Annotated in this window: 91 protein-coding genes, 2 tRNA genes, 1 pseudogene and 1 riboswitch; of the genes and pseudogenes, 28 read left to right on the forward strand and 66 right to left on the reverse strand. The window is 67.4% G+C overall.

Going from position 1 to position 92,024, the window contains the following annotated elements; translation table 11 throughout:
- Nucleotides 1–60 precede the first annotated feature (60 nt).
- The 3 genes from DK368_RS09315 to DK368_RS09325 all read left to right on the forward strand — a co-directional run bounded on the left by DK368_RS09315 (nucleotide 61) and on the right by DK368_RS09325 (nucleotide 2,844).
- Entirely contained in the window at nucleotides 61–657 is a 597-nt protein-coding gene (locus DK368_RS09315; RefSeq protein ID WP_240002415.1) for a tyrosine phosphatase family protein, read from the forward strand.
- A gap of 57 nt (nucleotides 658–714) precedes the next feature.
- Nucleotides 715–1,779 (forward strand): ADP-heptose--LPS heptosyltransferase, encoded by a 1,065-nt coding sequence (locus DK368_RS09320; protein ID WP_114393665.1) that lies wholly within the window; start codon nucleotides 715–717, stop codon nucleotides 1,777–1,779.
- Between the two features lie 66 nt (nucleotides 1,780–1,845).
- Nucleotides 1,846–2,844, forward strand: a complete 999-nt coding sequence (locus DK368_RS09325; protein WP_420818895.1) for a zinc-dependent alcohol dehydrogenase family protein — start codon at nucleotides 1,846–1,848, stop codon at nucleotides 2,842–2,844.
- A 180-nt stretch (nucleotides 2,845–3,024) separates the two neighbouring features.
- Here the strand turns inward: DK368_RS09325 and DK368_RS09330 are convergent, their stop codons facing one another.
- The 3 genes from DK368_RS09330 to DK368_RS09340 form a co-directional block, all read right to left on the reverse strand.
- Nucleotides 3,025–3,375, reverse strand: coding sequence for a tetratricopeptide repeat protein (locus DK368_RS09330; protein WP_114393666.1), 351 nt, complete (start codon nucleotides 3,373–3,375; stop codon nucleotides 3,025–3,027).
- Nucleotides 3,376–3,687: 312 nt separating this feature from the next.
- On the reverse strand, nucleotides 3,688–4,851 hold the full coding sequence (locus tag DK368_RS09335; RefSeq protein ID WP_114393667.1) for a GNAT family N-acetyltransferase: 1,164 nt from the start codon (nucleotides 4,849–4,851) through the stop codon (nucleotides 3,688–3,690).
- Between the two features lie 105 nt (nucleotides 4,852–4,956).
- Nucleotides 4,957–5,424 carry a RidA family protein gene (locus DK368_RS09340; RefSeq protein WP_114393756.1) on the reverse strand — a complete coding sequence of 156 codons (468 nt, stop codon included), beginning with the start codon at nucleotides 5,422–5,424 and terminating at the stop codon, nucleotides 4,957–4,959.
- A 196-nt stretch (nucleotides 5,425–5,620) separates the two neighbouring features.
- Between DK368_RS09340 and DK368_RS09345 the strand changes: the two genes are divergently transcribed.
- Nucleotides 5,621–6,319 carry a Crp/Fnr family transcriptional regulator gene (locus tag DK368_RS09345; protein ID WP_114393668.1) on the forward strand — a complete coding sequence of 233 codons (699 nt, stop codon included), beginning with the start codon at nucleotides 5,621–5,623 and terminating at the stop codon, nucleotides 6,317–6,319.
- Between the two features lie 252 nt (nucleotides 6,320–6,571).
- Here the strand turns inward: DK368_RS09345 and fliN are convergent, their stop codons facing one another.
- A complete protein-coding gene (gene fliN / locus DK368_RS09350; RefSeq protein WP_162305949.1) occupies nucleotides 6,572–6,892 on the reverse strand; it encodes a flagellar motor switch protein FliN in 321 nt (106 codons plus the stop codon).
- Between the two features lie 255 nt (nucleotides 6,893–7,147).
- On the opposite strand from fliN, the gene DK368_RS21350 reads away from it, so the two are divergent.
- Nucleotides 7,148–7,792, forward strand: coding sequence for an XRE family transcriptional regulator (locus tag DK368_RS21350; protein ID WP_155524532.1), 645 nt, complete (start codon nucleotides 7,148–7,150; stop codon nucleotides 7,790–7,792).
- Here the strand turns inward: DK368_RS21350 and recD2 are convergent.
- The 12 genes from recD2 to ccoN all read right to left on the reverse strand — a co-directional run bounded on the left by recD2 (nucleotide 7,678) and on the right by ccoN (nucleotide 19,534).
- A complete protein-coding gene (gene recD2, locus DK368_RS09355) occupies nucleotides 7,678–10,050 on the reverse strand; it encodes an SF1B family DNA helicase RecD2 (RefSeq protein WP_114393670.1) in 2,373 nt (790 codons plus the stop codon). The two genes, DK368_RS21350 and recD2, sit on opposite strands and share 115 nt — an antisense overlap.
- Nucleotides 10,051–10,054: 4 nt before the next feature.
- On the reverse strand, nucleotides 10,055–10,405 hold the full coding sequence (locus DK368_RS09360) for a hypothetical protein (protein ID WP_114393671.1): 351 nt from the start codon (nucleotides 10,403–10,405) through the stop codon (nucleotides 10,055–10,057).
- Nucleotides 10,406–10,544: 139 nt separating this feature from the next.
- Nucleotides 10,545–11,054 carry a mismatch-specific DNA-glycosylase gene (locus tag DK368_RS09365; protein ID WP_114393672.1) on the reverse strand — a complete coding sequence of 170 codons (510 nt, stop codon included), beginning with the start codon at nucleotides 11,052–11,054 and terminating at the stop codon, nucleotides 10,545–10,547.
- Between the two features lie 99 nt (nucleotides 11,055–11,153).
- Complete coding sequence (locus DK368_RS09370; RefSeq protein ID WP_114393673.1) at nucleotides 11,154–11,339, reverse strand: hypothetical protein; 186 nt, start codon at nucleotides 11,337–11,339, stop codon at nucleotides 11,154–11,156.
- Between the two features lie 40 nt (nucleotides 11,340–11,379).
- Nucleotides 11,380–11,553, reverse strand: a complete 174-nt coding sequence (ccoS, locus tag DK368_RS09375) for a cbb3-type cytochrome oxidase assembly protein CcoS (protein ID WP_114393674.1) — start codon at nucleotides 11,551–11,553, stop codon at nucleotides 11,380–11,382.
- Entirely contained in the window at nucleotides 11,550–13,952 is a 2,403-nt protein-coding gene (locus tag DK368_RS09380; protein WP_114393675.1) for a heavy metal translocating P-type ATPase, read from the reverse strand. The genes ccoS and DK368_RS09380 overlap by 4 nt, the downstream gene beginning before the upstream one ends.
- Complete coding sequence (locus tag DK368_RS09385) at nucleotides 13,949–14,428, reverse strand: FixH family protein (RefSeq protein ID WP_240002416.1); 480 nt, start codon at nucleotides 14,426–14,428, stop codon at nucleotides 13,949–13,951. Before DK368_RS09385 ends, DK368_RS09380 begins: the two co-directional genes overlap by 4 nt.
- A gap of 37 nt (nucleotides 14,429–14,465) precedes the next feature.
- Nucleotides 14,466–16,013, reverse strand: a complete 1,548-nt coding sequence (ccoG, locus tag DK368_RS09390) for a cytochrome c oxidase accessory protein CcoG (RefSeq protein ID WP_114393677.1) — start codon at nucleotides 16,011–16,013, stop codon at nucleotides 14,466–14,468.
- A gap of 241 nt (nucleotides 16,014–16,254) precedes the next feature.
- Complete coding sequence (ccoP, locus tag DK368_RS09395; protein ID WP_114393678.1) at nucleotides 16,255–17,124, reverse strand: cytochrome-c oxidase, cbb3-type subunit III; 870 nt, start codon at nucleotides 17,122–17,124, stop codon at nucleotides 16,255–16,257.
- Between the two features lie 6 nt (nucleotides 17,125–17,130).
- Nucleotides 17,131–17,301: a cbb3-type cytochrome oxidase subunit 3 gene (locus DK368_RS09400; RefSeq protein ID WP_114393679.1), complete on the reverse strand. Its 171-nt coding sequence runs from the start codon at nucleotides 17,299–17,301 to the stop codon at nucleotides 17,131–17,133.
- Between the two features lie 12 nt (nucleotides 17,302–17,313).
- The gene (gene ccoO / locus DK368_RS09405) at nucleotides 17,314–18,039 is read right to left on the reverse strand and encodes a cytochrome-c oxidase, cbb3-type subunit II (protein WP_114393680.1); all 726 of its coding nucleotides are present in this window, start codon (nucleotides 18,037–18,039) and stop codon (nucleotides 17,314–17,316) included.
- A 13-nt stretch (nucleotides 18,040–18,052) separates the two neighbouring features.
- Nucleotides 18,053–19,534, reverse strand: a complete 1,482-nt coding sequence (gene ccoN, locus DK368_RS09410; RefSeq protein WP_114393681.1) for a cytochrome-c oxidase, cbb3-type subunit I — start codon at nucleotides 19,532–19,534, stop codon at nucleotides 18,053–18,055.
- Nucleotides 19,535–20,002: 468 nt separating this feature from the next.
- Between ccoN and DK368_RS09415 the strand changes: the two genes are divergently transcribed.
- On the forward strand, nucleotides 20,003–20,572 hold the full coding sequence (locus DK368_RS09415; protein WP_275668495.1) for a DUF2189 domain-containing protein: 570 nt from the start codon (nucleotides 20,003–20,005) through the stop codon (nucleotides 20,570–20,572).
- 379 nt (nucleotides 20,573–20,951) lie between these two features.
- Here the strand turns inward: DK368_RS09415 and DK368_RS09420 are convergent, their stop codons facing one another.
- The 8 genes from DK368_RS09420 to DK368_RS09455 all read right to left on the reverse strand — a co-directional run bounded on the left by DK368_RS09420 (nucleotide 20,952) and on the right by DK368_RS09455 (nucleotide 29,465).
- Nucleotides 20,952–21,452 carry a GAF domain-containing protein gene (locus DK368_RS09420; protein ID WP_114393683.1) on the reverse strand — a complete coding sequence of 167 codons (501 nt, stop codon included), beginning with the start codon at nucleotides 21,450–21,452 and terminating at the stop codon, nucleotides 20,952–20,954.
- 125 nt (nucleotides 21,453–21,577) lie between these two features.
- Nucleotides 21,578–21,653, reverse strand: a tRNA-Glu gene (locus DK368_RS09425).
- A 106-nt stretch (nucleotides 21,654–21,759) separates the two neighbouring features.
- Entirely contained in the window at nucleotides 21,760–23,235 is a 1,476-nt protein-coding gene (locus DK368_RS09430) for a hypothetical protein (RefSeq protein WP_155524533.1), read from the reverse strand.
- A 224-nt stretch (nucleotides 23,236–23,459) separates the two neighbouring features.
- A complete protein-coding gene (recJ, locus tag DK368_RS09435) occupies nucleotides 23,460–25,253 on the reverse strand; it encodes a single-stranded-DNA-specific exonuclease RecJ (RefSeq protein WP_114393685.1) in 1,794 nt (597 codons plus the stop codon).
- A gap of 143 nt (nucleotides 25,254–25,396) precedes the next feature.
- Nucleotides 25,397–26,371, reverse strand: a complete 975-nt coding sequence (gene glpX, locus DK368_RS09440; protein WP_114393757.1) for a class II fructose-bisphosphatase — start codon at nucleotides 26,369–26,371, stop codon at nucleotides 25,397–25,399.
- 108 nt (nucleotides 26,372–26,479) lie between these two features.
- Complete coding sequence (locus DK368_RS09445) at nucleotides 26,480–27,778, reverse strand: homoserine dehydrogenase (RefSeq protein ID WP_114393686.1); 1,299 nt, start codon at nucleotides 27,776–27,778, stop codon at nucleotides 26,480–26,482.
- 11 nt (nucleotides 27,779–27,789) lie between these two features.
- Nucleotides 27,790–29,010: an LL-diaminopimelate aminotransferase gene (locus DK368_RS09450; RefSeq protein ID WP_114393687.1), complete on the reverse strand. Its 1,221-nt coding sequence runs from the start codon at nucleotides 29,008–29,010 to the stop codon at nucleotides 27,790–27,792.
- Nucleotides 29,011–29,123: 113 nt separating this feature from the next.
- On the reverse strand, nucleotides 29,124–29,465 hold the full coding sequence (locus tag DK368_RS09455) for a hypothetical protein (RefSeq protein ID WP_114393688.1): 342 nt from the start codon (nucleotides 29,463–29,465) through the stop codon (nucleotides 29,124–29,126).
- Nucleotides 29,466–29,727: 262 nt separating this feature from the next.
- Here DK368_RS09455 and DK368_RS09460 point away from each other — a divergent pair, with 262 nt between their 5' ends.
- Nucleotides 29,728–31,533: a PHA/PHB synthase family protein gene (locus tag DK368_RS09460; RefSeq protein ID WP_114393689.1), complete on the forward strand. Its 1,806-nt coding sequence runs from the start codon at nucleotides 29,728–29,730 to the stop codon at nucleotides 31,531–31,533.
- Between the two features lie 72 nt (nucleotides 31,534–31,605).
- On the opposite strand, the gene DK368_RS09465 is transcribed toward DK368_RS09460, so the two are convergent.
- Genes DK368_RS09465 through DK368_RS09475 form a run of 3 tightly spaced genes read right to left on the reverse strand, consistent with a single transcriptional unit; the run spans nucleotide 31,606 to nucleotide 33,759 of the window.
- Nucleotides 31,606–32,151: a gamma carbonic anhydrase family protein gene (locus DK368_RS09465; protein WP_420818896.1), complete on the reverse strand. Its 546-nt coding sequence runs from the start codon at nucleotides 32,149–32,151 to the stop codon at nucleotides 31,606–31,608.
- Between the two features lie 29 nt (nucleotides 32,152–32,180).
- A complete protein-coding gene (gene argC / locus DK368_RS09470; RefSeq protein WP_114393690.1) occupies nucleotides 32,181–33,248 on the reverse strand; it encodes an N-acetyl-gamma-glutamyl-phosphate reductase in 1,068 nt (355 codons plus the stop codon).
- A gap of 46 nt (nucleotides 33,249–33,294) precedes the next feature.
- Nucleotides 33,295–33,759 carry a GNAT family N-acetyltransferase gene (locus tag DK368_RS09475; protein ID WP_114393691.1) on the reverse strand — a complete coding sequence of 155 codons (465 nt, stop codon included), beginning with the start codon at nucleotides 33,757–33,759 and terminating at the stop codon, nucleotides 33,295–33,297.
- A gap of 143 nt (nucleotides 33,760–33,902) precedes the next feature.
- On the opposite strand from DK368_RS09475, the gene DK368_RS09480 reads away from it, so the two are divergent.
- The gene (locus tag DK368_RS09480; protein ID WP_240002418.1) at nucleotides 33,903–35,129 is read left to right on the forward strand and encodes an MFS transporter; all 1,227 of its coding nucleotides are present in this window, start codon (nucleotides 33,903–33,905) and stop codon (nucleotides 35,127–35,129) included.
- A 122-nt stretch (nucleotides 35,130–35,251) separates the two neighbouring features.
- Here the strand turns inward: DK368_RS09480 and rpsI are convergent, their stop codons facing one another.
- Both rpsI and rplM read right to left on the reverse strand, forming a co-directional pair.
- Nucleotides 35,252–35,740, reverse strand: coding sequence for a 30S ribosomal protein S9 (gene rpsI, locus DK368_RS09485; RefSeq protein WP_114393692.1), 489 nt, complete (start codon nucleotides 35,738–35,740; stop codon nucleotides 35,252–35,254).
- 4 nt (nucleotides 35,741–35,744) lie between these two features.
- Complete coding sequence (rplM, locus tag DK368_RS09490; protein WP_114393693.1) at nucleotides 35,745–36,206, reverse strand: 50S ribosomal protein L13; 462 nt, start codon at nucleotides 36,204–36,206, stop codon at nucleotides 35,745–35,747.
- A 356-nt stretch (nucleotides 36,207–36,562) separates the two neighbouring features.
- Between rplM and DK368_RS09495 the strand changes: the two genes are divergently transcribed.
- Complete coding sequence (locus tag DK368_RS09495) at nucleotides 36,563–36,823, forward strand: hypothetical protein (protein WP_114393760.1); 261 nt, start codon at nucleotides 36,563–36,565, stop codon at nucleotides 36,821–36,823.
- Between the two features lie 82 nt (nucleotides 36,824–36,905).
- Here DK368_RS09495 and DK368_RS09500 read toward each other — a convergent pair whose 3' ends face one another.
- Nucleotides 36,906–37,349, reverse strand: a complete 444-nt coding sequence (locus DK368_RS09500) for a PaaI family thioesterase (protein ID WP_114393694.1) — start codon at nucleotides 37,347–37,349, stop codon at nucleotides 36,906–36,908.
- A gap of 202 nt (nucleotides 37,350–37,551) precedes the next feature.
- Here DK368_RS09500 and DK368_RS09505 point away from each other — a divergent pair, with 202 nt between their 5' ends.
- A complete protein-coding gene (locus tag DK368_RS09505) occupies nucleotides 37,552–38,391 on the forward strand; it encodes an enoyl-CoA hydratase (protein ID WP_114393695.1) in 840 nt (279 codons plus the stop codon).
- A 78-nt stretch (nucleotides 38,392–38,469) separates the two neighbouring features.
- Nucleotides 38,470–39,759, forward strand: coding sequence for an O-acetylhomoserine aminocarboxypropyltransferase (locus DK368_RS09510; RefSeq protein ID WP_114393696.1), 1,290 nt, complete (start codon nucleotides 38,470–38,472; stop codon nucleotides 39,757–39,759).
- A gap of 49 nt (nucleotides 39,760–39,808) precedes the next feature.
- On the opposite strand, the gene DK368_RS09515 is transcribed toward DK368_RS09510, so the two are convergent.
- From DK368_RS09515 to cutA, 3 genes are all read right to left on the reverse strand, one after another.
- Nucleotides 39,809–40,378 (reverse strand): manganese efflux pump MntP, encoded by a 570-nt coding sequence (locus DK368_RS09515; protein ID WP_114393697.1) that lies wholly within the window; start codon nucleotides 40,376–40,378, stop codon nucleotides 39,809–39,811.
- Nucleotides 40,379–40,448: 70 nt separating this feature from the next.
- Nucleotides 40,449–40,590, reverse strand: a riboswitch (yybP-ykoY riboswitch).
- 61 nt (nucleotides 40,591–40,651) lie between these two features.
- Nucleotides 40,652–41,137 (reverse strand): response regulator, encoded by a 486-nt coding sequence (locus DK368_RS09520; RefSeq protein ID WP_114393698.1) that lies wholly within the window; start codon nucleotides 41,135–41,137, stop codon nucleotides 40,652–40,654.
- Between the two features lie 117 nt (nucleotides 41,138–41,254).
- Nucleotides 41,255–41,584, reverse strand: coding sequence for a divalent-cation tolerance protein CutA (cutA, locus tag DK368_RS09525; protein ID WP_114393699.1), 330 nt, complete (start codon nucleotides 41,582–41,584; stop codon nucleotides 41,255–41,257).
- 133 nt (nucleotides 41,585–41,717) lie between these two features.
- On the opposite strand from cutA, the gene DK368_RS09530 reads away from it, so the two are divergent.
- Nucleotides 41,718–41,972, forward strand: coding sequence for a hypothetical protein (locus DK368_RS09530; RefSeq protein WP_114393700.1), 255 nt, complete (start codon nucleotides 41,718–41,720; stop codon nucleotides 41,970–41,972).
- A 113-nt stretch (nucleotides 41,973–42,085) separates the two neighbouring features.
- Nucleotides 42,086–42,162 (forward strand) — tRNA-Pro (locus DK368_RS09535).
- A 242-nt stretch (nucleotides 42,163–42,404) separates the two neighbouring features.
- Here DK368_RS09535 and DK368_RS09540 read toward each other — a convergent pair.
- Nucleotides 42,405–43,415: a hypothetical protein gene (locus DK368_RS09540; protein ID WP_240002419.1), complete on the reverse strand. Its 1,011-nt coding sequence runs from the start codon at nucleotides 43,413–43,415 to the stop codon at nucleotides 42,405–42,407.
- Nucleotides 43,416–43,498: 83 nt separating this feature from the next.
- A complete protein-coding gene (locus tag DK368_RS22360) occupies nucleotides 43,499–43,819 on the reverse strand; it encodes a DUF6166 domain-containing protein (RefSeq protein WP_155524534.1) in 321 nt (106 codons plus the stop codon).
- A 244-nt stretch (nucleotides 43,820–44,063) separates the two neighbouring features.
- Between DK368_RS22360 and DK368_RS09550 the strand changes: the two genes are divergently transcribed.
- Nucleotides 44,064–44,654, forward strand: coding sequence for a lysozyme family protein (locus DK368_RS09550; protein WP_114393702.1), 591 nt, complete (start codon nucleotides 44,064–44,066; stop codon nucleotides 44,652–44,654).
- A 4-nt stretch (nucleotides 44,655–44,658) separates the two neighbouring features.
- Here DK368_RS09550 and DK368_RS09555 read toward each other — a convergent pair whose 3' ends face one another.
- The 7 genes from DK368_RS09555 to DK368_RS09585 form a co-directional block, all read right to left on the reverse strand.
- Nucleotides 44,659–45,204: a MerR family transcriptional regulator gene (locus tag DK368_RS09555; protein WP_114393703.1), complete on the reverse strand. Its 546-nt coding sequence runs from the start codon at nucleotides 45,202–45,204 to the stop codon at nucleotides 44,659–44,661.
- 8 nt (nucleotides 45,205–45,212) lie between these two features.
- Nucleotides 45,213–45,518, reverse strand: a complete 306-nt coding sequence (locus DK368_RS09560; RefSeq protein WP_114393704.1) for an integration host factor subunit alpha — start codon at nucleotides 45,516–45,518, stop codon at nucleotides 45,213–45,215.
- Nucleotides 45,519–45,646: 128 nt separating this feature from the next.
- On the reverse strand, nucleotides 45,647–46,621 hold the full coding sequence (locus DK368_RS09565; protein ID WP_114393705.1) for a beta-ketoacyl-ACP synthase III: 975 nt from the start codon (nucleotides 46,619–46,621) through the stop codon (nucleotides 45,647–45,649).
- Nucleotides 46,621–47,685: a phosphate acyltransferase PlsX gene (gene plsX / locus DK368_RS09570; protein WP_114393706.1), complete on the reverse strand. Its 1,065-nt coding sequence runs from the start codon at nucleotides 47,683–47,685 to the stop codon at nucleotides 46,621–46,623. The genes DK368_RS09565 and plsX overlap by 1 nt, the downstream gene beginning before the upstream one ends.
- Nucleotides 47,686–47,717: 32 nt before the next feature.
- A complete protein-coding gene (gene rpmF / locus DK368_RS09575; RefSeq protein ID WP_114393707.1) occupies nucleotides 47,718–47,912 on the reverse strand; it encodes a 50S ribosomal protein L32 in 195 nt (64 codons plus the stop codon).
- Between the two features lie 141 nt (nucleotides 47,913–48,053).
- On the reverse strand, nucleotides 48,054–48,650 hold the full coding sequence (locus DK368_RS09580) for a YceD family protein (protein ID WP_114393708.1): 597 nt from the start codon (nucleotides 48,648–48,650) through the stop codon (nucleotides 48,054–48,056).
- Nucleotides 48,650–49,219 carry a ubiquinol-cytochrome C chaperone family protein gene (locus tag DK368_RS09585; RefSeq protein WP_162305951.1) on the reverse strand — a complete coding sequence of 190 codons (570 nt, stop codon included), beginning with the start codon at nucleotides 49,217–49,219 and terminating at the stop codon, nucleotides 48,650–48,652. Before DK368_RS09585 ends, DK368_RS09580 begins: the two co-directional genes overlap by 1 nt.
- 222 nt (nucleotides 49,220–49,441) lie before the next feature.
- Here DK368_RS09585 and DK368_RS09590 point away from each other — a divergent pair, with 222 nt between their 5' ends.
- A complete protein-coding gene (locus DK368_RS09590; protein ID WP_114393762.1) occupies nucleotides 49,442–49,912 on the forward strand; it encodes an outer membrane protein assembly factor BamE in 471 nt (156 codons plus the stop codon).
- A gap of 90 nt (nucleotides 49,913–50,002) precedes the next feature.
- On the opposite strand, the gene DK368_RS09595 is transcribed toward DK368_RS09590, so the two are convergent.
- From DK368_RS09595 to rpiB, 11 genes are all read right to left on the reverse strand, one after another.
- Nucleotides 50,003–52,126, reverse strand: coding sequence for a sodium-translocating pyrophosphatase (locus DK368_RS09595; protein WP_114393710.1), 2,124 nt, complete (start codon nucleotides 52,124–52,126; stop codon nucleotides 50,003–50,005).
- A gap of 259 nt (nucleotides 52,127–52,385) precedes the next feature.
- The gene (locus DK368_RS09600) at nucleotides 52,386–52,844 is read right to left on the reverse strand and encodes a flagellar basal body-associated FliL family protein (protein WP_114393711.1); all 459 of its coding nucleotides are present in this window, start codon (nucleotides 52,842–52,844) and stop codon (nucleotides 52,386–52,388) included.
- A gap of 88 nt (nucleotides 52,845–52,932) precedes the next feature.
- Nucleotides 52,933–53,955 (reverse strand): thiamine-phosphate kinase, encoded by a 1,023-nt coding sequence (gene thiL, locus DK368_RS09605; RefSeq protein ID WP_114393712.1) that lies wholly within the window; start codon nucleotides 53,953–53,955, stop codon nucleotides 52,933–52,935.
- Entirely contained in the window at nucleotides 53,952–54,482 is a 531-nt protein-coding gene (nusB, locus tag DK368_RS09610; RefSeq protein ID WP_114393713.1) for a transcription antitermination factor NusB, read from the reverse strand. The genes thiL and nusB overlap by 4 nt, the downstream gene beginning before the upstream one ends.
- Nucleotides 54,483–54,511: 29 nt before the next feature.
- Complete coding sequence (locus tag DK368_RS09615) at nucleotides 54,512–54,961, reverse strand: 6,7-dimethyl-8-ribityllumazine synthase (protein ID WP_114393714.1); 450 nt, start codon at nucleotides 54,959–54,961, stop codon at nucleotides 54,512–54,514.
- Nucleotides 54,962–54,990: 29 nt separating this feature from the next.
- On the reverse strand, nucleotides 54,991–56,148 hold the full coding sequence (gene ribB, locus DK368_RS09620) for a 3,4-dihydroxy-2-butanone-4-phosphate synthase (RefSeq protein WP_114393715.1): 1,158 nt from the start codon (nucleotides 56,146–56,148) through the stop codon (nucleotides 54,991–54,993).
- Nucleotides 56,149–56,150: 2 nt separating this feature from the next.
- On the reverse strand, nucleotides 56,151–56,741 hold the full coding sequence (locus DK368_RS09625; protein WP_114393716.1) for a riboflavin synthase: 591 nt from the start codon (nucleotides 56,739–56,741) through the stop codon (nucleotides 56,151–56,153).
- 113 nt (nucleotides 56,742–56,854) lie between these two features.
- The gene (ribD, locus tag DK368_RS09630; RefSeq protein ID WP_240002420.1) at nucleotides 56,855–58,006 is read right to left on the reverse strand and encodes a bifunctional diaminohydroxyphosphoribosylaminopyrimidine deaminase/5-amino-6-(5-phosphoribosylamino)uracil reductase RibD; all 1,152 of its coding nucleotides are present in this window, start codon (nucleotides 58,004–58,006) and stop codon (nucleotides 56,855–56,857) included.
- Between the two features lie 17 nt (nucleotides 58,007–58,023).
- Nucleotides 58,024–58,491, reverse strand: coding sequence for a transcriptional regulator NrdR (nrdR, locus tag DK368_RS09635; protein WP_114393718.1), 468 nt, complete (start codon nucleotides 58,489–58,491; stop codon nucleotides 58,024–58,026).
- 95 nt (nucleotides 58,492–58,586) lie between these two features.
- Nucleotides 58,587–59,876 (reverse strand): serine hydroxymethyltransferase, encoded by a 1,290-nt coding sequence (gene glyA, locus DK368_RS09640; RefSeq protein WP_114393719.1) that lies wholly within the window; start codon nucleotides 59,874–59,876, stop codon nucleotides 58,587–58,589.
- 29 nt (nucleotides 59,877–59,905) lie between these two features.
- Entirely contained in the window at nucleotides 59,906–60,349 is a 444-nt protein-coding gene (gene rpiB / locus DK368_RS09645) for a ribose 5-phosphate isomerase B (RefSeq protein ID WP_114393720.1), read from the reverse strand.
- A 527-nt stretch (nucleotides 60,350–60,876) separates the two neighbouring features.
- On the opposite strand from rpiB, the gene DK368_RS09650 reads away from it, so the two are divergent.
- Nucleotides 60,877–61,317 carry a Ros/MucR family transcriptional regulator gene (locus DK368_RS09650; protein WP_114393721.1) on the forward strand — a complete coding sequence of 147 codons (441 nt, stop codon included), beginning with the start codon at nucleotides 60,877–60,879 and terminating at the stop codon, nucleotides 61,315–61,317.
- Between the two features lie 74 nt (nucleotides 61,318–61,391).
- Here the strand turns inward: DK368_RS09650 and DK368_RS09655 are convergent, their stop codons facing one another.
- From DK368_RS09655 to DK368_RS09665, 3 genes are all read right to left on the reverse strand, one after another.
- The gene (locus DK368_RS09655) at nucleotides 61,392–61,604 is read right to left on the reverse strand and encodes a DUF6898 family protein (RefSeq protein ID WP_114393722.1); all 213 of its coding nucleotides are present in this window, start codon (nucleotides 61,602–61,604) and stop codon (nucleotides 61,392–61,394) included.
- A 7-nt stretch (nucleotides 61,605–61,611) separates the two neighbouring features.
- Entirely contained in the window at nucleotides 61,612–62,088 is a 477-nt protein-coding gene (locus tag DK368_RS09660; RefSeq protein WP_114393723.1) for a MarR family winged helix-turn-helix transcriptional regulator, read from the reverse strand.
- A gap of 300 nt (nucleotides 62,089–62,388) precedes the next feature.
- A complete protein-coding gene (locus DK368_RS09665; protein ID WP_240002421.1) occupies nucleotides 62,389–63,471 on the reverse strand; it encodes an enoyl-CoA hydratase/isomerase family protein in 1,083 nt (360 codons plus the stop codon).
- 292 nt (nucleotides 63,472–63,763) lie between these two features.
- Between DK368_RS09665 and DK368_RS09670 the strand changes: the two genes are divergently transcribed.
- The 3 genes from DK368_RS09670 to hemB all read left to right on the forward strand — a co-directional run bounded on the left by DK368_RS09670 (nucleotide 63,764) and on the right by hemB (nucleotide 66,727).
- Nucleotides 63,764–64,699 (forward strand): diacylglycerol/lipid kinase family protein, encoded by a 936-nt coding sequence (locus DK368_RS09670; protein WP_114393725.1) that lies wholly within the window; start codon nucleotides 63,764–63,766, stop codon nucleotides 64,697–64,699.
- An 11-nt stretch (nucleotides 64,700–64,710) separates the two neighbouring features.
- Entirely contained in the window at nucleotides 64,711–65,610 is a 900-nt protein-coding gene (locus DK368_RS09675) for a metallophosphoesterase family protein (protein WP_114393726.1), read from the forward strand.
- Nucleotides 65,611–65,689: 79 nt separating this feature from the next.
- Nucleotides 65,690–66,727 (forward strand): porphobilinogen synthase, encoded by a 1,038-nt coding sequence (gene hemB / locus DK368_RS09680; protein ID WP_114393727.1) that lies wholly within the window; start codon nucleotides 65,690–65,692, stop codon nucleotides 66,725–66,727.
- Between the two features lie 9 nt (nucleotides 66,728–66,736).
- Here hemB and DK368_RS09685 read toward each other — a convergent pair whose 3' ends face one another.
- From DK368_RS09685 to DK368_RS09705, 5 genes are all read right to left on the reverse strand, one after another.
- Nucleotides 66,737–67,324, reverse strand: a complete 588-nt coding sequence (locus DK368_RS09685; protein WP_114393728.1) for a hypothetical protein — start codon at nucleotides 67,322–67,324, stop codon at nucleotides 66,737–66,739.
- Between the two features lie 66 nt (nucleotides 67,325–67,390).
- Nucleotides 67,391–68,392 carry a YheT family hydrolase gene (locus tag DK368_RS09690; RefSeq protein WP_114393729.1) on the reverse strand — a complete coding sequence of 334 codons (1,002 nt, stop codon included), beginning with the start codon at nucleotides 68,390–68,392 and terminating at the stop codon, nucleotides 67,391–67,393.
- Nucleotides 68,385–69,239 carry an alpha/beta fold hydrolase gene (locus tag DK368_RS09695; RefSeq protein ID WP_114393730.1) on the reverse strand — a complete coding sequence of 285 codons (855 nt, stop codon included), beginning with the start codon at nucleotides 69,237–69,239 and terminating at the stop codon, nucleotides 68,385–68,387. The genes DK368_RS09690 and DK368_RS09695 overlap by 8 nt, the downstream gene beginning before the upstream one ends.
- A 68-nt stretch (nucleotides 69,240–69,307) precedes the next feature.
- Nucleotides 69,308–70,492 (reverse strand): type III PLP-dependent enzyme, encoded by a 1,185-nt coding sequence (locus DK368_RS09700; protein WP_114393731.1) that lies wholly within the window; start codon nucleotides 70,490–70,492, stop codon nucleotides 69,308–69,310.
- 327 nt (nucleotides 70,493–70,819) lie between these two features.
- Nucleotides 70,820–71,299, reverse strand: a complete 480-nt coding sequence (locus tag DK368_RS09705) for a flavin reductase family protein (RefSeq protein WP_114393732.1) — start codon at nucleotides 71,297–71,299, stop codon at nucleotides 70,820–70,822.
- 159 nt (nucleotides 71,300–71,458) lie between these two features.
- Between DK368_RS09705 and DK368_RS09710 the strand changes: the two genes are divergently transcribed.
- The 4 genes from DK368_RS09710 (at nucleotide 71,459) to DK368_RS09725 (ending at nucleotide 76,055) form a co-directional block, all read left to right on the forward strand.
- A complete protein-coding gene (locus DK368_RS09710; protein WP_114393733.1) occupies nucleotides 71,459–72,619 on the forward strand; it encodes a flagellar motor protein MotB in 1,161 nt (386 codons plus the stop codon).
- Between the two features lie 241 nt (nucleotides 72,620–72,860).
- Nucleotides 72,861–74,297: a circularly permuted type 2 ATP-grasp protein gene (locus DK368_RS09715; RefSeq protein WP_114393763.1), complete on the forward strand. Its 1,437-nt coding sequence runs from the start codon at nucleotides 72,861–72,863 to the stop codon at nucleotides 74,295–74,297.
- Nucleotides 74,298–74,310: 13 nt separating this feature from the next.
- Nucleotides 74,311–75,270, forward strand: a complete 960-nt coding sequence (locus tag DK368_RS09720) for an alpha-E domain-containing protein (protein WP_114393734.1) — start codon at nucleotides 74,311–74,313, stop codon at nucleotides 75,268–75,270.
- A gap of 32 nt (nucleotides 75,271–75,302) precedes the next feature.
- Entirely contained in the window at nucleotides 75,303–76,055 is a 753-nt protein-coding gene (locus tag DK368_RS09725; protein WP_114393735.1) for an arginyltransferase, read from the forward strand.
- A gap of 63 nt (nucleotides 76,056–76,118) precedes the next feature.
- Here the strand turns inward: DK368_RS09725 and DK368_RS09730 are convergent, their stop codons facing one another.
- Together DK368_RS09730 and DK368_RS09735 are read right to left on the reverse strand one after the other, a co-directional pair.
- The gene (locus DK368_RS09730) at nucleotides 76,119–77,714 is read right to left on the reverse strand and encodes a hypothetical protein (RefSeq protein WP_155524535.1); all 1,596 of its coding nucleotides are present in this window, start codon (nucleotides 77,712–77,714) and stop codon (nucleotides 76,119–76,121) included.
- A gap of 258 nt (nucleotides 77,715–77,972) precedes the next feature.
- A complete protein-coding gene (locus tag DK368_RS09735; protein WP_114393737.1) occupies nucleotides 77,973–79,127 on the reverse strand; it encodes an iron-containing alcohol dehydrogenase in 1,155 nt (384 codons plus the stop codon).
- Nucleotides 79,128–79,278: 151 nt separating this feature from the next.
- On the opposite strand from DK368_RS09735, the gene DK368_RS09740 reads away from it, so the two are divergent.
- Nucleotides 79,279–80,790: a class I SAM-dependent methyltransferase gene (locus DK368_RS09740; protein WP_114393738.1), complete on the forward strand. Its 1,512-nt coding sequence runs from the start codon at nucleotides 79,279–79,281 to the stop codon at nucleotides 80,788–80,790.
- Between the two features lie 109 nt (nucleotides 80,791–80,899).
- On the forward strand, nucleotides 80,900–85,033 hold the full coding sequence (locus DK368_RS09745) for a hybrid sensor histidine kinase/response regulator (protein WP_162305952.1): 4,134 nt from the start codon (nucleotides 80,900–80,902) through the stop codon (nucleotides 85,031–85,033).
- 15 nt (nucleotides 85,034–85,048) lie between these two features.
- On the opposite strand, the gene DK368_RS09750 is transcribed toward DK368_RS09745, so the two are convergent.
- Together DK368_RS09750 and DK368_RS09755 are read right to left on the reverse strand one after the other, a co-directional pair.
- Complete coding sequence (locus DK368_RS09750; RefSeq protein WP_114393764.1) at nucleotides 85,049–86,176, reverse strand: THUMP domain-containing class I SAM-dependent RNA methyltransferase; 1,128 nt, start codon at nucleotides 86,174–86,176, stop codon at nucleotides 85,049–85,051.
- 122 nt (nucleotides 86,177–86,298) lie between these two features.
- A complete protein-coding gene (locus tag DK368_RS09755) occupies nucleotides 86,299–88,374 on the reverse strand; it encodes a 3-hydroxyacyl-CoA dehydrogenase NAD-binding domain-containing protein (protein ID WP_114393740.1) in 2,076 nt (691 codons plus the stop codon).
- A 281-nt stretch (nucleotides 88,375–88,655) separates the two neighbouring features.
- Between DK368_RS09755 and DK368_RS09760 the strand changes: the two genes are divergently transcribed.
- Both DK368_RS09760 and DK368_RS09765 read left to right on the forward strand, forming a co-directional pair.
- Nucleotides 88,656–89,417: a class II aldolase/adducin family protein gene (locus tag DK368_RS09760; RefSeq protein WP_114393765.1), complete on the forward strand. Its 762-nt coding sequence runs from the start codon at nucleotides 88,656–88,658 to the stop codon at nucleotides 89,415–89,417.
- A 44-nt stretch (nucleotides 89,418–89,461) separates the two neighbouring features.
- Nucleotides 89,462–90,283 (forward strand): acyl-CoA thioesterase, encoded by an 822-nt coding sequence (locus tag DK368_RS09765; RefSeq protein ID WP_162305953.1) that lies wholly within the window; start codon nucleotides 89,462–89,464, stop codon nucleotides 90,281–90,283.
- Between the two features lie 205 nt (nucleotides 90,284–90,488).
- Here the strand turns inward: DK368_RS09765 and DK368_RS09770 are convergent, their stop codons facing one another.
- Nucleotides 90,489–91,553, reverse strand: a complete 1,065-nt coding sequence (locus DK368_RS09770) for a PDDEXK family nuclease (protein ID WP_114393766.1) — start codon at nucleotides 91,551–91,553, stop codon at nucleotides 90,489–90,491.
- 236 nt (nucleotides 91,554–91,789) lie between these two features.
- Between DK368_RS09770 and DK368_RS22000 the strand changes: the two are divergent.
- A pseudogene (locus DK368_RS22000) lies at nucleotides 91,790–91,957 on the forward strand (integrase core domain-containing protein); the annotation flags it as partial.
- Between the last annotated feature and the right edge of the window lie 67 nt (nucleotides 91,958–92,024).

Below are 92,024 nucleotides of genomic sequence, written 5' to 3' on the forward strand. Positions count from 1 at the left end.
ATGTTATGTCTCTGCCGTGGGCGCCCCCTCGCCTATCCGCAGCCCTAGGGACGTACAACCGTGACCCGATCCACCCTGGTTCCCTTCCGCATCACCGTCTGCGGAATCGAGGAGTTGCATGGCCATTGCGAGGCCGGTGTCAGCCATGTGCTGTCAATCCTGGACCCGGGCCGCGACCTGCCCCCCGCCTTCGGCAGCTATGGCGAGCATGTGCGGCTGGACCTGCGCTTCGACGACATCATCGAGGAGATGCCGGAAAAGGCCGCTCCCCAGCTTCAGCATGTGGAATCCGTATTGGCCTTTGGCCGCGAGCTGGCCGCGGAGGCCGATGCGGGGGCGCATCTGCTGGTTCATTGCCATATGGGCGTCTCCCGCTCCACCGCCTGCATGGCGCTGATCCTGGCCCAGACCTGCCCGGAGCGGCCGGCCGCGGAGATCCTGGCCGAAGTGGTCCGCATCCGCCCCATCGCCTGGCCCAACCTGCGCATCCTGGAGATCGGGGACCGGCTGCTGGGCCGCGGCGGCGATCTGGTGGAGGCCCTGCGGCCGGTCTACCGCGCCTCGGTCGACCGGCCCATGCGCCCCGGCGAGCCGGATTGGCCCACCGCCCTGGAGCGTTGGGGCCGCGGGCGCGAGATCCGGCATATGCGCGGCTGAGGAACCGCCCTGCCCCGTCGCCGTTCCCGCACGGACGGCACAGGCGGGAGCACAGGCATGGGCGTGACGCACGCGGGGGAGCGGACCGAGCCTGCCTGGGCGGATGCGCTGACACAGGCGCTGGCCGCCTTCGACCGGCGCCGGATCGCCACCGCCGCCCGCCTGTTCCGGCAGGCAGAGACACGGGGATTGCCCCCGCTGACCGCGGTGGAGCCGCGCTGGATCACCGCCATGCTGCTGGGCCGCTATGAGCGGGCCTGGTGCCTGTCCGACGCCGTGCTGGCCAGCCGGGCCGGGGACGACTTCAACCGGCCCTGGACGCCCTATCACACCCGCTGTGTCTGGGACGGCGCGCCGCTGGCCGGCCGGCGCGTGCTGGTGCGCTGCTATCACGGGCTGGGCGACAGCATCCAGTTCCTGCGCTATGCCAAGCCGCTGGCTGCGTTGGGCTGCACCGTGCTGTTGGAAATCCAGCCGGCGCTGATGGACCTGGCCCGGACCTGTCCCGGCGTCGCCACCGTCGTGGCACTGGGTGACGCCGATGCGGCCCTGTCCTGGGATGTGCAGGTGGAGAGCATGGAACTGCCCCATGCGCTGCGGACCACGCACCGGACGGTGCCGGACTGCGTTCCCTATCTGGCCGTGGATCTGCCCCGGCACCGGGCCGCCGGCAGGCCGCGGGTCGGGCTGATCTGGCAGGCCGGCGGTTGGGATGAACGCCGGTCGCTGGCCCTGGCTGATCTCGCCCCGCTGCTGGCGTTGCGGAGGCATGTGGATCTGCTGGCGCTGCAACCGGAGCAGGACCCGGCATGGCTGGCGGCCATGGGCCTTGAGGATGCCAGCACGCCCGCGCTGGACGGATTGGCCCATGTCCTTGCCGGGCTGGACCTGCTGGTGACGGTCGACACCATGGCCGCCCATCTGGGCGGGGCCATGGCCGTGCCGACCCTGGTGCTGCTGCACCACGCCGCCGACTGGCGCTGGGGCGCCCGCGGCCACCGCACGCCCTGGTATCCCGGTATGATCCTGTTGCGGCAGCCGCGGCCCGGTGCCTGGACACCGGTGGTGGCAGCGGCATTCGACTGCGTGGCCGCCCGGGCCGGAATCGGCAGGCCGGCCTGACCTGTGTCAAGGCTCCCCCGGCCATCCGGGATGACACTGGGCTGTCGGCGGGGATGGAGGGCCATCATGTCTGCCACGATGCAGGCCATGGTGCTGGATCAGCCGGGCCAAGCGCTGCATCTGCGCACGCTTCCGGTGCCGGACCCCGGTCCGGGGGAGCTGAGAGTCCGGGTGGCGGCCTGTGGGGTCTGCCGCACGGACCTGCATGTGGTCGATGGCGACCTGCCCGATCCGGCGCTGCCGGTAATTCCCGGTCACGAGATTGTCGGCCGGGTGGACGCGCTGGGGCCGGGGGTGGGGGGATTCGCCCCCGGCCAGCGTGTCGGCATCCCCTGGCTGGCCTGGACCTGCGGACACTGCCGCATGTGTCAGGCGGGTCAGGAGAATCTGTGCGAACACGCCCGCTTCCATGGCTATACCCGGCCCGGCGGCTATGCCGAGGCCGTGGTGGCCGACGCCCGGTATTGCTTCCCCATTCCGGACGGCTACAGCGATGTCGAGGCCGCCCCCCTGCTCTGCGCCGGGTTGATCGGCTATCGCGCCCTGCGGTTCGCCGGTGAGGCCCAGCGGCTGGGTCTCTACGGGTTCGGCGCCGCCGCCCATATCCTCGCCCAGGTGGCCCGGCATCAGGGACGCACGGTCTATGGTTTCGTTCGGCCGGGCGATGTGGCAGCGGCCCGCTTCGCCCTTGACCTGGGCGCCGCCTGGGTCGGCGGGTCCGACGAGATGCCACCGGAGCCGCTGGATGCGGCCATCCTGTTCGCCCCCGTCGGCGCGCTGGTGCCGGCTGCCCTGCGCGCCGTGCGTCCCGGCGGCCGCGTGGTCTGTGCCGGCATCCATATGAGCGACATTCCCGCCTTCCCCTATGACATCCTGTGGCGGGAGAAGAGCGTGGTCAGCGTCGCCAACCTGACACGCCAGGACGGGATCGCCTTCATGGAGATCGCCGCGCGCCTGCGGATTGAGACCAAGGTCAGCCGCTATCCCCTGAGCGAAGCCAATGCGGCCCTGTCCGCGTTGCGCCGGGGACAGGTGAACGGAGCCGCCGTCCTGGTGCCTTTCTGACCCGCGCCAACCGGGGAACAAGGCTGTCGCGCAAAAATAAACGCCCGCCTGCCGGACGGGGCCGACAGGCGGGCGCAGATCAGAGATGAAATGGGAGCCGGCCCGGGGGCCGGCTCCACAATTCCAGACACCCGATCCGAAACAGCCGGCCGAAGAGACCGGGGCTTCGGCCGGTTGTGCTTAGAGGCCCGCCAAGCTGCGCTTGGCCAGATCGGCCAGCGTGGTGCCCGCGCCCTTGTTGCCGTCGGTGGTGGCGCCGACGACATCCTGCGGGTTCAGGCGAACGACCTTCTCGTAATTCGCCTTGGCCTCGGCAACACGGCCGGTGTTCTGATAGATCACACCGAGGTTGAACAAGGCCCAGGGATCGTTCGGGTTCTTCTTCAGCATCTCGCCATACAGCGGTTCGGCCGTGGCATAGTCCTTGGCGCTCAGCGCAGCATAGGCGCGCTCGGGCGTCTTATCGGCAAACATGGAGCAAGCCGAGGTCAGCCCGCAGACAGCGGCAACCATCAACAGTTTGAGACGCATGGATTCCCCCGCTCTGGTAGAAAATCAAAGCAAACTGATTGTTCTGATACACTACCCAAATGGGACTTTCAACAAGGACAGATGCTTAACGGGGCACCCCCTCTTTTATCACAGATACCACGATGAGAACGCCGCCCCATGTGGAGACGACGGCACGGTCAGTGAAAATACGATCAGACCAAGAACAACATTAACCTGTTTACAATGCATTGACGCGACCGACAGCGACCGGTCAGGTGCCGTGATCCATCGCCGTCACCGACCATGCCGGAAACAACCGGCACAGGGCGGCGTCAGGTGTCGGCATTACGATCAGGTGTCCGCATTACGATATGGACTCTCCGCAGCCAGCGCCGCCATGTCCTGGGCCAGGGCGGCCCGTTCCCGATCCAGCACATCGGCAACAGCGCGGCGCAGACCGGGATGCACGATGTAGTGCAGGCTGTGGGTTTCCACCGGCAGGTAGCCGCGTTGGACTTTGTGATGTCCCTGGGCGCCGGCCTCGACCCGCTTCAGGCCACGGGCGATGGCGAACTCGATGGCCCGGTAATAGCAGGCCTCGAAATGCAGGAAGGGATAGTCGCCGGCGCTCCCCCAGTTGCGGCCATAGAGGGTGTCGGACCCGATCAGATTCAGCGCCCCACCCACCCAGCGCCCACCGTCCCGGGCCATGACCAGCAGAACCTTGTCCGCCATCTCCTCCCCCAAACCCGTGAAAAAGCGGGAGGTCAGATAAGGCGCGCCCCATTTACGGTCGCTGGTGGCGGTGTAAAGGCGGTAGAAGGCCTGCCAATGCTCGGACGTCAGTGCCTTTCCGGTCAGGCTCAGCACCTCCACACCGCTGGCGGCAACGGCCTGCCGTTCCTTGCGCACTGCCTTGCGCTTGCGCGAACTCAGCGCCTCCAGGAAATCGTCGAAACCAGTATAGCCGCGATTCTCCCAATGGAACTGCACACCGGTCCGGTGCAGCCAGCCGGCCCGGGTGAAGGGAGCAGTCTGGTCGGGGCCGGGAAAGGTCACATGAGCCGACGACAGGTCATTGTCGCGGGTGATCCGCATCAGGGCCGCCACCATGGCGTCGGCCAGTCCGGCCGGCGCCTGCGGATGCAGCAACAGGCGCGGCCCCGGCACCGGGGTGAAGGGCACTGCCACCTGAAGCTTGGGATAATAGCGCCCGCCGGCCCGTTCGAAGGCATCGGCCCAGCCATGGTCGAAGACATATTCGCCATAGCTGTGGACCTTCACATAGAGCGGCATGGCGCCAATCAGGCGCCCGCCCGCATCCTCCGCCAGCAGATGCTGCGGCTGCCATCCAGTGCCGACGCCGACCGACCCGCTCTGCTCCAACAGGCGCAGGAAGCCATGGCTGACAAAAGGATTGTCCGGACCGGCGCAGGCGTCCCAGGCGTCGGCCGGGACATCGGCGATGGCAGAGATAAGGCGCAATTGCACGGCAGGGGCGGCGGGGTCGGTCATTCCGGAGTCCGCAGGGGAAAGAGCCTCTCCGCATGTAGGCCGCTGCCGGGCGGTGGCAAGGCGGGCGGAACGCTCGATCAAGACCCGCCGCCACGCCGCAGACGGTCAGACCACCTCGAAGATGGCCTCGACCTCGACCGCCACCCCCAATGGCAGGCTGCCGGCACTGACCGCCGAGCGGGCATGCCGGCCGGCATCGCCGAACACGGCCTGCATCAGTTCAGAGGCGCCATTGACGACCTTGGGCTGATCGGTGAATTCCGGCGTGCTGTTGACGAAGCCGACCAGTTTGACCACACGGACCACACGGTCCAGGTCACCGTCCAGCGCCGCCTTGGCCTGGGCCAGGATGTTCAGGGCGCACAGCCGCGCCGCCTCCTGCCCCTGCTCCACCGTCAACCCGGCGCCAAGCTTGCCCAGATGGCGCAGCTCACCATTCCACAGGGTGATCTGGCCCGAGGTGAACAGCAGGTTGCCCGTGCGCACCACCGGCACATAGGCCGCCACCGGTGCCGCCGCCTGTGGCAATTCGAGTCCCAGATCGCGCAGACGTGCTTCGATCCGACCAGCCATCACACCCTCCATCTTGTTTTCCGTGGTTCTGCCTGTGGCGGCAGGGACCATAGCCGCACGGACGGAGGGATGCAAAACCCGCGGTCATTCCGCGCGGAGCAGGGCGGCGACCGGGCCGCCCTCACCCAAGCGTTTGCTCCCGGTCGGCGCAGCCTGTATCGTGGCGCCAAATCCTCCCCGTTCCATGGTCCTTCCCTTGTCCGAGACGCCCCAAGCCAGCCTCGACCGCATCACCCTTCTCCAGGCGCTGGCGCCGGAGGAACGGGCGAACATCGCGCGCCAGTGCAAATGGCGCCATTTCCATCCGGGCGAGCAGATCATCGACCGCTCGTCCGACAGCCGGGATGTCTGCCTGATCGTCGAGGGCCGGGTGCAGGTGGTGAACTATTCCCTGTCGGGCCGCGAGATCACCTTCGACGATGTGGACGCCGGCGGCTATCTGGGAGAGTTGTCGGCCATCGACGGCGCCCCCCGTTCGGCCTCCGTCATCGCCACCACCGAGACGCTGGTGGCCTTCATGTCGCCCCGCCTGTTCCAGGAAACGGTGACCAGCCACCCCGACATCACCTGGGCGGTGATGAAGCGGCTGGCCAGCATCGTGCGCTCCGCCACCGGCCGGATCATGGATCTCTCCACCCTGGGCGCCAACAACCGGGTCCATGCCGAGTTGCTGCGGCTGGCCAAGGCCGGCCTGAAGCCGGACAACCGGGCGGAAATCATCCCCGTTCCGATTCACAGCGATATCGCCAGCCGTGTCAGCACCACCCGCGAAACCGTGGCGCGGGTCATGTCCGATCTGGCCCGCGACGGGTTGGTGGAGCGGCAGGGCAATAGCCTGTTGATCCTTGACTATCAACGGCTTGAAGAAATGGTCGAGGATGTGCGTGGCGACTGAGCGTCCGCCCAGCCCCTGCCCGTCGCCGCGTCCGTCGGAGCACCGAATCCGGAGAGGTCCTATCCAACTGTGTGCTGGGGGCAACACATATTTTTATCTTTGAAAGGGCGCATCGCGGGTCTATATAAGGATGACTTGACCGTGGCAGATACGACACGGTCAAGCCTTTAACCTCCTTATGAGGCTCCCTTCATCTCTGCCGGCTGCTCTGCAGCCGGTCTTTTTTTGTCCAGCGGATGGAAAACACCGGCCTCACGAGCCGCCGCTGCGGGCGAATTCGCGGAAGGTCACGGCGATCTTGTCCTCGACGATGGTCACCTCGCCGCGCCCGACCTGACGGCCGGAAACGATGATGTCGGACAGATCGTCGATCTTGCGGTCCAGTTCGACGATGGCGCCACGGCCCAGCTTCAGCAGGTCGCGCACGCGGATATTGGAGGTGCCGAGCACGACACTGACCTCGACCTCGGTGTCGTAGACGGCGGAGATCTCCATCTGCTCCGGCTTGAGCTTGGCCGGCTGCGCCGCGCCCATCTCCCCGAACATCGCGTCGATATCGTCCTGGTCCGCCATTGCCATCCCTTTCCGGCCGGGGGCCGCATGACGGCCCCATGCCCGCCTTATAGCATGGGACACCATGCTGCTGGCGGGCATTTATGGGGCGGCCGGCACGGACCGATGCGCGGACAACCGTTCCCGCAGAACCGGTGTCAGCTGCGAACAGGCAGTTCCCCCCAGGTTCCACAGCCGGAATTCGCGATGGGAACTTGCGATTCCGCATCGGGCCCGCCAGTGTCCGCCACCGGAACCGATGGGAATGGGGACGGCGTGGACAGGGTCCGCAGTGCCTTGCTGGCATGGATGACAGGGGTGCTGGACGAGCGCGACTGGACCGCGGCCGCCTGGGCGCGGGCAGCCGACGTCACCCCCACCAATCTGACCCGCTTCCTCAAGGATCCCGGCACGGCCAGCCTGCCGAGCGCCGAGACCATCGGCAGGCTGGCCATCGCCGCCGGGCGTGAACCGCGCTTCCTTGATCCCGTGCCGGCTTCCATCGCCCCGGCCCGGCCCGGTCTCCCGCTGCTGCTGCCGGAGCAGGCGCGCCAGTTGCTGCAACAGACGGACCTGGAGGTGCCCGCCTTCCTCGACCAGGCGCGCCGGTCCGGCACGCCCTGTCTGCAGCCCGACCCGGCCGCCACGGCGCGCACCTTCGCCATGCGCATCACCTCGCTGCACATGAATGCCGGCGGCTGGATGCCGGGCGATTGCGTGGTGCTGGAGCCGGTCGACCGGAACAGTTTGCGCCGCGGGGACGCCATCGTGGTCCTGGCGGGCGATCAAGTCTGCGGTTTTCGCTGTCATCCGCCCCTGTTGGTGCCGGCCAGCACGGATTCCGCCTGCAGCCCGCTGCCGTTGGACGAGGCTGTCATCGTCGGCCTCGCGATCCGGCTGCTGCGCGACCTCCGCATCTGACCCTGTGCCTCACGCAGACGCAGGGCCAGGGTGCTGCGCCGCGGTCGGATGCTCCCGTTGGGATGGGGGGCGTTGGTGATGGCGAGATCCAGGGCCTGACGGTCCCCGACCAGAACAACCAGGCGCCGCCCACGGGTGATCCCGGTATAGAGCAGCGCCCGCTGCAGCATCGGCCGATGCTGCAGGGTCAATGGAATGATGACAGCCGGGAATTCCAATCCCTGGGCCTTGTGAATGCTGCTGGCATAGGCCAGCACCAGCCGGTCGAGTTCAGCGTCGGCATAGCGCAGCGTGCCATCATCGAACGCCACCTCGATCGCCCGCTGCGGCACATCGACGGCCACCACCGTGCCGATATCGCCGTTATAGACGGCCCGCTCATGGTCGTTTTCGACCTGCATGACCTTGTCGCCGACGCCGAACTGCCAGGGGCCACGGGCGACCCGTGGTCCGGTCGGCGGGTTCAGAGCCTGCTGCAATGCCAGATTCAAGGCACGGGTACCGAGACTGCCCTTGTTCATGGGACAGAGCACCTGGATGTCGCGCCGTGGATCAAGACCGAAGCGGCCGGGGATGCGCTCTTTCACCATCTCCAGGATGCGGGCCAGGGTCACATCGGCGGAGCGGGTTTCCAGCATATAGAAATCGCTGTCGGCACCGGGCGGCACCGTGTCCGGCCTCTGCCCGTTCCTGATGCGATGGGCGGCAGCGACGATGCGGCTGGCCGCCGCCTGCCGGAACACCTCACGCAGCCGCACCACCGGCACGGCCGCCGACGTGATGAGATCGGCCAGCACCTGCCCCGGCCCGACCGACGGCAACTGGTCGGCATCCCCCACCAGCAGCAGGCCGGCCCGCGCGGGCAAGGCATCCAGCACGGCCGCCAGCAGCCGGACATCCAGCATCGATGCCTCATCCAGCACCAGAAGATCGACATCGAGCGGCCGCTCCGGACCGCGACGGAACGCGCCCTCCGGCCCCACCTCCAGCAGCCGATGCACGGTGGAGGCATCGTGACCCGTGGCCTGCTGCAGGCGCTTGGCCGACCGGCCGGTCGGTGCCGCCAGGGCAATGCGCAGTCCCTGCGCCGCCAGTACCCGCACCACCGCCGTCACCAGCACGGTTTTGCCCACGCCCGGCCCGCCGGTGAGGATGGAGAGCTTGCTGGCGAGAATGGTGGTGAGGGCGGCTGCCTGAGCCGGCGCCAGGACCAGACCCGTCTCCGCCGCCAGCCGGTCCAGGATGGCCGCAATAGCGGGAGAACAGGCAACCGGCCCCTCCGCCGGCCCGTTGTCCCGTGCGGCGGGATCGGCGTGCAACAGGGAATACCAGGGCGGCGTGCCACAGGCCTGTTCCACCAGCCGCCGCGCCATCGTCCGCTCCAGACCGTGCAGTCCGGCGGGAAAGACGCAGGCCTCCCCCGCCACCGTCTCACGCACGATCTGGCCGGCCGCGCTCGCCGCGGTCAGGACCCGGGCCAGCTTCGGTGTCTCCACCGCCAGGAGCATGGCCGCCCGGTCCAACAGATCGGTCTCGGCCAGACCGCACTGGCCCTCGTCCGCCGCCAGATCCAGCACATGGCGCAGCCCCGCTTCCAGCCGCACCGGGGCATCGGCCGGCAGTCCCAGGGCGCGGGCCAGCGCATCGGCCTGTCCAAAGTGGAACCCCTCCACCTCGGCCGCGGCGCGGTAGGGGTCCCGGCGCAGCAGGTCCAGCGCACCGGCCCCGTAGGTCTGGTGCAGACGCAGGACCCGATCGGTGGCGACGCCGTGGCGGGACAGGAACAGCGTCAGGTCGCGCAGAGTGCGTTGACGTTCCCAGGCCTTCAGGATGCTGTCGGCGCGGGCCGGCCCGATGCCGGCAATCTGGTGCAGACGCCAGGGCTCCTGCTCGATCACGGCCAGCGTCCGGTCACCAAAGGCGTCCACCAGACGGGCGGCATGGATGGGTCCCACCCCCTCCACCAAGCCGGAGCCGAGATAGCGTTCGATGCCGTCGGCGGTGCTGGGTGGGCTGGCGGCGATGGCGGCGGCCCTGAACTGCAATCCGTAGCGCCCGTCCTGGACCCAGGCACCGACGGCCCGCACCCGCTCCCCCGGTTCAATCACGGGGCCATGGACGACCAGGGCCACCGGCTTGCGGTGCCCGCCCGCCTTGACCTTCAACACGGAAAAGCCCGTCTCGGGATTGCGGAACGTGACCCGTTCCACCTGGCCGGTCAGTTCGTAACGGTCGTCGAATCCGGAATCGAACGGCATGCGGTCACTCCGCGGCGATGGGCACCGACAGGACAGGGGCGGGAGCGGTGGAGAGGCACCCGGTCTTGGCCGCCGCCGCATCGGCTGGTCGAGCGACTGCCATCGCGGCGGCGGCAGGCCCCCGGGGCTGGGCGGCGGCAGCCACGGCAGCGGCCCGATCCGCCTGGCGCCGGGCAATCTCCACCGCTGTCAGCACCTCGATATGACGGGCCTTGGCAGCGGCCAGCAGGGCTTCGCCGGCTGCCACCTCGGCCGCATCGGCCACCTGCAGCCATTGCACCAGAGAGCCCCGCGCCAGGGCCTGGGCGATACGGTCGGCCAGGGGACCGCCGGAACTGGTCTTTCCACGCGCCAAAGTCCGCTCTCCATCCGCGGCCGGCCCAGTCGGCACCGGCCAAATGTTCCCTTTATGTTCCAGTATAGCCAGAACACAACAAGAACATCCAGCGCGAATTCCGGGCAGTCTCCGCCGTCTCCCCGGCGGCGGCGGGGACTCAGCCCGGCCGTCCGCCGCGGCGCGCAGCCACAAAGGCGGCAGCCTCGGCCCAGGGTTCCAGTCGGAAGAAGCGCTTGGCCAGCCCGGAGGGGGATGGCAGCACGAACAGCACGCATCCCTCCAGGGTGGCCGGCTGCCGGCCCCAGGCCAGACGGTCCGTGCCGAAGTAGGCCCGGGCCGCGTTCTTGCTGTCGAAGGCGATGGCAGCGGGACGACAGGCCCGCATCTTGGTGATGAAGCCGGCCACGTCGTAGGCCGCGGGCGTGAGATCGTGGTCGCAGCCGAATTCGGTCTTGTTGAGGTCGGTGAGGCCCAGGCCGAACGCAGGAACGGATGCGTAGTCCTCCGGCCGCAACTGGCGCGGCGTCAGCCCGACCTCATGCAGCGTGCGCCAGAAGCGGTTACCGGGATTGGCATAATAGGCGGCGCGGGCCGCCGATATGCGCGACGGCGCCGTGCCACAGAGGACCAGATCCAGGCCGGGACGCAGGATATCGGGCAGGATCATGGGCTGTATCAGGGCTCTGCCGGCTGGCGGATATGAAAACGGCATCCGCCCCGCAAGGGGGGATGCCGTTCGCTCAGGGCCGGCCGATGAACCGGCGCCTTACTCGGCAGCGACGCCGTGATGGCCGTTGGCGCGGGCGATCAGCCAGAAGTTCAGCAGCACGCCGAACAGGAAGAACAGGGCGCCGCCCAGGAAGGCCGCGGGCTCATGGCTGGGCCCGGCAGCCATGAACAGGCCGAGGACCGAAACGATGGCGCCGGCAATGCCAAGCAGGGGAGCACGCATGGGAAACCTCCGGATATGTCAGCAAAAGGGATGGAATGGGTCAGACCCGCGGCGCGGCCGACGGGGGCAAGGGGCGTTCATCGTCGTACAGGATGCGCGTCGCCGCGCCGTCCAGGTCTTCAAACTGGCCGGTGCGCACGGACCAGAGGAAGGCACAGAGTCCAGCACCGCCCAGCAGCAGGGCGATGGGGATCAGGAACAGCAGGGCGGTCATGGCTCCTCTCCGGTCCGGCGCGACAGGCGCAGGGCATTCAGCAGAACGATCAGCGACGAGCTGGACATGGCCACCGCCGCGATCAACGGTGTCGCATGTCCGGTCATGGCGATGGGCACGGCGCAGAGGTTATATAGCAGGGAGAAGCCGAGATTCTCCAGCACCCGACGCTCGGCCTTGCGCGCCACCTCCAGCAGTTCCGCCACCGGCGCCAGCCGGTCGCCCTGGAACACGGCGTCGGCGGCGGTCTGGGCGATGTCCACGGCAGACGCCGGCGAGACGCTGACGTCGGCCGCCGACAGCGCCGCCGCGTCGTTCAGGCCATCGCCCACCATCAGCACATTGGCACCATCGGCCCGCAGCCGGGCCAGGCGGGCGCACTTTCCGGTGGGATCGACCCCGGCATGCCAGGTGTCGATGCCCAGCTCCGTGGCCAGGGCCGCCACCGTGCCCGGCCTGTCGCCCGACAGCAATTCCAGCCGGTAGCCGCGGGCCTTCAGCCGGGCCACAACGGCAGCCGCATCGGTACGCGGCCGGTCGGCGAACAGGAAGCGCACAGGCGCACGGCCGGGCCGGGCCAGCCACAGCTCCGGCCCCTCCCCCACGACCTGCGGACCATCCTCCAGCCCGACGAAACCGCGGCGGCCGAGACGGGCCGGACCGGCCGGCGTATCCAGTTCCAGCCCGCTGCCCGGCACTTCGCGCACGCCCTCCGCCACGGCCCCCGGCCCGGCGGCGCGGGACAGGGCGCGGGATAGCGGGTGCCGGCTGGAGCGGGCCATGCGGGCAGCGAACTCCAGATCCTCGGCCCGCCGCTCCGGATCGGACAGCAGGTCCGGACGGCCCAGGGTCAGCGTGCCGGTCTTGTCGAAGACAATGGTATCGACCTTGGCCAACCGCTCCAGCGCCGTGGCCGATTTCAGCAGCGTGCCCAGGCGCATCAGCCGGTTGCTGGCCACCACCTGCACGGCCGGCACGGCCAGCGCCAGGGCACAGGGGCAGGTGATGATCAGCACGGCGACGGCGATGAACAGCGCCTCCTGCCAGGCCAGACCGATGACAAAGACCCAGGTGAGAAAGGTGCCCAGGGCCAGGCTGTGGACGATGGGCGTATAGTTGCGGGCCACGCGGTCGGCCAGGGCGATGAAACGGGCCCGCCCCTGCTCGGCGGCCTCCATCAGCCGGACGATCTCGGCCAGCAGCGTGCCCTCGCCGCTGGCGGTGACGGTCAGGCGCAGGGGCGCCGCCAGATTGACCATGCCGGCGAAAACCCGGGCACCGGGGTCCACCCGCTGCGGGTCGGTCTCACCGGTGACGATGGAGGTATCGACCTCCGACACACCCTCGGCCACCGTGCCGTCGATGCCGATGCGCTCGCCCATGGCGACCAGGACCGTCATGCCCACCGGCACCGCCGACGGTGCCAGCAGCGTGACGCTGCCGTCGGCCTGCAGCACCGTCACCGGCGTGCGCCCCAGGGCCAGCAGATGTTCCGCGGCGGAGCGGGCGCGGCCACGGGCACGGCTGTCCAGGAACCGCCCGATCAGCAGGAAGAACAGCAGCATGACGGCGCCGTCGAAATAGGCATGCTCACCATGCTGGATGGTCTCCCACAGGCTCATGCTGCTGGCCAGCGTCACGCCCAGCGAGATCGGCACATCCATGTTGCTGCGCCCGGCCCGCAGCGCGGACCAGGCCGAGCGGAAGAAGGGACGCCCGCAATAAAGCACCGTCGGCAGGGCGATCAGTGCCGACAGCCAATGCATCATGGTGCGGGTGGCGTCACCCATGCTGCCGGCATGGCCGGACCAGACGGAGACGCTGAGCAGCATGATGTTCATGGCGGCGAACCCGGCCACCGCCATACAGCGCATCAGCTCCTTCTCCTGGAGCTTCTGCGGGTCGTCGCCGGCCACGGCCTCGAACGGCGCCAGCCGGTAGCCCAGGCGCGTCACCACGGCGGCCAGCCGGTCCGCCAGGCCGCCATCGCCGTTCCAGCGCAGCGTCAGCCGCCGGCTGGTGAGATTGACCCGGGCCGACACCACCTCCGGCTGGCGGGCCAGCGCGGTTTCGATCAGCCAGACGCAGGCGCCGCAGGTCAACCCGTCCACGCGCAGGCGCAGGCAGCGCGTGCCATCCGCCTCCGTCTCGATGCGGTGCTGGAGATCCAGCGGGGCCGCGTCATCCGTCGGCGCCGGCCCGGCAAGGGCATCACGGCGGAGGTAATAGGCGTCGAGACCCAACTCGTGGATGAGGGCATAGGCACCGGCGCAGCCCGGGCAGCAGAAACGCTCTCCCGCCGCGGCCACGGGCTGCCCGCAATGGATGCAGGTTCCGGGACGGGCGGCAGGCGGCGGAACCGGGGCTGGTTCTGTCGTCTGCTGCGCGGCACTGCTCATTTCACGAACAGCCTTTCAACCACCTGATAGGTGTCCTGGTCATGGACGATGGCGGCCCGCAGGTCCCATTGCCCGAGCTTGGGGAACGTCACCGGCGCCACGTAGCGACCTTCACCGGCATAGGTAAAGGTCAGGTTGACATCGTCGATGACCTCCACCGGCCGCTGCAGTTCCGCCTCGATCACCTGCCCTTGCAGCGGGCGTCCATCCTTGTCGCGCACGGTGATCAGGACCCGGCCCGCCCTGTCGGCGCCGGTGATCTCGGCCGACGCCTTCACGGTCCAGCCCAGCGCATCCTGCCGGTGCTGCGCCTGCAGCACCTCGTTGTAGGCGACGCCGCGCTCGTAGGGCTTCGACACGGCAAGGCCGCTCCAGGATTTGATGGCATAGGTGACCATCACGGCATTGACCGCGACGACCACGCCCATGGCGCCGACGAAGACCCAGGGAATCCAGTTGCTCTTACGCTCGGACATGGCCGTCATCGTTCGATACCTCACCCGGTTGGCAATCCTACTTACCCGCCACATGCGGGCCGATAAAGACGGCGTCATAGGTGCTGCGGGCATTGCTGACCGGTTCACGCAGCACGAATTCGACCGCCGTGGAGTCCGCCTTCAGGGCGGAACGGGGGGCGATGATGAAGACCCGGTAGGGTTCCACCGTGTCCGGCGCGGCATGCACCACCACCGGGGCGCCATCGGCGCCTTCGCCCACATCCTGCACCACCAGCTTGGCACCGGGGATGCCGGCGACCGACAGCTCGTAGCTCAACGCCTCACGGCGCTTGTTGAGGATCTTCAGGGTATAGCCGTTGCGGATGTCGCCATCGGACAGGGTGACGAACAGCGGCGCCCGGTCGCGCAGCACATTGACCGACAGGGTCGAGCGCATGGCCAGGGCCGTGGTCATCACCGCGCCGATCAGCACCACAAGCGACGCATAGATCAGCGTCCGCGGCCGCACGAAACGGAACTTGGTGGGCCGCCCGCAGGCGCGGGCCTCCTGGTTGGACTCGGTATCGAAGGTGATGAGGTTCCGCGGCCGCCCCACCTTGTCCATGATCTCGTTGCAGCTGTCGATGCAGAGGCCGCAGCCGATGCATTCCAGCTGGATGCCGTCACGGATATCGATGCCGGTCGGGCAGACGGCGATGCACTGGCCGCAGTCGATGCAGTCGCCCATGCCCTGGGGCGGCACGGCGCCCTTGGACTTGCCGCGGGGTTCGCCGCGCCAGGCCTCGTAGGTCACGACCATGCTCTGCTTGTCCAGCATGGCCGACTGGAACCGCGGCCATGGGCACATATAGGTGCAGACCTGCTCCCGCGCCCAGCCGGCCAGCACATAGGTGGTGGCCGTGAACAGGCCGACGAAGAAATACTGCTCCATCGAGGCGCCGCCGGTGAAGAAATTCACCAGCAGGGTCGGTGCATCATCGAAATAGAGCGCCCAGGCACCGCCGGTGGCCAGGGCGATGAGGAACCAGACCGTGTGCTTCAGCGCCTTCTTGACGGCCTTGCCGGCCGACATCGGCGCCTGATCGAGGCGCATGCGGGCACCACGGTCGCCTTCGATCCACCGCTCCACCAGCATGAACAGATCGGTCCACACCGTCTGCGGACAGGCATAACCGCACCACAGACGCCCGAACAGCGAGGTGACCAGGAACAGGCCGAATGCGCCCAGCATCAACAGGCCGGTGATGTAATAGACCTCCTGCGGCCAGATCTCGATATTGAAGAAATAACCGCGGCCGCCGGCCATATCGACCAGTACCGCCTGGTTGGGGGCTCCGGGACCACGGTCCCAGCGGATCCAGGGCACGAGATAATAGACGGCCAGACAGAAGACCAGGACAGCCCATTTGGCCCGACGGAATGGGCCGCTGACGGCCTTGGGGTAGACCTTGACGCGGTCGGCATAGAGCGGCGCATCGGGACCCGTGTTCTGGAGCTGGGCCTTGGTGGACGCCGGACGGCCGCTGGCCTTGCGCGCCGTGAATTCCGCCTGCGCCTTGTCGGCCGCGGCTGCTTTTTCCAGCAATGAGCTATCGCCGTCCATGTTCGGACCCCGGTTTTATCAGTGGTTCGCGCCGAATGGTTCGGGCACCGACATTCCCGGATGACCCTAGGCTTCGGTGCCGGCATCCGCTTTGCGATAGATCAAGGTTCCCGGCCATGCCGAACCCGATCCAGGAAAAGCCGACGCCCGCCCGGGTCTCCCCGGACGGGCGTCTTTATAACTGCTCTAATGAGGCACGTCCGCCAAGGGACGCACCCTGGGGCAGTCGGTCGCAGGCGACTTATTGTCCGCCGCCCAGGGCGTGGACATAGGCCGCCAGAACCTTGACCGTGGCCGGGTCCAGGCGTTCGGACCAGGCCGGCATGTTGCCGCGGCGGGCATAGGTGATGGTCTCGACGACCGTCGCCTTGTCACCGCCATAGAGCCAGATGCGGTCGTTCAGACGGGGAGCGCCCACATCCTGGATGCCCTCGCCCTTTTCGCCGTGGCAGGCCGCGCAATTGTCCGCATAGACCTGGGCGCCCCGCTCCGCCGCAGCCGCGTCGGTCGACGTGCCGCTGAGCGACAGCACATACTCGGCCACGTCGTTGATCTGCGCCGGCTCCAGCAGCTGGTCGGCACCGAACCGCGGCATGTCGGAGACACGGCTGTTCTCGTTGGCGTTGCGGATACCATAGGTGATGGTCTGCAGGATCTGGTCCGGCTTGCCACCCCACAGCCAATCGTCGTCGGCCAGGGTCGGGAAGCCCTTGGCCCCCGCACCACCGGCACCATGGCAGGCGGCACAGTTGTCGGCGAAGGCCACGCGACCGGCGGCCATGACATAGTTCATCAGCTCGGGGTCCTTGCGGATCTCGCCGATGTCCGTAGCCACGACCTTCTGCATCATCGGGGCCTGACGGGCCTTTTCCTTGGCCAGCGCGGCACTGACATCCTGACGCTGGGTCCAGCCCAGCACACCATTGGTGTGCCCGGTCAGGCTCGGCCAGGACGGATAGGCGATCGTATACCCCAGGGCGAACACCACCGTCGCGTAGAAGGTGTACAGCCACCATTTCGGCAGAGGGGTGTTCAGTTCCTTCAAGCCGTCCCACTCATGGCCCGTGGTCATCTGGCCGGTGGCGGCGTCCTTTTCGATCTTGGTCGGCATGACACCTTACCTCGCACGCTCTGCGCCCGACGGCGGGCCGTCGCGCAGGGGAATATTGCCCTGATCCTCCAGCCGGCGCCGCCGGGTGGGCCAGAAGGCCCACACGACGATGCCGCTGAAGAGGACGACGAACCAGACGATCCATATCTGCTGCAGCAGCGGATAAAGCTCGCTCATCGCGCCCTCCCCTTACTGCTTGAGGTCTTCAGGGGTGATCTTGGTGAAGTCGACCAGCGTACCCAGCATCTGGAGATAGGCCACCAGGGCGTCCATCTCCGTCACTTCGGGCTTGCCGTCGAAGTCAGCGACCACGGCCTTGGGATAGCGGGCCTGAAGCTCGGCCGGATCGGCATCCGGAACGGCCCCGGCCTGGAGCTTCAGATCCTGGGCGGCAGCGGCGATCTGATCGTCCGTGTAGGGGACACCGACGACCCGCAGGGTCTTCATGTGATCCGCCACATCGTCGAAGCGCAGCGGCCGCTCCAGGAAGGCGTACTTCGGCATGACCGATTCCGGCACCACCGACTGCGGGTCCTTCAGATGGGCGACCTGCCAGTCGTTGCTGTACTTGCCGCCGACACGGGCCAGATCCGGACCGGTGCGCTTGGAGCCCCACTGGAACGGATGGTCATACATGCTCTCGGCCGCCAGGCTGTAATGGCCGTAACGCTCCACCTCGTCGCGGAAGGTGCGGATCTGCTGGCTGTGGCAGAGATAGCAGCCTTCACGGATGTAGATGTTGCGGCCCGCCAGCTCCAGCGGGGAGTAGGGACGGACACCCTCGACGCGCTCGATGGTGCTTTCCACGGTGAACAGCGGAACGATCTGGACCAGACCGCCGATGGACACCGTGATCAGCGTGAGCACGGCCATGAGGATGAGGTTCTTTTCAATCGTCGCGTGACTGAACTTCATGGCGCGTCCCTCCTCACTCGGCCGCCACGGCCGAGGCCAGGGGCTGCGGCGCAGCCGCCTCACCGCTCCGGATGGTGCGGTACATGTTGTAGGCCATGAACAGGGCGCCCAGCAGGAACAGACCGCCGCCAGCCGCACGGATCACGTAGTAGGGATGCATCGCGGCAACCGTCTCGACGAACGAATACTGCAGGAAGCCGTACTCGTCGTAGGCACGCCACATCAGGCCCTGCATGATGCCGGACACCCACATGGCCGTGATGTAGAAGACGATGCCGATGGTGGCGGTCCAATAGTGCCATTCCACCAGCTTGCGCGAGAACAGGCCCTTCTTCTTCCACAGAACCGGCGTGATGTAATACATCATGCCGAAGCAGATGAAGGCCACCCAGCCCAGCGCACCGGAATGCACATGGCCGATGGTCCAGTCGGTGTAGTGGGACAGGCCGTTGACCGCCTTCACCGACATCACCGGACCTTCGAAGGTGCTCATGCCGTAGAAGCCCACGGCGGTGACCGAGAAGCGCAGGCCCGGATCGGTGCGCAGCTTATCCCAGGCACCGGACAGGGTCATGATGCCGTTGATCATGCCGCCCCAGGACGGCATCCACAGCATGACCGAGAAGACCATGCCCAGCGTCTGCGTCCAGTCGGGCAGCGCGGTATAATGCAGATGGTGCGGACCGGCCCAGATGTAGAGGAAGATCAGGGCCCAGAAATGCACGATCGACAGACGGTAGCTGTAGACCGGACGGTCGGCGGCCTTGGGGATGAAATAGTACATCATGCCCAGGAAGCCGGCGGTCAGGAAGAAACCCACCGCGTTATGGCCGTACCACCACTGGATCATCGCGTCCTGCACACCGGCCCAGGCGATGTAGCTCTTGGTCCCGGTGAAGCTGACCGGCACCGTGGTGTTGTTCACCAGGTGCAGCATTGCGATGGTGATGATGAAGGCCAGGTAGAACCAGTTGGCCACATAAATATGCGGCTCACGGCGCTTCAGGATCGTTCCGGCGAACACGACCAGGTACACGACCCAGACGATGGTCAGCCACAGGTCCACATACCACTCCGGCTCGGCATACTCCTTGCCCTGGGTGATACCCATCAGGTAGCCGGTCGCCGCCAGCACGATGAAGAGCTGGTAGCCGAAGAAAATGAACCATCCCAGCTCCGGCCCGCCGAACAGCGGGGCGCGGCAGGTGCGCTGCACCACGTACAGGGACGACCCGATCAGCGCGCTGCCACCGAAGGCGAAGATCGCCGCGGAGGTGTGCAGCGGGCGGAGCCGGCCGAACTGGATGTACTCGATGCCGAAGTTCAACTGCGGAAAAGCCAACTGGAGCGCGATGAACACGCCCGCGGCGAAGGCCGCGATGCCCCAGAACATGGCTGCGATCATGAAGGCGCGTACCACATCCTCGTAGTACGCCTCCTGAACGACGGGTCCGGCCGTCGCCCGGGCCCCCTCGCCGGTGAGCGCAACACTCATAAGAACCCCCGGTCTAACGAGATTTATTCTCTATGCCGGATGGAATCCCTGGTCGCCCAGGTCAACCGCACCGGCTTTTGCGAGTGGATGCACCCTGGGGGGACCACACCAGTTCCGCATTGATTTGCATCAAGCTCCTGTGGGACCCTGCGCAGGAATGTCGCACCCCTTGGGAGGGATGCGGCCCAACCGCAGGGGTGCGCTTTTAACAAAAAGATGCGGGGGTCGCAGCGTTTTTAAGGGAGAACGCCCATGACTGATCTTCACGCGACTCCTGTATTTGCGCCATTTTCACCGGCGGTGCGACGCATTGCCCCAGACAGCCCCTGGATCTGGTTACAAAAAGGTTTTGCAGATTTCAGCGCGAGCTGGCGGGTCAGCCTGGCCTACGGCCTGCTGATTATCTGTTTCAGTTGGATCGTTGTTTCGCTACTTGCAGGCGCAGGACAGATCTATCTTCTTCTTCCGATGTGCGCCGGCTTTATGCTGGTCGCCCCCCTGGGCGCGGTCGGGCTCTACGAGACCAGCCGGCGCCTGTCCATCGGCCAGCCGGCGAGCCTTGCGGCCGCCCTGACGGCCGTCCGCAAGAACGCCCTGCAGATCGCCAGCATGGGTGTGGTCCTGCTGCTGCTGCTGCTGTTCTGGATACGCCTTGCCACGCTGCTGTTCGCCCTGTTCTTCGCCGGGGTGACCCCGGACCTCAGCAATCTCGTCCCGATGCTGCTGCACTCCCCGGTCAGTCTGCCGTTCCTGATCACCGGGACGGCCCTGGGCGGCGTGCTGGCGCTGATTGCCTATGCCATCAGCGTCATCTCGATCCCGATGCTGCTGGATCGCGACACCAACGTCTTCGCCGCCATCGCCACCAGCATCAAGGCGGTCCGCACCAACCCGAAGCCGATGCTGCTGTGGGCCTTCATCATCGTGTTCTTCACCGGGCTGGGCATGGCGACCCTGTTCCTGGGGCTGGCCATCATCTTCCCGCTGATCGGACATGCCAGCTGGCACGCCTACCGGGATCTGGTGGAGAGGGTATGACCCTCTCGTCTCCTGCCGGCCCGACAGGTACCAGGCCATGAGTCCGGCGGTCCCGGCGTCGACCACTATCGGCACCGGGACCGCCCCCAGACCTACGAAACGAACACCAGCCGTGGAGCCGGACAGCCCCGGTCCGGCCGCCGCCAATGTGACGGCCTTGGAAGAGGCGGCAAGGACATGAAGGACGTGTTCGTGCATCGAACCTTCCGGCGCGGAAAACGGATCAGGATGTACACCGCGGGTCCGGGCACACCTTTGATCGAGATCATTCTCCCACCGAAATTTATACGCACCGCCCTGGCCATAGCCGGCGGCCAAGGCACCCGGCGGCAATCGCCGCCGTTGCAGGCAGGATGAGCAAACCCGTTGGAACCCGGTATCAGCCGACGGGAGACCAGTCGCAGCCCGCCACCAGCAGGGCCGCCAATCGCTCGACACCGGCCTGATCGGCCGCATCGAATCGATCGGGAAGCGGGCTGTCGAGGTCGATCACGCCGAGAACCCGATCCCCCAGGAGAAGCGGGACCACCAGTTCCGACCGGGAAGCGGCATCACAGGCGATGTGTCCGGGAAACGCATGGACATCGGGGACCAGGACGCTTTCGCGCCGTGCCGCCGCCGTGCCGCAGACCCCGCGCCCCAGGGCGATGCGGACACAGGCCGGCTTGCCCTGGAACGGCCCCAGGACCAGCTCGCCGCCCCGCAGAAGATAGACACCGGCCCAATTGAGGTCCGGCAGGCTGTGGAACAGCAGCGCCGACAGGTTGGCGGTATTGGCGACCATGTCCCGTTCCCCTGACAGGAGACCGGACAGCATTCCGGCCAGATCCTCGTAAAGGGCCGGCTTGTCGGCGGTGGTGGCCACATGGATGTCAAACATGGATCTGCTCCCTGATGCTCAAGCCTGTGCGTCAACTGCCTGGGGCAGCCGGTTATTGCGCTGGCGAAACAAGTTCGGGAGGAACGGCGCGCCGTCCGCGCGCACCCGCCACAGGCGGGAAGAGGTGGCGTCCCCAACGGGATTCGAACCCGTGTTACCAACGTGAAAGGCTGGTGTCCTAGGCCTCTAGACGATGGGGACGTCGCGGCGGGCGTCTAGGTAGCGGGACTTGGCCGCCGACGCAAGACAAATCGACACGGCGTTTTTCGCGGCCACCCGCCCCTCTGCGCGCATGGCTGGGTCCGACTCAGCGATAACGCTCCAGCGTGCGCTCGACCCGCTGCTCCAGATCGCGAATGATGGTCAGCGTCGGCAGGGTCCGCAGCACCTGAAGCACCGCTTCCAGCTGGGCCAAGGCAATGCCATGCTTCAGCCGCGCGCGCAGATAGTCGATGCGGAAATTGACAGCGATGCGCAGCCCCTCCTCCAGATCCGCCTCCTTCGGGCGCAGGATGCGGGCCAGCCCCTCCTGTTCGGCCAGACGGCGCACGCTGCCGAACAGGGCCGTGGCCGCAAGCGCGGTCGCCACCTCATCCTCGGTCGGGCGATGGGTCATGTCCGGTTCGAACCAGGACTTGCCGCTGTCGCCCACCATCGGGCGCACCGGCAGGATCCTCAAGCAGTCGCGCAGACCGGCCGCCGCGAATCCGTCCAGGGCCTGGCTGACACAGCTCCGCGCCGCCAGCAGCAGATTGCCCAACTCGGCATCGTCGCCGCTCTCCTCCGACAAGCCCCGAATCATCCGGCCGGCATCGTCCAGCAGCCGGGCACTGGTCAGCAGCCAGATGCGACGCGACTGGGTGCCGGCCGAGGCCGCCACCCGGCCCAGATCCCCCAGAGTCTGGGCCAGGTCGGAGAACAGACGGGCCGGGATCAGCCGTTCACGCTGCTGTCCGGCTTGCGACAGGTCCAGGGACAGGGCGCGGACCAGCCGCAACGCCTGCCAGGGCTGGCCCAGCAGGCCAAGCAGCCCATAGAAAAAGTAATCGGTCAGTGTACCGTCCGGATCGTGCAGATTGAGATAGGCCATGCGCGCCGCCGCCACCACCGGCGGCGAGAACTCGGCAATGCGCCCCCCATCCACTCCGGCGGCACGCCGCACCAGATCCAGGGCCGGGGTCAGCTGCGGATGCGCGGCCTGAAGCACGGCGATTTCCTGTAGATCCTGCAGCGCCGCCCGTCCCCCCAGCCGACCGATGAGGGCCTGCCGCTGCAACGGCGACTGCTCCGCCTGCTCCAGCAATTCCACGGTGGCTGCGGCGGCGACCCGGATGCCCTGATCCACAGCCCGTTGCGCATCCTCTCCGCGCTGTTGCCGCATGGCCTTGCGGTAAGCCCGCTCCATGCTTTGCAGGACGGCCTGCTGGGGCGATTCCTGCATCAGACGCCACCAGGGCGCCAGAGCGGTCCGCGACACCACGGCCCGGCGCCGTTCACCGCCGCCGGTCAGGTCATCACGCAGATAGGGTTCCAGGCAGCAGCATACGGCGCGCTGGAAGGTCGGTATCCGGCCAGGCCGTAGCCGGCGCAGACGGGGCCGCAGCGTGGTGAGGATCTGCTCATCGGTGGGATGGCCGGGTTCACAGGCCCGGGCCAGTTCCACGGCCTGCGCGACCCGCAGCAGGTCCGCCTCCGTCAATGTCTCGAAATGCGCTTCCAACCGGGCCTGGGCCCGGGCCGTCGCATCGGACGGCGCCGCTTCCGCCTGCACGGATGCTGCCAACGCTGGACCGCGCTTCGTCACTGTGCCCCCCGCGCCTGCCATGACCCGCATGGCCGCATCCCGGCTCGGCACCGCGGCACCAGCCGGCCGGGATCGGCACAGATGGCGAAACGGGCAGACGAACGGGCCGCGGCCGGCAACAATCAGACCGGGCGGACTATAACGCCGGGCACCACCGGGCGTCTGTAGTGAAATGTGCTAATCGGCAGGATCGGTGCACGAAATCAGGCCTGTCCGGCCATGGCCGCGTCATCGATCAGCAACTGGACGCCATCATTGCCGTTCCAGCGGTCGGGCCGCAGGGTGCCGGCCACATGCAGCGGCCGTCCGCCGGACTGCAGCAATCCCCGCCCCAGATCGGTATCGAGGGCACGGAAGGCAATGGCCTTGAGCCGGGCGCCATCGGCACCGGTGAGAATGCAGCGCACATGGGCACCCCCCACCACATCCGCCCGGACGATCCGCGCATCCGTCACGGCGAAGCGCGGTTCGGCATTCCCGGTGCCGAATGGAGCCAGCCGTTCCAGATGCTGCATCAGGTCCGGCACGGCACCGCGCACGGCCAGGGCCGCATCCAGATGCAGGGTGGGCACCAGCGGCCCCGACTCCGCCAGCTGTGCCGCGATTCGCGTCCGCAGAAAGGCGCGCAGCGCCTCGATCTGCGCACGTTCGACCGTGAAGCCGGCCGCCATGGCGTGACCGCCGCCCGCCAGCAGCAGACCGGCCTGACGGGCGGCGATGATGGCCGAGCCCAGATCGACCCCACGCACCGACCGGCCCGATGCCTTCCCCACGCCGCCGTCCAGGGCCACGACGCAGGCCGGCCGGGCAAAGCGCTCCTTCAACCGGGCGGCGACGATGCCGATGACACCGGGATGCCAGCCCTCGCCCGTCGCCAGGATCAGCTCCGGGCTGTCATCAAGGGTGGCCTCCACCTGGGCCAGGGCCTCCTCCAGAACGACCCCCTCGATGGTCCGCCGCTCGGTATTGAATTCATGCAGTTGACGGGCCAGGGCCGCCGCCTCGGCGGCATCCTCGGTGGCGAGCAGCCGCGCCCCCAGATCCGATTTGGCCACACGGCCACCGGCATTGACCCGTGGACCGATGATGAAACCGGCATGATAGGCGTCCATACGTTCATTGACGCCGGCCACGTCGGCCAGGGCGGCGATGCCGGGATTGGCCCGCCTGCCCATGATCTTCAATCCCTGGGCCACGAAGGCGCGGTTGAGCCCCGTGAGCGGAACCACGTCGCAGACCGTCCCCAACGCCACCAGATCCAGCCAGCCCATGAGATCGGGCTCGGGACGCCCCTGCGCGGCGTACCAGCCGCTGCGGCGCAATTCCCGGTTGACGGCCACCACCAGCAGGAAACTGACACCCACGGCGGCCAGAGTACTCAGCGGCCCACCCGCCGGCTCGTCCAGGCGGTTGGGATTGACCACCGCCACCGCCACCGGCAGCCGCGGCTCGGCCTTGTGGTGATCGACCACCACCACTTCCAGCCCGGCCTCGGCCGCGCCGGCCAGTGGATCGAAGGAGGTCACCCCGCAATCCACGGTCACCACCAGATCGATACCCTCCTGCCGCAGCCGCAGCAGGGCCGGCAGGTTGGGCCCATACCCCTCGGTGATGCGGTCGGGGATGTAGACGCGCAGATCGGCCCCGACGGCGCGGAAGAAGCGGGTCAGCAGGGCGCTGCTGGTGGCACCGTCCACATCGTAATCGCCGAAAACCGCAACCCTCTGGCCACCGCGGATGGCGGCGGCGACCCGGGCGGCAGCCCGCTCCATGTCCTTCAGGATCGAAGGATCGGGCAGTAGCGCCCGCAGGGTGGGCGACAGGAAACACTCCGCCGCGTCCAGGCTGACTCCACGCCCCGCCAGAAGCCGCCCGACCAGTTCCGGCAGACCGTAACTCTGCGACAGGGCCAGGGCCAGACGCTCATCCGCCGGCCGGGCCCGCCAGCGCTTGCCGGACAGGGATTGGTCAACGCCGAGAAAGGCGGAATCGGACATGGCAGGCAGATCTTTGGACGCTACGGACGGGAGGGGTTCCACTTGAACCCGCCGGCGCCGAAATGCAAGCGGCCCGACACCGTTTCCGGGTCGGGCCGCCGCACAGATCACGGCCACGGCCGGGATGGACCCTGCCGTACCGATCAGGCCTTCGATTCGGGGATGATGCTGGCCTTGGTGCGGAAATTGTGCTGCGCCTCCACATAGCGCACGGTGCCGCTCTTGGAGCGCATGACCACGGAATGGGTCACAGCCCCGCCGGGGAAGCGGCGCACGCCGCGCAGCATGGTGCCGTTGGTGACGCCGGTTGCGGCGAACATCACGTCGCCCTTGGCCAGATCCAGCAGCGCGTACTTCTTGGACAGATCGGTGATGCCCCAGCGGCGGGCGCGCTCGCGCTCCTCGTCGTTGCGGAACAGCAGCCGGCCCTGGAACTGACCGCCGATGCAGCGCAGGGCCGCCGCCGCCAGCACACCCTCCGGCGCCCCGCCGGAGCCCATATAGATGTCGATGCCGGCATCGCGCTGGCTGGTGGCGATGACACCGGAGACATCACCGTCACCGATCAGCATGATGCGGGCGCCGGCCTCGCGCACCTTGGCGATCAGCTCGGCATGGCGCGGGCGGTCCAGCACGCAGACCACCAGTTCAGAGACGTCGGCGCCCTTGGCCTTGGCCAGGTTCTTCAGGTTGTTGCTGACGGTATCGTCGAGATCGACCACGCCGTCCGGCAGACCGCCGCCGACGGCGATCTTGTCCATATAGACGTCCGGCGCATTGAGGAAGCCGCCATCCTCGGCCATGGCGATGACGGCCAGCGAGTTCGGGCCGCCCTTGGCGCAGATGGTGGTGCCCTCCAGGGGATCGAGCGCGATGTCGATCTTCGGGCCGTGGCCCGCACCGACCTTCTCACCGATATAGAGCATCGGCGCCTCGTCGCGCTCGCCCTCGCCGATCACGACCGTGCCCTCGATGGACAGGCTGTTCAGGGCCTTGCGCATGGCGTCCACGGCGGCCTGATCCGCGGCCTTCTCGTCGCCGCGCCCCATCAGCAGAGAGGCGCTCAGCGCCGCCGCCTCGGTCACACGCACCACCTCGAGCGCGAGGTTGCGGTCCATGACCAAGCTGATGTCGCCCCGAACCTCGTCCGGAACGCCGTGATTGTTCGACATACTCAGTTTCCCCCTTCGCTTTGCGGACGCGGCTGTTGGCCTGTGCCAGCGTCCTCAGAAGTCCTCTATACGGATCATGCGCGGCGGCTCAAGCACCGCGTCCAGGCTGCCGATCACGGACAGGGCCCGCTGCATGGCCGCCTCCTCGGTATCGTGCGTGGTCAGCACCACCGGGACCGCCTCGCCCGGCGCGCGCCCGCGCTGCAGAAACGCCTCCATGGACACGTTCTGATCGCGCAGGGCCGCCGCAATGTCGGCAATGACGCCCGGCCGGTCCAGCACCATCAGCCGCACATAATAGCGGCCGCGGCGGCGGTCGATGGGGGCGGCCTGCAACGGCACCAGCTGCGCCGCCGGAATTCCGAAGGTCGGCGTGGCACGGCCGCGGGCGATGTCCACCAGATCCGCCACCACAGCCGAAGCGGTGGGGCCGGCCCCGGCACCCCGGCCGACCAGCACCACTTTGTCCACGAAATCTCCATCGGCGACCACGGCGTTGAAGACGCCATCGGTGGCGCCGATGGGACTCCCGATCGGGACCATGCAGGGGTGAACGCGCTGCTCGATGCCCCGATCGGTGGCGCGGGCGATGCCCAGCAGCCGGATGCGGTAGCCCAACTCGTCGGCATACTGGATGTCCAGCGCCGTGATGTGGCGGATGCCCTCCACATGGACGGCGTTGAAATCGACCTTGCAGCCGAAGGCGACCCCGGTCAGCACAGCCAGCTTGTGGGCGGCATCAATGCCGTCAATGTCGAAGCTGGGATCGGCCTCGGCATAGCCCAGGCGCTGCGCGTCGGCCAGCACCTCGGCGAATTCCCGGCCGGTCGTGCGCATCTCGGTCAGGATATAGTTGCAGGTGCCATTAAGGATGCCGTGGACCGCGCGCAGGGCATTGGCCGCCAGCCCTTCGCGCAGCCCCTTGATGGCCGGGATGCCACCGGCCACCGCCGCCTCATAGGCCAGGGTCAGGCCCCGTTCCTCGGCCGCCAGAGCCAAATCGGCGCCATGATGGGCCAGCAGGGCCTTGTTGGCCGTGACCACGTGCCGGCCACGGGCCAGCGCCGCCTCGACGGTACGCTTGGCAATGCCGTCGGACCCGCCGATCAGTTCGACCACCACGTCGAGATCGGGATCGGCGGCGAGCTGGGCCGCATCCTCGTACCAGCGCACCCCGGTGAGATCGACGCCGCGGTCGCGATTGCGGTCACGGGCGCTGACAGCGGTGACGATCAAGGGACGCCCGCACCGCTGCGCCAGTTGCCGGGCCTGCTGGTTCAGCAGCTTCAGCACACCGGCACCGACGGTGCCGAGCCCGGCCACACCGATCTTCAAGGGGGTCGCAGCGCTCATCCAGGGTCCTTTCACGGGGTGGCCGCCCCCATGGGGGCGTTCTGCTTGCGGGCACGGTCCAGGAACGTCTTGATGCTGCGGCAGGCCTGGCGGATACGCTGGGTGTTCTCGACCAGGCCGAAGCGCACATGGCTGTCGCCATATTCCCCGAAGCCGATTCCGGGGCTGACGGCCACCTTGGCCTCCTGCATCAGCAGTTTGGCGAAGTCCAGGCTGCCCATCTCGGCGAAAGGCTCGGGAATGCGGGCCCAGACGAACATGCTGGCATTGGGCGCCGGCACCTTCCAACCGGCCTGGGCCAGTCCCTCCACCAGCACATCGCGGCGCTGACGGTACATCTCACGGATCTCCAGCACACAGTCCTGCGGGCCGTTCAGCGCAGCCGTGGCCGCCACCTGGATCGGGGTGAAGGCACCGTAATCCACATAGGATTTGAACTTGGCCAGGGCACCGATCAGCGTCTTCGAGCCGACACCGAAGCCCACGCGCCATCCCGGCATGTTGTAAGTCTTCGACAGGCTGTTGAACTCGACCGTGATCTCCCGCGCCTCGGGAATCTGCAACACCGACGGTGGCGGATTGCCGTCGAAATAGATCTCGGCATAGGCGATATCGGACAGGATGTAGATCCCGTGCTTCAGGCAGAGATCCACGATCGGCCGGTAGAAATCCAACGTCACCGTCTGGCCGGTCGGATTGGCCGGAAAGCTGACGATCAGGGCGCTGGGTTTCGGCACACTGTGCTTGATGGCACGTTCCAGAGCCGGAACGAACCCGTCCAGCCCGTCGCTGACCGGGATATGGCGCAGGGCGGCGCCGGCCAGCATGAAGCCGAAGGGATGGATGGGATAGCTGGGATTGGGCACCAGAATGACGTCACCGGGGCTGGTGATGGCCTGGGCCAGATTGGCCAGCCCCTCCTTCGAACCGATGGTGACGCAGGCTTCCGTCTCCGGATCGATATCGACGTCGAAACGACGCTTGTAATAGGCGCTGATGGCGCGGCGCAGGCCGGGAATGCCCCGGCTCTGGCTGTAGCGGTGCGTCCTGGGATTCTGCACCGCCTCGACCAGCTTGGCCACGATGTGGGGCGGCGTCGGCTGATCGGGATTGCCCATGCCCATATCGATGATGTCCTCGCCCGCCGCTCGGGCCTTGGCCTTCATCGCGTTCACTTCGGCGAACACATAGGGCGGCAGGCGCTTGATGCGGTGGAATTCGGGCTGGGACATGGGATCAGGCCACCATGGGCTGCAAGGAGTCGGGAGTCCTATGTACCGCCGGCCACGGGGGGAGGCGACAGGATTTTCGAACGAACCTCTCCTGTCATTTCTGGGGGCCTCGCCTATTGCGGAATCGGCGCCGGCGGCGGCGGCGGCTGATCGGGAACGGCCGGCAGGCCGGTCCCGGGATCAATGGCGCGGCCACTGGTGGGTGCCTGCCGCAGTTGACCGGCCGCCGCCTCCCCCTGGGAACGGTCCGCCTGCAGGCGGTCCAGCAGGGTCTGCCGCTCGGCCGGAGTCGAGAATTCCTGCGGTCGGGGCGGCACGGCGGCCAGGCTTGGCCACTGGGCCAGATGCGGATCGGCCCGCCGCACCGGCCGCTGGCCGGTGAGAACGGCCTGCGGGTCCTTGTCGGTCAGGGTCGCGGCGGGGGCAGGCCCATCATCGAAGACGATATCCGGCATGGAAACGTCGGCACAGCCGCTCAGACCGCCGAGAACGCAAAACGCGAACAGGAGACGGCGGTTTCGAGGCAGGGAAGAGAGTGCAGCGGTGAAAGTCATGGCCGGATCGTGTATGAAAAAGAAGACGGCGGCAAGCCAAGCCTCTCGGCCCGGCGCCGCGGATCATTGTTGGTTCCTGGCCCGTCGGGCCACAGCCCGCCTGTCCGGGACAGGGCGCCCGACCAGAGCCCACCACGCACTGCGAAGGGATGGAAAGAAGACCATGGCAGACGCGCAAGGCCCCGAGATCAAGCTGCCGGACCCGGTTGAACTGTCCCGCGCCATGGCGCGGATCGCCGAACAGAGCCAGAAGCTGGTGTCGGATTTCCTGGCCCGGCAGGCCGAATCGGCAGCCAGCCCCGGCTCGCCCGACCCGGCCAACATCGGCTCGGCCTTCCTGGAAATGACAGCCCGGATGATGGCCGACCCCGCCAAGCTGATGCAGGCGCAGCTGAGCCTGTGGCAGGATTACATGACGCTGTGGCAACGGACCACGGCCCGGCTGATGGGCCAGGACGCCGAACCGGTGATCCGGCCGACCAAGGAGGACCGGCGCTTTAAGGACAGCGCCTGGGACGAGAACGCCCTGTTCGATTACATCAAACAGTCCTATCTGCTGACGGCCCGCTGGCTTCAATCCACGGTCCATGGCGTTGACGGGCTGGACGCCCACACCGCCCGCAAGGTCGATTTCTATACCCGCCAGTTCGTCGATGCGATGGCGCCCTCGAACTTCGCCATGACCAACCCCGAGGTGCTGCGCACCACGCTGGAGACCGGGGGCGAAAATCTGGTCAAGGGGCTGGAGAATCTGCTGGGCGACCTGGAGCGGGGCAAGGGTCAGCTGGCCATCTCCATGACCGACTACAAGAAGTTCGAGGTCGGCAAGAACATCGCCGTGACGCCGGGCAAGGTGGTGTTCCAGAACGCTATGATGCAGCTGATCCAGTATGCGCCCACCACGGAGCAGCAGTTCCGCCGGCCGCTTTTGATCGTCCCGCCCTGGATCAACAAGTTCTACATCCTGGACCTGCGTCCGCAGAACAGCCTGGTGAAATGGCTGACCGACCAGGGGCACACGGTTTTCGTGATCTCCTGGGTCAATCCGGACGAGTCCCTGGCCGAGAAGACCTGGGACGATTACATGACCGAGGGGCCGCTGGCCGCATTCGATGCCATCGAACAGGCCACGGGCGAGCGGGAGCTGAATGTCATCGGCTACTGCATCGGCGGCACGCTGCTGTCCAGCACCCTGGCCTATCTCTCGGCCACGACGGGCACAGAGCGCATCAAGAGCGCCATGTATCTGGTCACCCTGGTCGATTTCCAGGAGCCGGGCGAGCTGTCCGTCTTCATCGACGAGGAACAGCTGCGCATGCTGGAGGAGAAGATGGCCCAGGAGGGCTATCTCAACGGCCAGACCATGTCCGTCACCTTCAACATGCTGCGGGCCAATGACCTGATCTGGTCGTTCGTGGTCAACAATTACCTGCTGGGCAAGGACCCCTTCCCCTTCGACCTGCTGTACTGGAACTCCGACACCACACGGATGCCCAGGGCCATGCACAGCTTCTATCTGCGCAACATGTACCAGAAGAATCTGCTGGTGCAGCCGGGCGGCATCAGCATCAAGGGGGTGCCAATCGACCTGCGCAAGATCGAGGTCCCGACCTTCATGCTGTCCACGCGCGAGGACCATATCGCCCCGTGGAAATCGACTTATGCCGCGACCCAGCTTTACAGCGGCCCGGTGAAGTTCGTGCTGGCCGCCTCCGGCCACATCGCCGGCGTCGTCAATCCGCCGTCGGCCGAGAAATACAGCCACTTCCTGAATCCGAAGTGCCCCAAGGACCCGGAACAGTGGCTGACCGGCTCCAAGCAGGTGCCGGGCAGCTGGTGGCCGGACTATGCCAAGTGGGTGGCGAAATATGCCGGCGGCAAGGTGCCGGCGCGCGTGCCCGGAACCGGCGGCCTCCCCGCCATCGAGGAGGCGCCCGGCAGCTACGTCAAGGTGCGCTCCACCGACTGAGGGCGGGCAGCGGCGCGGAGAGGCTCCGCGCCGCTGCCTGTGCTTTCAGGGCATCCGGCAGCAGGACGTCCGTCAGCCCGGCATGTCGAGATACTGGCGGGCCAGGGAGGCGTAATGCGGCCCGGCCTTGGTCAGGTTGAGCTTTTCCTCATCGGTCAGGGGGCGGATGAAGCGGGCGGGGCTGCCGCCCCACAATTCGCCCGCCTTCACCCGCTTGCCCGGTGTCACCAGCGCCCCGGCCGCCACCATGGCGCCGGCCTCCACCACCACGCCGTCCATGACACAGGCCTTCATACCGATGAAGGCCCCATCCTCGATCACGCAGCCATGCAGCAGGGCCAGATGCCCGACCAGCACATTGTCGCCGATATAGGTGCCGAACTTGCCGGTGGTGCAGTGGACGACACTGCCATCCTGGATGTTGGTGCCCTTGCCGATGCGGATCTCATGCACGTCGCCACGCACGGTGACGTTGAACCACAGGCTGGACCCGGCCCCGATCTCCACATCGCCGATGATGACCGCATTGGCGAGGAAGGCCGAGGGATCGATGGTCGGCCGCTTGCCGCCGAAGGGCAGGATCAGCGGCGCCATGGTCGGGCGTTGCTCGGTGCTCATGCTCGGCGTCCTTTCCCGGTCGTGCCGGCTTACGGGAACTGCGGCACCACATCCAGCCCCAGCGTCTCCGCGAAGCCGCACTGGATGTTCATGTTCTGAATGGCCTGACCCGAGGCGCCCTTGACGAGATTGTCGATGGCCGACAGCAGGATGGCGCGGCCGGGCAGGCGGTCGGCGAACACATTCATCAGGCAGAAGTTGGCGCCGCGGATATGCCGGGTCTGCGGGGCCTGCCCCATCGGCAGCACGCGCACGAACGGCTCGTCGGCATAGCGGGCGGCCAGGGTCTCGCGCAGATCGGCGGCCGTGGTGCCCCGCTTCAGCCGGACATAGATCGACGACAGGATGCCGCGGGCCATGGGCATGAGGTGCGGGGTGAAATTGACCAGCACCGGCCGGCCGGCGGCCTGGCTCAGCCCCTGCTCGATCTCCGGTGCATGGCGGTGGGTGGCGATGCCATAGGCGTGGATGCCCTCGGCCACCTCGCCATAGAGGTTGGCCTGCTTGGCGTCGCGGCCGGCGCCGGAGACACCCGACTTGGCATCGATGATGATGTCGTCCGCCTCGATCAGACCGTCGCGCAGCAGCGGGATCAGCGGCAGCTGGCTGCTGGTGGGATAGCAGCCGGGATTGGCCACCAGACGCGCCTCGCGGATGGCGGCGCGGTTGATCTCGCACAGGCCGTACACTGCCTCCTGCTGCAGCGCCGGCGCCTTGTGCTCATGCCCATACCACTGGGCATAGCTCTCCACATCGGCCAGACGGAAATCTGCGGACAGGTCGCAGATCTTCAGCGTCGGCGGCAGGCCGGCGATGACCTCCTGCGTGGTGCCGTGCGGCAGGGCGCAGAAGACGAAGTCGATGCCGCTCCAATCCACCTCGGCGATCTTCACCAGGTCCGGCAGATCGTAGGGGGCCAGATGCGGGAAAACCTCGGCCAGGGGGCGGCCCGCCTGACGCTCACCCGTCAGGGCCGCGATCTCAACGCGCGGATGGCGCAGCAGCAGCCGCACCAGATCGGCCCCGGTGTAACCGGAGGCGCCGAGAATGGCGACGCGGAGGGGGGCGGAATCGGCGGTCGCGGATTGGGCCGTCATCGTCAGGGTCCTTGCAGCAGTCTCACCGGCCGTCAGCCGGGGCGGATTACAGATACAGCTTGAAACCGGTATGTGACGCTTCAAATCCCAAACGCTGGTAAAACCTGTGCGCATCACTGCGGCTGTTGCTGCTGCTCAGCTGCACCAGCCCGCAGCCGCGGGCCCGGGCCATGTCCAGGCAGGACTGGATCAGCGCCTGCCCCAACCCCTGGCCGCGCAGGTCGGAGGCGACCCGAACCGACTCCACGGTGCAGCGGCGCAATCCCTGCTGCGCCAATTGGCGGCTGTAGGTCAGCGTGGCCATGCCGACGACGCGCCCTGCCAGATCCAGCACCAGCATTTCCGTGTTCGGGTCCAGCTGCATCTCATCCCAGGCGACCTCATAGGGGGTCAGATCGTCGGTCTGTTCCCGTCCGCGTCCCAGCACATCGTCCTGCAACAGGGCCACCAGGGCCGGAAGATCCTGGATCTGGGCGATCCGGACCGTGACCTCATCCACCAGCGCTGCCATTCCTTGCGGTTCCCCATCCTCGATGTCCTGTCAGCTTCATGACGGGCCGGAGGGCGGAACGCAATGCTGATCTGCGCCGGCAGGGTGGTGCGACGGCCCGCCGCCGCCCGCCATAGTCGCAGCACCGTCACCAACCGCGTGCGATGATGCCCGACGCCCCGACCGCGCCCCTGCCCCAGAGCCCCTTCGCCTATCTGCCCTTCCGCCTGTTCTGGATCGCCCGCATCTGCTCGATCCTGGCATTGCAGATCCAGATCGTCGCCACCGGCTGGCGCATCTACGACGTCAGCGGCAGCGCCATGGCGCTGGGCTTCGTCGGACTGGCCGAGTTCCTGCCGGCCATCGCCCTGATCCTGGTCACCGGTCATGTGGCCGACCGCTTCGACCGCCGCTTCGTCATCGTGGCCTGTCAGGCCACGGAGGTGGCCGCCATGGCCTTGCTGGGGCTGGCGCTGACCGGCGACGATCATTCGCTGCTGCTGGCCTATGCCGCCGTGGTGCTGCTGGGCACCGGCCGCGCCTTCGAGATGCCGGCATCCTCGGCCCTGGTGCCCAATCTGGTGCCGACGGCGGTGTTCCCCCGCGCCGTGGCCGTCAATTCCTCGGCCTGGCAGGCCACCAGCATCATCGGCCCGGCCGTGGGCGGCCTGCTGTACGGCTTCCTCGGCAATATCGTCTTCGCCATCAGCGCCGGGCTGTTCGCCCTGGCCGGCCTGCTGATCCTGTCGATCCGCATCACGCCGCGGGTGATCCCGCGCCAGCCCGTCTCCCTGGGCACGCTGCTGGCCGGCATCGCCTTCATCCGGCGCAAGCCCATCGTGCTGGGCGCCATCTCGCTGGACCTGTTCGCCGTGCTGCTGGGTGGAGCCACGGCCTTGCTGCCGGTGCTGGCCAAGGAGCAGTTCCATGCCGGGGCGGAACTGGTCGGCATGCTGCGGGCGGCACCCGGTGTCGGCGCCCTGACCACCGGCATCATCCTGTCGATCCGGCCGCTGCGGCAACGGGTGGGGCCGATCCTTTATGTCTGCGTCGCCCTGTTCGGCCTGGGCACCATCGTCTTCGGCCTGACCAGCTCGGTGCTGGTGGCCTGCGTCAGCCTGGTGGTGATGGGCGCGGCCGACATGGTCAGCGTCTATGTGCGCCAGACCCTGGTGCAGCTGGAAACGCCCGACGAGATGCGCGGCCGGGTCAGCGCCGTCAACGGCGTCTTCATCGGCGCGTCCAACCAGCTGGGTGAGTTCGAATCCGGGGTCACCGCCGCCTGGCTGGGCGCCAGCCCGGCCGTGGTGCTGGGCGGCATCGGCACATTGGTGGTGGTGGTGCTGTGGGCCCGGCTGTTTCCGCAGCTGCTGCGCGCCGACCGGCTCTGACCAGCCAGGGCGGCTGGGTCCCGACTTTGGGGAGCCCGACCGCCTCCCTCGTTCCGGCCAAGCAAAAGGGGCGCCCCCTGCGGGACGCCCCTTCGCCGATAGCCGGAGTACTCCGGAACCGCTTAGCGCTTCGAGAACTGGAAGCTGCGGCGGGCCTTGGCCTTACCGTACTTCTTACGCTCGACGACGCGCGGATCGCGGGTCAGCAGGCCGGCGGCCTTCAGCGGCGGGCGCAGGCCCGGCTCGTAGTAGGTCAGGGCCTTGCTGATGCCGTGGCGCAGCGCGCCGGCCTGGCCGGACAGGCCACCACCGGACACGGTGCAGACCACGTCGAACTGCTCGCGGCGGTTCGTGATCAGGAACGGCTGATCGATCATCATCCGCAGCACGGGGCGGGCGAAGTAAACCGCCAGCTCACGGCCGTTGACGGTGATCTTGCCGGTGCCCGGCTTGATCCAGACGCGGGCGACCGCGTCCTTGCGCTTGCCGGTGGCATAGGCGCGGCCCAGGGAGTCGATCTTCGGCTCGGCCGGAGCGTCCACGGCAGCGGCGGCGGCCGGGGTGGTGCCCGCCTGCTTCAGGTCGGCGAGGCTGGTGAGAGTCGTGGCCATGGGATCAGACTCGCTTGTTCTTCGGGTTCAGAGCGGCGACGTCCAGCACCTCCGGCTGCTGAGCCTCGTGCGGATGCGCTGGGCCGGCATAGACGCGCAGATTGCCCATCTGCTTGCGACCAAGCGGACCACGCGGAACCATGCGCTCCACCGCCTTCATGATGACGCGCTCGGGATACTTGCCGTCGAGGATCTGACCGGCGGAACGGCCCTTGATGCCGCCCGGGAAACCCGTATGCCAGTAGAAGATCGAGTCCTGGCGCTTGTTGCCGGTCAGCTTGACCTTCTCGGCGTTGATCACGACGACATTGTCACCGCAATCCAGGAACGGGGTATAGGTGGGCTTGTGCTTGCCGCGCAGACGCATGGCGATCTGGCTGGCAAGGCGCCCGAGGACGAGGCCTTCGGCATCGATCAGAACCCACTTCTTCTCGATGTCGCTCGGCTTCAGATTGAATGTCTTCATCGGAGCACTCGGCTGAAACAAATGAAGGCGCCGCCCCTATCGGGACGACACCGAAGCGGAGGGCTTTCTAGGGGTAAGCGAGGGGCATCGTCAAGGGGAAAAGACGCTTGTCCGCCAAAGCACTATCAAACGGTATCATGATACCACGACCTCAATCCCTTTGATATCATTAGAGAAATTTGAACATCCCGAGACCGCTCCCTGCATCGGTCATCCGCCGGCCGGCGCAATCAGCCCTCCGCGCATGCGGGGCATGTGATCCGCACACCTACCTCCAGCGGCCTGCCCACCGGCGGAACAAGGTCGCCGGATGCGCTGTTGCCTTTGCAGGCTCGAAACTGATGCGGAGAATGACCATGCGTCGCCATGCGACCCTATCGGCCTGCGGTGCCGTTGCCGCATTGCTGCTGCTGTCGGCCTGCGGCAACACGGCGGAGGAACGGACGGCCACCGGCGCGCTGGCCGGCGGCGGCGCCGGTGCGATCCTCGGAGGGGACCTGGGCAGCACGGCCCTTGGCGCCGCCGTGGGCGCCGGCGCCGGCTACGCCTATGACCGTTACCAGGACGACCGCGACGATGATCGCCGGGACCGTCGGGATCGGGACCGACGTGATTGAGCGGCGCTGCTGACCGCAAGCACCGGAAGGCCGGACAGGGCCGCCGCGGGAAGGCGGCCCTGATCGTTTAAGGTCGTGGCGTTCATTCCGCCCGGCCGCCGGGGAGGGCATAGGAACCGGTGGCATGGGCGACTGGTTCATCCTCCTCCTCGGAATAGAGGGTGACTTCGCCATAGGCCAGTTTGCGCCCCAGGCGGATGATGCGCGCCTCCCCGATCATCGGCCGCGGTGCCGGCTTGCGCAGGAAGTTGATGGTCATGCTGCTGGTCACCGCCAGGGGAACCGGCCCGATCATGCTCAGCACCGCGCCATAGAGCGCCAGATCGGCCAGGGCGAACATGCTGGGTCCGGACAGGGTGCCGCCGGCCCGCACCATGTCATCGCTGGGCGGCACCCGCATGCGGCAAAGACCATAATCCATGGTGTCGATGCTGAAGCCGGACCGGCGCACCACCGGCATCCCTTCATCCAGCAGCCGTTCGAACCCCTCCACCGTCAAGGCCGGCTTCTGCTTGCCATGGGTCATGCCCTGCCCTCCCCTGCTTTGTTGTGGTTGGCGCCGAGTATAGCAAACAGCCCTTGCCGGCCCAGGCCCATATTCAACATACTGAAGATGCTGTTTTTCATTTTTGACGACAAAAATACGTTGAACTTGAGTGCGGATTGTCGTCTGCTCCCAGGCATTGTTAGATGCGGCGTGTTGAGGCTGTTCAACGGGAGGAATGCCGATGACCGCTGTGCCGGGTTCCGCCTGCGCGGGCTCCGCCCCGTCAGGCTCCGCTGTCGCCGATGCCCCGGCGCTGGTCCTGCGCCACGACGCGAATGGCGTGACCACGCTGACGCTGAACCGGCCCGCTGCCCGCAATGCCCTGTCCCGGGCCATGATGAGCGCCTTGCACCAGCAGTTGAACGCGGTGGCCGCCGACCCGTCGGTGCGGGTGGTGGTGCTGGCGGCCGCGGGGCCGGTATTCTGTGCCGGCCACGACCTCAAGGAGATGCGGGCCGCCCCCGATCAGGCCGCCCACCTCGCCACCTTCCGCCAGTGCGCCCGGCTGATGACCAGCCTGGTGCGGTTGCGCCAACCGGTCATCGCCAAGGTCCAGGGCACGGCGACGGCGGCCGGCTGCCAGCTTGTGGCCAGCTGCGATCTGGCCATCGCGGCCGAGCAGGCGCAGTTCGCCACACCGGGGGTCAATATCGGCCTGTTCTGTTCCACCCCCATGGTGGCCCTGAGCCGGGCCGTCCCGGCCAAGGCGGCCATGGAGATGCTGCTGACAGGGGAGCCGATCGGTGCAGCGGAAGCCGTGCGGATCGGGCTGGTGAACCGGGCCGTGCCGGCCGCGGCGCTCGACGGGACGGTGGCGGATCTGGCCGCGTGCATCGCCGCCAAATCCACGCGCGTCCTGGCCCTGGGCAAGGAGAGCTTCCATCGCCAGCGGGAGATGGATCTGGGCACGGCCTATGCCTACACGGCCGAGGTGATGGCCCTCAATATGGGGCTGGCGGATGCGGCGGAAGGGATCGACGCCTTCCTCGGCAAGCGGCCGCCGGTCTGGCCGCAGGACTGAGTCCATCCGAACAATCGGGAACAACCGGGCCGGCCCGAACGGGATCGGCCATGATCGCAGGGAAGAAAGACGCAGATCATGACAGAAGAAACCCAGGGCTTCGAGACGCGGGCCATCCATGCCGGGACGGCCCCGGACCCCACGACCGGCGCCCGCGCCACCCCGATCTACCAGACCACCAGCTTCGTCTTCGACGATGTGGAGGATGCCGCGGCCCTGTTCAGCCTGCAGAAGGTGGGTTTCATCTACAGCCGGCTGACCAACCCCACTGTCTCCGCGCTGGAGGCCAAGCTGGCCGATCTGGAGGGCGGCGTCGGCGCCACCTGCACGGCCTCGGGCCATTCCGCCCAGATGCTGGCCCTGTTCCCGCTGATGCAGCCGGGCGACGAGGTCGTGGCCGCCCGCAAGCTCTATGGCGGCACGCTGAACCAGTTCGCCAACAGCTTCCCGCGCGCCTTCGGCTGGAAGGTGATCTTCGTCGATGGCGACGATCCCGAGAATTTCCGCAAGGCCATCACGCCGCGCACCAAGGCCCTGTTCATCGAGAGTCTGGCCAATCCCGGCGGTGTGGTCAGCGATATCCGCGCCATTGCCGACGTGGCCGATGCCGCCGGCATTCCCCTGATCGTCGACAACACCATGGCCACGCCCTATCTGTGCCGGCCCATCGAGCATGGAGCGACGCTGGTGGTGCATTCGACCACCAAGTTCCTGGCCGGCCACGGCAATTCCGTCGGCGGCGTGGTCATCGACAGCGGCCGCTTCGACTGGAAGGCCAGCGGCAAGTTCCCGGCCCTGACCGAGCCGGAGCCCGGCTATCACGGCATGGTCTTCACCGACGCCTTCGGACCGCTGGCCTTTACCATCCATGGCCACGCCATCGGGCTGCGCGATCTGGGACCGTCCATGGCGCCGCTCAACGCCTTCCTGACCATCACCGGCGTGGAGACGCTGGCCCTGCGCATGGAGCGCCATTGCGCCAACGCCAAGGCCGTGGCCGAATTCCTGACAGGTCATCCCGCCGTGGCCTGGGTCAACTATGCCGGCCTGCCGGACAGCCCCTATCACGCCCTGGCCGGCCGTTACCTGCCCAAGGGGGCCGGTGCCGTCTTCACCTTCGGCGTCAAGGGCGGTCATGAGGCCGGCGTCCGGCTGGTGCAGTCGGTGAAGCTGTTCAGCCATCTGGCCAATATCGGCGACACCCGTTCGCTGATCATCCATCCGGCCAGCACCACCCATAGCCAGCTGACACCGGAAGGGCTGGCGGCTGCCGGCGCCTCGCCGGATGTCATCCGCCTGTCGGTGGGACTGGAGAGCATCGGCGACATCATCGCCGACCTCGATCGGGCGCTGGGCAGCGTCGGCTGACCGGCGGCAGTCCGGCCGCGGGAGGCGCAGTCCCGCGGCCGGCCTCCGGTCAAAGCCCCAGCGTGTGCTGGACCAGGATCTTTATTCCCAGAAGGACAAGGCCGACCCCGCCAGCCCCCACGGCCCAGCGTCCGAACAGCGGACCGACAAGGCGGCCGAGATAGACGCCGATCACACTCAGCGCGAAGGTCACCAGACCGATGACCAGGGCGCTGCACACCACGGGCGTGTCGAACAGGCCAAGGGAAATCCCGGCCGCCATGGCATCGATGCTGGTGGCGACGCCCGCAGCGAACAGGGCCGCCAGGGCCAGTTCGCTGCGGCCCTCCTGCTCCTCCGGCAGGGGACCGCGCGCCGCCTCCAGCACCATACGGCCGCCGATGACCCCCAGCAGCACAAAGGCGATCCAATGATCCACGGCCTCGATGAGGCCGGCGAAGGCGGCACCCAGAGCGAAGCCCAGCAGAGGCATCACGGCCTGGAACAGGCCGAATACGGCCCCGACGGTCAGGGCTTTGCGCAGACAGGGGCGGGCAAGACCCGCGCCCTTGCCCAGGGCAGCGGCAAAAGAGTCCATGGCCAGCCCGAAGGCCAGGGCAACAGTAGCGGTGGCACTCATGGTCAAGATCCAGCAGCCGGACGGAGATGTGACGTCCCGGTCCCCTTCCGGCAACGGAGGGCGGGTCGTCATCAGTCTCGCCAAGCGCACCGCCCCCGGATCAGAAGGCGGAGGCTGCCGCCCGTGCCATGGCCGCCCAGGTCGGTCCAAGTGTGTTGACACGGGCCCCGCCCACGCAAACGGACGGTCGGCTACTCCCCAATGAGGTGCGGGCCGCTGTTTAAGGCCGAAGCCGGCACCGGTCAAGGCGGAAAGCGGCAGAACTGATTCAGATCAGCCGAAGGCGCCGCCCGTGTTGCCCTGCAGAATCGTGGTCGCCTGGGACAGCATGCGTTCCACCTGCTGCACCGTATAAGGCTTGGGCAGCAGGCCAAGGCTGTCGCAGGTTTGGACCCGCGCCTGGGTTCCTGGGTCGCTATAGGCGGTCAGCAGCATGGACGGGATGCCCAGATCCTGCCGGATTCGACTGGCCGCGGCGATGCCGTCCAACGCCCCGGCCAGCCGGATATCCATCAGCACCAGATCGGGACGGTGCAGCCTGGCCGCGGCCACAGCCCCCTCCCCTGTGGATTCAACGGCACAGACATCATAGCCCAGGTCAGCCACCAGCAGTTCCAGATGCAGGGCGGTGATGGCCTCGTCCTCGACGATCAGCACCCGCAAGGGGCGGCCTCCATTCCGGTCTGCGCTGTGGCTCGCCTCGCCTGTCCCGGTCTGGGGCTGCTGCCCCCGCTCCGCTCCGGTTCCGGCCTGGTCCATCGTCGCCGTCTCCCGCCCGTCACCACACTGCTGTTCCGCCTGGTCATCGCCAGTGGGAACAGCAGAATAAAACGGCAGGACCCCGCCGCGCGTTCCCGGGGAATGAGGCCGCAGCCCCTATGCGGCCGCCGGCCGGCTCCCCCGCCTTAGCCAGGAGAGGTAGTCCGGATCGCCCGCCCCGACCGGCAGCATCAGAATGCAGGGCACGTCATAACTGTGCAGCGCACGCACACGCATGGCCAGATCCACGTATCGGTCGGACATGGTCTTGGCGATGAGGATGGTTTCCTCGGCCTCTTGCACCGCATCGTCCCAGCGGTAGATGGAATGCATGCTGGGAATCACATTGGCACAGGCGGCCAAACGCTCCTCCACCAGCGCCCTGCCGATCCGCGTGGCCTCGTCCACAGATCCTGCGGTGATATAGACAAGGACGAAGTCGGCCATGGGGGGTCTCCGGCGGCGGGACAGGGCGGGAATTCCGCATCGCATCAAGGTAGCGTAGCATCGGGAGCCACGGCGCAGGTATCGTCCCGTTTCGCGGGTCGACCACAGCGGTTAATCGGCAAAGGGAAAAGCCATGGCCAAACCCACTGCGGCGCAACTGGACTGGCTCTGCCGTGGGCTGGACCAGCCCGGCGGCAAGCTTCCCCTGTTCGATCCCCAGGGCCGCCGTGTGGCCCCCGCGCTGGTCCGGCGCTGCCTTGACGCGGGCTGGGCCGAGCCCTGGTTCGCCAATCCGACCAAGCCGGATTGGCTGGTTTGCCGCCTGACCGCGGCAGGGCGGGGGCTGGCCGAGGCCGCAAACTCAGAATTTCCCATTGAAAATCAATAAGTTAAATCCAGGAACGCCGGTTTGTGATTTTTTCTGTTCTCCGGCGTTGCATCGCCGGACCGGCATGGCTATAGTCCGCGCCCGAGCCGCCCAGTGCGGTTCGCACGAGAGGTCGGAGCGTAGCGCAGCCTGGTAGCGCATCAGACTGGGGGTCTGGGGGTCGCTGGTTCGAATCCAGTCGCTCCGACCAACTCTCGCAAGGACGGGTCAGCCCCCAGCCGACCGTCACCTCCCCAATCCAGACATCTCAACATCACCACTGTGGTGCCAGAGCGGCCGGCACTCGCCCTGCGCATCGGCCCGCCCCGCCATCGCCTGTCGAGGCATGGACCCAACGACCTTGGCGCGGACCGTGCGTCCGCGACCGTGCGTCTACGAAAGCGCGCGGGCAACGGCCGGGATCACCCTGTCGGGCATCCCGGCCGCCACCTCTCAATGCCCCAGCCGGCGTGGCGTGACGGGCCGCAGATCGCCGCGCCATTCCAGCAGCTCGGCCTCCACCCGTTCGGCGGCACGCTGGTCACGGAAGCGCTTGCGGGCACGGCCGGGCTCACCGCGCGCCAGCATGATCTCCAACCGCTTGGCCACCTGCGGCTCGGCCGCCACCGCCTGGCGCCAGCGCTCCATGCGGATGTCGGCCACGGCGTCGACAATGCCCTGCATTTCCGGCCTCCGGCCGAGCTTGACCATGGCCGGGGTCAGGCGGACGGCGGCGGCAGCGGCCACCTCCTCCGGAATTGCGGGAAAAATGTTGCGGACGGCGGACAGCAGCACCTGCTGCAGATCCGCACTCCGGTCGCGCTTGTCGCTGAGGCGCTGGGTGCGGGCCACAGCCACCAGCTTGCGCTGGTCCAGGGCTTTCAGCACGGCCGTTGCCGTCAGCCGGGCATCGGCGGTCAGCCAGAGCACCGGCCCTGCGGACAGCGCCGCGCGCACCGCCGGCGGCAGATCCGAGTCGTCATCGGTGGTCTCCTCCACCAGGTGCAGGGTCAGCAGCGAGCGCAGGGAGCGGGCGGCGCCCTCCTCCGCCGCCAGCAGCGGGTCGCGTGGCGTGACCTCCGCCGCCAGCAGCGTCCGCAACAGTTCCTGGTCGCCATTGGTCCAACGACGGCCGGCCCGCAGGCGGTGCGCCCGCTCGGCCACCACGGCGGCGGCGGCGGCATGGTCCGCCGCCGGGATCACCGTGACCACCTGCCAGACAGGTCCCTGACGCCGGGCCAATGCCCATCCCGCGTCTACCGGACGGTCGGTGACGAACGCCGGTGCCGGCCACTGTGCCGCCGCGCGCAGGCAACCCTCCGCCAGCGGATCACGATCATGGAAACTCTCGCCGCCGGCTCCCCGGATCACGGTCTCCCAGCCGGCGACCTCCTCGGCCAGGGACTCGGGCATCGTTGCCGGGCGGTTCCAGGCGCCCAGCTTCATAATGGCATCTGATGACATGGATACTCCTTCTGCCATCACTCTAGCATGGAAGCACCGGCGGTGCAGCGTGCAGGCGCGCGAACGATGGACGCCGCCGAGCGTCAGGGCGGGACCGGCCGATTGACCCAGGCATCCACCTCCAACGCCGCCAAACCCCAGGGTCGGTCACGCTCCAGCCGTGACACCACCTCCAGCGCATAGAGCAGGTGCAGGGAGACGGCCCAGCCTTCCCCGACGGCGTCGGTCAAGAGCGCATAAGCCAGTTTCTGGGTTCCCCGGCTCCAGCTTCCCCAATCGAAGTCGGACAAGGGCTCCGGAAACAGCCGCGACTGCAATGCCAACGGATGCCGGCGTCCGTCCGCCGTCACCACCTCGACATGACGGACTCCATCCTGGGTAATCACGCCCGCATATGTCCGCATCGGCCGGCCTTTGAATAAAATTTCAGAAATAATGGCTGGAGTATCTACCCGGAAACGGCACGCCTTTGCAGGCGCGCGAGGTTCTGCCCCGCCGGGGCATCGGGGGTGGCCCGTCCGATACCCCCCGCCGGATGGTGCAGCCCCCTGGGCTGGTCGAACCGATGGTCACGGCGGCTGACCGGTTGACAAGGCGGGGCCGAGCGCTCACTCAATGGCGCAGAAGCCCTGTCCCACCGTCCAGCCAATGTCCATCCTCTCCCGCCGCCATTGCCTGACACAGTTCGCCGGAGCCGGTCTTCTGCTCTGGGCCGGACGGGCCAGGGCCGCCACGGACTTCACCCTGGCCGGCAGTGTCTGGGAACGGACCGGCGCCGTGGCGCGCCTGGACCCTTATCTTCTCTATGCTATCGGCTTCGTCGAAAGCCGGCAGAGCCGCAACGGATTGCTCGGCCCCTGGCCCTACGCCGTCCGCACCCCGGCCGAATCCTATTATCCCGACAGTTTCATGGCGGCCACACGCCTGCTGGCGACCCTGCCCAAGGAGCAGATCACCGACAGCGATCTTGGCTGGATGCAGGTCAATGTGCGCTGGCACGGGCATCGGGTCCCGGATCTGACGCATCTGCTGCATCCGGACATCAATCTGCGCGTCGGCACCGGCATCCTGCGCGAGGCCCTGGCCTCCGCCCCCGGCGATGCGGAACTGGCCATCGGCCGCTACCACACCTGGGCGGATGAGCCGCGCGGCCGCGCCTATGGCGCCCGCGTCCTGTCACTGCGCCGGGACCTGCGCATGCTGGCCGGGCTGCGTCCGGACGGGCCGCTGGAAGGCTGATCGTTTACCCCCGCAACCGCTGCCGGATCGCCTGAAGGTCTTCCAACAGGCCCTGCAGATTGCGACGCACCGCCGCCGGCAAGGCGGACGGGCCTGCACCGGCAGGGTCGAGCGTCAGATCCTCTGCGTCGGGCACGGCGATACCGTCCGGTTCAACAGACATGGAGTCGTCCTCCATCGCCGGTTCGCCATCGCCGGGTTCCGCGTCCTCCCGATCGAACAGCCCGGCGCCGGGTTGCACCGGTCCGGGCATGGCCCCGGCCTCCTGTGCCCGTGTCTCCTTCAGCAGGCGCTGCACGCCCTTGATGGTGTAGCCCTCCTTGTACAGGAGGTGCTGGATACGCCGGAGCAGATCCACGTCGTCGGGGCGGTAATAGCGCCGGCCGCCGCCGCGCTTCAACGGCCGGATCTGGGGAAACTTTGTCTCCCAGAACCGCAGCACATGCTGTGGCACATCCAACTCAGCCGAGACTTCGCTGATGGTGCGGAATGCCGTCGCGGATTTGCCCGCCGGGCGGGGCCGCCCTTCCGGCTCCAGGGTCTCGTTCATGGGCGCGGTCAGGCGTCGTCGGACAGGCGCCCGTTGATCCGGTTCTTCAGCACATGGCTGGCCCGGAACACCAGCACCTTGCGCGGGAGGATCGGCACCTCCTCCCCGGTCTTGGGATTGCGCCCGACGCGCTGGCCCTTGGAGCGGACGGCGAAACTGCCGAAGGATGAGATTTTCACCATGTCGCCGCGGGCCAGGGCATCGGTGATTTCATCCAGCACGCTCTCCACCAGATCGGCGGATTCGTTGCGTGACAGGCCGACCTCCTGATAGACGGCCTCGCTGAGCTGTGCCCGCGTAACGGTATTGGACATGGCGGCGTTTCCCCTCGCACCCTTTAGGGTACGACGGTACTTTGACGCTGGAAATCCGTCAATTCCAGAGAGTTGCCCCGGGATCTTCAGGTCGTGGCATCACCGCCGCACCCGGCCAGGGAACGGCCCTACCAGCGGACCAGAGCGCCACCCCAGGTGAAGCCCCCGCCCATGGCCTCCAGCAGGACCAGATCGCCGCGACGGATACGGCCGTCGAGCACGGCCTCGCACAGGGCCAGGGGAATCGAGGCGGCCGACGTGTTGCCATGATGGTCCACCGTGACCACCACCCGCTCCGGCGGCAGCTTCAGCTTGCGGCCGGTCCCCTCGATGATTCGGCGATTGGCCTGATGCGGCACCAGCCAGGTGATGTCCGCGGCGGTCAGACCATTGGTATCCAGGGCTTCACGCACGACCTCGGCCAGATTGACCACGGCATGCTTGAACACCTCCTGCCCCTTCATCCGCAGATGGCCGACCGTCTGGGTCGCCGACGGCCCGCCATCCACATAGAGCAGATCATGGTGACGGCCATCGGAATGCAGATGGGTGGACAGGATGCCGCGGTCGGCAGCGGTCCCGGGATTGTCCTCCGCCCGCAACACCACGGCGCCGGCGCCATCCCCGAACAGCACGCAGGTGCCGCGGTCGGTCCAGTCCAGGATGCGGGAGAAGGTCTCGGCACCGATGACCAGCGCCGTCCGCGCCTGCCCGGCCTTGATGAAATTGTCCGCCACCGACAGGGCGTAGATGAAGCCGGAACAGACCGCCTGCACGTCGAATGCGGCCCCGCGCGTCATGCCCAGCCGGGCCTGCACCCGGGTGGCGGTGGCCGGGAAGGTGTGGTCCGGTGTGGCCGTGGCCAGGACGATGAGATCCAGCTCATCGGCCGCGACACCGGCATGGGCCAGCGCCGCCAGGGCCGCATTGTAGGCCAGGTCGGAGGTCAGCTCCCCGTCGGCCGCGATATGCCGGCTCTTGATGCCTGTGCGCTCGGTGATCCATTCATCGGAGGTCTCGACCATCCGCGCCAGATCGGCGTTGGTCAGGACACGGGCGGGAAGGTAGCTCCCGCACCCCAGGATTACCGAGCGGATGGCCATCAGAGCGCTGCTGCCTTTGTCGGATCGTCGGGCGCCTGGGCGGCAATGGCCGCCTGGAGCTTGGCAAGCTCGTCCCGGATCTTGTCGTTGAAGCCGTGATTGACCAGGTTCACCGCCGTGGCGATGGCATTGGCGAAACCGATCGCATCGGTGCCGCCATGACTCTTGATGCAGACACCGCGCAGGCCCAGGAACATGGCACCGTTATAGCGGCGGGGGTCGGTGCGCAGCCGCAATTTCTGAAAGGCCCCGCGGGCCAGAAGATAGCCCAGCTTTGCCAGCAGCGAAGAGGAGAAGGTGCGGCGCAGGAACTCGGCATAGAGCTTGGCCGTGCCTTCCGCCGTCTTCAAGGCGACATTGCCGGTGAAGCCGTCGGTAACGACGACATCCACCGTCCCGGCGGCGATGTCATTGCCTTCGACAAATCCCCGGAAATTACGGGCCAGAGGGGTGGCACGCAGGGCGGCAGCCGCGGCACGGATGGAGTCGTGCCCCTTCTGCTCCTCGGAGCCGACATTGAGCAGGCCGACGGTCGGCTCCATCAACCCCAGGATGGTACGGCTGAACACCGTGCCCATCACGGCGAACTGGACCAGATTATCGGCATCGCATTCCAGATTGGCACCGAGGTCGAGCATGACGCTCTCCCCGGCCAGGGTCGGGAAGAAGGAGGCGATGGCCGGCCGGTCGATGCCCGGCAGGGTCTTCAGCACGAATTTCGCCATGGCCATCAGCGCGCCGGTGTTGCCGGCGGAGACAACGCAGGCGGCCTCGCCCGACGCCACGGCGTCGATGGCAAGGCGCATGCTGGAATTGCGTCCCGCGCGCAGCGCCGTGGACGGCTTGGCGTCCATGGCCACAGCGTCCGGCGTGTGCCGGATGCTGGAGATGGGCTTCAGCGCAGGATGGCGATCAAGAAGGACCTTGACGCGCGCCTCGTCGCCGACGAACAGAAAGTCGACATCGGGGCAGCGATCCCGGGCAAGGTCCGCACCGGCGACGACCATGTCAGGTGCATGGTCGCCCCCCATGGCATCCAGGGCGATGCGCAAGCGCGCGGTCACGGCCGTCGAACGTCCTTACTCGATCGATCTGGTCAGGCGGCCGCGGTGGCGGCAGCAGCCTGGGTCACCTCACGGCCGTCATAGTGGCCGCAGGAACCGCAGACATGGTGCGGGCGCTTCAGCTCGCCGCAGTTGGTGCACTCGTTGTAGGCCGAGGCCTTCAGGGCGTGGTGCGACCGGCGCATGTTACGCCGCGACTTGGAGGTCTTCTTCTTAGGAACAGCCATGATCGTACACTCGCAATGTTTTCAGGCGGCCTTTGAGGGCCGCCCGGGCTTGCAACGGTTGAGGCGGCCAGGAGGGGGCCGCCTTTGCAGGAGCGCTTGAATACTGGAAAGCGCCCAGCGGGGCAAGCGCGAAACCCGTATTTATGACGGTCTCTTGAATCGTGCAAGGGCGGCGAACGGATTCTCACGTTCCGCCTCGGGCTCGGACCCCGGTCCGGCTGCCGTCTCGGGCGCCCCCTCCTCGAACTCGATGACCGGCTCGAAGGTCACGCCGGGCTTGCGCGGGTAAGGGTCCAGCGCCAGTGAGAGATGCTGGGCGACAAGCTCGCCGATATCGATGCGCCCGTTGGGCATGGCCTCCGGCACGTCGTCCTCGGCGTCCTCGACGAGGCCGATCTCCTCGTCCTCTTCCTTCGGCAGCAGATGATCCGGAGCATAGACGGCGCTGAATTCATCGCTGACCTGCGTCGGGAACGGGTCGAGCGTGATGACACAGCTCTGCACCACCTGGGCCGCCAGTTCCCCGGTGACGCGGATCAGCTCCCCGCGGAAGCGACGCAGACGCACGGTGGCCGACAGGCTGTCCAGCGCCACCAGCCCGAGCCGGGTCGCCAGCGCTGCCCGCTCCTCCGGTGTCGGCGTGATGGTGAGCGTCTGCCCCTTGGTGGTGACAGTTTCGGCGATGACCGTGCGGGAGAATTCCGGCACCGGCAGGGATGGGGCGGGGGCGTTCATCATCAGACTCCTTGAACAGGCACGGCAGGCAGCGCGGGGAAGAAGGCCTCTCCCGCCTGCAGCCGCTCCAGCGGCTGCGCCTGCAGATGCGCCAGACAGCTGCGGACATAGGCGGCCATGACCGCCACATGCTGCGGCTCGGGCAGCGTGGAACCAAACAGGTTACGGTCGAGCGCCGCCTCCAGAGCGCCCGGCTCGGCCGAAGGGGCCACACCGGCCTCGTAAGCGGCGACACGGCCATAGAAATGGGTGGCCAGGTCCTTGACCTTGGCGCCGATCTTCATGTCGCTGACCCCCAGTTCGCGCAGATTGCGGTCCATATCGGCGAACAGGAAGTCGAACAGGGCCTGATTGAAATCCGCCAGGGCGGCCCCGCCATCGCGCAGGCGGCGCATGACCATCCAGCCATGCAGGGCGATCAGTTCGAACCGTCCCTCCACCGTATCGGGCACCCCCCCCTGCTGCGCTCCCTGGAGATAGAATCCGGGGTCGCGGGATTGCGTCACGATCCGGCCATAGAGCTCGGCGACGATGCGTTGCTGGCGGGACTGGCGGAACAGGCTGGTGATCACGGGCGTCGGTCTTCTCGGATACGCACCATCCGGATGGCCGGAAGGGGCAAAGCTGGGGACAGACATGGGGCTGTCGTTGACATTGCGCCGAAGCCGGTGCCAATGTCACCGGCCAGATAGGGGCCGAAGCCGCGCCCGTCAAGCATGACGGCTGTGCTGGGGTCCCTGCCCGCTCCGCCGCGGACCGGCCAGACCATTCAACAAGCGATGCCAGCCCTGCCCATGCGCAAGACCCAAGCCACCTTCCTGCTGACCGCCGGCCTTCTCGGCCTGGCGCTTGCCGGCTGCACCCCGATCGTGGCGACGCGGGGCAACATGCCCGATGAGAACCGGCTGGCCCAGATCCAGCCGGGCCAGAGTTCGCGCGAACAGGTCCAGTATGTGCTGGGTTCTCCGACCTCCACCGGCACGCTGGACCCGAACACCTGGTACTATATCGGCCGCGTGACGGCGCAGACGGCCTTCTTCGATCCCGAGGTGACGGATCAGAAGATCGTCCGCGTCCGCTTCGACGATCAGGGGCTGGTGTCGGCGCTGGATCGTATCGACGGCAGCCAGGCCGAGTTCATCGACCCGGTCGAGCGGGTCACCCCCACGGTCGGCCACAATCTGGGCTTCTTCGAGCAGCTGCTGGGCAATCTGGGCCAGACGCCGAAGAAGAAGGACGACAAGAAGAAGAAAAAGGGCGGCTGACCGGTACCGGCCGGCCTGAAGCCTCCCCCTCTGCAAAGCATGAAAAAGCCCCGGAAGGCACGCCTTCCGGGGCTTTTTCGTTACCGCACCTCAGCTGTGGGCCAGAATGGCCAGCAGCAGCAGGGCGACGATGTTGGTGATCTTGATCATCGGATTGACGGCCGGGCCGGCCGTATCCTTGTAGGGATCGCCGACGGTGTCACCGGTCACGGCCGCCTTGTGGGCGTCGGACCCCTTGCCGCCATGGTGACCTTCCTCGATGAACTTCTTGGCATTGTCCCAGGCACCGCCGCCGGAGGTCATGGAGATGGCGACGAACAGACCGGTGACGATGACGCCCAGCAGCATGGCGCCGACGGCGGAAAAGGCGGCGCCCTTCTGCCCCGACACGGCATAGATCAGGAAATACAGCACCACCGGCGCCAGCACCGGCAGCAGCGAGGGCACGATCATCTCCTTGATCGCGGAGCGCGTCAGCATGTCCACGGCACGGCCGTAATCGGGCTTGCTGGTGCCGGCCATGATGCCGGGATTCTCGCGGAACTGGCGGCGAACCTCCTCGACCACGCTGCCGGCGGCCCGCCCCACCGCGGTCATGCCCATGGCGCCGAACAGATAGGGCAGCAGGCCGCCCAGGATCAGGCCGACGACGACATAGGGGTTTGCCAGCGAGAAATCGACCGTCACGCCCTGGAAATAGGGATAGCGCGACGGATCGGCCATGAAGAAACGCAGATCCTCATTATAGGCAGCGAACAGCACCAGCGCCCCCAAACCGGCAGAGCCGATGGCATAGCCCTTGGTCACGGCCTTTGTCGTGTTGCCCACGGCATCCAGCGCATCGGTGGTGACACGCACCTCCTTAGGCAGATCGGCCATCTCGGCGATGCCGCCGCCATTGTCGGTCACGGGGCCATAGGCGTCGAGCGCCACCACCATGCCGGCCAGGGCCAGCATGCTGGTCACGGCAATGGCGATGCCGAACAGGCCGGCCAGCAGATAGCAGACGATGATGGCGACGCAGATGACGATGGCCGGCAGCGCCGTCGACTCCATCGACACGGCCAGCCCCTGGATGACGTTGGTGCCGTGCCCCGTGGTGCTAGCCTGGGCCACCGACTTCACCGGGCGGTAGTTGGTGCCTGTGTAATATTCGGTGATCCAGACGATGAGGCCGGTAACGGCCAGACCGACCACGCCGCAGAGATAGAGGCTGAGGCCGGTGAAGCTCTTTGTCCCCACGGTGAAGGCCGTGGCGAAACCGTCGGGCAGGACATAGGCGGTGACGGCGGCGATGGCCGCCAGGGACAGCACGCCACAGGCGATGAAGCCCTTGTACAGGGCGCCCATGATGTTGCCGCTGGCACCCAGTTTCACGAAATAGGTGCCGATGATCGAGGTGATGATGCAGACGCCGCCGATGGCCAGCGGATAGACCAGTGCCGATTGCAGCAGGTCCTGCCCCACGAAGAAGATGCTGGCCAGCACCATGGTGGCGACCACGGTGACGGCATAGGTTTCAAACAGGTCGGCGGCCATGCCGGCGCAGTCGCCGACATTGTCGCCCACATTGTCGGCGATGACCGCCGGATTGCGCGGATCATCCTCGGGGATGCCGGCTTCGACCTTGCCCACCAGATCGGCGCCCACATCGGCGCCCTTGGTGAAGATGCCGCCACCCAGACGGGCGAAGATGGAGATCAGCGAGGCGCCGAAGCCGAGCGCCACCAGCGCATCGATCAGGCTGCGGCCCTCCACGCCCATGCCGCGCAGGACAGTGTAGTAGCCGGCCACGCCGAGCAGGGCCAGACCGGCCACCAGCATGCCGGTCACGGCCCCGGCCCGGAAGGCGATGGACAGACCCTGCGTCAGCCCCTGGCGGGACGCCTCCGCCGTGCGGACATTGGCCCGCACGGACACGTTCATGCCGATATAGCCCGCCGCCGCGGACAGCGCCGCACCGATGACGAATCCCAGGGCGACCAGCCCGCCCAACAGCCAGCCGACCAGAATGGCGATGACGACGCCGACGATGGCAATGGTGGTGTATTGGCGATTGAGATAGGCGCCCGCCCCGATCTGGATGGCGTGCGCGATTTCCTGCATGCGGGGATTGCCGGGACTGGCGGCAAGCACGGATCGTGCCGTTATCGCCCCGTAGATGATGGCGAGCAGACCGCACGCCAACACGAAGTACAGCACTCCTGTGGTCATGACGTATCCTTACCCTGTTTGCGGTACCGAAGATTGGTTTGTCCAGACGGTGTCTGGCCGGCACTCTGATTGTCTGGGGAGACTGACACGGCTGACAATGTGTGGCAATCGCGCAGGGATGCGACATGGGCGACCATACAACCCAGAACAGGGCGGACGCGCATGACCGGCGCGCAGCCATGGGCTGGCGCTGTCGACCTGCCGACGCAGTCGATCGGGGGATCTGGGGCGGTCGCCGGGGAGAATCCCGGGATGCGGGTCAGAATGCAGGGCGCTGGCTGACCGACTGGATCAGTACATCCTGGACCAGACCGGGCTTCAACACCTTGCCGGTGGCTTCCACCAGCTTCTGCTTGACCTCGGGGATGTTGAGGATCTGGCCGTCGACCACATGCCCCTGCTCGACGCTGCCATAGAGGGCGGCCACATAGGCGTCGATGAGACGCGGGCGCTGATCGGCGACCTCGTCCCGCACGCTTTCGCTGGCCACCTGCAAGGAGACGGTCAGCACGATGTTCTGCTCGATCCGCTTGGCGTTGATGACCGGGATCATCATCGGGCCGACATTGACATAGACGGGCGGCCCGCTGGGCTCGGGCGGCTTCTTCTCCGCCTCGGCCTGTTCATCCCCATGCTTCGGCCCGAACAGAAGGAAGCCGCCGACGGCGGCACCGATCAGCACCAGGAGCGCGACAACGAGCAGGATGATCTTCTTCATGGCTCCGGGATCTTCCACGGTCAGGGGGCGGAGTATAGGCGAAAGCGCCGTCCGGCGTAGCCCCGAATCGCCGCCCGGGTCGCCGGAGTCAGAAGTGCTGCCAGCCACCGGCTGCCAGATCCAGGACCGTTCCGTCGCGGTCCTGCACCTGTACGCCGCTGCCGGCCTCGACCCGCCCCACCTCGGTCACCTCCACGCCGGCCGCGGCGGCGGCCTGGCGCAGCGCCTCCATCCGGGCGGGTGCCACGGTGAAGGCCAGCTCATAATCGTCACCACCGGTCAGCATCGTCGCCATCAGATCCGGCACCTGTGCCAGCAGCGTCGCCGCGGCATCGGACACCGGCACCCGGGCGGCCTCGATAATCACCCGCACCCCGCTGGCACGGGCAAGATGAGCGAGATCGGCCACCAGACCATCGGAAACGTCCACAGCCGCCGATGCCGACATCCGCAGCGCCGGAGCCAGGGCCAGCCGCGGCTCCGGCCGGCGCAACCGGTCTACCAGCATCTCGTAAACAGAGCGTTCATGCGGCGCATCCAGCTGGCCCAGCACCAGCCGCAGACCCAGGGCGGCATCGCCGATGCTGCCGCTGACGACGACACGATCCCCCGGCCGGGCACCGGCCCGCCGGACCATGCTCCCCTGGGGGACCAGTCCGAGCGCACTGAGCGTCAACGCCACCGGCCCCTGGGTGGACACCGAGTCGCCACCCAGCAGATGGATGCCCCAGCGGCGCTGCCCGTCCGCCAGTCCGGCGGCGAACCGGGCCAGCCAGTCCTCCCCCGTGCCCTTGGGCAGGGCCGTGACCAGGCTGTACCCCAGCGGGGACGCCCCCTTGGCAGCCAGATCCGACAGGTTGACCGCCAGCAGCTTGAGGGCGATGTGTTCCGGTGGATCGGAGGCGAGGAAATGCACCCCGGCCACCATGGCGTCGGTGGTCACAACCAGCTGCTGTCCGGCCGGGACATCGACCAGGGCGGCATCGTCGGTGAGATCGAACGCGCCTGGAAAGTCGGCCGCCAGCGGACGCAGATAGCGTTCGATGCGGCCGAATTCGCCCAGCGCCGCCTGGACGGCGGAGGATCCGGGGGACGGCGTGGCCGCCGTCACTGCCTGGGTGCCATCTCGGCCGGACGCAGGGTCCGGGCCAGACGGTCGAGCACGCCATTGACCATGCCCGGCTCCTTGCCGGCGAAGAAGGCATGGGTCACGTCGATATAGTCATTGACGATGATCGACGGTGCCACGGCGGTATTGCCCAGCAATTCCCAGGTGCCGGCCCGCAGGATGGCCCGCAGCAGCAGTTCCATGCGGTCCAGGGACCATTGGCCCGACAGCACGCCGGACAGCATCTGGTCGACCTCGGCCACCCGGCCCTGCACACCGCGCACGATATCGGCGAACAGTTGCGGCTCGGCGGTGACGAACACCTCGCCATCCTGCTCATGACCGATGCGGTGGCGGACGAACTCACCGATCACCGTCTCGCTGGAGGTGCCGGCCAGATCGATCTGGTAGAGTGCCTGCACTGCCGTCAGGCGGGCCGCGCTGCGCCGGGCCTTGGCGGAGCCGGTCGGCTTGATCTTCTGCGGCGGGGGCTCGACCTTGGGAGCTTCGATCTTCTTGCGGGGCGGCATGGGCGGCAAACCTTGGAACGCGACGGAAATCAGAGGCGGAACTGGCGCTTCAGCTGGATCATGTCAAGGCAGGCGCGCGCCGCACCCCCGCCCTTGTCCTTGTCGGTGATCCTGGCCCGGACCCAGGCCTGCTCGTCATTCTCGACGGTCAGGATGCCGTTGCCGATGGCAAGGCAGTGGCGCAGGGCCAGATCCTGCAGCGCCCGGGCGCTTTCATTGGCGACGGTGTCGTAATGGGTGGTCTCGCCACGGATGACGCAGCCCAGAGCGACGAAGCCGTCATAACGGCGGCGGCCGGACTGGGTCTCCATGGCCTCCACCGCGAAGCGGATGGCAGCCGGGATCTCCAGGGCGCCGGGAACGCTGATGCGCTCATAGCTGGCGCCCGCAGCCTCGATGGCGGCCACCGCCCCTTCCAGCTGGGCGTCGGCGATATCCTCGTAGAAGCGGGCTTCGACGATCAGGATGTGAGCGGCCATGGCAGTCATTCCTTGAATATCCTCCCGCCTCAACGCTGGGCCGGGCTGGACAAGGCGGTGGGTATGGACGTGTGGCCGACGATGGTCAAGCCGTAACCCTCAAGCCCGACGACGGTCTTGCGCGAGTTGCTCAACAACACCATCTCGCGCACGCCGAGATCGTTGAGGATCTGGGCACCCACGCCGTAATCCCGCAATTCGCCGGCCGGATGGTCACCGCCATCCATGGCGCGCAGCCGGTCGGCCAGCGAGAAGGGCTGGGCGTCACGCAGCAGCACGACCACGCCGCGCCCCTCCCCCTCGATCATGCGCATGGCGGCCTGAAGCTCGCCGCCCGGCCCGTGCCGGCTGTCGCCCAGCAGGTCCTTGACGATATCCAGCGCATGCATGCGCACCGGTACCGGTCCGCCGGTGGCGACATCGCCCTTGACCAGGGCCACATGCTCGGCGCCGCTGATACGGTTGCGGTAGACGATCATCTCGAACCGGCCACCGCAATGGCTGTCCAGCACCGTGCGGTAGCTGCGCTCCACCAGCGTCTCGGTGCGGCGGCGATAGGCGATGAGATCGGCGATGGTGCCGATCTTCAGCCCGTGCAGCTGGGCGAAGGTCACCAGATCCGGCAGCCGGGCCATGGTGCCGTCGTCGTTCATGATCTCGCAGATGACGCCGGCAGGCGTCAGCCCGGCCAGACGGGCGATATCCACCGAGGCCTCGGTATGGCCGGCACGCACCAGCACGCCGCCGTCACGGGCCAGCAGCGGAAAGACATGGCCGGGGCTGACGATATCGGCCGGCTCTGCCGCGGGATCGGTGGCGACCTGGATGGTGCGGGCGCGGTCGGCGGCGCTGATGCCGGTGGTCACACCGGTGCGCGCCTCAATCGACACGGTGAAGGCGGTCTGGTGGCGGGTACCGTTCTGCTGCGCCATCAGCGGCAGGCGCAACCGCTCGATCTGGCGGCTGTCCATGGCGAGGCAGATCAGGCCGCGGCCGAATTTGGCCATGAAATTGACGGCCTCGGGCGTGGCCATCGGGGCCGGGATCACCAGATCGCCCTCATTCTCCCGGTCCTCATCATCGACCAGGATGAACATGCGGCCCTGACGGGCCTCCTCGATCAGCTCCTCGGTACTGCTGAGGGCGGGACGGTCATCGACCGGCAGGCGGGCATCGGCGGCGGCCATGGTCACAGATCCTTTCCCGTCAGGCGGGCGACATAGCGGGCCAGCATGTCCACTTCGAGATTGACCCGAGCTCCCGGCCCTAGCCGGCCGAAAGTGGTCTTCTCCGCCGTGTGCGGGATGATGTTGATGCCGAACACGGCGCCGTCGACCTCGTTGACGGTCAGCGACACGCCGTTCAGCGCCACCGACCCCTTGGGCGCGATGAAGCGGGCCAGACTGTCGGGCGCACGGAAGCGCCAGCGGTGGCTGTCGCCTTCGGGCGTCATCGACAAAACCTCCGCCACCCCGTCCACATGGCCATAGACCAGATGGCCGCCCAGCTCGTCGCCCAGCTTCAGCGACCGCTCCAGGTTCAGCGGCGTGCCCACGGCCCAGTCACCGGCCGTGGTCTTGGCCACCGTCTCGGCCGAAACGTCGACGCGATAAGCGCCGGACAGCTTCTCCACCACGGTGAGGCAGACGCCGTTGGACGCAATGGACGCTCCCAGCGGCACCTGCTCCAGGTCGAAGCCGGTCTCGATGGTGAGGCGGAGATCGCCGCGGCGCTCGATGGCGGCGACGCGGCCGATGTCGGTGATGATGCCCGTAAACATGGCGCGTAAAGTAGAACCGCCGCCCCGATTGTGCGAGGCCTAATCCGTTGCGCCCGGCGCATGCCCGCTCGCCGTGGGACTGCGGCATGCGGCAGAACCGCACGCCACCGGGATCAGAGACCCCGGACCGGGCTCCGCCGGTAGCGTTCCAGCACGTCCACACCCGCCATCCGCACCTCGACCCGCTGGAAACGGCGGGCATCGGCCAGTTGGTCGATGCCGAACGCGGCCACGCCACCCAGCCCGTCGCCGCCGATCACCAGCGGCGCCCGGAACCACTCCACCCGGTCGACGCAGTCGTCCTGCAACAGCGAGGCAGCGAGCCGTGCCCCCCCCTCGGCCAATACCCGCGTGATCCCCTGGGCCGCCAAGGACGCAAGGGCGGCCCGGGCCGGCAACTGCCCGACACCGTCGGCGGGCACGGTCAGCAATTGCACGCCGCAGTCGCGGAAGGCACGGGCGCGCACGGCCTCGCAGCCATCCTCCAGCGTCACGATCCAGGTCGGCGTCTGTGTGGCGCCGCGCACCAGCCGGCTGGTCAGGGGCAGCCGCAGCCGGCTGTCCACCACAACCCGGACCGGCGAACGCCCGTCCAGCCCCGGCAGACGGCAGGTCAGGTCCGGGTCGTCGGCCAGGGCGGTGCCGATCCCGACCATGATGGCATCATGCCGGGCCCGCAGGGCGTGCCCCCAGGCACGGGCGACATCCCCTGTGATCCAGCGGCTCTGGCCGGTATGGGTGGCAATGCGCCCATCCAGGCTGGTGGCCAGCTTCAGGCTGACCAGAGGCCGGCTCTCCTGGATACGACGGAAGAATCCCTCATTAAGCGCCACCGCCTCGGCCTGCAGCAATCCCACATCGACCTGGATGCCGGCGGACCGCAGGCGGGCGATCCCGCCACCGGACACGCGCGGGTCGGGATCGACACAGGCCACGACGACACGCGCGACCCCGGCCGCGATCAGCGCCTCGCTGCAGGGCGGCGTCTTGCCATGGTGGTTGCAGGGTTCCAGGCTGACATAGGCCGTGGCGCCGCGGGCGGCCGCACCGGCCAGGCGCAACGCCTCGGCTTCTCCATGGGGGCGGCCACCAGGACCGGTGGCGCCGCGGCTGAGGACGTACCCGTCCTTGACCAGCACACAGCCGACCGAAGGGTTGGGCCAGACACGGCCGAGGCCCCGCTCGGCCAGAGCCAGGGCCGCGGCCATATGCGCACGGTCGGCGTCGGAGAAGACAGGCGGAGCAACAACAACAGGGGGGGCCATGGACAGGCCAGCCTCACTCAGTCGGCGTCGAGCACGTCGGCGCGCAGGGTCTCGACGAACTGGTTGAAGTCCGCCACCTCACGGAAATCCTTATAAACCGAGGCGTAGCGGATGTAGGCGACCTTGTCCAAGGTGGCGAGGCTGTTCATCACCATCTCGCCGATCTGGCTCGACGGAATCTCCGTCTCGCCCGACGATTCCAGTTGGCGCACGATGCTGTTGACCAGACGGTCGATGCGGTCGGCGTCCACGGGCCGCTTGCGCAGCGCGATCCGCATGGAGCGCAGCAGCTTTTCCCGGTCGAAGGGTTCGCGCTGCCCCCCGCTTTTCACCACGGTCAGTTCACGCAGTTGCACCCGTTCGAAGGTGGTGAACCGCGCCCCGCAGGCCGGACAGAAGCGGCGGCGGCGGATGGCCGAATTGTCTTCGGTGGGACGCGAGTCCTTCACCTGGGTATCATCGTTGCCGCAGAACGGGCAGCGCATAGTCCCCCCTCCCCTTCAACACGCCTGCACCGACATGGACAAGGCCGGCACCGGACTAAGCCGGAGGCGGGCCGGCGCCCGCCTCCGGATCGAGATCAGCGGCCGGCGTAGATCGGGAAGCGGGCGCAGAGCTGCTGCACCCGCTCGCGCACCGCCGCCTCGACCGCGCCGTTGTTCTCACCATTGGCGGCGAGACCATCCAGCACCTCGACAATCATGTCACCGACCTGCGCAAACTCGGCCGTGCCGAAGCCGCGGGTCGTCGCCGCGGGGGTGCCCAGCCGCACGCCGGAGGTCACCATCGGCTTTTCCGGATCGAAGGGAACGCCGTTCTTGTTGCAGGTCATGCCGGCATGCTCCAGCGCCTTCTCCGCCGCCTTGCCGGTCAGCTTCTTCGGGCGCAGATCCACCAGGACCACATGGCTGTCGGTGCCGCCGGAGACGATGTCCAGCCCGCCGGCCACCAGCCGCTCGGCCAGCACCCGGGCATTGTCGACCACGGCCTGGGCATAGGTCTTGAACGCCGGAGTCAAAGCCTCGCCGAAGGCGACAGCCTTGGCGGCGATGACATGCATCAGCGGACCGCCCTGCAGGCCGGGGAAGACAGCCGAGTTGATCTTCTTGCCCAGGTCCAGGTCGTTGGACAGGATCATGCCGCCGCGCGGGCCGCGCAGGGTCTTGTGCGTGGTGGTGGTGACCACATGCGCATGGGGGGTCGGGCTGGGATAGACACCGGCCGCGACCAGACCGGCAAAATGGGCCATGTCGACCATGAAATAGGCCCCGACCTCGTCGGCAATGCGACGGAAGCGGGCGAAGTCGATGGTGCGGGGATAGGCCGAGCCGCCGGCGATGATCAGCTTGGGCTTGTGCGCCCGGGCCTTGGCCTCGACATCCTCATAGTCGATGAGGTGGGTGTCCGGGCGGACACCATAGCTGACCGGCTTGAACCATTTGCCCGACTGGTTGGCCGGCGCGCCGTGGGTCAGATGGCCACCGGCGGACAGATCCATGCCCATGAAGGTGTCGCCGGGCTGCAGCAGGGCCATGAACACGGCCTGATTGGCCTGCGCGCCGGAATGGGGCTGCACATTGGCGTAGGCGCAACCGAACAGGGTCTTGGCCCGTTCAATGGCCAGGCTCTCGGCGATGTCCACGCACTCGCAGCCGCCATAGTAGCGCTTGCCCGGATAGCCTTCGGCATATTTGTTGGTCAACACGGAGCCCTGCGCCTCCAGCACAGCGGCGGAGACGATGTTCTCCGACGCGATCAGTTCGATCTGATCCTGCTGGCGCTTCAGTTCGGCCCGGATGGCCTGATGCAACTCCGGATCGGCCTCGGCCAGACCGGCGGTGAAAAAGCGGGAGCCCTGGTGCATGTCCATCTTTCTGGTCCTCTCAGTCCGGAGGTCGCTCAACTGAACTTGGCGACACGGGCGGCATGGCGGCCGCCTTCGAAATCCGTGGCGAAAAAGGCCGCCACACAGTCCTTGGCCACCTCAATCCCCGTGGTCCTGGCGCCGAGGACCAGCACATTGGCGTTGTTGTGCTGACGGCTGAGACGGGCATCGGTGCTGCTGTGGCACAGGGCCGCCCGCACATGGCGATGCCGGTTGGCGGCGATGCTGATGCCGATCCCGGTGCCGCAGATCAGCACGCCCAGCGTGGCGCGGCCATCCGCCAAGGCCGCGGCCACGGCATCGGCGAAATCCGGATAATCGACGGAGGCCGCGCCATCCGTCCCAAGGTCGAGAACCGTCCGCCCCTGCCCTTCCAGCAGGGCGCGCAGGGCCGCCTTCATTTCAACGCCCGCGTGATCGGAGGCTATGGCGATGGTGATGCTGTCGGTGCTGCTCATGATCCCGGCCCCGCGAACCCCGTCCCTGGCCCGGTTGATCCAGACATTGGGGGTTCATGATGCGCGGGACCCTATCAGATGATGCCAAACGACACCAGACGAGCCGCCGCGCAGCTTCGCAGAGCGGCCCTGCCGGTCGCGCGCGCCTGCGGCGACCCTGCGGCGACATTGCGGGGCATCCCTGTGCATGGCCGATGTGCCGGTCAGCGGCCATCCGTAAACCGAAGACGAATCGGCAGGGTCACCAAAAGAAATCGCATGGCAAAACGATAGGCAATGGCACCATGACGGATTCATCCCCGCCACATGCCCACATATCACCCCCAAAAGTTCTACTACAGTTGGCCGATATCCCTGGATTGATACACATTGTCCGGCGCCAATCTATGCGTATTCTCGCTCATGGACTTCAACCAGCAATGCCATCAAAGTAAATCGACGTATTATGATCTGACTTTTTCATTGACAGCTCAGAAGCCATCTGCGAAGCCAAGAGCACCCGATTCACGAACACCAGGGTTGCCGCAATGACCGATCAACCGGGAAACGACCTCCAAGTCGCAGAGTTTCTTCGCATGACGGCGGAGATTGTTTCCGCCTATGTGGGGAAGAACTCGCTGCCGACTCAGCAGATTCCGGAGGTCATCAATACCGTCTACAGTTCGCTGACGGGCTTGCAGGGAGCCCCCCGCGAACCACAGACCGAGCCACCCCGCCCCGCCGTTCCCATCAAGAAGTCCGTCACACCGGAATACATCGTCTGCCTTGAGGACGGGAAAAAGCTGAAGATGCTGAAGCGGCATCTGCGCTCGACCTACAACATGACCCCGGATGAATACCGGGCCAAGTGGGCCCTGCCCGCCGATTACCCGATGGTGGCGCCGAACTATGCCGCCCAACGGTCGGAATTCGCCAAGAAGATCGGCCTGGGGCGCGGCGCGGCCAGGACCCCCCGACGCCGCGGCTGACCCGCCCATCCGTCGGCACCAGCGCAAAAGGCCGCCCATCGGGGCGGCCTTTCGGCTTTAAGGTTGAACGGGTCCTAAGGACCCGCCTTCGACAGCATATAGTTGAGTTTGCGCAGCGCCGTCTGGACCAGGGCCGCGCGCCCGGCCCGGGAAGGGCCGGAGATCACCACTTCCGTCCCGGTCCGTGGATCGATGGCGGCGACACGGACCGCGGCACCGATCTGCTGGAATTCCAGCAGGACATCCTGTTCGCCGAGCGGGCGACCTCCGGGAACGGTGCCGGCCATGACCGTCTCACGCAGCCGATGTCACCGCGGGGAAGGCACCGTAATCCAGCGACGAAGACCAGAACCGCTCCAGCTTGCGCATGGTGTCATTGGCCTTGGCCAATTCATCCGGCGTCAGACCGATCCGGTCCAGCATGTCCACCTGCCGCTCGAACAGCGCACTGATGCGGTCGCGCAGCGCCAATCCCTTGTCCGACAGTCGAACCCGCACCGAGCGACGGTCATGAGCCGACCGCTCCTGGGCAAGATAGCCGTTCTCGTGCATTTTCTTGACATTATAGGAAACGTTCGACCCGAGATAATAACCGCGGGCCGTCAATTCCCCCACCGTCAAATCATCGTCGCCAATGTTATAGAGGATCAAGCTCTGCACATTGTTGATATCCTGAACCCCAAGCCGATCCAGTTCCACCTTTAGAACCTCTAGAAAATGGCGGTGGAGCCGTTCAATCAGCAGGATGCTATCGTAGTAGGGTTGCCGCAAAGCCGTCTCCCTTAGTCCCTAACCGTGAGGCGTCTTGCCTATGTCGATGGCCGTGTTTGACTATGTACCGCGGAAAACGCAACATAAAGCGCTTATTTGCGCCGTCACGGTCGGTCCATTGCCCGGATTAATCGCGTCATCGCCATCATCCGCCATAAACCCATTCATCACACCGGGCGCAAGAGCAACCTTCGGCTGATGCCCCGGGCGCGGATGACAGCCGGAACGCGCAGAAGTCAGAACCGGCGTCGGTTGGCCGGTGGCGACTCTGACCGCCGCCGGCCACCGTTTCCGCAGAAATCACGCGCCGAACGTCAAGTCGCCCTCGTCCGGTAGGGCGAAATGGCGGCCAATCATACCATCGTCTACGGCGTCCAGGCCGGCCGGGTTCCAGCGGGGGGAGCGGTCCTTGTCGACCAGAACAGCCCGGATGCCCTCATAGAAATCATGACCGGCCATGACGGCCTGGGTCATGCGGAATTCCAGCCGCATGGCATCATCGAAGGTCAGTTCCACCCCACGCCGCATCTGCGCCAACGTCACCTTGAGACTGGTCGGCGACATGGACAGGATGGTCTTGGCCGCCTGATCGGCCCATTCGCTCCCTTCACGCACCAGGGCGGCCAGGATCGCCTCGATGCTGTCCGCGGCAAAGCAGCGGTCGATGGTTTCCCGCCAGGCGGGAAGCACCGGTTCGCCGGCCCCGACTTCATAGCGGGCGGTGATGTCGTCCGCGAACTTGTACGGGTCCGGGGCCGCGTCCCAATCGGCCCGGGTGAAATCCTGGACCAGGGCGTCGATTTCGGCACTGGGGACATGGCCGGTCCCGATGCCGAGATAGTGCAGGTCGGCCGCCTGCAGCCGCGCACCGGTCAGGGCCAGGTATGTGCCGCAATAGCCCGGCAGGCGCGGCAGGAAATAGGTGCCGCCCACGTCGGGGAACAGGCCGATCCCCGTTTCCGGCATGGCCAGCAGGGTCTTTTCGGTGGTGACACGGTGGCTGCCATGCACGGACAGGCCGACGCCCCCCCCCATGGTGATCCCGTCCAGCAGGGCGATGTAGGGCTTGGGGAAGGTCTTGATGCGGCGGTTCAGCCGGTATTCCTCGCGGAAGAAGTCAGCAGTCAGCCGGCCATCGCCCTGCCCCGCCTGCCGGGCCTTACCGGCGTCCCAGACGGCACGCACGTCGCCACCGGCGCAGAAGGCGCGGTCCCCGGCACCGCGTATGACGACGGCCCGGATACCGGGATCACCGGCCCAGGCCCGCAGGGCCGGATCAATCACCCGGATCATGTCCAGGGTAAGGGCATTCAGGGCCTTCGGCCGGTTGAGCGTGATCAGGCCGATCGGCCCATGCACGGCACAGAGGACATCCTCGGTCACGAATCCTTCCCTTCTCTTTGCTGGTCCCATCAGACCGTCAGCCGATGGACGATCTGGGCCTGTTAACAGCCGGGCACGGCCTGCGGGTTGCGGTCATCCTGATGCCGATGACCGCCCGCCCCACGATCATGAACAGACACGCCGCTGTCAATTGATGGCCGCAGACAGTGCCGGATTGCCGCCCCCGGCCCGTGGTCGCCGCCGATGCGGGTCCGGCGGGAGCGGGAACTCACTCCACTGCCGCACCGTTGCCTTGTCGCACTCCAGACGCGGATGACGAAAGGGTGGGGCCATGAAGATCAGTGTCGTGCTGAACCGCATGGCCGGATCGCTGCTCGGGCGTCCTGCCGAAGACGTCGTGGCCGCAATTGAAACCGCATTCCAGGCCGCCGGACACCAGATCGTCTGCGCCGCCGTGTCCGGTGAGGCGCTGGAGACGAAGATCCGCACGGCCGCCGCCGGCGACGCGGATGTGGTCATGGTCGGCGGCGGCGACGGAACCATCGCCACCGCGGCCCAGATCCTGACCGGCACCGGCAAGGCCCTGGGCGTGCTGCCCCTCGGCACAATGAACCTGCTAGCCCGGGACCTGGGGCTGCCGCTGGACCTGCCCGCGGCCATCGCCGTGCTGGCCGACGGGGAGATTGCCGCCATCGACATGGCGGAGGTCAATGGCCGTCCCGTCCTCAACAATTCCGTTATCGGCCTCTATGCCCGCATGGTGCAGGAGCGGGAGCACCAGCGCGGCATCCGCAACATCAGCAAATGGCCGGCCATGGGCCTGGCCTTTCTGAAGACGCTGATCGACTATCCCCGCCTGGAGGTGGAACTCGATCTGGACGGTGGACGGCGGCGGGTGCTGACACCAATCCTGGCCGTTGCCAACAATGCCTATGACCGTGGTCTCGGCCCTGTTCCCACCCGGTCCAACCTCAGCGCCGGCATCCTGGCCGTCTATATCGGCCGTCACCGCAGCAGGCTGCATTTCCTGCGCCTGTTCGGCCGGTTCGTGACCGGCGCCTGGATCGATGATCCCGATCTGGAGGTGCATCTGGTGAAGGAGGTGACCGTCCATGCGCGCCGGCGCATGCTGCGCGTCGCCAATGACGGCGAGGTTCACTGGACCCGGATGCCGCTGCACTACCGCATTATTCCCGACGGCCTGCGCGTGCTGCGTCCGCGCCGCGATGCGGCGGGAGAACCGCTGCTGCTGCGGACATCGGCCTGAGGAGCGGCGCCGTGACACGGCTGGCCCATATCTCCGATCTGCATTTCGGCCGCACCGATCCGGCTGTTGTCGCTGCCCTGCTGGCGGATATCGCGGCCGCGGCCCCGGATCTGGTGGTGGTCAGCGGCGACCTGACCCAGCGGGCACGCCATGGCCAGTTCCGGGATGCCCGCCGGTTCCTGGACGCCCTGCCCGTGCCCTACATGGTGGTCCCGGGCAACCATGATCTGCCGGTCTACAACCTGCTGGCCCGTTTCACCGATCCGCTGCGCCGCTACCGCCATTATATCGCGCGGGATCTCGACCCGTTCCGGCAGGTCGGGGATGTCGCGGTGCTGGGATTGAACACGACGCGATCGCTGATCGACGATTTCTCCGAAGGCCGCATCAACCGGCGCCAGATGGCCCGCATCGATCAGGTTTTCGCCGGGCTGGAGCCCACGGTCTTCCGCGTCGTCTTCACCCACCACCCGTTCCTGCCACCGCCGGACCGACCGGGCGAACGGCTGGTGGGGCGAGCGGCGCATACCCTGCGGCATCTGGAGACGGCCGGCGTGGACCTGCTGCTGGCCGGCCATCTGCACCGGGCCTATGCCGGCGACATCATGACCCATCATGCCAAGGCGGCGCGCTCGATCCTCGTCGCCCAGGCCTCCACCGCCACCTCGACGCGGCTGCGCAACGAACCCAACGCCTACAACCTCATCGAGATCGCCCCGCCGCGGTTGACCTTGCGACTGCGCAGCTGGGAGGGCGCCCGCTTCATGCCGGGCCTGGTCACCTGCTGGGAGAAACACAACGGCTGCTGGGTCAGGCTGTCCACCGACACCGGACTTGCGGCGATGGACCGCACCATGGCCGCGAGTCCGGCCCCGGCAGGGCGGTTGAGTCCGGGGGGGGCGGAGGCGTAGCATCCGCCAACTGTTCCGGGCCGGAACCATCCGCATCGCCGCGGACCGACCTGGGAGCACCCCGAAATCCCGGTGTCCCATGTCCTACAGCAAGTCGAACCGTCCTGCCCTTGCCGCCACATCCGCTCCCGGCGCCTTCCCCCGCCTGCGTCCGCGCCGCAACCGCGCCGAACCCTGGGTCCGCCGTCTGGTCGCGGAGACGGTGCTGCGCGTCGATGACCTGATCTGGCCGGTGTTCGTCATCGAGGGCGAAAACCGCAGCGAAGCCGTGACCAGCATGCCGGGCGTGGAACGCATGTCCATCGACCGGTTGGTCGCAGCCGCCGCCGAAGCCCGTGACCTGGGCATTCCCTGTCTGGCCCTGTTTCCGGTCACCCCGGCCGCCAAAAAGGACCCGGTGGGCAGCGAGTCCCACAATCCCGACAATCTGATGTGTCGCGCCATGCGGGCGGTGAAGGCGGCCGTGCCGGACATCGGCCTGCTGGGTGACGTGGCCCTGGACCCCTATACCTCCCACGGGCATGACGGCATCGTTGCCGATGGCCGCATCCTCAATGACGAGACCGTCGACGTGCTGGTGCGGCAGGCGCTGGTGCAGGCCGATGCCGGCTGCGACATCATCGCGCCGTCGGACATGATGGACGGGCGCATCGGAGCCATCCGTGACGCGCTGGACGCGCACGGACACCAGGACGTGCGGATCTGCGCCTATGCCGCCAAATATGCCAGCGCCTTCTATGGTCCGTTCCGCGACGCGGTCCAGACCGGCAGCCTGCTGAAGGGCGACAAGAAGACCTATCAGATGGACCCGGCCAATACCGACGAGGCGCTGCGCGAGGTGGCCCTGGATCTGCAGGAAGGTGCAGACATGGTCATGGTCAAGCCGGGCCTGCCCTATATGGACATCATCCACCGGGTCAAGGACAGCTTCGCCGTCCCCACCTTCGTCTATCATGTCAGCGGCGAGTTCGCGATGCTGAAGGCGGCCAGCGCCAATGGCTGGCTGAACTATGACGCCGCCCTGCTGGAAACCCTGCTCGGCTTCAAGCGGGCCGGGGCCGACGCCATCCTGACCTATGGCGCCGTGGATGCCGCACGGCTGCTCAAGCGCGGGTGATTCCGGCGCTTATCCCTGGGGACGCGGCGGCGGCACCAGATGGGCCGTCTCCGCGTCCAGCCGGCCGGCACAGGCCAGCTTGCCCGGCCCATTGCCGAAGGCCTCGCCCGGCGGTACCCGCAGGGTCACTTCCAACAGCACCAGATCCAGCAGGCCGGCCGCGAAATCGTCGGGCAGCGGTTCCGACCGGCGGACATCGGACCCGAACACCCGCTTCAGATACCAGTGCGGCCCCTCGGCGCCGCCGGGCGCGCCGGCCAGCAACTGCTCACGGACCGCAGTGAACAGTTCGCGGCATTGCGCCTCGGTGCGCTGTCGCTCCGGCAAGGCCAGGGAGACATAGGCCAGCACACGCCGGTCGAACGGCCGGTAGAAGGCACCGACCCGCACGGGGCCGGCACGGTTGGAACCGGGGAATGCCGTTTGAACGGCTGCCGTCAGATCGCGCTCCAGCCGCAGCATGCCCCAGTCCAGCAGGCTGACCGGAGTCCGTCCGAGATAATCGGTGGCAGTCTGAGCGGAGGGGGCGTCCTGCTGCGCGGCGGCCGTGGCCACCAGCAGGACCGATACCGCAAGCCCGCCGAACATCCGCCGCATGCCGCCATCCCCCTGCGCGTCCGCACCCCAGTTCCGAACAGTGTAAACAGCAGCTCTGGCCCGTTGTCAGCCCGCTATAGCGGCAAGAAAGGTCAGCAGGCAGCGGTCATGCCACGGACCGCCGCGTCCATGGAAGCCCACATGACCGCCATGGGCCGGCAGGAGCGGCAGCAGATCGGGATTGTCCCGCCACCTCACCGCCTGATAGCTGGCCCCGGGTATCCAGGGATCGTCCAGCGCATGGATGATCAGGGTCGGCACCGGAATGGCCTGCAGGAACTGGCGGGCGGAGTTGACGCGGTAATATTCTTCGGCCCCGCTCCAGCCGTTCCAGGGGCCGACGATGGTGTCATCGAACTCCCACACCGAACGCGCCGCAGCGGCGGCGGCCAGCCAGCGCGGTTCCAGCAGGGCGGCACTGGCCGCCATCTCCTGCTTCATCTTGCCCAGCAGCCAGGAATGATAGGGGCGATTGCCCGGGTCCAGGAAACGGCGCGAGGCAGCGGCGAGATCGATGGGCGCCGAGACGGACGCACCGGCCACCACCAGGGCCGGCAGGTCTCCCTCGCCCAGCAGCTTGAGAACGGCATTGCCGCCGAGCGAATAGCCCACCGGTACGACACCGGCGGCGGTCAGGTCCGCGGGCAGTTGGGCCAACACGGCCCGCAGGTCGTCCGTGCGCCCGGCATGATACCGCTGCCGGGCCATTCCACAGCCAGGACCGGCGCCCCGGAGATTCAGGCGCAGCACCGGATAGCCCTGGGCGATCAGGGCCTGCGCCGTTGCCAGCATGTAATAGCTGCTGTCGCAGCCGCTCAGTCCATGCACCAGCAGCACCAGCGGGCGCCCGGCGTCAGGCTCCGACGGGCGGTTCAGCCGGGCCAGCAGGCTGTCGCCGCTGCCGTCGGGCATGGGGAAGTCCAGCCGCTCGCCCGGCTCCAACGGGAAGCGGGGCCGCACCAGCGTGTTGCGCACCGTCTGCAGATGCGCGCCGATCCACGGAAAACGCTGCCGGAACGGCTCGACCGGCAAGGGGCCGGCCGGCCGGCGCCCGAGCCGATCAGGCATCGGCCAGGAACCCGCGGATGGCGGCGATCTGGGCCGGGTCCATCAGGGCCGGCGCGTGGCCGGCGTCCGGCACCTCCACCAGCGCCGCCTTCGGCCCTTCGACTGTCATACGGGCCGCTGTTTCGGCCAGCAGCAGATCGGACTGCACGCCCCGCAGCACCAGCACACGGGCGCGGATCTGCGCCCAGACCGGCCAGAGATCGACATCCGTCAGCGGGACACCGGTGAAAGCCTTGGCGATGGCGGGATCATAGGCCAGGGCATAGCCCCCCTCGGGCAGGCGCCGGGCACTGTGTTCGGCCAGATGGCGCCATTGCGCATCCTCCAGCGCACCGAACCCGTCATAATGGCTGCGCAGATAGGCCTCGACCCCCGCCAGATCGGCGAAGCGGGGATCACGACCGACATAATCGGCGATGCGCTGCAGCGCGGCCTTAGGCACGAACGGACCGACATCATTGATGACCAGCCGGCGGATGGGACTGCGCGGCTGCGCCGCCAGCAGCATGCCGATCAGCCCGCCCATGCTGGTGCCGATCCAGTCCACCGTCTCCACATCGAGCCGGGCCAGCAGCACGGCCATGTCGGCGAGATATTGCGGATAGCCGTAGAGATCGGGGTTGGCCAGGGCGTCGCTGTGACCGCGGCCGACCACATCGGGGCAGATGACCCGGGCATTGAGGCTGGCGGCCAGATCGCGTGCCAGCACGTCGAAATCACGGCCGTTGCGCGTCAGCCCATGCACACAGACGATGGTACGCGCACCGCGGCCCCATTCCGTGTAGGCCATGCGGTGGAACCCGGTGGCGGACAGACCGAGAACGGATTTTTCCACGAAGTCCGGCATCCGCCCGCCTCCCGCTGCATGTTTTCCCGTGCCCCTGCTTAGCACGGGCACGGGCGGGTGGTGAAGATTCAGGCGGCGATATGGGCCGGTTCCGGTGGACGCATGGCCGGTTCGGGCAGGAAGGCCCCGTCACGCACGACAACCGTCTCATCCGCATGGAAGCCATTGAAACCGGTCCGGGTCACGCCGGTATAGGCCCCCGCCTGCCCGATCTCGATCCAGTCCCCCTCGCGGATGTCCGCCGGCAGCATGTAGGGTCCCGGCAACTGGTCATAACAGTCGCAGGTGGGGCCGAACAGGCTGAAGGGCCGCAGCGGCGCCGTTGCCTGTCCACCGGGCCGGATGATCCGCATGGGCAGATGGATGCCGGGGAATTTCAGATCGCAGAGCGAGCCATAGACCCCGTCATTGAGATAGAGGTGGTCGTCGCGACGCAGTTCCACCCGGACCACGATCGAGGCGCCCGCCGCCACCATGCCGCGGCCGGGTTCACACCAGACCTGACAGTCCGCCGGCGGCGCGATCAGATCAAGCCCGGCCCGGATGGCCTGAAAGAAATCGTCCAGCGGAGGGGGCTGAGGACCCACATAGGAGGTGGGGAAGCCGCCCCCCACATCGATCACCGCTGGAGCAACCTCGGCCCGGTCCAGGCACTGCCGGGCCAGGGTGCAGGCCGCCAGATAGCTGGTCGGCGTCATGCACTGGCTGCCCACATGGAAGCACAGGCCGACACGCAGTCCGCGGGCGGCCGCGGCCCGCATCAGGGCCGCCCCCTGCTCCACCGAACAGCCGAACTTGCCGCCCAGATCATAGACGGCCGCCCCGCGCGCCGTGGCCAGGCGGACCATGACCACGAGATCACCGGCATGGCCGGTGCAATCCCACAGCTTCTCCAGCTCGTCGGCATGATCGACGACGAAATGGCGCAGTCCATGGCGCTCATAGGCCGTGCGGATGGCCTCCCGCGCTTTCACCGGATGCATGAAATAGCAGCCGGCCTCGGGGAACTGACGGCGGACCGTCTCGATCTCGGCCAGGCTGGCCGTATCGAAATGGCGGATGCCGCCATCCCACAGCGCCTGGAGCACCAGCGGATCGGGGTTGCATTTGACGGCGTAGAGCACCTCACCGGGGAAGCCGGTGACGAAGGCCCGGGCGCGGTCGGCAAGGACCTGGGGGCGATAGCAGGTGACCGGACGATCCGGTCGCAGGGCCGCCACCATGGCGGCGGCATCGGCGAAACTCTGCTGCATGGGCCGGCTTCTCCGCATGATCGGGCGCGGCCGTCCGGCGCCCGGTTCTGGCTGGCAGTGGGTTCTGGCGGACACTCGGTTCTTGGCAATTCCGGCGGCCCCCGACCGCAAAGCGGCACGGACCACCTCTCCCTGTCACCTTGATTAAGGCAGCCGACCCAATGGTTTGGAAGCCCCCCACAAAAAAAGAAACCGCGCCCGCCCCGAGGGCCGCTACGGCCACGGAATACAAAGCAAGCCCCCTGGAATCCGATTTTTTATTGCACAGACCGCCCGCAGGCCGTCGCGCAGACGCCGGATTCGACGGAGCCGACGTAAGAATCAAGCTCAGGCCAGTTTGTTATACCCGCCACGGAAATAGAGCAGCGGCCGCCCGTCGGACCGGCTCCACAGCCGGACCACGCGCCCGACCAGGATCACATGGTCCCCGCCGTCATGCATGGCGTGACGGATACAGTCCAGCGACGCCAGACCGCCGGGAATCACGGGCGCCCCGGTTTCCCAATACTGGGGATCGACCCCAGCCCAGCGCTCGTCGGGTGGCCCGCCGGCAAAGGCGCGGGACAACGGCTTCTGCTCCTCGGCCAGCATGGTCAGGGCAAAGCCGGGGGCCTGGGAGAAAGCAGCCAGACTCTCCGCCTCCCGGTCCAGACAGAACAGCACCAGCGGCGGGTCCAGGGAGACGGAGGCGACACTGTTGACCGTGACCCCCAGCGGCCGGCCATCCACGGTCCGGGTTGTCGCCACGCAGACCCCGGTGGCGAAACAGCCCAGGGCATCACGGAAGGCGCGGGCATCCAGGCTCATGCGGGGGCAACTCCAGCGTCGGACGGTGAGGACGGATCAACCCCTAGCCGACCTGTCAAGCGGGCGCAAGGTCACAGCGCTGACCGAAGATGTCCATTTGCGTCGCCCCCCCACCTTGTTACAGTCGCCAAAGGGTTGATCCGGAACGAGTGCTCCCTGGTGGCAAGCGGCGGTGCGGGCGGCGAAGAGAAGGCGCCCATCATCATCAAAAAGGTCTACAAGGGCGGCGAAGGCCATCATGGCGGCGCCTGGAAGGTGGCCTATGCCGATTTCGTGACGGCGATGATGGCGTTCTTCCTGCTGCTCTGGCTGCTGAACGTCACCACGGCCGAGCAGAAGATGGGCATTGCCGACTATTTCGCGCCCGCCAGTGCCTCGAAACAGGAAAGCGGCGCCGGCGGTGTCATGGGCGGCCGGACCATGACCGCGCCCGGCGCCATGATGAATGACAGTTCCCCCGTATCGCCGGCCATGCCGGTGCCCAGCGTGCCGCCCGGCGGCAGCGAGGAGGAGGAAAAGGACGAGTCCCCCAGCACCGGCAAGGGCGCGCCCACCGAGGCCAGCGACGGCAAGGGCTACGGGCCGGACGGCGGCGGCCTGTCGATTCTGGAACGCGCCGGCGCCACCAAATCCGCAGATGCCAATCATGACGGCAAGATTGACGAGAAGGAGTTGAAGGAGGCCCTGGCCAAGCTGGAACAGGAACAGTTCCAGCAAGCGGCCCAGGAACTGCGCCAGGCCATCCAGAGCGTGCCGGAGCTGCGCGATCTGGCCCAGAACCTCATCATCGACCAGACACGGGAAGGCCTGCGCATCCAGCTTGTGGACCAGGAAGGCTATTCCATGTTCCCCGGTGGCAGCGCCAAGATGTTCCCCCAGACCGCCCAGCTGCTGAGTCTGGTCAGCCAGGCCGTGGGCAAGCTGCCGAACCGGCTGTCGGTCAGCGGCCATACCGACAGCAGCCCCTATCCGCCCGGCAGCAGTTACACCAACTGGGAACTGTCCACCGACCGGGCCAATGCCAGCCGCCGCGCCCTGGAGGCGACGGGTATCGACCCGAAACGCTTCGAAACGGTGGTGGGGCGGGCCGACCGCGACCCGCTGTTCCCCACCGACCCGAAATCGCCGCGCAACCGCCGCATCAGCATCGTGTTGCTGCGCGGACAGCCGGTGCCCGATGCTCCCGCGGCGGGCCAAGCCGTCCCGGGGGCCGCCGTGCCGCAGACGGCACCGCAAAGCGGAGCGCAGACCGGACCGTCGTCCGCCCCGACTCGTCCTGCTCCGCTGCCGCCGCTTCCGGGACCGACCACCACCCGCTGACCGCGCGCAGCATCGTGAGGGACACCACCGCGGCGCGAAGATTGCCCCCTAGTCAAACCGGCTCGATCTGATAGGCTCGTTTTCGCACATGCGAAAAATCGGGCACCAGGATCGCCCAAGGTGCCCGAGAACCACGGAACAGGGCGTGGGGGACTCCGTGATCGGATCGGATACGGGTGTAGGCCGCCTGCTGGCCGCTTATGACGCCAACGGCTTCTATGACGAACTCTTCGGGTCCGCCATGCGGCCGGCCCACCATGCCGACCTGATCCGACAAAGATTGTCGCAGCTGGAGTTCGGCGACCTGCAACACCGGGCCGCCGATGCCGAGCGCGAACTCTACAATCTCGGCATCACCTTCCTGGTCTACAGCGAAGCCCAGGCCATTGACCGTATCCTGCCCTTCGACGTCATCCCCAGGGTCATCTCCACCACGGAATGGGCCCATCTCGAAGCCGGCGTCACCCAGCGCATCACGGCCCTGAACCTGTTCCTGCACGACATCTATCACGGACAGAAGATCCTCAAGGATGGGATCGTTCCGGCCGAACTTGTGCTGGGCAACGCCAATTTCCGCCCGCAGATGATGGGGCTGGACCTGCCCTTCGGCACCTACATCCACATCATGGGCGTGGATCTGGTCCGCGATGGCGACGGCACCTTCCGCGTGCTGGAAGACAATGGCCGGGTGCCGTCCGGCGTGTCCTATGTGGTGGAGAACCGCCACATGATGCAGCGCGCCTTCCCCGACCTCATGGCCGATATCGGCCTGCGTCCGGTTGATAATTACGGCATGAAGCTGCTGGAGGCCATGTGCGAAATCGCACCGCCGGCATCCTCCCCCTCGGGGGAGCCGCGGGTGGTGCTGCTGTCGCCGGGGGCCTACAACTCCGCCTATTTCGAGCACATCTTCCTGGCCCGGGAAATGGGCGTGCCCCTGGTGGAGGGGCGCGATCTCGTCGTGCAGGACGACAAGGTCTACATGAAGACCACCAGCGGGCTGACGCGGGTGGATGCCATCTACCGCCGCATCGGCGACGATTTCCTGGACCCGCGGGCCTTCAATCCGGGCAGCATGCTGGGTGTGCCCGGCATCTTCGAGGCCTACCGCAAGGGCAATGTCGCCCTGGCCAACGCCATCGGCACCGGTGTCGCCGACGACAAGGCCGTCTATGCCTATGTGCCCCGCATGATCCGCTATTACCTGGGGGAAGAGCCGCTCATTCCCAATGTGGAAACCCATATCTGCCGCGAGGCGGAGGCGCTGCGCTACACGCTCGACAATCTGGACCGGCTGGTGGTGAAGCCGGTGGGTGAAGCCGGCGGATACGGCATCACCATCGGCCCCAAGGCCAGCCGCGCCCAGCTGGACGAATGCCGGGCGCAGCTGCTGGCCGATCCGGCCAACTATATCAGCCAGCCCATGGTGCCGCTGTCGGTCTGCCCCACCCTGGTCGAAACCGGGATCGAGCCCCGCCATGTGGATCTGCGGCCCTTCGCCATCACCGGCCGCGGCACCTGGGTGCTGCCCGGCGGCCTGTCGCGGGTGGCGCTGAAACGCGGCACGCTGATCGTCAATTCCAGCCAGGGCGGCGGCTCCAAGGACACCTGGGTGCTGAGCGGCCGCTGTGAGCCGCGTCAGGCCCGGGCGTCGTCCAGCCAGTCCCAGGGCCGGTGAGGGAAGACTGACCATGCAGACCCTGCTCGCCCGCTATGCCGAATGCATCTTCTGGCTGGCCCGCTACATGGAACGGGCCGAGAATCTGGCCCGCATCCTCGACGTCAACGAAACCTTTGCCCGTGACGGCGACGGCGCCATCGACTGGCGCCCGATCCTGACGCTGAATGCCGATGAAGCCCGGTTCCTGGAATGCTACCGGGAAATGACTCCGGAAAATGTTCTGGCCTTCTACATCCTCGACGCCGGCAATCCCACCAGCATCCTGGCGGCCGTTCGTGCCGCCCGCGAGAACGCCCGGCAGCTGCGCCCGCTGATCAGCACCGAGATGTGGTCGCAGATCAATGTCTTCTACAACCGGCTGCTGGCTCTCGGCCCCCATGATCTGGCCCGGCACAACCTCCAGCGTCTGTGCAGCTTCATCAAGGAAGCCTGCCAGGCCCACACCGGAATCACCGAGGGCACCTTCTTCCGCGATCAGGGCTGGTATTTCTACCAGGTCGGCAAATACCTGGAACGCGCTGACCAGACCACACGCCTGTTGGACATCAAGTACCACACGCTGCTGCCATCCGTGGCCGCCGTGGGCACGCCCGTCGATGTCAGCCAGTGGAATACGCTGTTGCGTTCGGCCGCCGGCTATCATGCCTTCCGCCGGGTCTATCCCCGCGGCATGACCCCGGCGGCTGTGGCCGGCTTCCTGCTGTTCAACGACGCCTTCCCCCGGTCGGTGTTGGTTTGTGTCTGCGAAATGGAACAGCTGTTACACCGGCTGACGTCGAAATACCGGCTGCGCAATGGTAACATCGTGCTGGAGCGGGTCGATGAGGTGCGGGCCGCGCTGGGCGCCAGCACCATCGATTCCGTGATCACGAGCGGACTGCATGAGTATCTGGACGGTTTGCAGATCATCTTCGCCGACATTTCCCGCGATATCGGCGCGGCCTTCTTCGGCCAGGACAGCACGGGCTGAAGCATCGGGATGGGCGGGACTCTGACGGCATCATGACGATCATTGCCCCACCCCATCAACCCGTGCAGCAGTTCTTCCGGTCGGGGCCGCTGCCCTGCCCCTATATTCCCGGCCAGATCGAGCGCAAACTGTTCACGCGCCTGATGGGGCCGCAGGCTCCCACCGTCAATTCCTCGCTGTCGCGGGCCGGGTTCCGCCGCAGCCATGACATCGTTTACCGGCCGGTCTGCCCGGCCTGCACCGCCTGTGTTCCCGTGCGCGTCCCCGTTGCTGCCTTCACGCCCGACCGCACCATGCGGCGGCTGCTGTCACGCAATGCCGACCTCTCCGCCACCCTGCAACCCGCTGTGGCGACGACAGAGCAGTTCAGCCTCTTCCGCCGCTATCAGGCGGCACGGCATGGCGACAGCGATATGAGCCGGATGACCCGGGATGATTTCGACGCCATGGTCGAAGAGGGGCAGGTCGATACGCGCATGATCGAGGTGCGGACGGCGGACGGCAGCCTGTGCGCGGCCCTGCTGGCGGATTGCCTGGATGACGGGCTGTCCGCCGTCTACAGCTTCTTCGATCCGCACCAGCCGCGCCGCAGCCTGGGCACCTGGCTGATCCTGCAGACGATCGAGATGTGCCGCCGCGAGGGGCTGCCTTATACCTATCTGGGTTACTGGATCGCCGGAAGCCGCAAGATGGCCTACAAGATCCGGTTCAAGCCGCTGGAGGGCCTGGGGCGCGACGGCTGGACACCGCTGGCGGTGGCGGACAGGACCGGGGAGACGTACTGACCGGATCCGGCGACGGGACAGGAAACGGAGGAACCGCTCCCCCGGGGAGCGGCAAGGCGATGGTCACTCTTCGACGGTGGCCAGGCGCTCGGCGGCCCGGTCGACCAGTTCCTGCAACGCGGGATCACGCCAATGGCGGGTCCGCTTCAGCTCCTCCTCGGCCAGGACGGCGAAACCGCGCAGCAAGGCAGCTTCGGCAGCGCTCAGCACCTGCGGATGCTTCAGCCGCTCGACCACCGTGCGCACCACCCCCTGATCAAGCAGACCGACCCAGTCGGTGCAGACACTGTCCAGCCGGCTGCCGAGTTGCGACAGATGCAGGGCGTGGGCGATACGCTGCACCGGCCCGTCATAGCCCGTCCGGGTGAAACTGCCGCGGAATCCATCGCGCAGATCATCCAGCACACGGTCGCGGAATTCACTGTGCCCGGTGCCCCAGAACAGGCTCCGCTTCAGCACCGAGCGCCACCGGTTGCAGAAGCCCAACGCCCAGTCCAGGGCATCATAATCGGGGATCGGGCGGATGATGCTCCGCGCCTCGGCCGCGCACCGCTCCACCAGGACCGGATAGAACTCCGTCTCCATCCGGCGGACCATGCGGTCGAGATAATCCCGCGCCATGGCCCCGTAGCGCGGATGGTTGATCAGGTCGAGATCCTCGAAGAGGCCCAGCAGCGTGTCGAGATGATCCAGTTCCCGGTCCAGCTGCGCCCGCCGCGGCACCGGGAAGACCAACCCCGGCCGCACGATCTCATCCACGCCGATGGCGGCCAGGATCTCTTCCACCAGGGAGAAGGCGGTGCGGCCGAGATGCCGGACCAGGGCGACAACCACCGGTTCCTGCCAGCGTCGCGGCCCATGCAGCAGGGCCAGACGTCCCGCCAGATACAGCCGATCCGCATGCAACAATGTCTCAGGCAGCAGGGCCCCCAGCTGCTCCGCCGGCGCCCCCAGCTGCGCCAGATCGACCGCGGCCCGCTCCAGCCCCACCCGCAGCCGCTCGGCATTGCCCCCGGCCTCACGCAGCCCGTCCAGCAGGCTGGTGAGCGGCGCCAGTGTGACCAGCACCCCGTGGACCAGCTTGAGATCGTCCATGCCCCAGGGACGCGGCTCGAAGCCAAGCCGGATGCGGCGCCCTTCGGCCAGCCGCCAGCGGTTGACGTCGTCCAGGAAGGTCTTTCCGGCCGCTCCGCCAGCCAGCGCCGCCGCAAGACTGTCCAGGGCCTGGGTGCGCATGGCCGCCTGCAGCGACAGCACCGCCGGGTCACGGAAGGCCACGCGCAGGGGCATGGTCTGGGCCAGATCGCGCAGCAGCGTTTCCGCCTTGCGGGCCAGGGGAGCCATGGCCTTTTCCGACAGCTTCGCCCAGATGCCGCCGATATCGATGGGCTGGATGACGCCGACCGTGCTGAAATCCGGCCGTAACAGCAGCGGATCATGGCTCAGCATCGCCCGGAACAGATCCGTGAACAGGCGCCGGGCATGCTGGCGCCGCTCGGCATTGAGCTTGCCGACCAGGGCAGTGCGCACGGCCTGACGGCGTGCCCCGTCGGCATCGCTCTGGGCGATTTCCTCATAGAGTTGATCGGCGACGGTGGTGGGCAACTGCGCGATCAGGGCGGACAGATCCGGGCCATTTCCGTTTTTTCCAGACGTCACCACGATCCCCACCTCTGCCCGGCTGTGGCATGGAACCAGTTTTCTGTAGGATAGAGCAGTCACTTAATCAATAAAGATATATTCATTAAGGATGTATTTCGAAATTCCGCAGAAATTCGACCAAAGGGTGACGGCTCATGCTGGCGGTCAATCCAGGCCGCTACCTTTCCGCTGGCCACCAGAGCATCGACGGCACCCCGCGCTTCTGGCCCGGTTTGTCATGCGCACGCGCGACGTGTCTGCTTCAAATTACCGCACCTATAGCGCGAGTCGATAGATCGACAGGGCGTCGTCCCGGGACAAGGGCCGCGGATTGTTGACCAGCAGCCGCTGCTGCTTCATGGCGTCTTCGGCCAGCAGGGGAAGATCCCGTTCCGTCACCCCGACCGCACGCAGGGTGGTCGGCAGCCCCAGGGCCTGGATCAGAGCCGCCAGACGGTCGGCAAAGAGTGCGGCACGGGCGTCGGGAGCCTGTGCGCCCAGATCGGGAAACAGCAGCGGCGCCAGTTCGGCATAGTGCGTCCCGGCATCAACGGCATTGAAGCGGACGACATGGGGCAGCACCAGCGCGTTGCTGAGTCCGTGCGGGACATGGAAGTGCCCGCCCAGCGGGTAGGCCAGAGCATGAACCGCAGCCACCGGTGCATTGGTGAACGCCTGCCCGGCCAGCATGGCCCCCAGCAGCATATCCGCCCGCGCCTGGCGGTCGCTTCCCGCCTGCACGGCCCGGACGATGGCGCCGCCGAGCAGGCGCAACGCCTCACGCGCCAGCGCATCGGACAAGGGATTCTTGCGCAACCGGCTGGTGAAGGCCTCGATGGCATGCACCATGGCGTCGATGCCGGTCGCGGCGGTGACGGCGGGTGGCAGACCCAATGTCAGGTCCGGATCGAGAATGACGGTATCGGCCAGCAATTGCCGGGCGACCACCCCCATCTTCTGTGCTTCCCCGGTGGTGACGATGGCGATCGGCGTCACTTCCGATCCCGTCCCCGCCGTGGTCGGGATCTGGATCAGGGGCAGACGGGGACCGCTGACCCGGTCGGTTCCATAGATGTCCGCGAGAGCCTGGGCACGGGGGCGGGCCAGGACCGCCACCAGCTTGGCCGTGTCCATGGCACTGCCACCACCGAACCCGATCACCCCGTCCGCCGCGGCACCCTGGGCCGCGGCCACGCCCTCCAGGACCACATCCTCGGGCGGGTCGGCTTCTACCTGATCGAAGACAGCGACAGGCATGCCGCCCGCGGCCAGTGCCTGCAGGAACGGCGTCGTCAGCCCCGCCCGGACCACACCGGGGTCGCTCACCAGCAGCGGACGCGTCATCCCCAGGGCGCGGCACTGCTCCAGCAGCCGCGCGGCCGCGCCGGGCTGGCAGAGAATCGTACCGACGGTTCGAAAATCGAACTGCATGGCGGGCTCCGTTTCCTCTCCACAGGCGTTTTGGCCAGACTGCACGCCCCGGGACAGGCTGTAAACGCCACTTCGGCAGCGGGAGGATGGCGGCAGCCCGCCGTCTGGTGTAGGAAGCGGCAGCCCGCCGACCTGCCCCGATCTCTCAAGCATGCAGCCCTGGACCGACGGTTACGTCACCGAAGTACCCTATACGGCCGGGCATCATGCCGCCATGATGCCGCGGAATCTGGCCCTGGCCCTGCTCTCGGCCGGCATACGCCCGCCGGATCTGGAGCCGGGCTTCACCTATTGCGAACTGGGCTTCGGCCGTGGCTTCTCCCTGGCGCTGACGGCCGCGGCCAACCCGACGGGCCGTTTCTACGGCAATGACTTCAACCCGGACCACGTCGGCGAAGCCGCCGCCCTGGCTCTGCGCGCCGGGCTGGACAACCTGACGGTCTCCGGCTGCGACTTCGCCGGCTACCGCGACGAGGACCTTCCTGCCTTCGACATCATCGCCCTGCACGGCATCTGGTCCTGGGTCGATGCCGGGCAGCGGGCGCTGCTGCTGGACTTCATCCGCCACCGGCTGAAGCCGGGCGGACTGGTCTATCTCGGCTACAATGTGCTTCCGGGCTGGTCCCAGCATCTGGGCCTGCGGCGGTTGATGCTGGACCGGCTGCTGGCGGAGGACGGGCCGCTCTCCCGGCGGATTCCGGCCGCCGTCGCCTTCGCCCAGTCGGTGGCCCGTGCCGGCGGCGGCTATTTCGCTGCCAATCCACAGGCCGCGCAGCGGCTGGAACTGCTGGCGGGCCGGCCGGTGGCCTATCTGGCCCATGAGTATTTCAACCAGACCTGGGAACCCCACTACAGTGCCGACGTGGCGGCCGATCTGGCCGGCATCGGCCTGACCCTGGCCGCCTCGGCCCTGCTGGCCGATCAGATCGGGCTGGAGGCCCTGCCGTCGGATGCCCGCGCTCTGCTGGCCGCGGAATCCGACCCGGTGCGGCGGGAAAGCCTGCTGGATTTCCTGACCAATCAGCCCTTCCGCCGCGACATCTATGTCCGGGCCCCTCACCCCCTGTCGGCGGAGGAACGGCAGGCGCGGCTGTGGCACCAGCCCTTTCTGCGGCTGACAGCCCCGGAGTTCCTGCCATCCACCCTGGCCTTTCCCCGGGGGGAGATCCCCCTGGAACGGGATCTGGCGACACTGGTCCTGGAGACACTGGAGTCGGGACCGGCAACGGCGGCCGAACTGGCCCAAGGGTCCGGCGTCTTGGCTGATCTTCCCGCAGACCGGCTTACGGACCTGTTGCTGGCGCTGACGGCGGGCGACCATCTTGCCCCCGCGACCGGCATCGGCACGGATGCCCGGGCGGCCCGCCGGTTCAATGCCGAAGTGCTGGCACGAAGCCAGCGGGATGATGATTATGGCGCTCTTGCCTGTGCTGCCACTGGCGGGGCCATCGAGTTTGACCGGATTGAACGGCTGTTGCTTCTGGCCGAGCGATCCGGCGCCGATCCGGTCCGGTTCGCGGCGGACGCCCTTGCCCACGGGGCATCCCTGGACGACCTCGCAGCCCGCCCGCGCGGCCTGAAGCGCCGTCGGCAGCCACGTCTGTTCGCTCTGGCCGACAGCCTGCAACCCTGGTCCGCAGCTGAATCGCCAGGGCAATGTTGACGTGTTAACAGGCTGCATGCGATGGTCTGCAGTTGTGGTGGATACACCCAACCGTCTGGCGAGCCAGCCGTCTTCCCCCGGAAGTTTCAGGCCCGCCCAAGGAGCAGCGGTGACCGACAGGTTCGATGCAGCGGTGCGCCGCATGCAGGCCCGGCCAATCTTCGGCTGGCTGCTGCTTTCCCTTCTGTTGACCCTGTCCCTTTCTGCAACCGCACAGGACGGCAAGCGCGCGGCCAATCCGTGGGATGGGTTCGCCTCGATCGTTTTTCACGACCTGACAACCCGCGCGGGACTGCCCCACGACACTGTCAGCGCCATGGCGCAGGACAAGGACGGGCTGATCTGGATCGGCACCTTCGGCGGGCTGGCCCGCTTCGACGGCTACCGTGTACGGGTCATGGAGGGGAAGGGCGACAATGCCCTGCCCGACACCTATATCCGGGCCCTGCTGCCGCTGGAGGATGGCGGCCTGCTGGTCGGCACCAATGCCGGCGGTCTGGCCCGCTACGACACGCGCTCCGACCGGTTCCGGACCTACCCGGTGGGCGAGAACGGAACGGCGCATGCCAAGATCTTCGCCCTGGCCCCCGCCCATGACGGTGGTGCCTGGATCGCCAGCGAGTTGGGGCTGGACCATCTCGATATCGCCAGCAACAGCATCCGCCATGTGCCGATCCTGGTGAAAGGCGAACCGGGACCGAAACCCCAGCGCCTGTTCGGTGTGCTGGAGGACAGCCACGGCAATCTCTGGATCGGCGGACGCTTCGGCCTGGCGGTCCGGCGTCCGGGCGGCACGCTTTTCGAACGGCTGAAGGCCGACGGGCCGGCGGCACAGTCGGTCCTGGAAGGTGAGACCTGGTCCCTGTTGGAAGACAGCCACGGACGCATCTGGTTCGGGACCGGCTTCTCCGGCGTCGGCTATATCGACCCCCGCGATGGCATCGCCCATACCCTGCCGGGATTGAGCGAGCCGGGCGGCGTCGCCAAGCGGCGCACGGTGCGCGCCATTCTAGAGGTGGAGCCGAACCGGTTCTGGCTGGGAACGGACGGTGCCGGCGTCATCGTGCTGGACATGGACACCGGCTATCTGGACCGGCTGGTCAATGACCCCGCCATACCCACCAGTCTCAACGGCGACGGCATCCGCACCCTGGTCCGCGACAGCACCGGCAATATCTGGGTCGGCACCCATCGGGGCGCAGAGCGCCACGACAGTCAGGCGCAGACCGTGCAGAGCATGTTCGCCTCGCCGCTGACCAAGCACGGGCTTTCCCAGGCCGGCGTGTTTTCGTCGGCCACCGACGCCCAGGGCCGTGTCTGGACCGGACAGGCGTTGGGGGTCATCGATGTGCTGGATCTGGTCAAGGACGAGATCCACCGGCTGCGTCTTCCCGAACCCCAGGCCGGGCGTGATGTGCAGGCCCTGTTCCGCCTGCCCGACGGCGACATGCTGGCCGGATCGCGCGGCATCGCCCGCATTGATGGCCGGACCCTGGCGGTCACGCCGTCCGCCATCCCCTGTGTCGATGACAAGGTGGTGCTGTTCATCGGACTGGATGGCGACACGCTGCTGGTCGGCACCTATGACGGGCTCTACCGTGTTGCCGCCGGCACCGGAGCCTGCAGCGTTCAACGCAATGTGCCCGACGATCCCACCAGTCTGGTCGACAACCATGTGCGGATCGCGATCCGCCTCGGCGATGGCCGGTTCCTGGTCGGAACCGCCGGTGGCCTCAGTATCGGGGATCCCGGCGCCACGGGCTTTCGCAATGTGCGTGCCGACCCAGCCAATCCGCATGGATTGCCGCACGGCTACATCACCGCCATCGTGCCGGATCGGGACGGGCGCGTCTGGTTCAGCACCTCGGGCGGCGGCATCGCCATGACCACCATGGCCGATCTGGCCGGCACACCGCAGTTCAAGGTCATCGATCGGCATCAGGGGCTGCCGGCCGACAATGTCGATTCCATGATGGCGGACGAGAGCGGCCGCCTGTGGGCGGCCACCCCCAACAGTCTGGTCATGGTCGACATGTCGAGCCTGGCCGTGCGTCCCCTGGGGGAGCGGGACGGACTGACGGTGGACAGTTACTTCATCCGTTCGGTCGGGCGAGGTCCCCAGGGCGAGCTGCTGTTCGGCGGCCCCGGAGGCCTGTCGATCGTCAATCCAGAGCCGGTCAGCGGCCAGGGGGCCGCCGCCAGACTGGCGATCACCGCAATGTCCATCAACCAGCACCCGGTTGCCCCCGGTGCCCTGCCCGGCCCCAGCCGCCCGCTGACGCTGGATGCCGACGAGCGGAACCTGACGCTCGATTTCGCCCTGCTGGACTACCGGGCCCGCGGCGATCTGCGCTACAGCTATCGGCTGGAGGGCTTCGACCAGGACTGGATCGTCAGCACCCAGGGGCTGCCCGGAGCCACCTACACCAACCTGCCCGCCGGGGAATATCTGTTGCGGGTCCGGGCGTTCCGGACCGGCACCGGGACGGTGGCGGGAGAAATCGCCTTCCCCATCCTGATCGAGCCGCACTGGTACGAGACCTGGTGGCTCCGCGTCCTGCTGGGGGCCGCCGCCCTGGGCGGCATCCTGCTGATCGTCCAGGCACGAACTGCTTTCCTCCGCCGCAGGCAGCAGGAGCTGGAGGCTATCATCGAGGATCGGACCCGCGATCTGCTGGACAGCAACGAGCGTCTGGCCGAGGCCAAGGAGGCGGCCGAACAGGCGGCAGAGGCGAAATCGGCCTTCCTGGCCAGCATGAGCCATGAGATCCGGACACCGTTGAACGGCGTCATCGGTTTCAACGATCTGCTGCTGGAGACACCGCTGTCCGGCGAACAGCGGCAGTGGGCCGAGGTGGTGCGCGATGCCGCCCGTTCGCTGCTGGTGGTCGTCAATGACGTGCTGGACCTGTCACGCGCCGAATCCGGGCGGATGGAGCTGCTGCCGGAACCGTTCGAACTGACATCCTTCGCCCAGGGCACCGCCCGCATCATCGCCGCCGCCGCCGCGGAAAAGGGGCTGGTCCTGACGGTGCAAACGGCCCCGGACCTGCCGCGCTGGGTCCTGGGCGATTGGCACCGGCTGCGGCAGGTCCTGCTGAACCTGCTGAACAATGCCGTAAAGTTCACGGCCGCCGGCGGCATCACTCTGTCACTGACGCGCGAGGGCGGGCTGGTGCGTGTGGCCGTGCGTGATACCGGCATTGGCATTCCCTCGGACAAGCGGCACCGCCTGTTCCAGCGCTTCAGCCAGGTCGACGCCTCCACCGCCCGCAAATATGGTGGCACCGGTCTGGGATTGGCCATCTCCAAAGCCATCATCGAGCGCATGGGCGGTGAGATCGGTGTCGAGACGCAGGCGGGTGTCGGCAGCACCTTCTGGTTCACCGTCCCACTGCCCGAGACCGATGCACCCGCCGATCACCGGGCGGAGAGCCCTGTCGGCGAGGGCGGTCGGCCGCTCCGCATCCTGCTGGCCGAGGATCTGCCCGCCAACAGGATGCTGGTGGGCGCCATGCTGTCCAAGGCGGGCCATCAGGTCATCCTGGCCGAGGATGGCGCCCGTGCCCTGGAACTGGCGATCCAGGGCGGCTTTGACCTCATCCTCATGGATGTGCAGATGCCGGTCATGGACGGGCTGGCGGCCACCCGCGCCATCCGCCGGCTGCCAGATGCCAAGGTGGCCGCGGTTCCCATCCTGGCACTGACGGCCAATGCCCTGCCCGAGGAAGTCGCGCGCTGCCGTGCAGCCGGCATGGACGACCATGTGCCGAAGCCCGTCGATCGCGCGGTGCTGCTGACCGCCCTGACCCGGTGGGGCGGCGGCGAGAACAGCCCGCCATCCGCCCAGGGGCGGACCGCGACGGCGCCACCCGCCCATCCCGACCTGCCCCTGGACACCGACGTCTGGTCGGCCCTGGGGCAGAGTGTCGGCTCCCAGGTCCGGGCGGAACTTCTGGACATGTTCCGCGACGGCACCCGCAGTCGGCTGGAGCGCTTGCGGGCCGACACCGGGACGCTGGAGGTGGTGCGGCATGAAGCACACGCCCTGGTCTCCATGGCGGCCAGCATCGGCTTCACCGCCCTTGCCGATGCCGCCCGCCGCACCGAGCAGGCGGCCCGGCGCGGCGACCGGGATGCGGTGGACACGGCCCTGACCGATCTGGAACGTCTGGCGGCAGCGGCCCTGAAGGCGGCCGATGCCCTGGCCATCGCACCGGGCACCGATGCTGCCGCCGACTGAGCGGCGACCCCGCGCTCAGGCCGGGCCGCCGCCCAGTATCCCGGTGCGGTAGAGCACAACCTTGATGCCGCCATGCAGCACCGGGCCGGTGGTGGGCAGGAACGGCAGGCCGGTGGTGCGGGCCAGCACCGGCTCGTTGGTGATGACACCGACGCGCCAGCCCTGGAACCGCTGCATCAGCGTCTGACCCAGCACATGGTAGAGGCCATAGAGCTGCTTGGTGTCGCCGATGCGCCCGCCATAGGGCGGGTTGACGATGACCAGGCCGGGCGGCCCGTCCGGCCGTTCGAGATTGCTGATGGCGTGGTGATGGAAACTGGTCCAGCCGGCCACACCGGCCCGCTCGGCATTGGCCTGGCTCATGCGGACGGCGCCGGCATCGCGGTCGCTGCCCTGGAAGCGGACGGCCGGGACCACGGGGGTGCCGCTGGCCCGCAGCGCCGCCCAGGCGTCGGCATCGAAACCGGCCAGCTGCTCGAACGCGAAGGCACGCGCACGGCCGGGATACAGGCCGGCCGCCATCTCCGCCGCTTCCAGCACGAAGGTGCCGGAACCGCACATGGGATCGACCACCGGCTCCCGCCCGTCATAGCCGCACTGGCGCAGGAACAGGGCCGCCAGTGTCTCGCGCATGGGCGCCTTGTTCACCGCCTCCTTGTGGCCGCGCTTGTGCAGGGACTCGCCCGAGGTGTCGATGCTGATGGTGCACAGGTCGTCGTCGATGCGGGCCTTGACCACCAGTGCCGCCTCGTCGGACACGGGCGCGCCCAGCTCCTCGGCGATGGCCCGGCTGATGCGCTGGGCCGCGGCCCCGGCATGATAGATCCGGGAATTGGCGCAACTGGCCTCGACCCGGACCGGAACGTCGGGGCGCAGGACCTCCGCCCAGGGGAACTTCCGCGACCGCTTGTCCAGCTGCGCCAGATGCAGGGCACGGAAGGCGCCGATGCGCGCCAGCACCCGCGTGGCCCCGCGCAGCATCAGGTTGGCGCGCCAGACCTGTGGCCAGCCGCCCATGGTCACCACACCGCCCTTGACCGGCTTCAGCCCGGTGAAGCCGCACGCCTTCATCTCGGCGCAGAGCATGGCTTCCAGGCCGGGGGTGGTGACGACGAAGATCTCGAAAGTGCCGCTCGTGTCCATGGCCGCCTTGATAGCCCGGCCACCCCGGGGCGGCGAGGGGCATTCGCGCATGCCTCGCCCGTGCGGCCGCCCCGGCGGTTCCCCGGCCGCCGCCCCGGTACGGGCGGCGGCCGGGTCCCGGATCACAGGTCCTTCAGCCCCTTCCCTTCCGCCACCAGCCGTTCCAGCAGCGGCGACGGCGTCCACCAGCGGGCGCCATAGGTTTGGGCATAGTGGCGGATCTTCTCCAGCGCCGCCGGCAGGCCGATCTCATGCTCCGCCCAGAACATGGGACCGCCGCGATAGGCCGGGAAGCCGTAGCCATAGAGATAGACGATGTCGATATCGCCGGCCCGGTAGGCCATGCCCTCGCGCAGCACCTCGCAGCCGATATTGAACAGGGCCAGGAAGCAGCGCTCCACGATCTCCTGGTCGCCGATCGTGCGCTGGGGCAGACCGACCTCGGCCGCCGCCTGGGCGATCAGCCCCGCCGTCACCGCCGACGGCTTCGGCGTGCGGTCGCCGGGGACATAGTCATAGACACCGGCCGAGGTCTTCTGCCCCAGCCGCCCCGCCTCCACCAGCAGGTCGCCCAGCCGGCCGCTGCGCGGATCGAAACTCTCGGGATCGCGGTCCTGACGCGACTTGTAGCCGATATCCAGCCCGGCCAGATCCATCATCTGGAACAGGCCCATGGGCATGCCGAACTCCACCAGGGCCTTGTCGACCTGCTGCGGCGGCGCCCCCTCCAGGGCCAGGATGTTGGCCTCGCGGCCATAACCCTCCAGCATGCGGTTGCCGATGAAGCCGAAGGCGTTGCCGGCGACCACGCCGACCTTGCGGATGCGCTTGGCCACCTCCAGCGCCGTGGCCAGCACGTCGGGGGCCGTCCGCTCCCCGCGCACGATCTCCAGCAGCTTCATGACATTGGCCGGGCTGAAGAAATGCAGGCCCAGCACATCCTGCGGCCGCCCGGTGTAACCGGCGATGGTGTCGATGGAGAGATAGGAGGTGTTGCTGGCCAGGATTGCACCGGGCCGGGCCACCCTGTCCAGGCGCTGGAACACCTGTTTCTTCACCTCCAGCGTCTCGAACACGGCCTCGATGATGAGGTCGGCCCCGGCCAGATCGTCATAGGACAGGGTCGGTGTCAGCAGGCCCATGCGGGCCTCGACCTGTGCTGTGGTCAGCCGCCCCTTGGCCGCAGTGGCCTCATAATTCCTGCGGATGATGCCGAGGCCGCGGTCCAGCGCCTCCTGGCTCATTTCCAGAAGCGTGACGGGGATGCCGGCATTGGCGAAGGTCATGGCGATGCCGCCGCCCATGGTGCCCGCGCCGATGACGGCGACCTTCGTCACCGGCCGCGGCTTGACCTCGGCCGGCAGACCGGGGATGCGCGTCACCTGCCGCTCGGCGAAGAACACATGCTGCAGGGCCTTGGCCTGGCTGTGGCGCAGACAGTCCATGAACAGCGCGCCCTCGCGGGCGATGCCCTGGTCGAAGGGCAGCGTCACCGCCGCCTCCACCGCATCGATGATGCGCTGGGGAGAGAACAGGTTGCGCTTCTCCTTGGCGACGCGCAGGCGGGCGGCGGCGAAGAACCCGTCCGGCACCGCCGGCGGCGGCAGGTCGCGCACCCGGCGCCGCGCCGTGCCGGCCTTGCCGCGGGCGAAGGCGACGGCCGCCTCCAGCAGATCGCCCTCCACCAGCTGGTCGATGGCCCCGAGCGTGTGCGCCTGGGCCGCCGGGATGGGATCGCCGGAGATCATGGCCTGCAACGCCGCCTCCACGCCCACCAGCCGCGGCAGGCGCTGGGTGCCGCCGGCACCGGGCAGGATGCCCAGCTTGACCTCGGGCAGGCCGACCTGGGCCTTGGCGAGCGCCACCCGGTAGTCGCAGCTGAGCGCCACCTCGAAGCCGCCGCCCAGGGCGGTGCCGTGCAACGCGGCGACGATGGGCTTGGCGAAGGCGTCCATGGCCGCCAGCACCTCCGGCAGGCCGGGGGGCTTCATGCCGCTGGCGAATTCGGTGATGTCGGCGCCGGCCATGAAGGTGCGCCCGGCGCAGGCGATGACCACGACCTGCACCGCCGGATCGGCCGCCGCTTGGGCCAGCCCGTCGATCAGGGCCAGACGCACGGCGTGGCTGATGGCATTGACCGGCGGATTGTCGATATGGATGACGCCCACATCGCCCCGGACCTCGAAACGTCCTGTCATCGGCATTTCCCCCTGGTTTCGCCGCGGGTGGAACCGGCAAGGACGGGATCGCGCCTCCATTGCCCGGTGACCACCCTGCGCATTTTCTGCACGGCAGATTGTTTTGTCAGGCAACTGTAGGATCTGACCGGGAGGCTGGCAAGTCCCCCACACGGGCCACGCGGCCGTCTGCCAGCCGCATTGCCAAGCACCATCCCCCGCCCCTAGACTGGCCCCAGCCCAAGCATGGGCGCTGAAAGCGGGCAACCATGACCCGCCGCACCATCAGGGAGGAGAAAACCATGCACGCATCCGTGCGCGACCGCGTCAGCCCGGAGGAATGGGCCGTGCGTGTCGATCTGGCCGCCGCCTATCGGCTGGTGGCTCTGTATGGCTGGGACGATCTGGTCTTCACCCATATCTCGGCCCGCGTGCCGGGACCGGAGCATCATTTCCTCATCAACCCCTATGGGCTGCTGTTCGAGGAGATCACGGCCAGCAGTCTGGTGAAGATCGACCTGCAGGCGGAGATCGTCCTGGATACGGGCTATCCCGTGAACCCCGCCGGCTTCACCATCCATTCCGCCGTGCATGAGGTGCGGACCGATGCGGGCTGCGTCATGCATCTGCACACACCGGACGGCACCGCCGTGGCCACGCTGCCCGACGGGCTGCTGCCGCTGAACCAGACGGCACAGCTGGTGCTGGCCGACCTCGCCTATCATGATTACGAGGGGGTGGCGCTCGACCATGACGAGCGGCCGCGGCTGCAACGCGATCTGGGCGACCGCAATCTCATGCTGCTGCGCAACCACGGCACGCTGACGCTGGGGCGGACGGCGGCGGAGGCCTTCGCCCGCATGTATTTCCTGGAGCGGGCCTGCACCATGCAGGTGCGCACCCTGTCGGCCGCCGCCGGCGCCGCCCCCTACCCCACGGCGGACGCGGTCATCGAGAAGAACAAGGCGCTGGGGCGGATGGGGCTGGGACAGGTGGCCCAGGCCCTGATCTGGCCGGCCCTGCTGCGCAAGCTCGACCGGACCGATCCGGGCTTCCGGGACTGAGGCGACGTCCGTCCGTCAGACCGGCGGACGGCGGCATGCCATGGGTGGATGAACCTAAGGACACCATGATCGACCATCTCGATTTCATCGGCACCCTGGCGGCGATGCAGCAGCAGGACGGCCGCTTCACCGTGCCGATCGCCGCCAATTGGAGCCAGGGCCGTGCCGGCTTCGGCGGTCTGGTGGCGGCGGTGGGGCTGCAGGCCCTGCGCCGCAGCCTGGGCGAAACGGCGCCGCTGCGCTCCCTCGCGGTGATCTTCGCCGGCCCGGCCGTGGGAACGCTGGATATCGGCGTCCAGGTGCTGCGGCGCGGCCGCACGGCCAGCTTCGCCCAGGCGCTGCTGACCGGCGGGGGCGGCGTGGCGGCAACGGTGACGGCCTGCTTCGGTGCGGACCGCCCATCGGTGCTGACGCTGGCGGCACCGACGGCCCCGCCGGTGCCGCCGCCGGAGGCAACGCCGGAACTGGTGCCGGTGCCCGGGGTCACCCCGGCCTTCATCGGCAATTTCGAGCTGCGCCATGTCAGCCCCGACACCCTGTTCGCCGGGGGCGACCAGGGGGAATTGCTGTGCTGGGTCCGGCACCGCGATCCCGCCGCCTGGACCGGGGAGGCGGCGTTCCTGGCCCTCCTCGACGTGCTGCCGCCGGCGGCCGCCATGCTGTTGCCGCGCCCGACGCCGGTATCGAGCCTGACCTGGATGATCGACTTCCCCGGCTCCGCGCTGGAGACGCGGGACGGATGGTGGCTGGTGCGCAGCCGGGCCGACTATGCCGGGTCCGGCTTTTCCGGCCAGGCAATGGCGGCGTGGAACCGGGATGGTGCCGCGGTTGCGTTTCACCGACAGGGTGTCGGGGTGTTCGGCTGAGGTTCGGGCAGCAAAAAGCCCGCGCGGCTGAGTGGCCATGTGGCCTGCCCCTCATGAAACACCTAAACTCGGTATCCACGGAACCGGCGGCAGGCCCGAACGCGTCCCGCGCGGCATCGTTGGTCCTGGGGCATGACGGTCCCCGAGTTGGTGTCACGGACATCACGGCTCTGCCCAAGTCAAAAGACAAGGCAGATCAGCGGGTTCAGCCAGCGGGCGTGAAAACGATCCCACGATCCGGGAAGGCGTCGCGCAAATTGGTCATCGCCTCCAACCAGTCGTCGCCACCCCACTGGCTGGAGAAGGCATAGGTGCGACCGCCGACACGCAGCAGTTCGTCGTCACCGCAGAACCACCGGATCGGGTCGAAGCGCTTGCCCAGTTCAGCGCGAGATTTGGTCGCGAGGCGCACGAAGTCGTCGTGCCCCACCTCCCCCTCGACCGAACGGAGGGCACGGTTGGCGCGGGGACCGCAGTGCTTGGCCACGGTTTCGGGTGCGATGCCGCTCTCAACCAGATAGCGGAAAGTCCGCAGGATCGCCCAACGTTTCGACTCCCGCGGGAACTCCTGCTGGCCAAGCCGCAGGTCATACTTCGTATGATCGGCACCGCTGGTGCGCGCCTCGCGTTCCTTGCGGACCTTCTCGCGCACGCGCACCTGATACTCGGCGGCCTCGGGGGGTGGGATGATCTGCTGGACATCGACCAGCACCTGGCCCGACAGGTTGTAGGGCTGCAGGCGCACGCATCTGATGTCGAGGTCGCGCTGGTTCAGCCACAGGACGGCTGTCGTCAGTTCCAGCGAGAATTCGGCCGAGGCGAGCACAATCTTCACCTCCTGCGCGAACTGGTCATGGTCGGACTCGTCCCACCCCAGGAAGGCCAGAAGCTCGCCCCGTGCGTCCGCGTCGTCGCGGCCGATCTGCCGCAGGTAACGGTCGAACGCGGCGACCGCCTGATCGAAGGTCATGGTCGAGACCATCGCCGCATAGCGGATGGCCTGTAGTTCCATGTGACCGCCGTCTTCGGTGCGCTTCAATTCGATAACGACGAGGTTGGCATCGCGGTCGATCCCGAGCAGGTCGATGCGGCGGCGCGAGTCGTCCCACTCGCCGTATTCCTCGGCGATCACCAACGTATCGGGTGCGATGACGGCAATGTTCTCGCGCAGCAGCCGTTGCAGGTCACGACGCTCGTGCAACTGCATGGCACCGAAAGTGGTCTTGGTCAGAGGCTGGATACGATCCGGAGCAAATTCATAAATCGGCATGATGGGCACAACCTGGGGAATCCCCTGATCACTGTCGCAGACCGGATGGCAGGCTGGCAACCAGGATCACAGAAGGAACGTCCCACGAACATCCGGCCTTTCCCGTGTCGCTGAACAGGCCCCCGTTTTGGCCGGACAGTGAGGCATAGCCAGGGAGGCTTGGGGATATCCCTGAGCATGGGCTTATGCCTGAGATCGAGATCATCACGGATGGCGGCCGTCGTCGCCGCTGGACCCGGGAGATCATTGCCTGGCGGGCCGTCGTCAATGCCGGCATCAGCGGTTCCGAAACCATCCTCGGACGGAGCGGCCAATGGATCGATGATTACAACAATAACCACCCGCATTCCGGCCTTAAAATGCGCCCGCCCCGCGGGTTCATGAGGGCCTATCGTGGAAGCGCCTTACTGTCCGGCCAAACGGGGCCAGTTCACTGGGTTCTGTTTTGGGCGGTCTTTGCGGGCAGCAAAA

This window comes from Oleisolibacter albus, assembly GCF_003336875.1.
Lineage (GTDB): Bacteria > Pseudomonadota > Alphaproteobacteria > Azospirillales > Azospirillaceae > Niveispirillum > Niveispirillum album.

What these genes read in the sequence shown, in the direction of transcription:
- DK368_RS09320 (WP_114393665.1), top strand. Translation starts at nt 715, where the DNA reads ATGGGCGTGACGCACGCGGGGGAGCGGACCGAGCCTGCCTGGGCGGAT.
- DK368_RS09325 (WP_420818895.1), top strand. Translation starts at nt 1,846, where the DNA reads ATGTCTGCCACGATGCAGGCCATGGTGCTGGATCAGCCGGGCCAAGCG.
- DK368_RS09330 (WP_114393666.1), bottom strand. Translation starts at nt 3,375, where the DNA reads ATGCGTCTCAAACTGTTGATGGTTGCCGCTGTCTGCGGGCTGACCTCG.
- DK368_RS09335 (WP_114393667.1), bottom strand. Translation starts at nt 4,851, where the DNA reads ATGACCGACCCCGCCGCCCCTGCCGTGCAATTGCGCCTTATCTCTGCC.
- DK368_RS09340 (WP_114393756.1), bottom strand. Translation starts at nt 5,424, where the DNA reads ATGGCTGGTCGGATCGAAGCACGTCTGCGCGATCTGGGACTCGAATTG.
- fliN (WP_162305949.1), bottom strand. Translation starts at nt 6,892, where the DNA reads ATGGCGGACCAGGACGATATCGACGCGATGTTCGGGGAGATGGGCGCG.
- recD2 (WP_114393670.1), bottom strand. Translation starts at nt 10,050, where the DNA reads ATGCCGTTCGATTCCGGATTCGACGACCGTTACGAACTGACCGGCCAG.
- DK368_RS09365 (WP_114393672.1), bottom strand. Translation starts at nt 11,054, where the DNA reads ATGATCCTGCCCGATATCCTGCGTCCCGGCCTGGATCTGGTCCTCTGT.
- DK368_RS09370 (WP_114393673.1), bottom strand. Translation starts at nt 11,339, where the DNA reads ATGCGTGCTCCCCTGCTTGGCATTGCCGGCGCCATCGTTTCGGTCCTC.
- ccoS (WP_114393674.1), bottom strand. Translation starts at nt 11,553, where the DNA reads ATGACCGCCCTGCTGTTCCTGATCCCCATCGCCCTGCTGCTGGGCGGT.
- DK368_RS09380 (WP_114393675.1), bottom strand. Translation starts at nt 13,952, where the DNA reads ATGAGCAGTGCCGCGCAGCAGACGACAGAACCAGCCCCGGTTCCGCCG.
- DK368_RS09385 (WP_240002416.1), bottom strand. Translation starts at nt 14,428, where the DNA reads ATGTCCGAGCGTAAGAGCAACTGGATTCCCTGGGTCTTCGTCGGCGCC.
- ccoG (WP_114393677.1), bottom strand. Translation starts at nt 16,013, where the DNA reads ATGGACGGCGATAGCTCATTGCTGGAAAAAGCAGCCGCGGCCGACAAG.
- ccoP (WP_114393678.1), bottom strand. Translation starts at nt 17,124, where the DNA reads ATGCCGACCAAGATCGAAAAGGACGCCGCCACCGGCCAGATGACCACG.
- DK368_RS09400 (WP_114393679.1), bottom strand. Translation starts at nt 17,301, where the DNA reads ATGAGCGAGCTTTATCCGCTGCTGCAGCAGATATGGATCGTCTGGTTC.
- ccoO (WP_114393680.1), bottom strand. Translation starts at nt 18,039, where the DNA reads ATGAAGTTCAGTCACGCGACGATTGAAAAGAACCTCATCCTCATGGCC.
- ccoN (WP_114393681.1), bottom strand. Translation starts at nt 19,534, where the DNA reads ATGAGTGTTGCGCTCACCGGCGAGGGGGCCCGGGCGACGGCCGGACCC.
- DK368_RS09415 (WP_275668495.1), top strand. Translation starts at nt 20,003, where the DNA reads ATGTGCGCCGGCTTTATGCTGGTCGCCCCCCTGGGCGCGGTCGGGCTC.
- DK368_RS09420 (WP_114393683.1), bottom strand. Translation starts at nt 21,452, where the DNA reads ATGTTTGACATCCATGTGGCCACCACCGCCGACAAGCCGGCCCTTTAC.
- recJ (WP_114393685.1), bottom strand. Translation starts at nt 25,253, where the DNA reads ATGTCCGATTCCGCCTTTCTCGGCGTTGACCAATCCCTGTCCGGCAAG.
- glpX (WP_114393757.1), bottom strand. Translation starts at nt 26,371, where the DNA reads ATGGACCGCAACCTCGCGCTCGAGGTGGTGCGTGTGACCGAGGCGGCG.
- DK368_RS09445 (WP_114393686.1), bottom strand. Translation starts at nt 27,778, where the DNA reads ATGAGCGCTGCGACCCCCTTGAAGATCGGTGTGGCCGGGCTCGGCACC.
- DK368_RS09450 (WP_114393687.1), bottom strand. Translation starts at nt 29,010, where the DNA reads ATGTCCCAGCCCGAATTCCACCGCATCAAGCGCCTGCCGCCCTATGTG.
- DK368_RS09455 (WP_114393688.1), bottom strand. Translation starts at nt 29,465, where the DNA reads ATGCCGGATATCGTCTTCGATGATGGGCCTGCCCCCGCCGCGACCCTG.
- DK368_RS09460 (WP_114393689.1), top strand. Translation starts at nt 29,728, where the DNA reads ATGGCAGACGCGCAAGGCCCCGAGATCAAGCTGCCGGACCCGGTTGAA.
- DK368_RS09465 (WP_420818896.1), bottom strand. Translation starts at nt 32,151, where the DNA reads ATGAGCACCGAGCAACGCCCGACCATGGCGCCGCTGATCCTGCCCTTC.
- argC (WP_114393690.1), bottom strand. Translation starts at nt 33,248, where the DNA reads ATGACGGCCCAATCCGCGACCGCCGATTCCGCCCCCCTCCGCGTCGCC.
- DK368_RS09475 (WP_114393691.1), bottom strand. Translation starts at nt 33,759, where the DNA reads ATGGCAGCGCTGGTGGATGAGGTCACGGTCCGGATCGCCCAGATCCAG.
- DK368_RS09480 (WP_240002418.1), top strand. Translation starts at nt 33,903, where the DNA reads ATGATGCCCGACGCCCCGACCGCGCCCCTGCCCCAGAGCCCCTTCGCC.
- rpsI (WP_114393692.1), bottom strand. Translation starts at nt 35,740, where the DNA reads ATGGCCACGACTCTCACCAGCCTCGCCGACCTGAAGCAGGCGGGCACC.
- rplM (WP_114393693.1), bottom strand. Translation starts at nt 36,206, where the DNA reads ATGAAGACATTCAATCTGAAGCCGAGCGACATCGAGAAGAAGTGGGTT.
- DK368_RS09495 (WP_114393760.1), top strand. Translation starts at nt 36,563, where the DNA reads ATGCGTCGCCATGCGACCCTATCGGCCTGCGGTGCCGTTGCCGCATTG.
- DK368_RS09500 (WP_114393694.1), bottom strand. Translation starts at nt 37,349, where the DNA reads ATGACCCATGGCAAGCAGAAGCCGGCCTTGACGGTGGAGGGGTTCGAA.
- DK368_RS09505 (WP_114393695.1), top strand. Translation starts at nt 37,552, where the DNA reads ATGACCGCTGTGCCGGGTTCCGCCTGCGCGGGCTCCGCCCCGTCAGGC.
- DK368_RS09510 (WP_114393696.1), top strand. Translation starts at nt 38,470, where the DNA reads ATGACAGAAGAAACCCAGGGCTTCGAGACGCGGGCCATCCATGCCGGG.
- DK368_RS09515 (WP_114393697.1), bottom strand. Translation starts at nt 40,378, where the DNA reads ATGAGTGCCACCGCTACTGTTGCCCTGGCCTTCGGGCTGGCCATGGAC.
- DK368_RS09520 (WP_114393698.1), bottom strand. Translation starts at nt 41,137, where the DNA reads ATGGACCAGGCCGGAACCGGAGCGGAGCGGGGGCAGCAGCCCCAGACC.
- cutA (WP_114393699.1), bottom strand. Translation starts at nt 41,584, where the DNA reads ATGGCCGACTTCGTCCTTGTCTATATCACCGCAGGATCTGTGGACGAG.
- DK368_RS09530 (WP_114393700.1), top strand. Translation starts at nt 41,718, where the DNA reads ATGGCCAAACCCACTGCGGCGCAACTGGACTGGCTCTGCCGTGGGCTG.
- DK368_RS09540 (WP_240002419.1), bottom strand. Translation starts at nt 43,415, where the DNA reads ATGTCATCAGATGCCATTATGAAGCTGGGCGCCTGGAACCGCCCGGCA.
- DK368_RS22360 (WP_155524534.1), bottom strand. Translation starts at nt 43,819, where the DNA reads ATGCGGACATATGCGGGCGTGATTACCCAGGATGGAGTCCGTCATGTC.
- DK368_RS09550 (WP_114393702.1), top strand. Translation starts at nt 44,064, where the DNA reads ATGTCCATCCTCTCCCGCCGCCATTGCCTGACACAGTTCGCCGGAGCC.
- DK368_RS09555 (WP_114393703.1), bottom strand. Translation starts at nt 45,204, where the DNA reads ATGAACGAGACCCTGGAGCCGGAAGGGCGGCCCCGCCCGGCGGGCAAA.
- DK368_RS09560 (WP_114393704.1), bottom strand. Translation starts at nt 45,518, where the DNA reads ATGTCCAATACCGTTACGCGGGCACAGCTCAGCGAGGCCGTCTATCAG.
- DK368_RS09565 (WP_114393705.1), bottom strand. Translation starts at nt 46,621, where the DNA reads ATGGCCATCCGCTCGGTAATCCTGGGGTGCGGGAGCTACCTTCCCGCC.
- rpmF (WP_114393707.1), bottom strand. Translation starts at nt 47,912, where the DNA reads ATGGCTGTTCCTAAGAAGAAGACCTCCAAGTCGCGGCGTAACATGCGC.
- DK368_RS09580 (WP_114393708.1), bottom strand. Translation starts at nt 48,650, where the DNA reads ATGATGAACGCCCCCGCCCCATCCCTGCCGGTGCCGGAATTCTCCCGC.
- DK368_RS09590 (WP_114393762.1), top strand. Translation starts at nt 49,442, where the DNA reads ATGCGCAAGACCCAAGCCACCTTCCTGCTGACCGCCGGCCTTCTCGGC.
- DK368_RS09595 (WP_114393710.1), bottom strand. Translation starts at nt 52,126, where the DNA reads ATGACCACAGGAGTGCTGTACTTCGTGTTGGCGTGCGGTCTGCTCGCC.
- DK368_RS09600 (WP_114393711.1), bottom strand. Translation starts at nt 52,844, where the DNA reads ATGAAGAAGATCATCCTGCTCGTTGTCGCGCTCCTGGTGCTGATCGGT.
- nusB (WP_114393713.1), bottom strand. Translation starts at nt 54,482, where the DNA reads ATGCCGCCCCGCAAGAAGATCGAAGCTCCCAAGGTCGAGCCCCCGCCG.
- DK368_RS09615 (WP_114393714.1), bottom strand. Translation starts at nt 54,961, where the DNA reads ATGGCCGCTCACATCCTGATCGTCGAAGCCCGCTTCTACGAGGATATC.
- ribB (WP_114393715.1), bottom strand. Translation starts at nt 56,148, where the DNA reads ATGGCCGCCGCCGATGCCCGCCTGCCGGTCGATGACCGTCCCGCCCTC.
- DK368_RS09625 (WP_114393716.1), bottom strand. Translation starts at nt 56,741, where the DNA reads ATGTTTACGGGCATCATCACCGACATCGGCCGCGTCGCCGCCATCGAG.
- ribD (WP_240002420.1), bottom strand. Translation starts at nt 58,006, where the DNA reads ATGGCCCCCCCTGTTGTTGTTGCTCCGCCTGTCTTCTCCGACGCCGAC.
- nrdR (WP_114393718.1), bottom strand. Translation starts at nt 58,491, where the DNA reads ATGCGCTGCCCGTTCTGCGGCAACGATGATACCCAGGTGAAGGACTCG.
- glyA (WP_114393719.1), bottom strand. Translation starts at nt 59,876, where the DNA reads ATGGACATGCACCAGGGCTCCCGCTTTTTCACCGCCGGTCTGGCCGAG.
- rpiB (WP_114393720.1), bottom strand. Translation starts at nt 60,349, where the DNA reads ATGAGCAGCACCGACAGCATCACCATCGCCATAGCCTCCGATCACGCG.
- DK368_RS09650 (WP_114393721.1), top strand. Translation starts at nt 60,877, where the DNA reads ATGACCGATCAACCGGGAAACGACCTCCAAGTCGCAGAGTTTCTTCGC.
- DK368_RS09655 (WP_114393722.1), bottom strand. Translation starts at nt 61,604, where the DNA reads ATGGCCGGCACCGTTCCCGGAGGTCGCCCGCTCGGCGAACAGGATGTC.
- DK368_RS09670 (WP_114393725.1), top strand. Translation starts at nt 63,764, where the DNA reads ATGAAGATCAGTGTCGTGCTGAACCGCATGGCCGGATCGCTGCTCGGG.
- hemB (WP_114393727.1), top strand. Translation starts at nt 65,690, where the DNA reads ATGTCCTACAGCAAGTCGAACCGTCCTGCCCTTGCCGCCACATCCGCT.
- DK368_RS09685 (WP_114393728.1), bottom strand. Translation starts at nt 67,324, where the DNA reads ATGCGGCGGATGTTCGGCGGGCTTGCGGTATCGGTCCTGCTGGTGGCC.
- DK368_RS09690 (WP_114393729.1), bottom strand. Translation starts at nt 68,392, where the DNA reads ATGCCTGATCGGCTCGGGCGCCGGCCGGCCGGCCCCTTGCCGGTCGAG.
- DK368_RS09695 (WP_114393730.1), bottom strand. Translation starts at nt 69,239, where the DNA reads ATGCCGGACTTCGTGGAAAAATCCGTTCTCGGTCTGTCCGCCACCGGG.
- DK368_RS09700 (WP_114393731.1), bottom strand. Translation starts at nt 70,492, where the DNA reads ATGCAGCAGAGTTTCGCCGATGCCGCCGCCATGGTGGCGGCCCTGCGA.
- DK368_RS09705 (WP_114393732.1), bottom strand. Translation starts at nt 71,299, where the DNA reads ATGAGCCTGGATGCCCGCGCCTTCCGTGATGCCCTGGGCTGTTTCGCC.
- DK368_RS09715 (WP_114393763.1), top strand. Translation starts at nt 72,861, where the DNA reads ATGCGGCCGGCCCACCATGCCGACCTGATCCGACAAAGATTGTCGCAG.
- DK368_RS09720 (WP_114393734.1), top strand. Translation starts at nt 74,311, where the DNA reads ATGCAGACCCTGCTCGCCCGCTATGCCGAATGCATCTTCTGGCTGGCC.
- DK368_RS09725 (WP_114393735.1), top strand. Translation starts at nt 75,303, where the DNA reads ATGACGATCATTGCCCCACCCCATCAACCCGTGCAGCAGTTCTTCCGG.
- DK368_RS09735 (WP_114393737.1), bottom strand. Translation starts at nt 79,127, where the DNA reads ATGCAGTTCGATTTTCGAACCGTCGGTACGATTCTCTGCCAGCCCGGC.
- DK368_RS09740 (WP_114393738.1), top strand. Translation starts at nt 79,279, where the DNA reads ATGCAGCCCTGGACCGACGGTTACGTCACCGAAGTACCCTATACGGCC.
- DK368_RS09750 (WP_114393764.1), bottom strand. Translation starts at nt 86,176, where the DNA reads ATGGACACGAGCGGCACTTTCGAGATCTTCGTCGTCACCACCCCCGGC.
- DK368_RS09755 (WP_114393740.1), bottom strand. Translation starts at nt 88,374, where the DNA reads ATGACAGGACGTTTCGAGGTCCGGGGCGATGTGGGCGTCATCCATATC.
- DK368_RS09760 (WP_114393765.1), top strand. Translation starts at nt 88,656, where the DNA reads ATGCACGCATCCGTGCGCGACCGCGTCAGCCCGGAGGAATGGGCCGTG.
- DK368_RS09770 (WP_114393766.1), bottom strand. Translation starts at nt 91,553, where the DNA reads ATGCCGATTTATGAATTTGCTCCGGATCGTATCCAGCCTCTGACCAAG.